The organism is Lacrimispora indolis DSM 755 (assembly GCF_000526995.1).
Taxonomy (GTDB): Bacteria; Bacillota; Clostridia; order Lachnospirales; family Lachnospiraceae; genus Lacrimispora; species Lacrimispora indolis.
Genome location: NZ_AZUI01000001.1, coordinates 4,406,443 through 4,521,785, shown reverse-complemented (window position 1 = coordinate 4,521,785; position 115,343 = coordinate 4,406,443). Strand labels below are relative to the sequence as shown.

The window sequence follows — 115,343 nt, the reverse complement described above, 5'->3', positions numbered from 1 at the left end:
ATCGTCTTTGCACCGTTTCTGGCCGCAGCAAGAGCCGCCGCGAAACCGGCTGTACCGCCGCCGCACACCACAGTATCACAGGTGTATCGTACCGGCGTCCTGATCTGTTCCACAATAAAATCGCCTGCCATCATTCCCTCTCTTTCCGTTCCGGACTCTGATACCACAGAACTGCCGGATTTTCATCATAAACTGATTTTGCAGTTATCCTTCCCTGCAGCTGTCCGGAGAGAATCCGGATCCGCTTTTCCATTCCGGGAAGCAAATCAAAATAATTATCCTCAAACAGCCAGCCAAAAGCCGCCCCGCCATCTCCTGCCGTAACCTCCACACACCTGGCAAAGGCTTCACAGCAAACCAAAAGCAAATCACCTTCCTGGATGAGGGACAAACCCGTTTTCACTGGATATTCCATATGGCGCTCGATCTCAAAAACATCCAGTGAGGTTCCTAAAACCTCCCCTGAATCTGATACAGCCCTGGCATACACCGCATGCCTTTTTAAAAACTGTCCGAAAGGCTTGAGGGTACAGACAGGCCGGGATTCGTCCGGAACCACCGAAAATGCTTGCTCAAAGGATCGGATCATGCAATTCTTCTGAATGTCAAAGAGCGACACCTCCAAAATCCCCTGTTTCACCTCCGGAGTATCATTGGTAATCCACAAATAGCCCTGGTCCCCAAACTCACAGGATAGAAAAAACGGCTCATAGCAGCGTTTCAATTCATAATAAGGATAGTATGGCTCCTGAAAATAATCCACCACTCCGTAAGAAATAATATTGCTGTTATTATTGAACTTCCAGAGCAGATGCCCGCCTGTCCGCCGCCTGTCCATCGGATGGTCTCCGCTGTAGCCCCGGCGGAACCGCCCCACTTGTTCCCGGATATATTCCCCGTGTGCCGCGCCAAGATTATACACCAGCTCCTCCGGGGAAAGAGCGTCATAATAATGCTCCACAGGCCCCAGCTTTAAGAAGCCCTGGTTGGTATTATGCCGGCTCCAGGTTTCCGGCCATTGTAACATTGTTTTCCGTGTTACCCGGCCGCTATAACCATCAGGCCAAAGCTCCTCCTCCGTCATCATGCGTCTCATGGATTTGATTGCCGGTGCCGAAACCCGGCAGTTCTCACTTAAGAACACCGGATATTCCCGCCCCGGAACAAACCACAGATGGGTATAGCCATGAGTGTCACCCTCTTCCGGGTCATTGGCCCACCGGCCTCCGGACGGGGAAGAAAGGTGATAATACCGTTTTGGATCAAGGCTTTTGCACACCTTTGCAAAAACCTGGTCAAAAATCACGCTCCCCAGACATTCCTCGCCGGGATAACCATAGTCCCGGCATAACAGAGTTTCATTGCCGCCGCACCAGAGCAGGATACAGGGATGGGATTTCAGCCGTTTTACCAGCTGCATTGCTTCCTCCCGGCACAGCGCAAGATAATGAGGCTCTTCCGAATACAGGGAACAGCACAAATAAAAATCCTGCCAGATCAGTATCCCCCTGCGGTCACACTCCTCATAAAACGCCTCCGGAAGCTTTTCTCCCTCTCCCCAGACCCGCAGAGCATTGAAATTGCCAAGCTCTGCCAGATCAAGAAGCCGGTTCATCACCTCCGGGCGATAGCAATTACTCATGGTATCCGGATGAACCAGGTTTGCTCCCCACAGTTTTAAAGGCCTGCCATTTACCGTAAAATTCATCTCTGCCCCGCCGGTTATCCGGCGGAATCCGACAGATTTAATCAGGCTTTCCCCCGGGCTCCCGATACAGCACAGCTCTACCTTATATAAATAAGGTGTCCCGTGGGTTCGCGGCCACCAAAGCTGCGGGCGTTCCACACGCAGCTCTGCCCTTACCCGGTTATGTTCAACCGGTATTTCCAGACCTGCAGCCAGCCGTCCATCCTCATCCAGCACCTGGACAGAAACCAGCCCCTGCACTCCATCGCCCAGAAACACTCCGTCGACCAGCACTCTCCCGCTGCCGTCCTCCTCCAGGATGGTGTCAACCAAAACCTCTTTAAAAGAAGGGGCAAAAACCTGCTTTAATGCCACCGTTCCATAGATTCCGCATCGGATCAAAAACGGAGCTGGACCACAATACTCGTGAAATCCTGAACGGAACACCCGAAATGCAGAGTTCGCCCCAACCCGTCCCTGATACTTCGGGGGCAGTACTGCTTCATCCATCCGGTGCTTTGCCGAATGAAAATGAATCAGCAGCGTATTCCGTTCCAGAAGCACCTGGGACACCGGAATCTGATACTCCAAAAAAACGTCCTCACATTGCCTCACCAACACGCCATTTACATAAATATCGGCAAAGGTATCGATTCCTTCCAGCAAGAGCCAGGACTCCACCCCTGTCTCAGCCGAAAACCCGCACCGGTAAACCCAGTCATAGTCATCAATCCACAAATCCTCGTTTATTCCCGTAAGATTGGGATTTTTTATTTCCCCATATGCCAGCAGCACATCATGAACCTGAGCCGGAAAGTCAGAAATCTCATAGATCCTGTCTCTTCCAGTTCCCGGGGTCTCAAACCCATTCTCAAGGTCCTCATAGCTGAACCCTCTCCCCGCCGGAAACCGTTTCATCTGCCACCCGGCACAAATGATCTGTAAGCTCATATCAGTCCCCCTGTCCCAGCCTTAAAACACAAATCCTCTGGTCTGTTTCAACCGCTCCATCACCGCTTCATCAAGCACAATGCCGCTGCCGGAGATATTGGAAAGTGCCTGTTCCCGGGTTTTCGCTCCCGGTATCACACAACTGATACCTGGATAATTCAGATTATATGCCAGAGAAAGCTGTACCATATTTAAGCCGGTTTCAGCCATACACGCCCGGATGATCTCCATATCTGGCTCCACCTCTTTAAACCTCTCACCGGTCCAAAAGCCCTTCCGGTTATCCCCTTCCGGAAAGCCGGTTCCGGCAGCATACTTCCCGGTCAGAATTCCGCTGGCCAGGGGCTGGCTGGTCAGCACAGCAATTCCCCTTTCCCTGGCAATCTCCACCACCTTAAGATTCGATTTGTTCAGAATATTAAAGGGGCATTCCAAAACCTCCATGACCCGCTCCTCATCCTGGGAAAATGCATGAAGCGTGTCCTTTGCTCCCCACATGGCAAGTCCTGCAAACCGGACCTTTCCTGATTGCTTCATCTCCTTTAGCGTATCCCAGATCAGGCCCTTTTCCTGCCAGGCGGCATCCGGCACATGGAGAAGATAAACGTCAACATACTCTGTCTGAAGCCGCCTCAGACTCTCTTCCAGACAGGCAAACAGATACTCCCGTTCAAAATTCTTACTTCTTTCCTGAACCCGGAAATTAGTTCCGCCTTTTGTAACAATCACGGCCTCCTGCCGTTTCCCCTTTAAAAATTTTCCCAGCAAAATCTCACTGTGCCCATCGCCGTAAGCATCACAGGTATCAAAAAGGCGCACACCCTGGTCCCAGGAGATTTCCAACGCCTCCCAGGCCTTCTCATCATCCGCTGTGGATCCCCAGCCTTTTCCGCCGATGGCCCATGCGCCAAAGCCGACCTCCGGCACGTACAGTCCTGTATTGCCAAGCTTCCTTGATTTCATTATGGTTCCCTCTTTCTATTAATCTTCGAATATCTTCAGCTCCCGCAACTGCCTGATGACATCCTTCATCCGCTTTTTTCCAAACTTTTTTAATATGTGATTGACCTGTGAGCGAATCGTAGTTTCCTGCACAAAACGCAGCTCAGCGATATTTCTGTAGGTAAGCCCACCGTATATCATTTTCAAAATCTCATATTCCGTTGTATTAATCAGAAGCATCACCTGAAAGGTTTCCTTTAAACGGATCTGGTTTTCCTGCACCTGCCGGTATCCGTCAATCAGCTTCCTGGCAACCTCCGGCCTGACAAGCAGCTTATTGTCAATGACATCATGAATGGATTTGACAATCTTCTCCACAGGACTTACCTTAATGATATAGTCTGCCGCACCGGCCAGATAAGCCCGGAAAATAAACTCCTCATCCTCATGAACGGTCAGGGCAATACACTTTACATTGGGAAACAGCTCCTGAATCTTTGCAATCGCAGAAATCCCGGCAATCCTGGTTTCCATCTGTATATCCATCAGCACCACATCCGGCAAAAGCTCCTCAGTCAGCTTGACGGCTTCCCTTCCGGTTCCCACAACACCGACAATATCAATGTCTCCGGACAAAGCCGCTATTTTTTCAGCCAGATGGTTGCGGATTTCCTCCATATCATCGGCAATGATAATTCTGATCTTCTCCATGTTATTCCCTCCCTGATCACGGCTGTTTTGCCGGGTCGTTTTTGCTTACTGGCAGCATCACCAGCACTGATGTATAAACGCCTTCCCTGCTGTCAAGCTTCACCTGCCCCAGATGCGCTTTCACCACTTTATATACATAGGGAAGCCCCAGGCCCCAGTTCATCTTCCCCTGCTTGCCGGAATAGTGGGGGGTAAATATCCTGTTACGGTTTCTGGGCTTGATACCGGTTCCGTTATCCGTAATCGCAATTACCAGCCAGTGAAACAGGAAAAAAATCTGCACGGTAATCTTTCCTTCTTCCTTTCCTGACTGCTCAATTGCCTCCACCGCATTGTAAAAAATATTTACCAGCGCCTTACATAAGTGATACCTGTCATACATTCCGCTGATTCCCTCAAAACTTGTCTTATCCCACTCTATCCTGATATTCTCCGGAACCGTCACCTCGGCCAGGGCTTCATCAATAATGCTGACAATGCAGTTATGAAGGTAATGGTACTTGACCTCCTTTAACTTATCCAGCATCTCTGTAGTCCGGGCCAGGGATTCATCAATCAGCAGTTTCATTCTCCCGATCTCCGGAACTTCCTCCTTCTGAGGCACCTTGGCGTCAATCTTACCGGTCAGAATCTGCAAGGAAAACAGTAAATTTTTTTGGGAATGAAGGGTTTCACCCAGCATCCCGTTCATAACAATCAGATTCTTTTGAATCTTCCGTTCCACAAACAGGGTGGCGGAGATATCCATACGAAAGCTGAGCAGAATAGACATGCAGACCGCCAGAACGATCAATACCACCGATGGGGAAGTCAGATACACCTTGGAAATCCTGGCCTGGACATTTTCAAAAATCCAAAAACCGCTGCGGATGACCTTACCAACGGATACACTGAATGGCCCTACGTAAAAAAAGCGGTAAAACAGGGAGGCCACCAGGAGCAGCCCCATGGATAACAAAAAAATACGTTTCCGCAAAAACAGCACGGTCGTCTCCGCCACATACCGAAGGAGCAGAAAAACCGGCCGCAGCAGCAAATAAAGAACACTCAGCTTAACGATCAGGTTCACCGCCTCAAAGACGTAATACACCAGCTGCGGTCTGGCCGAAGTGTGATAATAGATGTACATGTTTGTAGATGTTATGGGATCATACAACAGCAGGGACAAAAACGGAATCAAAAACAGCAGGACATGGCCCCGTATCTTCACCCGGCTTTTTTTCTGCTCTCTGTAGCCTCTCAGCCCCCGATAAAATTCGTAATTAAAAATTGTCTCTGCCAATAAAAACAGGGCGATTCCTAAATTCATCAGCCGGATATTATAGACAATCGGCAGGGCCATACGGTCTGTAATCGTCCTGTAAATATAGTAATCCAGACGGTAATAAATACTGCTGTCATAATAACTTGCATAGCTTGCAAACATATTGATATGCAGGATAATGGAAAAAAACGCAATGATCACTCCTGCTGCCATCAGCACAAATAAATAAGAGTATCTGCTTTTCCGGTCAAACACAAGCAAAATAATCGAAAAGATCAACAGCAAGCCAATGGTATAAAACATAAATCGCCCTCACTTATCCTTTGACAGAACCTTCCGTCAGTCCTGAAATAAAATATTTGTTTAAGAATAAGTATATAATAAACATGGGAAGAATTGAAATACTAATTCCTGCAAGCATTAAATTCCAGGAGGAAACAGCTTCTCCGCTGGATTTTAAGCTGACTACTCCGACTACCAGCGGCCATTTTTCCTTGGCTGATATGGTAAATACATAGGGAAGCAGATAATCGCTCCAGGCTGTCCGGAAAGCCATCAGCCCTGTGGTCGCCACCAGCGGCTTGCACAGCGGGAAAATAATCCGGCAAAAAATCCCGAAGAAACTGCATCCATCGATCTGCGCCGCTTCATCTATCTCCCTGGAAATCTGGCGGACAAACCCTGTGGCAACAAAAACCTGAGTTGCATTCATCCCAAAAACCCTGATGATAATCGGCCCCCAAAGCGTTCCATTCAGCCCAAACAGCTTGGCAAGGCTCAGCTGGGGATACAGGGACAAGGTTCCAATAGAAACAAACATGGAGCACAGCAGCATGGCGTTAACCAGCCGGGAGAATCTTGTCGTCCCCCTGGCAAACACATAACCGGCCAAAATCGAGGTAAGGACACAACCTGCCACCACTGCCACTGTATAGAAAATACTGTTAAAGGTCAATTTTCCAAAGTTAGCCAGATTCCATGCCTGTACATAATTTTCCAGATGCCATTCCCGGGGAATAATCCGGACTCCGCCAACCAGTATCTCCTGGTTGGATTTAAAAGACGACAGCAAAATATAGACGACCGGGAAGACGGCAAACAGCGTAACCACAGCCAGAAAACCGTACAGAATAATCCTCAGTATGTGTTTCGATACCTTTTTCATCGCTTTCCTCCTCCCTATTCATCAACCGACTGCATTTTCTCTGATACCTTCAAATAGATAAGCGTCACGATCCCCAAAATAATTGCCGTGATAACCGCCATTGCCGAAGCATAGCCAAACTGCACTTCTTTTGAAGAGCTTTCGCCGTAAGAGAAGAAGTATTTGAAAATATACGTCATTACTACCTCTGTGGAACCGCCGGGGGCACCGTTGGTGAGAACCAGAATTAAGTCCGTCATCTTCATCGTTCCCAAAACACTCATCATCAGTACCAGTTGAAGAATAGGCGCTACCATGGGCACGGTAATGTGAAAAAACTGCTGAATCTCGTCAGCTCCGTCAATAGACGCACATTCATATAAGGATTTGGAAATATTCTGCAGACCCATGAGAAAGTAAATCATATTTAAACCAAATGTTGTCCACAGGGACACCAGGATGATCACAAACATGGCATGCCCCTTATCACTGAACCAGCTGATATTCCGCGATATAAAACCAATCTCCCGAAGAGCGGCATTGATAATCCCATTATACGCACTGAAAAGGATGGAGAAGATCAATCCCACCACCGCGATACTGAACACCGAAGGCAGGAAGAACACCACCCGAAAAAACGAGCTGCCATTTATCTTATTATTCAGTAAAACTGCCAGCAGCAGGGAAAGGGGAATTTCGATCAGCATCTTAATACCGGCAATCAGAAAGGTGTTTTTTAATGAATCCCAGTAGGCGGGATCCCTGGCAAATGCCCGGACAAAGTTGTCCAGGCCGATAAAAACCGGATCGCTGTAGCCATTGTATTTAAAAAATGACCAGCGCAGCACCCAGATAATGGGATATACGGAAAACATCAAAAACCCGATTGTCATGGGCGTGATCATGAGTATCTCCTGGATTTTGTTCCCTTTGTGAAGTTTATTACTCCTTTTTAATATTCTGCTCATAAGCACCTCTTTAAAAAAGCACTTCCAAATAGATATGCATATCCGGAAGTGCTGACTTAAGTTCTACTTCACCCACTTCATCTTTAAAGTAATATCGGGATCAATGTAATCCTTAATATCTACTTTGCCTGATGAAATTGCCTGATCCAAAGCCTCATTATAGCGGACTGTTAAATCCTCCAGACCTGCATCTACATCTACTACTCCTGTAAGGATCTTACTGTATACATCATGGAAACCGTCTCCCTCAATGGATAATTCACCGTCCGGATTGGGATATTTGATGCAGTAGATATCCATATCCGAGAACCGCAGCCAGTTGGGGTCCATATTTGCAGCCGTTGACAGACTGGTAATCTCATCACCAAGGATGCTGATATCCACCTGTGCCTCGTTGGTTGCCACAAACAATTCGTCAGAATACAGGAACTTCATAAATTCCGCAACCTTATCCTCATATCCCTTCTCCTTTACATCGGAATTGATCACATAAGATAAGGACACGCCCACAGGCTCTTTGAAGCGGTTTTTTGCATCCTTTACAGGATAAGGGATAACCTCCCACTCAAAATCACAGGGGAACTGCTTTTTAAAGGTCATAACATCGGAAGATAACACTCCTACCATACCAATATTTCCGGCGGAAAACTGAGCTCTGGCCGTATCTCCGTCCATGGTTTCAAAGCCTGGGAACATGCTTCCGTCATCAATAATATCCTGCAAATGTCCGAAGAACCCCCGAAGGCTGGAATAATCATATCTTCCGGTTGTATGATTAAAATATTCATCCCCAACACTGGCGGCATTGGCAAGATTTACATAAAAATAATCATAGGAGGAATAGCCCATAGCCAGCGCATAACCATATGTAGAACCGCCGCTGTTTTCTGTAATTACCCGTGCCGCTTCCCGCATCTCGTCCCATGTTTCAGGCACGGTCAGCCCATTTTTCCTAAAAATATCCATGTTACAGGCAATTCCGTAGTTTGTTACCCGGAACGGAATGGCATAGGTTTTATCCCCATATATTCCATATCCCGGCGCATTATACTGCCGGAACCGCTCAACCAGTCCCTTTAAGCCTTCTATCGTCTCCCAGGGCATGATGTAACCAGCCTTGGAATAATTTCCTATCTTGTTGCTCTTAAAGATGTCCGGGCCTTCTCCGGCCGTTACAGCCACGTCCAGAGTTGTGTAATAATCACTGCCGTATACCGTATATTCAACCGCAATCCCTTTTTCTTTGCCGATGGTCTCATTAAATTCCTTTATCTTTTCATCATATACAGCCTGATCATGCTGGTCATTGGACCACATCCGAAGGGTTGTGACCTCCCCCGGAGCCGCAGGCGCCCCAGTCTCTCCCAACCCTTGGGTGCTATTGCCGGCCGTTGTCTCTCCCGACGTTTGGGCGCTGTTCCCGTCAGCCGCAGACTCCGGTGCGCTCCCGGATGTACTCTTGCAGGCTGTCAAGGATGCTGCCATAGAAATCCCCAGCAGCAACATACCAATACTCTTTGTTAACCTCATGGTTCCTCCTCCAATATAAATATTTTCATATTACTGAAAAACTTTTTTAAACCCGAAATTCATGAACTTCATAGCTGCATTTTAACACAAGGATTTAAGAATGATAAGTATGAAAATTCGTCAACATTTACATTTAACCTTCTTTTCTTATTCTTTTTTTATAAAATGTTGATAATTCATCATATTGAGCGCTCCGCATCCTAATGGTAAAATATACAATAAAGCGAATTACATACCGAAAGGAGATATTTTTATGGAGTTTCTTAAAACCAAAGGAAAAGCAATTGTCACAGAATCCGGGCGCCAGGTCTATCTGCGAGGTACCTGCATCGGCGGCTGGATGAATATGGAAAATTTTATCAACGGTTATCCAGGAACAGAAATTTCCTTAAGAGAGCACATGGCCGGCCGGCTGGGAAAGGAAAATGGAGAGTTTTTCTTCACCGAAATGATGAAAGAATTTTTGTCTGAAGAGGATGTACGCTTTATAGCTTCCACCGGGGCAAACTGCGTGCGCCTGGCGCTCAACTACAGGCATTTTGAAGATGATTCCCAGCCCTTTGTCTACAAAGAAAAGGGATTTAAGATCCTGGAGGCAGCCGTCTCCCTGTGTGAGCGCCACCATTTATACGTCATTTTAGACATGCACGCCATACAGGGCTGGCAGAACACCCACTGGCACAGCGACAATGACGGGGGAATCTCCCTGTTCTGGACCGATGCCTGCTACCAGAAACGTTACATCAGCTTTATGCAGGAGCTGGCCCGGCGTTTTTGCGGCCGTCCCGCAGTGGCCGGCTATGAATTGTTCAACGAGCCAAGCTCCAGCTGCCGCAGCGGGGATTATCCCTTTAACATGTACGAAAATTTCACCTCGGATTACGAAACCTTCAACCAGGTTGTAAGGAATACGGTACACGCCATCCGGGAGATTGATCCGGACCACATCATCTTTATCGAAGGCGACTGCTACGGACATAATTTTTCCGGTCTGGAGGCCCCTTTTGCCGAAAACCTTGTTTATTCCTCCCACGATTACATCATCTCCAGCTTTGGCCCCGGCAAATATCCGGGACATTACGAGGAACTGCATAATGACCGGGTTGAAACAGCCAGCTACTGGGATTATGAAAAGCAGATAAATCATATTAAGGAAACAGAAGGCTGGCAATTTTCCGAAAAATATCAGGTTCCTTTATGGGTCGGGGAATTTGGCTCCCAGTATTGTACGGGAGAAGAGGATATGCCAAACCGCCTGGCATCCATGGACGACCAGTTAAAGGCAATGAATGAGCTTGGTCTTCACTGGACCACCTGGACTTATAAGGACTGCGGCACCATGGGCTGGGTAACGGTTAAGCCGGACAGTGAATACCTGCGGCAGGTCGCAGGGGTCCAGCGTCAGAAGGGTCTTTTAGGAGCCGAAAACTTCACCGCATGGCGAAGCGAATGCCCAGGCAAAGAAGTGACCAGGGAATTCACCAGATACATGTTGTCTCTCCTGGAAGAGGCTCCGAATTATACCTTCGGCACCTTTCAGAAATGTATGAACTACGCTTTGCTGACCGGCTTTGCCGCAGGTGTCTTACAGCCGGAATACGCAAATCAGTTTAAAAACTGCAGCCGTGAGGATATATCCAGAATCATGAAGTCTTTTGCTTTGGAAAATTGTGAGAAGAATGAACGGTATCTTGAAATTTTAAGACAGCGGCTGGTGCAATAGATGCCGCAGAGACTGGCCAAATGTGACTGCCCGCCAGCCCTTTGACCAAAAAAGGCCGCTATGGAAACTGCTTAAAGCGTCTCCATAACGGCCTTTTATCATTGCTTAAAAGATCCCTTATTTAGAAAGAAGGAACTACCGCACCATCGTAGGTGTCTTCAATAAACTTTTTAATGGTATCGCTTGTTAAAGCTTCCACAAGGGCTTTTGTCTTCTCACTGCTTTCCTCTCCTGCACGTACGGCAACAATGTTGCTGTAAAGGGTCGCTGCTACTGACTTGGCATCCTCTACGGCCAGGGCATCAGATACCTTTAAGCCGGCCTCAATTGCATAGTTTCCATTGATAACAGCCACATCCACGTCGCCTAAGGAACGGGGAAGCTGGGCAGCTTCAACTTCAACGATCTTGAAGTTCTTGTCATTTTTTACAATGTCATTCTTGGTAGCCTCCAGCTCAACACCTTCCTTTAAGCCGATCAGCCCCTTGTCTGCCAGTAAAAGAAGAGCTCTTGCCTCGTTGGAAACGTCATTCGGCACTGCGATCTGGGCTCCGTCAGGAAGGTTGTCAAGAGAATCGGTCTTTCCGGCATAAATGCCGAAAGGTTCATAGTGAATAGCTGCTGCGCTTACAAGGTCTGTTCCCTTTTCCTCGTTGAACTGATCCAGATATGGCTTGTGCTGGAAATAGTTGGCATCTAGATCTCCGGATTCAAGGGCCAGGTTTGGCTGTACATAATCCGTATATTCTTTTACCACCAGCTCATATCCCTTTTCCTTTAGGATATCCTTTGCAGCATTTAAAATCTCTGCGTGAGGAGCCGGAGTTGCGCCTACAACGATCTTTTCCAAGTCGCCGGAAGCCTCCTTGCTCTCTGCTGCCGTTGTTTCATCTGTCTTCGCTGCTTCTGTTGTTGCAGCCTGTGTTGTCTCTGCTGCGGTCGTTGCCGGTGCTCCCTTACTTCCTGAGCATGCGGTCAGTGCTCCTGCGGCAACCAGTGCTGCCGTAAGTACATAAAGTGACTTTTTCATAACTTTTTCCTCCTTAAAATTTTTTATGGTAACGCCTTAGGCTGTTACTACTTAATTCTCTTATCGCTCACTCTGGATAGTTTCATTCCTGCCTCCTGAATGACCTGGACAATGATAACAAGAATTGCCACGGTTATAAACATCATCTCCGTCTGGTAGCGGTAATATCCGTATTTAATTGCAATATCTCCAAGTCCGCCTCCGCCTACAAAGCCTGCCATAGCAGAATAGGCCAATATGGTAGTGACGGAAAGAGCCGCTCCAACCAAGAGGGAAGGCTTTGCTTCCGGAAGAAGAACCTTCCATATGATCTGAAGGGTGGAAGAACCCATGGATTTTGCCGCCTCGATCACGCCTGGATCCACTTCCTTAAAGGAAGCTTCCACGACTCTGGCTACATAGGGCGCTGAGGCTATTACCAACGGGGGGATCACAGCCTTTGCTCCCAGGGTAGTACCCACAACAGCCCTTGTAATGGGAAGCACCATAATCAACAGAATGATAAACGGCACGGACCGGAGCAGGTTTATAATCAGACCCAGAATCCTCTGAAACCAGGGGATGGGATAGATCCCTTCTTTGTCCGTAACAACCAGAAAAATGCCTAAGGGAATTCCGATAAGGTACGCAAAAAAGGATGAGGTAAATGTCATGAACAAGCTTTCCCATATGCCTGTTTTAAGCATCTGCAAAACGGTTGCATCAAAGATCATAATCCTTTACCTCCTCATGAGTGATTCCCGCTGTCTTTAAATAATTAAGGATCCTGTTCTGGTCCACTTCCTCCTCCGGAAGCTGGATGACCATCTGTCCCATAGCGGTTCCGTTAATGTCCCTTGTCTCGGCATGCATAATATTCACCGGGACCTTACAGGCTAATATCATATTGGCAAGGACCGGTTCAAAGGAAGACCGGCCGTCAAAGGAAATCCGGACCCTTCTGGAGCCGCCGAACCGGCTGACTAATTCCGCCGCCTCCCCTAATATGAGCTGTCTTCCGATTTTGGACTTTGGCTCAGAGAATATTTCTGTTACGTTTCCCACTTCTGCAATGTGGCTCTGGTCAATAATCGCCACCCGGTCGCAGATGGCTTCGATCACCGTCATCTCATGGGTGATGACCACCACCGTAACTCCCATGGACCGGTTAATATCCTTTAAAAGCCCCAGTATGGACTTTGTGGTATTTGGATCCAAAGCGCTTGTGGCTTCATCGCAAAGGAGAACCTTGGGATTGGTCGCCAGGGCTCTTGCTATGGCAACCCTTTGCTTCTGCCCGCCTGACAACTGGGCCGGATAAGCCTTTGCCCTCTCTTTAAGTCCCACGATTTCCAAAAGCTCCATAGCCCTTTTGATCCCATCCTTTTTGGGAACGCCTGCGATTTCCAGAGGAAAGCACACATTCTGTAATACATTCCTCTGGGCCAGCAGGTTAAACTGCTGAAAGATCATGCCCATGGACTGTCTGGCCAGCCTCTGCTCCCGGGGCCGCATAGAAGCCAGACTCTTATTCTCGAAAAGCACATCTCCCGATGTAGGGATTTCCAGATAATTGATACAGCGGACCAAGGTGCTCTTACCGGCTCCGCTCAAACCGATAATTCCAAATATTTCTCCCTGTTCAATGGACAGGTTAATATCATCTAGGGCCTTAATGGGGCCGTTTGCGGTTCGGAACTCTTTTCCCAGTCCCACCAGCTGGATAATAGGTTCTGCTGACTGCATATGTCTATTTCCTTTTCCTTTCATTTCTTTTCTTTAAGGTACAAAAAGGCCGCAAGCCCTGCACAGACTTGCGACCTAAAAATTTCCGCGTTTTGCTGCTCTCAGCGAATTCCAATCACAATCCATACAAATGAAACGATTATCGTATTTTTATGCATTCTGATACACGACACATCATCATACACATGCCGTCCATCGGATCCATATTCATCTGCATGGCTTTTAACTGGTTCATGGCAGCTACTCCTTCCACTGATTCCTATAGGCAAACTAGGAATTCCTTTATGAGCCGTATTTTACGCTCTCATCCTGCTTTTGTCAATACTTATTTTAAAATCAGGGACAAAAACCCGAAATTTTATGAACACAGATCCACGATCACCTGGGCAAATATCTTAGCGCTTACCACAAGTTCATCAATGACCGCGTACTCGTCGGCTCCATGCATGCGGTTATCTGTCCCCGGCATGGAAGCGCCGAAGGCAACGCCGTTCTTTAATTCATGGACATAAGTACCACCGCCCATGGACACGCACTCTCCCTTTAAGCCGGTATAGCTTTCATAAACATTCAGCAGGGTTTTTACGAATTCTGAATTTCCATCCACGTGATGAGGCGGTCTCATGGAATCGTTGTGAAGGGTAAAGCCCTTTTCCGTCATGTTCCTTTTTACAACCTCCAGAACATTTTCTTCTGTAGCGCAGACAGGGCACCGGCTGTCAAAGGTTCCTTCCAGACAGGATTCCGTTACCTTTAATAAGCTGAATGCCAGAGTCAGGCTGCCGGAAAGCTCATCTTCCATGGCGATTCCCAGGGCTTTTCCTGAAGTGTCCCCATGGGGAATCAGCTCCAAAAGGCGGCGGATCATGGTCACCTGCCGGCACTCTGCCAGGGGAAGCTTAATTAAATACGAAAGAAGTCCTGTCAGGGCATTGTTTCCCTCCTCAGGGAGGGAAGCATGGGCACTTTCACCGATTGCCGTAATGGTTGCGGTGTCTTCTTCCAGCTCCAGTTGAAAACGAATCCCTGTTTTCTTTTCACACTCTGCTGCAGCATGCTCAAGGGCTTTGGCGTCAATGCCTGCTACCACTGCAGTAGCTTTTCCAGGCACCACATTTACCTTTGTTCCGGCATTTATGCTTACCAGCTTTGGAAAGCTGGATGATGGAGCCCACTCAGCGGTAAAATGACCGTTTAACCCGCCTTTTTCCGTATTCACCACCGGAAAAGAGCCGTCAGGAGAAAAGGTCATGGGAGCTTCCTCTTCTATGGCATAATAATGGGCAATGTCAGAGCTTCCGCACTCTTCGTCGGTTCCAAGGATCAGCCGGACATTTTTCTTAAGGGGAATATTCAGCTCCTTTACCGCTCTCATGGCGTAAAGGGCTGCAACAGCCGGGCCTTTGTCATCTGCTGTACCGCGGCCAAACAGCTTTCCTTCCTTTGCCACCGGCTCAAAGGGTTCTGTTTCCTTCCAGCCTTCTCCTGCCGGAACCACATCAAGGTGAGCCAGGATATCAAGCTGGCGCTCCTTATCATTTAAATCTGCTGTTCCTACATAATTATCGTAATTGGTAATGGAAAAACCGTAGGATTCCGCGATTGCCAGGGCTTCAGACAAAGCCTCAAATGCTCCCTTCCCATATGGCATTCCTTCCCTGTAGGCCATCTTTTCGCTGTTAATACGGCACAGTGTGCAGATGTCGTCGATCATCTCCTGCTTATGTGACTCTATATATTCCTCAATTTCCTTCCTGTACATGGTCCACACCCCTTTTCTTACTTCATCATAGCTGCCAGTGCGTCATTTACGGCCTTGCCATCCGCTTTTCCTTTTACCCTGGGCATCAGGACCTTCATGATTCTTCCCTTGTCAGCCCCGGTGGGAGTTTCGATTCCCAGTTCCTGGAGAACAGATTGAATGATTTCCTTGATCTGCTCCTCTCCCATATCCTCCGGAGCAAACTCCTTATAAACGGAAATACGGAACGCCGCTTCCTCCCTGATATCCGTCCTGTCCTCAGGCGCCAGGTCATGAGTCTCCTGAGTCTGCTTGATTTCCTTCTTTACAACCGCATTGGCCTCATCCTCAGTAATGGGAGTGTGATCCTTCTTATCGATCTCAAAATTCTTAAGAGAGGAAAGGAGCATGGATAAGGCATCCTTTCTCTGCTTGTTCTTTGCCTTCATGGCCTCTACCATGGCTGCCCTTACTTCATCAATTTTACTCATTGTCTGCTGCCTCCTTATATATTATTCTTCATAAACTGTTCCCGGATTTCCGGTATCTGATTTATACGGGTTATGACTTAGCTATGACCGAATTCGGAAAGCCTCAGTCCCGGATTTCGCTCCAACACCATGCCTACGCTCCAGCTGTTGACAAATAAGAGAAGCGGATTGTCTTTTAGATCCTTGATCCGTTTCATATCTGATGTTCCCTGAATCTTTGCCACATCAATTTCATCCTTATTCTCGATCCAGCGGATATATTCATATGGAAGCTTTTCAAGCTTCACTTCCACATTGTACTCGTTTTCCAGACGGTAGGTCAATACTTCAAACTGCAGTTCCCCTACAACTCCCACAATGATCTCCTCCATTCCGGTATTAAACTCCTGGAATATCTGAATGGCACCTTCCTGTGCGATCTGGTTCACGCCTTTGATAAACTGCTTTCTTTTCATGGTGTCCATCTGCCTCACCCTTGCGAAATGCTCCGGTGCAAAGGTGGGGATCCCTTCATATTCCAATTTCTCATTGGATTTGCAAAGGGTGTCTCCAATAGAAAAGATGCCCGGATCAAAAACACCGATAATATCCCCTGCATAGGCTTCTTCCACGATCTTACGATCCTGGGCCATAAGCTGCTGAGGCTGGGATAAGCGCAGCTTTTTGCCGCCCTGGACATGGTTCACCTCCATGCCTGCGTCAAACTTACCGGATACGATCCGCATGAATGCAATGCGGTCCCTGTGGGCCTTGTTCATGTTGGCCTGTATCTTGAATACAAAAGCGGAAAAGTCCTCTTCAAAGGGGTCCACAACTCCTGTTGTTGTCAGCCTTGGAAGGGGAGAGGTTGTCATCTGAAGAAAATGCTGCAAAAATGTCTCCACTCCGAAATTTGTAAGTGCTGAACCAAAAAATACAGGAGACAAGTCTCCCTTGCCTACCCGTTCCATATCCAGCTCATCGCTGGCGCCGTCAAGGAGTTCAATATCTTCCATAAGCTGCCGGTGATAGCTTTCCCCGATCAGTGTATCCACCTGGGCATCACCCAGCTGAACTTCTGTTGCCTCCACTTCCTTCTGCCCGTTCATGGAAGCACGGAATGTGGTTATGGTCTCTTTAAAGCGGTCATAAACCCCTTTAAAATCCCTTCCGCAGCCAATCGGCCAATTAACCGGACAGGTCCTGATCCCAAGAACTTCCTCGATTTCATCCATCAGTTCAAAAGGATCTCTTGCTTCCCGGTCCATCTTATTCACAAATGTAAAAATGGGGATATGGCGCATAACGCAGACTTTAAACAGCTTGATGGTCTGAGCCTCCACACCCTTGGAACCATCAATGACCATGACAGCGGAATCGGCCGCCATCAAGGTACGATAAGTATCCTCGGAGAAATCCTGGTGGCCGGGTGTGTCCAGAATGTTAATACAAAATCCGTCGTAATTAAACTGTAAAACAGAGGAGGTGACGGAAATACCTCTCTCCTTTTCAATCTCCATCCAGTCGGAAACTGCATGCTTGGCACCTTTTCTTCCCTTTACCGTTCCAGCCAGGTTGATGGCCCCTCCATAAAGCAGAAATTTCTCTGTCAGCGTGGTTTTTCCCGCATCCGGATGGGAAATAATGGCAAATGTTCTTCTCTTCTTAATCTCTTCCGCTATATTCACAAAAATAGTTCCTCCAAATTTTACGTCTCAACTTGTCTATTGTAGTATGATTCCAACCATAAGTCAAGATTCACTCTTCCATAGACAAACGGATATCCTCAATCCGCTCCGCTGCTTGATTCGGTTAAAAATTTGAAATCCACGTCTTTGCAAGCGAAATCCAGCTCTGACAGGAAGGTTCAAGGAGGTTCTCATCGGAGCCCGCGGTTTCCTCATTGGCCAGGGACAGACCATGGACTCCCGCAGGGTAAACATGGAGTTCAAAATTCACATGATGCTTTCTCATGGCGTCAGCCAGGAGAAGGGTGTTTTCAAGGGGTACCGAAGCGTCCGTATAGGTATGCCATAAAAAGGCTCTGGGCATCTTTTCCGTTACAAACCGTTCCAGGGATATGCCTTCCGTTTCCTCCTTTGTTGCCTCTTCACCTAAAAGGCTTAAAACAGAGCCGGCGTGTTTAAATTCCCCGCTTGTGATTACCGGATAATTTAAGATCAGCCCATCGGGCCGTATTTCTTCAGGGGTCCTGTTTATGGCCTCCCACGCAAAATCTCTGTCCCAGAAAACCCCAAGACTGCAGGCTAAATGACCTGCTGCGGAAAAGCCGCATGCAATGATCCTGTTCGTGTCCACCTTCCATTCTGCCCCATGTTCTCTGATAACAGCCACCGCTTCAGCAAGCTCTCTTAAAGAAACCGGGAAACGGTTGGGAGCCACGCTGTAATCCAGTACAAACCCATGACAGCCCATGGACATGAACTGCAAAGCTATTGGCTCGCTTTCCCTGTCTGATCTGCGGATGTATCCGCCTCCGGGAAGCACGATAACAGCAGGGCGCAGCTTATCCGGATTCACGCTTATGCTGTCCAGTAAATAACCGGTCAAACTTGCCGGACCTGTCACCTGCCCAGGTACAATGATCTGCCTTTTTTCAACTCTCATAATGTCTTACTCCTTCTTTCCCTCATTCTGACTGGAAAATATCTCGTCCAGAATGCGGTGGGCCACTTCATCTTTTGTCATCGTTTCCAGGGGCAGTTCTTTTTCCCTGGTAATGATGGTGACTACATTGGTGTCCGTTCCAAAACCGGCCCCAGCCACTTTTAAGTTGTTGGCAACAATCATGTCCACATTCTTTTTATCAAGCTTTGCCCTTGAATTTTCCAGCATGTTCTGGGTCTCCATGGAAAAGCCGCAGAGGAACTGCCCTTCTTTCCGATGCTCTCCCAGCCACTTAAGGATATCGTCCGTCCGTTCCAGTTCTATAACCATTTCTCCGTCTTTTTTCTTTGTTTTTTCTGTTCCCACATGTTTTGGGCGGTAATCCGCTACGGCAGCGGCCTTAATGACCGCATCCTGAGTTTCTGATTCAGCCGTGACCGCATCAAACATTTCCTTTGCACTGCCAATCTCTATGAAACGCACAAACCTGGGCTTTGGAATATCCGTTTTCCCGCTTACAAGGGTCACCTCCGCACCTCTGAGAGATGCAGCCTTTGCAACTGCATAACCCATTTTCCCGGAGGAATGATTGGTAATAAACCGGACCGGATCAATGGCTTCCCTGGTGGGACCGGCTGTAACCAGAATTTTCTTTCCGGCTAAGTCCTTTTCATAACAGACCTCTTTTTCAATGAAATCAAAGAGAACCTCCGGATCCGGCATTTTTCCCGCTCCAATATCGCCGCAGGCCAGATACCCAAAGTCAGGGCGTATCACTTCCATGCCATAAGATTCGCAAATCTTTAAATTATCCTGGACAATGGGATTTTCATACATATTGGTATTCATGGCCGGAGAAATGATTTTCCTGCACTTACAGGCCAGAACAGTGGTGGTCAGCATATCATCTGCTATTCCATGAGCCAGCTTTGCAACCACATTGGCGCTGGCAGGAGCGACCAGCACCACATCGGCAAGCTTTGCCAAGGCCACATGCTCCACGCTGTACTGAAAATTGCGGTCAAAAGTATCTACCAGGCATTTATTGCCTGTCAATGTTTCAAATGTAATGGGATTGATGAAGTTGGTGGCATTCCGGGTCATGATGACATGGACCTTGCAGCCCTTTTTTACCAGCATACTGGCAAGTCCGGCTATTTTATAGGCCGCAATGCTACCTGTTACTCCTAAAATGATAGTTTTTCCTTTCAGCATAAGTGCCTCCTGTCCGATGAGCCAAAGGCAAATCAAACTTCCTTGTTTTTCATTTTAAAATATGGTACTCTACAATATATCATGATTCTGCGAATCATGATCCACATTCACCGTTCGCGCCGAGAAGCAAGCTTCTCTTCGCTCTCTTGCGCTATTATATCATGATTCTGCGAATCATGATCACATTCACCGTTCGCGCCGAGAAGCAAGCTTCTCTTCGCTCTCTTGCGCTCATTATATCACAAGAAAAAAAAGTTGGAAAGGAGTTCCCTTTATGATTTTGGCCATTGATATGGGAAACAGCAATATTGTCATAGGCGGCATTGACAATACCGGCACTTATTTTGTAGAACGAGTCACCACGAATCATGGAAAAACCGAGCTGGAATATGCGGTTAATATAAAAGACATTATGGAAATCCACAACCTTCCCCTCTCTTCCATAGAAGGTGCAATCCTGGCTTCTGTCGTCCCTCCTCTCACGGATGTGGTCCTGAGCGCTGTTAAAAAAATAACAGGAAAAACACCTATGCTGGTGGGATCCGGAATGAAGACCGGGCTGAACATAAAAATGGACAACCCCAAGACCGTTGGCAGCGATTTGATTGTGGATGCGGTGGCTGCATTAAAAGAATATCCTGCTCCCATCATCGTCATCGACATGGGAACAGCTACCACCATGTCCGTCATTGACCGGCAGGGAAATTACTCCGGCGGCGTCATTTTCCCCGGATTGAGAGTATCTTTGGATTCCTTAAGCAGCCGGGCAGCCCAGCTTCCTTACATCGGCTTAAACAAACCCACCAGGGTGATCGGCAAAAATACCATTGACTGTATGAAAAATGGAATTCTTTACGGCAACGCCGCCATGATCGACGGACTGATCGACCGAATGGAGGCAGAGCTTGGGACTTCTGCAAGCCTTGTGGCCACCGGCGGCCTGGCTTCCTCCGTTGTCCCGCTGTGCTATCATAAAATTCATTGTGACGAGGCTCTCCTATTAAAAGGATTGCTGATTCTGTATGAAAAAAATAAGCTGGATTAATAATGACCTAAAAACTGGAAATAAAAATTGATTCGGCTATCGTATAAAAGCCCTCGAATGAGTACATCATTTCTTTATGATAGTCAGATACCCTGCAGGAAGCTGCAAAGTATTTGACCCCGCAGGCAATCCAGGATCAAGCGAGCTTGATTTTGGCTCATTGCCTTTGCGGGAATAAAAAATGATGCGGAGGGAAAGATATGTCTGGATACAAAGTAGAGATTTGCGGAGTCAATACTTCCAAACTGCCTCTTCTGAGCAACGAGGAAAAGGAAGTTCTGTTCAAACGGATTCTTAACGGAGATAAAAAGGCCAGAGAAGATTACATCAAGGGAAACTTAAGACTGGTTCTCAGTGTCATACAACGTTTTTCAGGCAGCAACGAAAACGTGGACGACTTATTTCAGATTGGCTGCATCGGTTTAATCAAAGCCATTGACAATTTTGATATTACGCAGAATGTCCGGTTCTCCACCTACGCGGTGCCCATGATTTTGGGCGAAGTACGGCGTTATCTTCGGGATAACAATTCCATCCGTGTCAGCCGGTCCCTGCGGGATACCGCTTATAAAGCAATCTACGCCAAAGAAAATCTGATGAAAAAGAACTTAAAGGAGCCGACCCTTATGGAGATTGCCGAGGAGATCGGAGTCAGCAAGGAAGACATCACCTATGCTCTGGATGCCATTCAAAGCCCGGTCAGCCTTTATGAGCCGGTTTACTCCGACGGCGGTGACCCTCTGTTTGTCATGGACCAGATCAGTGACAAAAAAAACCTGGAAGAAAACTGGGTGGAGGACATCTCCTTAAATGAGGCCATGAGACGCCTTCCGGAAAGGGAACGCCACATCATTGACATGCGCTTTTTCGAAGGAAAAACCCAGACCGAGGTTGCGGAAGAAATCCATATCAGCCAGGCACAGGTAAGCCGCCTGGAAAAAAATGCGCTAAAAACCATGAAGAATTACCTTTCTTAAGCATGATTTTCTTTACAAAACATAAGCCCACCTTTCCAGTCAGGAAGGCAGGCTTTTACATATTCCGGAGAGATTTCTCCCTTTCTTTTGACATATCACCATCAAAAAAGTCCGGCAATTCAGTTTCCTGATGATCTATTCCCCAAATACCTTGCGGTAGTCCTCTTTAAACTTCTCAATCCCCTGGTCTGTTAAGGGGTGCTTTGTCATCTGTTCGATTACGCTGTAAGGAACCGCCGCAATATCTGCCCCGGCTTTTGCACAGCCAATGACATGCATGGGGTTGCGCACGCTTGATCCCCTCAGAAGACAGCACCTTTGTAGCCTTTAACCCTTCCGCAGATCACTCCCATGTCATTGGCTTAGCTGATATGCTCAACATTTGCCGTGTCTAAAAAAATCTCATTTCTCATTCCTCCTTAAAAGTTTCCCAGAACGCTTCACCCATGCAGTCCTCAAATGACTTTTTTAATCAAAGTCTATACTCCTGTCTTCTGACCGTAATAAGCATTGGTCCCATGCTTTCTTAAATAATGCTTATCCTGCAGCTCTTCAGGCGCAGGGGCTGCCTTTGGATTGATCTGTTCACACCGGAATGCCATCTTGGCCACCTCTTCCAGAACCACTGCATGATGCACAGCTTCCTTTGCATCCTTTCCCCAGGTAAAGGGGCCATGGTTTTTACATAAGCAGGCCGGAACTGCCATGTACTCCTTATTCTTGAAACAGTCTGTGATAAGAAGTCCCGTATTTTTCTCGTACCCGGCCTCAATCTCTTCCGCTGTCAGGCAGCGCAGGCAGGGAACCTCTCCGTATATGTAATCCGCATGGGTGGTACCGTAGCAGGGTATCCCCCGCCCTGCCTGGGCCCAGCTGGTAGCCCAGGAGGAATGGGTGTGCACAATTCCCCCGATCTTTGGAAATGCCTTGTAAAGCTCTAAATGGGTGGGGGTATCGGAGGAAGGATTATACCTTCCTTCCACTTTTCTCCCCTCTAAATCCATGACCACCATATCTTCCGGTTTCAGCTCATTATAATCCACTCCGCTGGGCTTAATGACAAACATGCCCGTTTCACGGTCAATGGCACTGACATTGCCCCAGGTAAAGGTGACAAGTCCATACCTTGGAAGCTCCATATTGGCTTCGTAAACAAGCTGCTTTAAGGCTTCTAACATGTGTTACCTCCTATAGTATCATGTGCAAAAGCACATGATCAACATTCGCCGCTCACTGCAAAAGCAAGCTCTTAAACTCACTTGCACTCATGGTATAAGTGTGTACATGGCAATTTCATCAATCCCATGATTGGTGGAGATGAGGATCTCCTTCCCGTCTTTTGTATACTTATATACATTGGCAGGGCCGCAGTCCCTGTCCAATATCTGCACCTGGTAAGAAGCCTGGACAGGATCATAGGTAAAGGCCAAAAGATTGCGTTCCCCTTGCCGGTGACCGATGATCAGGGCCGGCTTGCCGTACAGCATGCCCCCGAAAATGGCATGATTGAATTGTGTTGGCCGGTCATAAACATATACTTCTTTATATTCCCCGTCTGTTTTTTTCCAGATGCTGATCTTATCCCCGTGAAATGGAGAAATAACAGCTAATTCCTTCTCTCCGTCCTCATCAAAATCCACCAGCACCGCATCGCTGGCCGCCGCTTTGATCAGCCGGCAGATCTCCCAGGACCCTGACGGCTGCTCCGGCGGAATAAACTGGTAAACCCCGCTGTCGCAGGATATAATGCTGGTCTGGATCCCCTGGTCCTCCACCTTGTAATATCCATGGTTTTTAAACATGCCATCCTTGATCACTTCCAGCCGGAGCTGATGCTCTTCATCAAATCCGCTTAAATCCTCAGGCAGGACCGCCCCATACACCTTTCCGGGAGAGGACCAGTCCTCTTTGTATTCATGGCCTGATTTTAAAGTGCACGCGATCAGATAGTTGGTGCCGTTCCGTTCTATGATATGGAACCGGTGTACAAAGGGAAGATCCGCCAAAGTTCTTACCTCCCAGCCGTTTTGCCCGCCAGGAGTCACTATGACTATTTTTGCTTCCTTGGAATCATTGGGAGAATAGAATTTATGAGTTGCCAGAAACTGTCCATCCGTACCCGGGATCTGAACCATGGTCATCACGCCGCCAGGCTCCGTCCAGATCGTGTCTTCCAGATTGCCTTCTGTGTCAAACAGCAGGCAGCGGTCCATCTTTTCCGCCGCGACCAGGATGTGATCCCTTCCCTTGTAGTGAAGCGGGGCAATGGAATAGCATTTCGTTAAATTTCCCATCACCTTTTTTTCAACCTTCATCATCATTTTTCCTTTCACTCCTGTGCCATCAATATTCTGGACATTTTTAGATTTGCCGAAGCTAAGTCTTCCTTCCAGGAAGGGCTTCCCGTGTACCAGAACTCTGTTACATATTTCCTTACTCCCAGCTTCCAGGCCGTCTCAATGGCCTTCTTAAAATCTACATGGCCTTCTCCGTATGGGACCTCACGGAATATGCCGGGTTTTGTCTCTTTTAAATGCATGGCGGCCAGACGCCCGCCTCCAAACCTTAAGTCTTCCAATACATCCGTTCCATAAGTACATGCGGCATTTGTTATATTCCCTATATCAGGATAAACGTTTAAGTACACGGAGGAGATCTGCTTCACATACTTCATGGCCTTTTCCACCGTATTCATGAATCCGGTCTCCATGGTTTCAAATCCAAGAACAACTCCGGCGCTGGCAGCCATTTCAGCTGCTTTTTTTAAGTTGTCCTCAAAATACCGCCTTGTTTCCTCGTCGGATTCTTCATAATACACATCATACCCGGCCAGCTGGATGATCCTGATTCCCAGATCTGACGCCAGATCAATGGCTTTGCTCATGATCTCTATGCTTTTTTTCTTTATTTCAGGGTCATGGCTTCCCAGAGGATACTTCCGGTGCCCGCTCAGACACATTGTCCCTATGGGAATTCCTGCGGCCTTCATCAATTTTATCAGCTCCAGCCGTTCCTTTGAAGTCATTTCCAGACGTCCCAGCTTTTCATCTGTTTCGTCTACACTCATTTCCAGGAAATCAAAGCCCGCGCTTTTAGCAGCCTCCAGCTTTTCTTTCCAGGTTAATTCAGACGGCATTGACTTTTCATACAATCCAAGTGTATAGGTTTTCACCTAAAAACCTCCTTTTTTCACCTGGTGGATCTGCACTCCAGCCTCCTTAAATTCTTTTAATATATCTTCAGGCGCTTTTTCATCAGTGATCAAATGCTGAACTTTATTTATGCTGCAGCTTGAAAAGCTGCTGTTTTTCCCTATTTTCGTATGGTCGGCCAGAATATACAGCTCGTTTCTTGTGTGCTCGATCATCAGTTCGTTAAGACACACCTCATTCATGATCTCCGTGGTCATTCCGGACATGACGGAAATGCCTGAGCATCCCATGAAAGCCTTTTTTGCATAGATGTTCTGAAGGTTCCTGACCGCAAGATCTCCTACCATGGCTTCTTTGGGATACCGGAGTTCCCCTCCGGTGAGAATGATATTCACCCCGGTTCCATGTTCACTGTTGATCGCCTTTCCATTGTTGGTTATGACCGTAACATTCCTGGCCTTGATGTATTCCAATATCTGCAAGGCAGTGCTGCTTGTGTTTATAAACAGCGTGTCATTGTCTTCCACCAAAGTTGCAGCATAGCTGGCAATTAACCGCCTGTAAAGTAATATTTCATTTGCTTGTGCAGGGCCTTTTTCAATGGGAATGGCGCCGCCGTGACAGCGCTTTAAAAGCTTCCTGTCTTCCAGATACTGCAAATCTCTCCGGACCGTTATTACAGAAATCCCGCACTGCTCTGCCAAGCTGTTAACGGACACCTTGGGGCTGTTTCTTACGATATCTAATATATGCTCTCTTCTTTCCTCCACAAGGGCATACTCTCTTTTCATCGGCTCACCTGCACTTTTATCAATATTTGATCACTGTTGCGATCCACAGTTTATGTGACACCGCCTGCCGGAGGTTTTCATCCGGCAGACGAAAATTTGATTGGTTAAATTTGATTGGTTAATCTTCCTGAATGATCCCCTGCTCTTTTAACTTGGTTTCAATTTCCGGAGCAGACATCACATTCTTAAGGGGAATGATCTTAACGCCTTTTTTCTCGGCATGTGCAAACATATCCTTGAAATTCTGGGCACAGACCACCACGTCATACTGGGGAGCTGACCCCTTTCCCTCGGAAAGGGCACAGTGATGGACCTTCAATGCTTTGATATTATACTTTTTCAGCACCTTCTCCAAAGTCATCTGTGCCATCAGGCTTGAACCCGCCCCATTTGCGCAACACACCAAAAAGCTTAAATTTTTACCTGCCACGATGAAAACCCTCCTTGATCTCACTTATTCCTTGTTTGTCTTCATTTCTTTATACGCTTCATAATCCTCTGTCATAAGGAAATAACCTTTTTTATCTTTCCAATACTGGATCTGGGGAATAGCCAGCAATGCAACCAGTACCACCGCAATACCAACATAGCTTAAATACTTCATGACAACGGTAAATACCGGCCATACGACCGCCCAATCCCACATTCCTAAGTATCCGCCGTAGGCTGCCATGCCTACCCAGCCTGCAATGAAAGCAGAACCAAATACCTGACATAAGCCGGACAGGAAGGGAAGAAGGAGAGCCGCTTTAAATCCGCCCTTTTCATTTGCAAAAACACCGATGGTGGCATTATCAAAGAACACTGGAACGAAACCGCATATAACCAGTACCGGACTCTTTAATAAGATCAACGCCGTAATGGCCAGGATCTGTCCTGCAAAGCCTGATAAAAATCCCAAAGTCACAGCATTTGCCGCACCAAAGCCAAAAATTACGGCACAGTCCACTCCCGGAACAGAGCCTGGGAGGATTCTGTCTGCGATTCCCTGGAAAGAGGCTGTCAGTTCTGCCACAAAGGTACGCACGCCTAACTGCAGAATTGCCAGATACACTGCAAAGTATAAACAAGTCTGAAGGACATAGAAAAACATACTTGCTCCTTCTTTCATAAACTGTCCTTCAATCAGATAATCCCTGCCAAGGATACAAAGAATGGCCCCGAAAAATACAACCATTAAGATGGAAGTACACACCATATTGTCATTAAAGATGGACATAAAACCAGGCAGTTCAATATCTTCGATCTTTTTAACTTCTTTCCCGTTGTTTTTCTTATTTTCTTTTCCGAACAGCTTTCCTGCAAGGTAATAGCTGACCGCAACCCCAAACATCTGCTGATGTGCCAGACAGAAACCGGCTCCATCTGTAACCTCCTGGCAGGGCTTAATGGTCAGGTTTGAACCCACTGCCCAGTAAGCTCCTAAAAGAAGGGCCATAACCACCAGCATGGCAACTCTTCCATTTAACAGGAACGGACAGGCAAACATGATCAGCCAGTATGCGGTCGCAGCCTGCTGCACCTGAACATTACCGGTGGTAAACAGGGCCCGGAGCTTTGTGTATTTTGAAAAACGCACAAGGAGGATGTTGACGATAAATGCAATAAACAACAGGATCATCGCATCCCCGAATCCTTTTCCAAACACTTCTCCAACGCCTGCCGTAACGGCATTCTGACCGAAATAAGGATCTATTACCATGGCGTCTATATGGAACCTGTCCTTTAAGCCTACCAGTACCGGACGGAAGTTATTGACCAGTCCGCCGGAACCAACCATTAAGATCAAATAGCCCACGATCGCTTTTAAAGTCCCAGCCAGTATATCATACCACGGTTTTCTCAGCAAGATGTAACCTATCATAACGATCAAACCTATCATAAACGCCGGCTGCTGTAATACGTTTGTGGCAAAAAAAGTCCATACCTTCATTAAAATCTCCATTGTATTATCCCCTTTTCCTTAATCCAAGTATCGTTCCTGAATCCGCAGCAAATCCTCTGAATCTTTGGCTTTCTTAAGTTCCCCGATCACTTCTTCATTGCTAAGCAGTTCTGACAGCCGGCTCATATTATCCAGATGCTGGTCCGGATTGCAGGAGGCCAGCGTAAAGAAAAGCTGCGCGTCCTTTTCCGGATCCTCTGCATCAAAGCTCACCGGCTTTTCCAGTTTCATGAAGGCGATGCTGGTTTTATGTACCCCTTTTGCGCCCTCCTGGGAATGAGGCATGGCAATGTCCGGCAAAATAATGATATAAGGTCCGTACTTCTTAATACAGGCAATGATCTCTTCCTTATAATTTGCTTCTACCGTCCCATCCTCTTCCAGACACTCACAGCTCATCCGGATGGCATCCTCCCAATCCTTTGCTTCCCCGGCAAACTTATAATGTTTCTTCTCCACAAAATCTCTCAGCATGTTTTCTCCTCTTTCCTGATTACAAAAGTGAACGGAACGGAATATTCTGAGGTGCTTCAAAGCAGTCCTCAAAGCCTCTTCTGTGGTGGTAAGCCAGCTTGTCCTTATCCGTGGGATAAACGTATTTTCCGCCTACCTCCCAGAAAAAGGGATGGAACCTATAATCCAACCGGTCCTTCTTCATATCATAGAGTACCCTGATTTCATTCACATCCGCCATGAAATTGGTCCATACATCGTAGTGGATTGGAATCACCACCTTACACCTTAAAGCTTCTGCCATGCGCAGGATATCACAGGAGGTCATCTTATCAGCCATTCCAACCGGATTCTCCCCATAAGATCCAAAGGCCACGTCAATGTCATAATCTTTCCCGTGCTTTGCAAAATAAATGGAGTAATGGGAATCCCCGCTGTGATAAATATTCCCGCCGGGAGTTTTGATTAAATAGTTTACCGCTTTTTCATCCATATCCATAGGGCACTTTCCTGTCAGCTCCTCACGGTCCGGGCCGGTGGAATCTGTTGTCACAAGGCAGGTCCTGTCAAAGGAATCAAGGGCCACGATCTCAATATCCTTTATTTTAATACTGTCTCCAGGCACCACCGTAATGCAGCGTTCTGCCGGAACTCCCCATTTCTGCCACAGCTCCACAGATTTCTTAGGGCCGATAAAAGGAACAGGAATCTCCTTTCCATTCTCATCCACTGTAGTCATGTTGCTTTGGATCACATGTGCAGCATATTCCAGGCTCATATGATCCTGATGGTAATGGGTTGCCAGTACGGCATCCACATGCTTAACGGCAAACGGATCGATTACAAAAGGAACCGCCCTCAAATTAGGCTGCATTGCCCTTGCACCGCACATATTTGCCATCTGATGGCCCACGGCCATCTTTCCGTTTCCATGAGAGCGTTTTCCGTTCCCGCACCATAAATCCACGGTAATGTTGCAGCCGCCCGGAGTCTTAAACCACATGCCGGTACAGCCCAGCCACCACATGGCAACTGTTCCGGGTTCCACTGTCTCATTTTCAATTTCTTCATTGAGCCAGGTTCCCCATTCAGGAAACGTGCTCATGATCCAGCTTTCCCTTGTGATTTCTTCCACTTTGCTCATTCAAACATCCTCCTTTACTTTTACGATCGTTTTATGATCGGTTATGTTCGTTTTTATCTTTACATGTAGATAATATCATTACTATACCAGTTTTTCAAGAGCGTTAAATGATCGTTTTTGAATTATATGTTTGTTTTAAATATTTTGTGCATTTTATATATTTTTACGATAATTATTTGTACATATTTTTCACTTATATAAAACTCTATATTTTTTAAACACATTTTTCACAATATTATCTGTTTTTTTATCCGCATATAATTCTTTTTTATTTATCCAGCATTTTATATTATGATTATATAATCGTAAACACATTCAAAGCATGGTAAGAAGCCACTTCAGAAAACCACAAAAAAAGACTTCCTGTAATCATTCGGATTTAATCAGTCAATCGGATATTTACAAACTGCTTCGCTGCTTGTCTGATTCGGTTAATAAAACCGGAGAATCTGTATAGCCCTTATTTTCACAGGCGATATGCATATCCTCTCACCCATCCCATCAGGAATCGCCAATATTCTTTAGCAACTAAAGTATATTGACAGCAGATTCTATAGGTGCTATACTAAATTCGCAATTAAAACTGTAATCAACCATTGTTCTGTAAGAATATTGGAGGGGATGGCGATATCATTTTACCCCATAACTCATGATGAATTGAAAGGAAAAAGACATGGAGTGCAAATTAATCGGAAACTTGTTTGATGTGATTGCTATGATCACAGATGAGCAAAGATGCCCTCAAAAATATAACGAGTCCCATTTGCTGTATCATGCAGAAATGAATCTGATTGACACGATTTATGAATATCCCAATGCAAATGCCCGTATGTTGTCGGAGATTATGGGCGTCACCCAGGGCGCGATCACTCAAATGACGGCAAAGCTGACAGAAAAAAATCTGATTGAGCAATATAAACTGTCCGGGAACAAAAAAGAGAAATATTACAGGCTTACACAGGAGGGTGACAAGGCAAGGCTGGGACATCAGGAATACCACAGTGAGGCCAATCAAAAACTGTGTCAATATTTCTGCTCTCTCAGCGATGCCAACGCAAGAGTTATTCTGGACTTTTTTGAAAAAGTAAAGGAATGTATGCCTATCAGTGAGTTTGCCTGTCAATCAGGCGGCAGCTGTGGAAACGGTATGGAAAGAAAGGAGGAATAAGATATGCTTACTATTTCGGGATTAAAAGCTTATGCAGGTGACAACGAAATCCTCAAGGGGGTTGATTTAATAATAAATCCGGGAGAAACCCATGTGATCATGGGACCGAACGGCGCGGGAAAGTCCACGCTGGCAAGTGTCATCATGGGTCATCCGGACTATACGGTGACGGATGGACGAATCCTGTTTGAAGATGAGGACATCACCTATACCAAGACAGATGAAAGAGCGAGAAAAGGCATCTTTATGACATTTCAAAATCCTGAGGAAGTAGACGGGATCACCGTGGAAAGCTTTCTGCGCACGGCGCGGTTTGCGATCACCGGCAGCAACGAACGGGCCTGGGACTTCCATAAGGAATTAAAGGGGCTTATGGCACGTCTGGATTTTGACGAGAGCTACGCTGCACGGTATTTAAACGTCGGGTTTTCCGGCGGTGAAAAGAAGAAACATGAAATACTTCAGCTGCTGGCACTTCACCCAAAACTGGCTATTTTAGATGAAACAGATTCCGGCCTGGATGTTGATGCCGTTAAAACGGTATCAGAGGGTGTAAGAGGCTATAAAAACGAAGAAAACGCTCTGCTTATCATCACCCACAGCACAAAAATTTTAGAAAATATCAATGTTGATCAGGTGCATATTTTAATTGACGGGCAGATCATCAAAACCGGAGACGCCTCGCTGATTGATGAGGTGAACCGCAGCGGCTTCACTTCTCTCTCACTTACCAAAGCAGCCCAGGGGGTGTCATAATGGAACGTAAAAAGACGCAGGTTGCGGAAATCAACCGTGATGCCTATGACATTGCCAATCCGGAAAATGCCGCGTATAAGGTAGATAAGGGGCTGACTGCAAAAATCGTCACCGATATCTCCACAGGAAAAAACGAACCGGGCTGGATGCTGGAACACCGATTGCAATCCCTCGCCGTTTATGAACGGCTTCCTTTGCCAAATTGGGGGCCAAGTCTTCACGAATTGGATATGAATCATATCGTCACCTATGTTCGCCCGAATATGGGGATGACGGATAATTGGAATGAGGTCCCGGAAGAGATCAAGCAGACATTCGACCGGCTGGGCATCCCGGAAGCAGAAAAACTGGCCCTCTCCGGCGTGGGAGCACAGTATGATTCTGAGGTCGTTTATCACAGCATTAAGGAAGAAATGCGCCAGCAGGGTGTCATTTACACCGATATGGATACCGCTCTCCACGAGTATGAGGATATCGTAAAAAAGCACTTTATGAAACTGCTTCCTGCCACGGCACATAAATTCGCGGCCCTGCACGGAGCGGTCTGGTCAGGCGGGTCCTTTGTCTATGTGCCAAAGGATGTCGAAGTCAGCATGCCGCTGCAATCCTATTTCCGGCTCAATGCGCCGGGAGCCGGCCAGTTTGAGCATACACTGATCATTCTGGAGGAAGGCGCGCGGCTTCATTTCATTGAAGGCTGTTCCGCTCCCCGGTATAACGCGCTGAATCTGCACGCCGGCTGTGTGGAACTTTATGTTGGAGAAAACGCGACTCTGCGGTATTCTACCATCGAAAACTGGTCGAGGAACATGATGAACCTCAATTCAAAATGCGCTGCAGTGGAAAAAAACGGCGCAATTGAATGGGTTTCCGGTACATTTGGTTCCCACATCACCATGCTGTATCCCAGCAGTATTTTGCGGGGAGAAGGTGCCAGAAGTGAGTTTACGGGCATCACCTTTGCCGCCGCAGGGCAGGAGCTGGATACCGGCACTAAGGTAATTCACGCCGCTCCCAATACCTCATCAACGGTATCGTCAAAATCCATCTCCAAAAACGGCGGAAAAGCCATCTACCGCAGCGCTGTCACCGTTTTGCCTGAAGCGAAAAACAGTAAATCCAGCGTAAGCTGTGAATCCCTCATGCTGGATAGGGAAAGCCGCTCCGACACAATCCCTGTAATGGATATACGAAATGACGAAGTGGATATCGGACACGAAGCAAAAATCGGGCGGATCAGCGAAGAAACGGTTTTTTACCTGATGACACGGGGAATCGGTGAAAATGAGGCAAAGGCATTGATTGTCCGCGGTTTCGTGGAACCCATTACAAAGGAGCTTCCTTTGGAATACGCCGTGGAAATGAACAGGCTGGTGGCCCTTGAATTTGAGGGCGGTATCGGTTAAAAGGAGGTTGGCATGAATCAAACTATAAAAAGGCTTAACAAGCTGCAGATTCCAACATGGAACGCACTGAAAATAAACGATACGTCTGTTGTGACCGATCTTGACGGAATGCCCGCCTATGCCGGGAATCCAATGCAAAAGGAATATTCCGGGATTCAGATCAGCCATGGACCTGTATTGAAAGCAGCAGAAAATCCTCCGGTCATCCTTGGGGATATCCGGAGATACGCGGCGGACCTTAACAATTACCGCCTGCATATCACCATACCGGCGGGGTTCGCGGCAAAGGAACCGATTATACTGGACTTTCATCTCGATAGCGGCAGCGCTCTGCTGTCGGAGGAGTTGTTTATCAGCGCAGAAGCCGGGAGCGATGCAACAGTGGTTCTGCGGTATTCATCAGACGACACTGCAAACTGTTTCCACTGCGGATACACGACCCTTCATGTAAAAGCAGACGCAAATATCCGGCTGATAAAGGCGCAGCGGTTGGCAGAGAATCATACCGGCATAGACGCAACAGAGGTAAATGTGGATACAGGGGCAGAGGTGCATGTGGTCCTGATTGAAGCAGGAACGCAAAAATCCGTCTCCGGCTGCAGCATACAGCTTACAGGGAAAGGCGCGTCCGCTGATTTAGACGGCGCTTACGCTGTAAACCGCAAAAGGGAGCTTGATTTTAATTACCGCATTGAATACAAGGAGAAAAATACGCAAGGGAATATCAACGTCCGGGGCGTGCTTCTGGACAAGGCGCGCAAGGCAGCCAAAAGTACCCTTGATTTTCTTCCAGGTGCGGCAGGTGCGAAAGGCCGTGAAGAAGAAAGCGTGTTGGTTCTGAGCTCTGATGCGGTCAATCTTTCCGCACCGCTGCTCTTGTGCGGTGAGGATGATGTGGAAGGGCAGCACGCCACCACTACAGGCAAAATTGACGAAAACAAGCTCTTTTACCTGATGAGCCGGGGGATAGGAAAAAACGAGGCGCGCAAGCTCATTGCACTGGCGTCATTTAATTCTGTTTTAGAAAAAATAGAACCAGAGAGCCTGCAGGAAGAAATTTCCTCATTCATTAAGGAGGTGCTGGGCGATGCGGACTAATTACTCAGAGGATTTTCCTCTGCTGAAAAACAGCGTGGAAAACGGAAAACGATTGGTATATCTCGACAATGCGGCTACCACCCAAAAGCCCGCACAGGTGATTGAAGCCGTAGGAAATTATTACCGGCAGTACAACGCCAACCCCCACCGGGGGGCATATCCCTTAAGCGAGATAGCAACGGAAGCTTATGAAACCGCCAGGGAAAAGGTCGCTGGTTTCATAGGTGCAGGAGGTCCGGGGGAAATCGTGTTTACGAAAGGAACCACCGAATCCCTCAATCTTGCAGCGGGCACTTATGGCATGGATATCCTCCATGAAGGGGATGAAGTCTTGATCTCCATCGCGGAGCACCACAGCAATTTAATCCCATGGCAGGCCGCTGCAAAAGCAAAAGGCGCGCATCTTAAGTATCTTTACACTGATAAAAACGGGAGGCTGACGCCGGAAGAAATTGCCTCCAAAATAACCGCCCGGACCAGGATCGTTGCGGTCGCTATGGTTTCCAACGTATTGGGGATCGTTAATCCCATTGGGGAAATCGTCAAAAAAGCCCATGAAGCAGGCGCTGTTGTTGTGGTGGACGGCGCACAGGGCATTCCCCATCTGCCGGTCAACGTGCAGGCATTGGACGTGGATTTTCTGGCGTTTTCAGGTCATAAGCTGTATGCTCCCATGGGGATCGGCGTTTTGTACGCAAAAGAAGAACATTTGAAAAAAATGCGGCCATTGCTGTTTGGAGGAGGGATGGTGGACGATGTAAGTGAACAGGCAGCCACTTTCGCAGACGGCCCTGCAAAATTTGAGGGCGGTACGCAAAACGTGGAAGGTGCGGTGGGCCTGCACTCAGCAATTGATTATCTGGAAAATATCGGTTATGAACAGATTGGACGGATTGAACATGAGCTGACCGGATATGCGCTTTCGCGCCTCACTTCCCTCCCCTACGTTACAGTTTACGGGCGGGAAAGCGGCCATGACCGCACGGGCGTCATTTCCTTTAATATTGACGGAGCACATCCCCATGATGTATCCACAATACTCAGTGCGGACGGCGTGGCCATACGTTCAGGACATCATTGCGCTCACCCGCTTATGCGGCATATGGGCGTGAACGCTACTTGCCGGGCCAGCTTATGCTTTTACAATACTAAAGACGATATAGATGTTTTGATAGAATCCATATGCAAGGTCAGGGAGGTGTTGAAGCTTGAATCTAAATGAGATTTATACAGAAATAATCACCGAACACAGCACCTCCACAAGAAACCGCCGCCATCTGGAACAGGCCAGCGTCAGCCTGGCAGGGAAAAATCCAAGCTGCGGGGATGAAATAGAACTTGAGCTGCTGATCGAGCATGGCCAGATCACGGACGCTTCCTTCACCGGGATAGGCTGCGCCATTTCCCAGGCATCAGCTTCCATGATGATTGACCTGATAAAAGGAAAGTCTCTCTCCGAGGCAAAAAGTCTCGCCGAATTGTTTACCGCAATGATACAGCGTAAAATAACAAATGACCAGGACTTGGAGCCCCTTGAAGAAGCCGCCGCATTAAAAAGTATCTCTAATCTGCCCGCACGGGTAAAGTGTGCGGTAATGCCGTGGCACACTCTTGAAACAGCCGTAGGGAGGTCTGATACCACCAGCCAGCTGTAATAAACATTTCCTTGGTACTATTTTACAGCTTCAATGTAAAATTATTGGTATGCATCATATTAACGGAAAGGTCCCAGCCGGCGGTATGTCAGAATATGACACGCCGCCGGCTGGGACCTTCCTGTTATAATCCTGTTACGTCCTTTGGTATGGTGAATTCCACTGCGCCCATGTATCCCGGCGCCACTTCATACTCGTCAAATACGATCACAATCTCTCCATTTTCATTAAAATAAAAGCTTTCATCTCCTGTGATCTGCTTGAATTCGTCCGTAAAGTCGTCTCCTGTATTATAAAAATACATTTTGGAATCATCTGCAGCCATTTGTTCCGTCATCTGCTTTTTGATGTTATCGCTTATTGCAGTAATATAGTCAGGCTTATCCTTCATTAAATCCTTTAAAGACACTACATTTCCCGTCTCCTTATTGATAGTGAAAATTTTCACAGACTCTGCTCCGCTGGCCATAATAACCGTTGTATTGATCCGCAGGGAAAGGTACTTCTCGTTGTCCGTCACAACATCATAGCTGGAAGTTACGGAATAGTGGCCGTCACCTGCCAAATCTCCGGCCACCTGCTTTTCATATTCAGAAATCAGCTGATCCGCATATTCTTCAATGGATCGGTTTACCTTGTCGTTGTCCTTTTCATTGATGGAAACCTTGGGAACATCTATTTTTGCCTCATAATTCTGTTTGGAATCCTCAAAGGTGCGAAATGTCACAACCTTTGCGATTGCCCCAAGAACCGGGATATCTTCCATGGCGTTTGCGGTAACCGGGCTGGCATTTGCCATGATTATAATAGCCGCCATAGCAGCAGCCCCTGTCATTGCTGTTCGTTTTGTCATTTTCATCATCTGAATTCTCCTCTTCTCTTTTTTTGCTTTCTCAATTCCTGCCATTACTCCCTTGCGGGCAGCTTCCGGCACGGGGATATGATGGTATTCCTCTTTCATCTTCAACAGTTTTTCTTTGTCACTGTGTTCCATAGTAACTGCTCCTTTCTTTCCTAAGTAGCCTCGGGTTCCAGCACAATCTTCAGTTTCTTAAGAGCCCGGTAAAGCCTGGCCTTAACGGTGCTCACGTTCATTTCCAGAATTTCAGCGATTTCTTCCAGTTTCCATTCCTCTATATATTTTAAAATCACAATGGTACGGTCCTTTTCCTCCAGGGAATTTAAAAGCTCTAAGTAATCTTCTTCTTTATAATGATCCTCATGGGAGATCTCCACCTCATCAAGACTTACGTTTACCCGTTTCTGCTTCCTTATAAAATCAATGGAGGCATTAATGACGATCCGGTAAATCCAGGTGGATAAGTAGGTTTTTTCTCTCAGCTTCCTGCATTCCTTTATCACCCGGTATGCGCTCTCCTGAACGATATCCAGGGCATCCTGTTCATTTTTTACATAACTGTACGCAAGCCGGTAATATGACTCATAATTTTTTAAGAGGATTCTCTCTGCCTCTTCCTCAATCTTTTGTTTCATTTTTTCCTCCTCTCTGGGGTTCTATCTATTAGACGTATTATAACTCAATAAAAGTTGCATGTTTAGAAAAAAAAAGAAAAGACTCTCATGAGCCTTTCCTCTTTTCATCTAAAATATGTCACTCAAACCGTACGATTTCTTTTTTCAACCTCTTCATGATCTTCTTTTCCAGCCTTGATATGTAGGATTGGGATATGCCCAATAAATCCGCAACTTCCTTCTGGGTCATTTCCTCCCCTTCCTCATCGGTCAATCCAAACCGCAGTTCCACGATCTTCCGCTCTCTTGGGCTTAAACGGCTGATGGCGGTATTAAGAAGGTTTCGTTCCACCTCGGTTTCTAAATCCTTATAGATCACATCCTCCTCAGTTCCGAGAATATCTGATAAAAGAAGCTCATTGCCATCCCAATCCACATTCAAAGGCTCATCAATGGAAACCTCCATCTTTGTCTTATTGTTCCGGCGCAGGTACATGAGTATTTCGTTTTCAATGCAGCGGGAGGCATAGGTGGCCAGCTTAATGTTCTTAGTTGGATTAAAGGTATTAATGGCCTTAATAAGTCCAATGGTACCTATGGAAATCAAATCTTCCACCCCAACGCTGGTATTATCAAACTTTTTCGCTATGTAAACCACAAGGCGCAGATTGTGCTCAATTAACTCTGATTTTGCCTTTTGGTCATCATCGCTGCCAAGAAGGCCAATGATCTGCGCCTCTTTTTCATTGTCCAGAGGCGGAGGAAGAATATCCGCGCCTCCTATATAATGGATCTCTCCCTGATTTGGCATCATCAGCGTTTTAAATGTTGGAATTGCCTTAAACTGAAAACGGTTTGGTACGGATACTTTTATAATCATGCGATACTCTCTCCTTTACATCATTCACTCACTCTTCATGCAGCAGCATCTGATATTCTCCTTTTTCGGATAATGCCATTTTGCACACGGCCACCAGAGGCCTCTCAATCACCTTCACTTCATCCCCTTGACGTACCTCCATCTCGTCTAAAAAGATTCCGGGCAGTACGCCGTCACTTTTCCCAACACTTCCAAAGGGAATGTAAACGACCTCTGACACACTTTCGCAGAGTTCCCGGACGGCCTCATAGGTCACAACATGGACGGCCCGGCGACTTACCGGTTCGTACAGCCTGTTTCCTGTATCAAGCAAAGCTGTCACAACCTTTTTCTTTCCCCTGTAATGCATGGTAACTTCATAAAAATTGCTCTTTCCCTTTAGCATGGCGGAAATCTGCCGCAGAAAGCAGCGGATTCCAAAGTAAGTACCCGCTGCTAAAAAAATCAACCGGTAAAAGGGTATGGCCTCCTGACCATTTCCCCTAAGAATCTGTTCTATATAATAGCCGGCCTTCGTATGCTGATATAGGGCATCCATTATTCCTGCAGCTGTAACCGCAGCCAGGTAAAGAGCTCCTACCGCTTTCCCGATTTCCTTTGGTCTTTTTACGTCGAAAGCCGTCACAACCATCAGGGTGCTCACCGCCAAATAGGTAATTACCATTTCAAGCCATAGGGGTAAAAATGGAAAGGCGGCAGCAAACACAGCCCACGCTGCCCCCAAAATCGCCCCAAGAATCATTCTCCACCATATGAGACGGTACTTCAGCCCCCTTCTCACAATGGATAATACCAGAAAATCCATGGCAAAATTAATAAAGAACAACACATCAATGTACAGGTTTATTTCCGTCGCCGCATTCACCTCCCGCCCTGTACGAACATTATAGCCAGTAAGCCATTCAGAATTTGTCAAAACCATGGGGATGATTCCAATTTTTTATCGCCTTTTTCCATCCTGACGCGGCATTTGCCGACAGATTCTTACAGACCATACGTTCCCTTTGGTCTTTCCTGTCCCTCTTCCTGACAAATGGACAAAATAAAAAAGGGGGGCTTCCTCCCCTGCTGCGCAAGAAAAAACAGCCGGACACAGCATTTTCTGCCATGTTCGACTGTTTTTCACATTCTGTTCCAGATTGTCGATTTTCCAAGACGGAGATTTAAGAAAGCTGGGAAAGCCTTTCTTTTACCTGATCCATCATCTGAGCATATTTCTCAAGCTTTGCTTTTTCCTCCTCAATTTTAGATGCAGGAGCCTTGCTGACAAACTTCTCGTTGCTGAGCATACCCTGAACCCGGGCAAGCTCTTTGCTCAAGCGCTCTTCTTCTTTCTTTAACCGCTCAATTTCTTTCTCAATATCCACCAGTTCCGCAAAAGGCATATAAATGACTGCCTGATGGATTACTGCGGATACCGCATCTTCTGCTATGCCGCTTTTATCCTTCTGCAAATACACTTCACCGGCATAACCCAGTGTGGCAAAGAACACCTTGCTGCGCTCAAAGATATCAAGAATCTCCTGATTCTCAGAAACAACATAAATCTTTGCCTTCCTGCTTGGGGGAACGTTCATGGACGTACGCACGTTCCGGATTCCTCTTACGGCTTCCTTAATGGTTTCAACCGCATGCTCTTCTGTTTCAAAGCTCCAGCCTTTCCGGTACTCCGGCCAGCTGGAAATCATGATGGATTCCTCTTCTTCCTGAAGATTGCAGAAGATCTCCTCAGTGAGGAAGGGCATGTAGGGATGGAGAAGCTTTAAGGAGTTAATGAGCACGGTTTTTAACGTCCAGATGGCAGCCGCCTTTGTCTTATCCTCATCATCCCAAAGCCTTGGCTTCACCATCTCAATATACCAGTCGCAGAATTCCTCCCAGATAAAATCATAAACCTTTTGAAGGGCAATTCCCAGTTCATACTTATCCAGGTTTTCCGTCACATCCTTTGTAAGGGTGTTTACCTTGGACAGGATCCATTTATCCGCAAGGGTGAGTTCTGAAAGCTCTGCCTTAGCATCCGGTGCTTTCTCAATATTCATCATGATGAAACGGGAAGCGTTCCATACTTTATTGGCAAAGTTTCTGCTGGCCTCTACACGTTCCCAGTAGAAACGCATGTCATTGCCGGGGGCATTTCCGGTGATCAGAGTCATACGCAAGGCGTCGGCTCCGTACTTCTCAATAACCTCTAAAGGATCGATGCCGTTTCCTAAGGATTTGCTCATTTTGCGGCCTTCGGAATCTCTTACCAGGCCATGCATCAGCACGGTATGGAAAGGAAGCTCTCCTGTGTGCTCAATTCCGGAAAATACCATACGGATTACCCAGAAGAAAATAATATCATAGCCTGTAACCAGCACATCCGTGGGATAGAAATATCTTAAATCCTCTGTTTCCTCCGGCCAGCCTAAGGTGGAGAAAGGCCAGAGAGCAGAGGAAAACCAGGTGTCAAGGGTATCCTCATCCTGGGTTAAATGGGTTCCTCCGCATTTGGGGCATACTGTTGGAACCTCTTTTGATACGATGATCTCCCCGCACCGGTCACAGTAATAAGCCGGGATGCGGTGTCCCCACCAAAGCTGCCTGGAAATACACCAGTCACGGATGTTTTCAAGCCAGTGAAGGTAGCTCTTATCAAATCTCTCAGGAACGAATTTCAGTTTTCCGGTCTTTAAGGCCTCAATGGCCGGCTTTGCCATTTCTTCCATTTTGACAAACCACTGCTGCTTTACCATAGGCTCTACGGTAGCCTTGCAGCGGTCATGGGTTCCTACCGCATGGGTATGGGGCGCCACCTTCACCAACAGTCCCAGCTCCTCAAGATCTTTTACAATGGCTTTTCTGGCCTCATAACGCTCCATGCCATGATATTTACTGCCGGGAAGATTAATGGTGGCATCGTCGTTCATGATGTTGATCTCTGGAAGGCTGTGTCTCTTCCCAACCTCAAAGTCATTTGGGTCATGGGCCGGGGTGATCTTTACACAACCGGTACCGAATTCCTTATCCACATAGGAATCGGCTACAACCGGTATTTCGCGGCCTGTAAGAGGAAGCTCCAGCATTTTGCCGATCAAGTCCTGGTAGCGCTCATCCTCCGGATTGACTGCCACAGCAGTATCTCCAAGAAGGGTCTCCGGCCTGGTGGTCGCAATCTCCACAAACCTGCCTTCTTCTCCTGCAATGGGATAATTGATGTGCCAGAAGAAACCGTTCTGGTCCTCATGCTCCACCTCAGCATCGGAAATAGAGGTCTGGCATACCGGGCACCAGTTTATAATACGGGAACCCTTGTAAATATAGCCTTTTTCATAGAGCCGGATAAACACCTCCAGCACGGCTTCAGAACAGCCTTCATCCATGGTAAAACGCTCTCTGTCCCAGTCAGCGGAGGAGCCCATCTTATGAAGCTGGTTGATGATCCGTCCGCCGTATTCCTTTCTCCAGTCCCAGCATTTTTCCAGGAATCCATCCCTGCCCAGATCTTCTTTTTCAATGCCCTGCTTCTTTAAGCTCTCAATGACCTTGACTTCCGTGGCAATGGCCGCATGGTCCGTGCCTGGCTGCCAAAGGGCCTCATAGCCCTGCATCCTCTTATAACGGATCAGAATATCCTGCATGGTGTTGTCAAGGGCATGCCCCATGTGAAGCTGTCCCGTAATATTGGGCGGCGGCATTACAATGGTAAAGGGCTTTTTATCCTTGTTGGGTTTTGCATGAAAATACTTTTTATCCAGCCATTTCTCATAAAGTTTCCCTTCAATCCCTGCCGGATTATAGGTTTTTTCCAATTCTTTCATTCATTTTCTCCTTCCAATTTCCCATAAAAAAAGCCCTCTGCATCCACAGGATGCAAAGGGCGAATCAACGCGGTACCACCTTTATTCATATGACAGATTCTGCCATATATCTCAGAGCCTTTAACGCAGCTGCGCGTGAAAGCCTAGGTACATTTCTGTCATTTCAGCCTTCCGGTTCCGAAGCTACCTTCCGCATACACTTCCTTAACCGTCTTTCAGCCGGTGGACGGTTTTCTCTTTCAGGGTTATAAGCGTACTCCTCTTCTTCTCTACCTTTTCCTTATTCCTGCCCATGCTTTTGGGGCATATAGGCATACCCGCAGGGTGTTTTCTTATTTTTACCCATGATTTTGGATCATAGCGGGATACCCACGGGGTGTTTTCTTATACTTTGTAATGATAGTGTCTTTTTACGGATTTGTCAAGACATAATATTCCTGTATTCCTGTTTCCATTTCTGAATCAGCTCACCGGCTCCCTGGAAACGCTTGATCGGGTCTTTTTGAAACAGCCGTTCCAGCTCCTGAAGGCTGTCAGCCTCAGCTGCCTTGATTTCTGCATTTTCTTTTTCTCTCCGGCATTCCTCTTTTAATTCATCGGTAATGAGCGCCTGAAACCGTTCATTTAACACAAGGTTGGGATTCCACTGGGACAGATGACATATTTTCTTTAACACTTCGCCGTTTTTTACCAGATCAAAGGACTTTTGATAGGACTGGCAGGCCTTGTCCGTCATAAACAGTCTGGCATAAGCTGCTCCCAGATTATTATAGACTTTAGCCCGAAAGGCATCATCCATCCTGTCTGCCTTTGGAAGGTCAAGAAGCCGGCAGTATTCGGCTGCAGCCTTTCCATACTGCTTTCTTGAAAACAGGTAATCTGCCTTTGCCTTTAAAAACTCCGAAGCAGGCATCCGGCGGTAAGAGGCTAAGCTCTGGCGGAACCGGCTGACCTGGTCGGCAGTATAGTAGTCACATTCATGAAGGATCATAACAAGAAGCTCATCCGGCTCCTCGCCGCTTTGCTGCCACTTCTCCAGCTTGGCAGCCAGAAAAGGCATATCCAAATCCTCCCTGATAAACTGGATTAAGCTGTCATCCACAAATTGATCCAACACCAGAAGCGGATTGTTATAGATCGCATAACAAAGCTCCTGGGAGGAAAATAAACGGACTCCCAGGCCTTCAAAATAAAAAGGATGTTTGACCGGCTCCTGCCGGCAAAGAATCAGACTCATAGCATAACCTCTTGCCTTATTACGGCCTCCGTAGCCGGGAACAATTCCCCAAAGCCTTTGTCTTTTAGTACCACTGCCATGGTTTTTTCATCCAGAAATCCAAAGCTGATCCCTACGCGCAGGGTTCTGTCCGTCCGCTTAGGAAATCCTTCCAGCGGAATTTTGATCAGCCTTTTTTGTTTTGGGTCCATTGGCGTTACCATGAATTCCACATAATCCTGATGATCCACGATTAGATCCACGCTGCTCTTTGCCTCATACCAGCTGTCTCCGGCAGCAGCAACCACAAGCTGGCTTTCCCGTTCCTTGTGGAGCACCCGCATGGAAACGGTGGAATGAAGCCGCCCCTGACAAATGCAGGTAAAGGGAAAAGCGGTCTTCTCCTGGAGATAATCCATTCCTCTAAAAGCCGCACCCCTGGCAAACAGCTCCGGTTCCATATAGACCTTCCGGCGGGAGCAGAGTATCTTCATAGAATCCGCCGCCCAGTCGTGATGCTCAAAGCCTTTTCCCGTCAGGAATACGGAGGAAAATAATTTCTTCTGGAGAAGCCTTTCCGCACAGGAGCTTAAGATTTTATCCGCAAGCTTTCCCCCGGAAGGTGTCCCCAGAATATCCAGATTAAAGCTTTCCTCCAAAGCCTCATTCTCCGCAATGACCACCATCTTCCGAAGGCCTCTCTGCACCTTCAGTTCATGATAGTGGAAAGCGTCCTCAGATAAGTCAAACACACCCACCTGATTGCTCCAAACCTCTTTTTTCTGGCTGAGGGCATAATATACAAAGCTTTCCGTATGGCTTATGATGTGCACCCGTTCTCTTGGAATCTCTAAGTAGTCGGCGCAGTACATAAGCGCATCCATGAGCTTTCCATCCACCTTCTGCATGGTGATCACCAGCTGCTTTACCTCTTCGCAGAAGAACTCTTCCATGGGAAGCTTTAATATCTTTTTTAAAAACATCTTTAAAAGGTCAAGACCTTCGTACTTGGTCCCGCCCAGGGTAGCGGTTCCTTCTTTCCTAACCATTTTTATCAGCTTGTCCACAATAATGCCCTCGCCTACAAGGGTATAGGCAAAAGCCTCTTCCCCTACAAACCAGGCATCTTCATCCTTTTTCCTGCAGATGACTGTAGGAATGCACCATGATTGTTCCCTGTCATGGCAGCATATGCGGGTATAGGCATCGCAAAGGTCAAGCCCTATTATCAGTCCGTCCATTGACAGCCCCCTTATCTTACATCAGTGGAAATAATTCTTCTGCAGCAGCATTCTTTTTTAAATACTCCTGCATCCGTTTTTTAAGCCCGTTTTCATCCTTTAAGCTTAAGGAAAGGCCCATTTCATTTAAGCAGGCAAACCTGCTGTCCGAAGTCTCCCGGGAGGTCCCGGTCTCGCAGCTGACACTGCCCTCTTTTTTCACGACCCACGTTTCCCCGGTCAGTTCTCTCACCTGGTACTCCATGATCTCGCCTTCAAACAATATCTTCTGCTTGACAAAAACCCCCTGGTACATCCGGGAAATATCTTCGCTGTGAAATTCCTCTTCATCAGGAAGTATCCTCACCTGAAGCTCCACTTTGGAATCACGGTCTGTGCAGTACTGGATCATGGCCTTGTCCATAATATCCTCAGACATGGGGACATATGTCGCAAGAGCCTTAAAATATGGGAATACAAAGCCCTCTTCCAGAAGGAAGGAAACCGTATTCCGGCACAGCTTTTGCTGCTCCTCGTCAAGAGCAGGAAGCCGGGAATAATATTTTGTTATGGCAAGCAGATAAATGGTCGGAAGCCGGCCTTTTAAAGAAGCGGCTTTGACCGTTCCTTCCAGGTAGGCAAAAATCTTTTCCTCCGGCTCCTTATCCTCCATAAAATACTCCGTACATTTGATGGTAAAGTAAGCCTTTACGATCATGTCGCTGGTTTCCTTACGGCTCCGGTAAAGGCCAAACACTTTATCCAGCTTTAAGCTGCAGCCGGAAAACATCATCTGGGCCGTCAGGCGCTCTTCCAGATCATATGTTTCCACATGTTCGGAAACTCCCTTCATAAGCACGCGATACATCTGATCCGTGAGACCGTTAAAATGCTCGCATAAATAATCAAGGATCACTCCGTCACTCTTTCCTTCCCTGAAAACATCGTAAGCCAGATGCAAAAGCAAGGGATCCTCATCAAATAAATTCTTAAGTATCATTTTCGAACACAGTTCATATAGCCGTTTTGTCTCAAGGCCTTCACTGCCGAATTCCCGGATCATCAAAAATGCCTCTTCCATATAATCATTATGGATAAGGGTGTTGCAGACGCTTATCCGCTCCTGCTTTGTAAGGACCTTTTTGTCCAGCTTAAGCAGGTATCCGGCCCCTTCTCCTCCTTCTTCCCGGGAAGCTGCCTGCTCCTGGTAGAATTCAATGACCCTGGAAAGAAGGAGCTTCTGATAAAGAGGGCGCAGTTTTTTATCTTCTAACGTGCCTTCTAAAATCTTCACTTCTTCCACAGAAGAGACTCCGTCTGCCAGAATCCGTTCACATGCCCGGAGCCGGAGCATGGAATGCTCCGGATATACTTCAAAACAGCGTTCTTCCAGTTCCGGACGGTCCATGACCGGCTCTTTTTTATACGAAATACCTGCATACCGGTTGCCAAATGCATCCTGGAAAAGCAATATGCTGTGTTCCGAAAACAGCGGTACATAAGCAACGCCGTCATTAAGAAGAAAGGCATCCTCCTCTGTCATCTCCTCATAGCATACAATGACATACTTCATCTTTTTATTGCTGCATTCCACCCGGTAAGACCGGAGAATGGAGGGCAGCACCATTGCCATGGGAAGGTCGATCACATCCTTTAGTATCATCCGCTCATAGATCCCGGCCAGCTGCTTGTCGATCCGTGATTCAAACAGCTGCTCCGTGGCAAACTTTTCAATGGTACGTTCATAGGCCTGGTAAAGAGGGTCCCCTGGCTCTAAATAGACCAGAACATTCTTATAAAGGACTGCCCTACTGTGGAGATCCAGCTCATTTCCTCCATAGGAAAAATAAAGGAGCACTTCCTTTGGAAGTAGGTAGCAGTAATTTCCCGGCAAAGCGTACAGATAATATTCATACAGCCGCGTCAGGCTGATCCCGGCCTTTATCCCCTTTTCGTACCAGGAAAAGGCTTCCGCCATGCGGCATTCCCCTTTGATCAACAAGGCGCAGATCGCCTCAAGCACTTCTTTTATTGGGTGTTCTTCGTATAGCTTAACCAGCATCCGGTAATGGAGCCGGTTAAAATGTTTTGCTGCCAGGGTAAGCCTGGATACGGCAACAGCCAGCTTTTTATCCACAAGCCCCTTGCCTGCACAGTGATAAAGGATCTGAAGCTCCATGGCCCCCATGGTTCTCATGACCTCCGGCCCATGGTTTAACACCCTGCAGCCCCAGACATAGAAAAACGGGCTTCTGACGCCCATATGAAACTGTTTTTTCATCATGGAAAGCAGGGCCGGCAAATTTTCAAACAGTCTGTCATCCAGTTTTATGAGCAGCAAAAAAAGCCAGAAAAGCCGTCTGTCTTCTTCCAGATATTTTTTCATGAGACGGATTAAGGATTCTTTCTGATATTCGTCCGGCTGCACTTTTAAGCGAAGGAACTGGTAATAGCAGTAAAGCTCCCTTTTTTCCTGGCGGTCCTTTAGGATTTCATCCCTGCACTCATCAAGGAGCAGGGCAGCCTTGGAAGGATTTCCCTGTCCAAGAAATATTTCAGCCCGGAACAGCTTAAGAAGGCCGCTTTCACCCTTCATCAATTCGATCTCATCAAGGGCCCTTCCCATCTCATCATATAAAATATTCAAATCCTTTTGCCCGTACTCTTCTTCCAGGCGAAGCTTAAGAAACCGGCCAAAGGCTTCCTTTGCAAAAGCGTCTTCCGCAGGTATGCCGCCGCCCGGATTATTGACCGCCGTTACGGGGATGACAAAACGGTCCTCGATCCCGGTTATCAAAATCCTTCCGGAGTTCTCTCCCTGGTGCATGCGCTCCGGATGAACCAGGAACGGCACCCTGCATTCCTCTTCTTCAAAATCCTGTTCCCCAAGATTTTTCTTGGGCAGCTCTATAAAATCACAGTCCGTTGTAACTTCCAGGTTCACATACCCCCAGTCACTGCGTGTTATGACCACCCAGTCCGTTACAACCTCTTCCAACTCTCCAAATCTCCGTTCCTGGGTTTCCGCCCATAGCTGGACCGGTTTTTTCACCTTTAAAGCGGTCAGAAACTCTTCCAGTTCCTTTCTTCTGTCAGGCCGTCCCTTTAACCCGTCGTAAATTGCCCTTACACGAAGGTCCTGCATAAAGGTAGCCGTGGCAAAATCCCGGTACTCGAACAAACGAAGTGCCGTGTCCATATCTTTTTTTGCTGTTTCTGCAAAATCCTCTGCTGTCTTTAAATCGCTCAGTGCTTTTCCTGACGTACTCAGTTCCACACAAAAAGAATAAGGGACTTCTCTCTCGCCGCCATTGGTAACCAGATAAAAAGAGCCCTTAATCACATCTCCATCTTCCAGAAAACTGCTGTTTATCTCATAGACCAGATGGTTATATGTTCCGCCAAACGCTCCGCTTATGAGTTTGACACGGAAGTTAGACGAATATGCAAGTCCTTTTATATGCAGATTATTCTCACTGGTGACGACAAGCTCCCGCCTGGTAGCCCCGCCTGAACGCACCACATCATCAATTTCCCCTGGTGTAACCTTAATCTTTGGAATCTCTGAATCAATGATGCCCTTTGCCAGCCTGTTGATCCGTTCTCTCATAGTACCACCTGTATCTTTAACATCCTTATCTTATTAGCTTGTTTGAATTCAATTACTCTATATATAAAAACAAAAAGACTGTTTTCATAATCGGATGGACGGGGCAAAGAACGCCCCTTTTATCCCCACTTGCGCTGCAAGTTCGGATAAGTTATATTATGAAAACAAAAGATGTTTTCATAATCGGATGGACGGGCTGAAAACAGCCCTTTTATCCTCACTTGCCTTGCAAGTTCGGATAAGTTATATTCTAACATAATTTCTATTGATTTAAAACCCTAAAATTGGTATGATAAAATAAAACTGTGAAAAAAAGGACAAACGATCATGACAACCAACGAAAAAGCTTTATTGCTGCATGAAGAATGGAAGGGAAAGCTGGAAATCACTTCCAAAGCAAAGGTAAAAAGCAGGGAGGATTTAGCCCTTGCTTACACCCCGGGCGTAGCGGAACCTTGTAAGGTTATTGCTGAAAATCCGGAGGCCGCCTATCAATATACGATCAAATCCAACACCATTGCCGTGGTATCAGATGGCAGCGCTGTTCTTGGGCTTGGCAACATCGGACCGTTGGCCGCCATGCCGGTTATGGAGGGGAAAGCGGTGCTGTTTAAGGAGTTCGGAGGAATCAACGCCATCCCCATCTGTCTGGATACCCAGGACACGGAAGAAATTATTAAGACTGTGGTAAATATCGCTCCGGCTTTTGGCGGGATCAATTTAGAGGACATCTCTGCTCCCCGCTGTTTTGAGATCGAAGAACGGTTAAAAGAGCTTCTTGACATCCCCGTATTCCACGACGATCAGCATGGAACGGCGATTGTGGTTCTTGCCGGGATCATAAACGCCTTAAAGGTGACCGGAAAGACAAAAGAGGAATGCAAGGTAGTTGTAAATGGTGCAGGCTCCGCCGGGATCGCCATTACAAAGCTCCTTCTTACCTATGGATTCCCCCACATCACCATGTGCGACCGTGCGGGAATCCTGGCAAAGGGCATGGAAGGGCTAAACTGGATGCAGGAGAAAATGATGGATGTGACAAATCTGGAAGGAAAACAAGGTTCTCTGGCAGACGCCATGAAAGGCACCGATATTTTTGTAGGAGTATCTGCTCCGGGAATTGTTACAGAAGAAATGGTCGCTTCCATGAATCCCGATGCCATCCTGTTTGCCATGGCAAACCCGGTTCCGGAAATTATGCCTGATCTTGCAAAAGCCGCCGGAGCAAAGGTGGTTGGAACCGGAAGATCGGATTTCCCCAACCAGGTCAATAATGTGGTAGTGTTCCCTGGAATCTTCAAAGGCGCATTGGAAGGCCGGGCTGCCTCCATCACGGAAGAAATGAAGCTTGCTGCTGCAGCCGCCATCGCTGACCTTGTAGCGCCTTTGGAACTGAACGAAAATAATATCCTGCCGGAAGCCTTTGATCCCCGCGTTGCTGCTGCTGTAAGCCTGGCAGTCAAAAGTAATATCCGGCAGTAGAAAACATAAAAGATCCGGTTGAAATCTGCTTTCACCACCCCTGATTTTACGGCGCAGCCAGCGCATTACTGGAGATAAACCCCTGCGGGGATATCCTGGAAAGAGGTGACCCCTTACAGGGAGGCCTGCATGCCCAAGCAGCGCGGACAAGAAAGAGGTAATCCCTTAGGGACGCCTGTATGCCCAAACAGCACGGCAGGAAAGGTAGCCCCTTAAGGGATACCTGTATGCCCAAAAAGCATGGGCAGGAAAGAGGTAGCCCCTTACAGGGATACCTGTATGCCCAAAAAGCATGGGCAGGAAAGAGGTAACTATGCTGTCGGAACCCATGACCCTGTACAAACTGATGATTTTATACATGCTTAAACAGGTTAATTTCCCCCTGACAAGCGCACAGCTGTCAAACTTTTTTCTGGAGCATGAATATACCACATATTTTACGCTCAACCAGGCATTAAATGAACTGCTGGAGGCCAGACTTCTTCTTGTGGAAACCAACCATAACAGCAGCCGGTACGAGATTACCAGGGAAGGGGAGGAAACCCTTTCCTTTTTCGGTAACAAAATTTCCCCTGCCATCATCAATGACATGGATGAATATTTAAAGGAAAACAAGTTCCGGCTCCGCAATGAAGTCGGAGTAACCGCTGATTTCTATAAATCCACCAGCCATGACTACATCGTCCACTGCCAGGTCCGGGAGGGAAAAAACTGCCTGATCAACCTGGAACTGTCTGTTCCCGACAAAGATCAGGCAGAAATTATGTGTGACCACTGGAAATCAAAAAGCCAGGAAATTTATGCATTTGCCATGAAAGCGCTGATGAGCGGTTCTTAATTTTTCATCCAACAGTAAACAAAAGGGGGATTCATCTTGAATAAAATTCAGACAAAAAAACCATTGTTTTCGGAAATAAGCCAGCAATATCGGTTTCAACTGAAGAAATTTAAGAAAAAGAAGTTCTATTTTAAGGCAAAGCTGATTTTAACCGTCATCCTTCCTGTTCTTATCCTTGTGCTTTCCGTCAAAACGGCAGAAACCTTTATCCGGATCAAGCTGCGGAACCTTTTTGCCAAGCCGGTACCTTCCAGTGCGCCTGAAAGAACGGGTGAACCGGTTTCTATCCATGCAGTTCCGGCTGAGGTGGAGATTTTGCATCTGCAAAAGGTTTCCGAGGATTCTTAATTTACATCCATCGCGATTCCGGGCAGTCAATGCATTCTTACAAGCCAGAAAAGAGGAATAATAAAAAATGGTTATCCTTGATTTTACCCGTGAACATATCATAAAGGCGAGCGAACTTGCACTTGCCTGCTACGAAGAAGAATGCTCTTTGGTACCGGCATTGCCAAATGCAGATCAATTTCCTGATTTGACTTATTTTGCCGATAATGGTCTGGGTGTTGCAGCGTTTGAAAATGGGAAGATGGTAGGATTTCTCTGCAGCACCGCTCCCTTTGACAATGCATTTTGTTCTACCGATGCCAAGGGCGTGTTTTCACCCATGGGGGCCAATGGGACAACACGGGAAAACAAAGCAAAGATTTACGCTGCCATGTATCAGGAAGCTGCCCGCAAGTGGGTAAGAGCAGGTGCTGTCAGCCATGGTATATGCTTATATGCACATGACGAAATTGCACAGCATCAATTTTTCAAATATGGTTTTGGTCTGCGCTGTGTCGATTCCATTCGCCCTATGGAGCCATTTCACTGCGCCCCCTGTGAAGAATACAATTTTTCAGAACTTGAAGCCAGTGAGTATCCGACCGCATATTCATTGGAAATCATGATGCATGAACACTATATCAATAGTCCCTTTTTTATGAACCGCAAACCTGATGCACGGGAAATATTTTGCGAAACATGCGTCAGGGATCATGAACGATGTTTTGTGGCTCAATATGGGGACGAAACATGCGCTTATTTAAAGATATCGGAAAGCGGAGAGACTTTTATTTCGGAAAATCCAAACTACCTTCATATCACCGGTGCTTTTTGTCTGAAAGAACACCGGGGAAAAGGAGTATATCAAAATCTTCTGAATCATGTTATTAAGATATTAAAAGCAGAGGGTTACACCCACCTTGGAGTAGACTTTGAAAGCATCAATCCAGCAGCATATGGCTTCTGGTCAAAATACTTTACGGCATATACTCACGGCGTTGTTCGCCGTATTGATGAAAAAATATTGGCATTGTCTCCCTGTGAGGCATGTGACATCTTATAATCGTAAATAAAAAGCTGATCCAGTGAACCCACTGAATCAGCTTTTATTATCCCTGCATGAACCTGTTTAAAAATTCCTTTGTTGAATTCTTCTTTGGGTTGCCGAATATATCAGCCGGCGCACCTTCCTCTTCGATGACGCCGCCTGCCATATAAACCACACGGCTGGACACATCCCTGGCAAATGCCATTTCATGGGTCACGATGATCATGGTAAGACCTTCCTTGGCCAGAGTCCTCATAACCGCCAGAACCTCTCCTACCATCTGAGGATCCAGAGCAGAGGTCGGCTCATCAAACAGCAGGATTTCCGGCTCCATGGCCAGGGCCCTTGCAATGGCCACTCTCTGCTTCTGCCCGCCGGAAAGCTGCCTTGGCTTTGCATTGATGTAAGGAGCCATGCCTACTTTCTCCAAAAACATCATGGCTTTCTTTTTAGCCTCTTCCTTATCCTTTTTAAGAACCTTCACCTGTCCTACCAGGCAATTTTCCAAAACAGTCATGTTATTAAACAAATTAAAGCTCTGGAATACCATGCCCACCTTGGTACGGTATGAGGGGACATTCATCTTCCGGTCCGTAATGTCCACATCATGATACAGGATCTCACCGGTAGTGGGAGTCTCCAGCAGGTTGATGCAGCGTAGCAGCGTTGACTTTCCGGAACCGGAGGCTCCGATGATGCAGGTCACATCTCCTGCATTGACAGAAAAGTCAATGTCCCGCAGCACCACATTTGTCCCAAAGGTCTTGCTTAAATGATGAATCTCTAATACTTTTTGGCCTGTCATTTATTTATCCTCCTTCTCTTTGGGATCTGGAAATTTTACCATTCCGCTGGTATAAGCCAGGGTATCCGTGGTCGCCAAATCGTAGCTGTCCGGACCATCCATCTTCTTCTCCCAGTAACGCAGGATTCTGGAGCAGGTAAAGGTCAGGATAAAATAAATGATCATGGTAATGCCGAATGCTTCAAAGTAAGTATAATACGCGCCCGCAACGCCTTTTGTGGCATAGAACAATTCCACCACTCCAATGACGGAAAGCACGCAGGTATCTTTAATGTTGATGATCAGGTTATTGCCGATCTGAGGCATGATATTGCGCAGGGCCTGAGGCATTATGACATTGACCATGGTCTGAAAATGGGTCATGCCGATGGCCTTGGCTCCTTCGGTCTGGCCCGGGTCAATGGAAAGGATTCCTCCCCTCACAGTCTCAGCCATATAAGCGCCTGTATTAATGGATACAATGAAATAGGCAGCAAAAACAATGGACATGTTAATGCCAAACAGTACGGAAGAGCCGTAGAATATAAACATGGCCTGAACCATCATAGGTGTTCCGCGGAATACCTCTACATAGATATTCAAGATGATTTTCACTAACTTTAATAAAAACTTTTTTACCGGATTATCACTTTTCTGTACCGGAATCGTCTGGATAATTCCTACGGCAAAACCGATGATACAGCCGATGAATGTGCCGACAATGGCAATTGCCATTGTTTTTCCAGCCCCGTTTAAAAAGGAAGGGCCATAATGTTGCAGTATAAACACAATTCTTCCAAAAAAATCTGATGGCAAAGACATATACTACCTTCTCCTTTTCGTAACTTCGTTTAAACAGAACAAACGGCACGAAATAAGAACGTTCTTGTTCCGTGCCTGCAAGCCCTGATTCTATTCTTTATTCCTTCAAGCAAAGCCAGGCAAAGGAATACTTACATTTCTGAAACCGGCCAGTGCCCAAGGGGACAGCTCCCCTCACCTGCAGCCTGCTGCAGAATATCTAACCTGGATTAATTTGATAATGGCTGTACGGAAATAGCTTCTTCCATCATCTTGTTAAAGTCATCCTCGTTCATTTTAGAAAGTACCCCGTTTATGGCATCCTTTAATTCCGTATTTCCCTTCTTCAGTGAGATGCCGATGTTCACATCTTCATCAGAAACTTTAAATTCACCTTCTGTTCCGGTGAAATCAAGAAGCTTGAAATCAGGATAAGCAACCAGGGCTGCCTGTCCGGTAGGCTTGTCCGTTACAACCAGATCGCATCTGCCGGAGCTTAACGCCACCAGCATGGCCGGTGCGGATTCCTGGGCAGGCTGAACGTCTGCATCGGGAATCTGAGGCAGACAGTTGTCATACCAGATGGTATTTAACTGAGAAGTGCAGGTCGCACCGGAAAGATCGGCAACACTCTTTGCATTCTCATACTTGCCTCCTGCTTTTACCAGGGTCACTATGGTTGCGTAATAATAAGGATCCGTAAAATCAACGGACTGGGCACGTTCTGCGGTAATGGACTGTCCTGCAATGACACAGTCAACCTTTCCGGACTGAACTGCAGGAACAAGGGAATCCCAGTCCAGCTTTACGATCTCCAGTCCATAGCCCAGTTCTTCCGCAACCTTCTTAGCCATCATGACATCATAGCCATAAGCGAAATCAGAGCTGCCGGAAATTGGAACGGCTCCGTTGGCATCTGTAGGCTGGGTCCAGTTGTAGGGCGCGTAGCTGCACTCCATGGCAACCTTTAACACCTTTTTATCTCCTGTTTCCTTACCATCTGCCGCAGATGTGCCTGTTGCGGCATTACCGCCTCCACAGGCGGTCAGAAAGGACGCTGCCAGGGCTGTTGCCATAAGAGTTGATACGATTTTTCTCATTGTCTTTTTCATAACTGTTTTCTCCTCTTCCTACCATAATGAACTCTATGTAATAAATAGGTTCATTATAAAAAGATTTTCACTCCTTGTCAAGACTATTTACAGATTCTGAAATCATCTCCCAAATTTCTTCCCTGCCCTGCTTCGTTTCAGCGGAAAAGGGAATGACCGTCACATCGCTTCCGATCCCAAGCCCCTGACGAAGAATTTTTACCGATTTCTGTATCTGGCTCCGCTTGATCTTGTCCAGCTTGGTGGCAATGATCACGGGCTGGTAACCGTTGTACACGATCCAATTATACATGGTCTTATCATTCTCAGAAGGCTCATGGCGGATATCAATAAGCAGAAACACACACCGGAGCATGGGTGAGTTGTGGAGATAGTTTTCTATCATTTTCCCCCATTTTGCTTTTACTTCCTGCGCTACCTTGGCATAACCATAGCCAGGGAGGTCCACATAGTAAAAGGCATCGTTGATGTTATAAAAATTAATTGTCTGGGTCTTTCCCGGCTGGGACGAGATTCTGGCAAAGGACTTGCGGTTCATCAGGGCATTGATGAGAGAAGATTTTCCCACATTGGACTTGCCTGCAAAAGCAAACTCCGGCTTTGTGTTTTCCGGAAGCTTGCTGGTGATTCCGCATACAGTCTCCAGCTCTACAGTTTTAATGATCATGTGCTTTCCTCTTTCCTGCCCATGCTTTCTGGGCATAAAGGTATCCCTGTAAGGGGTTTCCTCTTTCCTGCCCATGCTTTCTGGGCATAATGAAATGTCTGCAAAGCCTGCAGGGCATCTCTAATCCTGTACAAAAGCTTCCTTTAAGACCTGGGACATATTTTTCGCATAAACGATTTCAAGGCCGCCTGTGATCTCCTCTGACAGCTCTGCAATATCCGGGCGGTTTCTGTCAGGAACCAGAACCTTCTCCACATGAGCCATGCGGGCAGCCAGAATCTTCTCCTTAAGGCCGCCGATGGGCAGAACACGGCCGCGGAGTGTGATCTCCCCTGTCATGGCCACCTTGGCGTTTACTTTCCGGTTTGTAACTGCCGACAGCATGGCCGTTGCCATGGTGATTCCTGCCGACGGGCCATCCTTTGGCACTGCCCCTTCCGGGATGTGAAGATGGATATCGTGCTTTTCAAAATAATCATTCTTTATCTTAAATTCAGGACACACAGACCTGACATAACTTAAAGCGGTCTGGGCGGATTCCTTCATCACATCGCCCATCTGTCCGGTCATCTGAAGGGTTCCTTTTCCAGGCATAACATTGACTTCGATTTGAAGGGTGTTGCCGCCGACGCTGGTCCATGCAAGCCCTCTTACGATCCCCACCTGGTCTTCCTCGTTCACATCCTCAAAAAGCACTTTTTCCTTACCCAGATACTTTTCCAAGTTGTCTTCCGTGATTTTTATAGCCCGCTTTTCATCTTCCAGGAATTCTCTTGCAGCTTTTCTGAAAACAGCCCCGATCCGCCTTTCTAGGTTTCTGACTCCGGCTTCTCTGGTATAATGGTGAATGATCTTTTCAAGAGCTTCATCGGATATGGACACTTGCTTCTCTGTAAGCCCATTCTTATCCCGCTGCTTTCTTACTAAGTAATTCTTTGCAATATGAAATTTTTCATTCTCCGTATAGCTGTTAACTTCAATTACTTCCATTCGGTCTAAAAGAGGCCCCGGTATGGTAGTCGTGGTGTTGGCTGTTGCAAGAAACAGCACATTGGATAAATCAATGGGAATCTCTACATAGTGGTCCCGGAATTTTACATTCTGCTCACTGTCCAGCACCTCTAAAAGAGCTGAAGAGGTATCTCCTTTATAATCCCTGCTCACTTTGTCGATCTCATCAAGAAGCATCAGGGGATTGCTGACTCCGGCCTGTCTTAAGGCCTCCACGATCCTGCCGGGCATGGCTCCCACATAGGTTTTCCTGTGTCCGCGGATTTCCGCTTCATCCCGGATTCCGCCCAGGCTGATCCTTACATACTCCTTGTTTAGAGCCTTTGCCACGGACCTGGCAATGGAAGTCTTTCCTGTTCCGGGCGGTCCTACCAGACAGATTATGGGACTGGACCCTTTTTTCGTGAGCACACGGACTGCCAGATATTCCAAAATCCGTTCCTTTACCTTTTCAAGACCATAATGATCCTCATTTAAAATTTCCTCCGCATGGACAATGCTGTTATTATCCTTGGACAGCTTTTTCCATGGAAGCTCCAGAGCTGTTTCAAGATACATGCGGACCACATTTGCCTCCTGGCTTCCTCCAGGCATGGCCTTAAAGCGGTCAATTTCCTTCTGGATCTTATCTTTTGTCTCTTTATCCGCTTTTAAAACCTTCAGCCTTTTTACGTATTCATCCGCATCGGACAGAGGGTTGTCCTCTCCCAGTTCTTCCCGGATCACCTTTAACTGCTCTCTTAAGATATAATCCTTCTGGTTCTTGTCGATTCGTTCCTTCACATGGGACTGTAATTCCCGTTTTACCTTTGTTACTTCGATCTCCGTTATGAGCTGCTTCATGACCAGCGCATACCGGTCCTCTAAAAGAGCGCTTTCAAGCACCTGCTGGCGTACCCGGTAATCCCAGGAAAGCTGTACGGCGATCTGGTCTAAAAGCTCGCCAAGGTCAGAAAGCACCAGAAGATTGGGAAGTACCTCCTTTGCAATCCGGGGATTCTCCTTGCCGTATTCCTCCAGCTTTTCCTGAATGATCTGTATCATGGCCTGTATGGCAATGTAATCAAGGGAATCATCTGATTCCAGGGTTCTTTCCACTTCTCCTATGAGCATGGGTTCCTCGTTGTCAAGAGCCAGAAGTTCCACCCGCTCTACGCCTTCCACCATAACACGGATCACATTATTGGGCAGCTTTACCAGCTGCTTGACAAGAGCCACTGTACCCACCTGATATAAATCTTCGATTCCAGGATCAGCTTCCTCAGAATTTCTCTGGGTAACCAGACATACCTTCTGGTCTCCCACCATTGCCTTCTCCACAGCCGCAATGGACTTTGTCCGGCTGATGTCAAAATGCAGCATCATTTTGGGAAGAACAGTCATGCCACGCAGGGCGATAACTGGCATTGTGATTATCTTATCCACCATTGTGTTCTCTCCTTTGCATTCAAAAAGGTGTTCCAGCAGATTCTCTCGCTGTAACACCTTCCCGACTCATGCAGGGACCTATGCGATCTCGCCTGTCTTATCTTTTCTTAACTTCTGAGCCAGTGATTTTCTGGGGACTGCCGTGTCCCGATAGATCAGCTCCGGCTCACCCTTTTTATCTACAACATCCTTGGTAATCGTACAGATTCCAATGCTGCTGTCAGATGGAATCTCATACATCAGTTCCATCATTACGCTTTCCATAATGGAACGCAAGCCTCTGGCACCGGTCTTTCTCTCCACTGCCAGCTCTGCAATCCGCTCTACCGCGTCTCTGGTCAGCTCAAGCTTTACGTCATCCAGTTCAAACAGCTTTTGATACTGTTTAACCAGGGCATTCTTTGGTTCTGTTAAAATCTTCACAAGCGCTTCCCTGTCCAGAAGTTCCAGGGACACGGTGATCGGCACACGGCCGATAAACTCCGGGATCAATCCGAACTTCACCAGATCCTGAGGAAGGGTCTTTTTCAAAAGATCGTCAATATCCGTCTTGTTCTTATCCACGATTTCTGCATTAAAGCCGATGGAACCGGCGCTTAAACGGCGTTCAATGATCTTTTCCAACCCGTCAAAGGCACCGCCGCAGATAAAGAGAATATTGGTGGTATTGATCTGCAGAAGCTCCTGGTGGGGATGCTTTCTTCCTCCCTGAGGCGGAACGCTGGCAACCGTGCCTTCCAGGATCTTTAACAGAGCCTGCTGTACACCTTCACCGGAAACATCCCTGGTAATGGATACATTCTCAGACTTCTTTGTTATTTTATCAATTTCATCGATGTAGATAATTCCATATTCTGCCCTGCTGATATCGTAATCAGCCGCCTGGATGAGCTTTAAAAGGATGTTCTCCACATCCTCGCCCACGTACCCGGCTTCTGTAAGGGCTGTGGCATCTGCAATGGCAAACGGTACATTTAAGACCTTTGCCAGCGTCTGCGCAAGGTAGGTTTTACCGGATCCGGTAGGACCCAACATCAGAATATTGCTCTTTTGCACATCCACATCCATCTTTTTTCTGGAAGTGATTCTCTTATAGTGGTTATAGACTGCTACAGACAATACCTTTTTTGCGTTATCCTGACCAATGACATAATCATCTAAAAATGTCTTGATTTCCTTTGGCTTCATCAGGTTAATATCGCCAAAATCAGGTCCTTCTTCCTCATGGCTGTCGAATTCTTCCTCCAATATCTCTGCACACAAATCTATACATTCGTCACAGATATAGACATTATTGGAACCGGCAATGAGTTTCTTCACCTGATCCTGGGTCTTTCCGCAAAAAGAGCATCGGATCTTGTCGTCTGTTCTAACCGGCATATACACACCTCATTCTTTCCTAATTCTTGCCCGCGCCCTCTGGGCAGGTCCCACCCCGCTCCATCGGGCGTAAAGGGCTACCGCAGGATGTTTCCCGTCAGCCGCCCTGCTTTTCCAGGTACAAAGACTTATCGGTCATGGCTGTAGATGATATCATCAATCAAGCCATATGCTTTTGCCTCTTCCGCATTCATATAATTATCACGCTCAGTATCCCTTTCGATTACCTCATAGGGCTGACCCGTGTTTGCGGAAAGGATTTCATTTAACCGTTTCTTTATCTTCAGTATATTCTCAGCTACGATCCGGATTTCGGTAGCCTGGCCCTTTGCTCCGCCGGAAGGCTGATGAATCATGACTTCCGCATTAGGAAGGGCAAACCGTTTTCCCTTTGCTCCGCCTGCCAGTAAAAATGCTCCCATGCTGGCTGCCATACCCATACAAACAGTGGATACATCGCATTTAATGTAATTCATGGTATCATAAATTGCCATGCCTGCTGTAACAGAACCGCCTGGACTGTTTATATAAAGGTTAATATCCTTGTTAGGATCTTCTGCCTCTAAAAATAACAGCTGGGCCACAACAAGGCTTGCTGATACATCAGACACCTCTTCCCCAAGGAAAATGATCCTCTCCTTGAGAAGTCTGGAATAAATATCGTAAGAACGTTCGCCCTTACTGGTTGATTCAATGACATAAGGTACTAAACTCATCTGTCTTCCTCCTGTCTGTTCTTTCCTGACTTTCCTAAAACCGCCCGTGTCATCCGGGCTTGATCCGCTCCGTTTTGCCGGGCGGAAAGGGATACCGGTAAGTATCTCTTATCAAAGCCGAATAGACTCCGGACAAAAATGCCAGGAATCTATTCAGGTCAAACTTCTTAAACTAATTTTGCTTCAGCAACCAGAAAATCTACCGCTTCCTGAACTGCCAGATCTTCCTTCATCTGCTGGATACCGCTCTCGCCAAGAGATTCTTTTACCAGAGAGGCCTCCATCTTGTAAGCTTCTGCCATGCTGGCGATCTCTTTCTCAACCGCTTCGTCAGAAGCAGTGATGTTCTCCGCCTTTACAACAGCTTCCAGTACCAGTCTTGTCTGGATTCTCTTAATAGCCTGAGGCTTCATCTGCTCTTTTAAGGACTGGAGTGTCATACCTGTAAATTTCATATACTGGTCAAGAGACAGGCCCTGGCTCTGCATTCTTCTTGCATAATCATTGACCATGTTGTTAACCTGGCTGTCGATCATCGGCTCAGGAATGTCCATGACAGAATTTTCAACGACCTTTTCTACCACACGGTCTTCGTTCTCTGTTGCCGCTGCTTTCTCTTTGTTTAAAGAAACCTTTTCGCTGATGTCTTTCTTGTACTCTTCTAATGTCTCAAATTCGGAAACTTCACTTGCAAACTCATCGTTTAACTCAGGAAGTTCTTTCCTCTTGATTTCCTTTACCGTCACCTTAAATAAAGCCGGCTTTCCTGCCAGATCTGTTGCATGATATTCATTCGGGAAGGTTACGTTGATTTCGCACTCTTCGCCGATGCTCTTGCCGATCAGCTGTTCTTCAAAGGTATCGATAAAGGAGTGGGAACCAATGGTAAGAGGATAGTCCTCACCCTTACCGCCTTCAAATGCCTTTCCGTCTACAAAGCCTTCAAAATCGATAACCGTCTGATCGCCATCTTCAACAGCTCTGTCCTCAACGGTGATCAGTCTGGAATTCTGCTCCTGAACTTTCTTTAATTCAGCATCAATATCTTCCTCAGTCACTTCGGCAGATGCCTTAGTCACTTCAATTCCCTTATACTCGCCCAGGGTTACTTCCGGCTTAACAGCAACAGTCGCTGTATAGATCAGGGTCTTCCCCTTCTCTACCTGTACGATATCAATTTCAGGTCTGGAAACGATATCCAGTCCGCTTTCTTCCGCTGCGCCGCCATATGTTGCATCAAGAGCCTCATTTACTGCGTCCTCATATAAAACGCCTGCTCCGTACATCTTCTCAATCATGGCCTGAGGAGCTTTCCCTTTCCTGAAACCAGGGATGTTGAATCTGCCCTTATTCTTATTGTAAGCTGCGGTAAGAGCCTTATCAAACTCCTCCGCTGACACTTCTACCGTTAATTTTGCCATGTTCTTTTCTAATTTTTCTACTTGTAAACTCATTAAAGGGTTCCTCCTTGAAATATATGTGAACCGCCAAATCAACAGGGCGTTACACTTCAATTTAGCATTATAACATACTCGTCCCGTAAATTCCAGTACTATTTACGATTAAATCAGGTTTTTCCTGAAAACTCCTGCATTCGTTTCACAATGTAGGGGTCAAGAGGTCTGATCTCCATTTGCGGCCTGGCAATATAGTATCCCTGGAACAGGGAAACCCCGCAATCCATGAGAAATTCCAGCTCTTCCGGAGTTTCCACACCCTCTGCCAGAACCTTGGTGTCATTTTGTTTTGCATAGTCCAAAAGGTTCCTTAAAATAATCTGGCGGTTGGGATCTTCGTGGATCCGTTTTACCAGATTGATATCCACCTTAATGATGTCCGGCCTCATGCGAAGGAGAATAGTCTCGCTGTTATACCCTGTGCCGAAATCATCAATAGCCACCTGCCCCTTCCACTGTCTGGCCATATCGATCTTACGCTCCATGAAATCATGGCTCGCCGGTTCTCCTTCCGTCATTTCAATGACGATCCGGTGAAGCAGCTCTCCATAGCTTTCTTCCAGCTCGGCCTGCTCTTCTTCCGTCAAACAGACGCTGGCAATAGAATTTATAAACAGCTTTTCATCAGGTCCCAGCTGGCCGGCCTCTATCTCCGCCATAACGGCTCTAAGGCCTGCAAACCAGGTGAGCGTTTCCATCTGAGGAAGCTTTGCCTGGGCCCTTGCCAGATTTAAGACCTCGCTGATCCCCTTCATATTTACAAAATCCGGACGCATCAGCAGCTCATATCCGTATATCTCTCCATCCCTTGATGCAATTGGCTGAAAGGCAAAACGAACTTCTTTTTTATCCAGCATCCGGTTAAGCTCCTCGCTGCCGGCAAGCATATAGGAATTATGGGTATACTCCTTAAGATCAAACTCCTTTACGATACCCTTTACGCTGTGCTTTACCATGTACATGGCAAAATCCGCATAATTAAACAGCGTTTCAAAGTCCCCGGCATCATCCGGATACCAGGAAAGCCCTCCTGATACGCGGATGGGAAACCGGTATCCTTCTTCTGTGTTTAAGCTGAATTTTTGAATGTGTTTCATGAATTCCCGGACTTTTTTCCTGATTTCATCCTTTTCATCCGCTTCCAGAAAGGTGACAAATTCATCTCCTGAATATCTGGCGACAATTCCTCCTCTTTCTGAAAATATCTTTAAGCAGCCGGCAAACAAGACAATGTACCGGTCGCCTTCGTCGTGTCCGTACGTATCGTTAATATATTTTAAATTATCCAGATCCCACATCACAAGTGCGGAGAACTTCTTTTTCTGCTTCTTGATTGCAGCCTCCACCTGCTCCCGGAATGCCCTCCGGTTGTAGAGATCTGTCAGCAGGTCATAATTTCTTTCCCTCTCCAGTTTTTCCTTCTCTACTACGTCCGCAGTCACATCCGAGCACACACCTAAAATCGTCCCTTTTTTGGATTCATCCAGAATAAATTCTACCCACCTGGTCCCCTCCGGACTTTCCAGGCACTGAAAGATACGGTCCCCTTTTATTTTAATTCCGGTAAAGGTCCGTTCCATGTATTTTTTGAATTTTTCCGTTTTTATATAACAGTAGGGTTCCTCCAAATGACCCCAGCCCAGCATCTCAAACAAAGACCGGCTGCAGAATACACGCTCCCCCTCCTCCTCGTATTCAAATACGCCGATGGGGATATTGGCATGCTCCAGAATGCTGGAAATCTTTGACGATGCCCTCTCCACATCCTGGTTTAATTGTTCAATGGTTTCCGTCAGTTCATCGATTTCCCTGATATGTACTCTCTTAAGTGAAAGCCCCCTGCTTCCCGACTTGCCTCTTAACTCCGCAACCAGTCTGCGGATGGGTTCTGTCATAATTTTCCCTATGACAAACGCTCCTAACAGGCTGAATATAAGAGGCACCACCATGGAGCTCAAAAGCATGCGCCGTATGGCATTATAAAAGGAAAGCAGATCCTTTTGGCGTGCAATACCTGCCAATACCCACTCTTCTTTTTCAAAGGGACTGTTATTTCCATAGACATCAAGGCTTCTTATGCTGGCATACCATCTGGTCCCTTCCGAAGACCTCAGCTGGCTGATGTTCTCTTCCTCATTATCCTCATAATTGATCCTTGGTCTTTCATTAAAATACTGGTTATACAGGTATCCGGAATAGGCTACAGGCACAATGGTCCTTGTCTCCTTGTTCCTGATGCCCAAAAGCCAGCACTCCTCAAAGCTGCCGTTTGTCTGGTCATCTCCAAGGATCTGTTCCAGCTGGTTTAACGTCATTTCCAGCCCATACACTCCCGCAATGGTGCCGTCCTCAAGAATAATTGGAATGGAATAGGTTATGACCGGCATATCCCTGGGGCTTAAACGGAAAGGAGGGCTTAAGTAGGCGAATTTCATGAAATCCTCCGGTGCCGCCTGATTCTGCACTGCCATGAGATATGGCTTTTTATAAAAAGTGGAGGCTTTGCTGTCCTCGCTTTCCTGAAAACCAAGCTCCCAAAAGGAATCCAAGGGAATATCATACTTTTCTGCTATGGATGGCAGCCCTCTTTCCATCAGGAGAGAAGAATTATCTTTTAAGTATCCTCCTGAGTTGGAATTCCTCACGTAAAAGCCCGCTTTCATTTCAACCGGACTGTTTTTGGCCGCCGGGCCGTTTAAGACCATAAAAACCCCCGTAGCGTGGCTCAAATGTAGCATTTCTATGGACTTTTCCATGATCTTATCAACGATTTTCCTGTTCAGCACATAATCCGTAGAAATATCCCCGGAACGGCGCTTCTCTTCATCCAGCACCTGCTGGATACCGGCAGTAATGAAATCGGAATTATTAAACATGACGACCCAATGGTGAAAGGTTTCCTTTTCCAGGCCCAGCTTTGTGTTTTCCGTATTTTCACTTAATATATGGATTTCATTATTTTTTAATTTAATAGAAACTCCGCCAAACAGCACCAGTCCCGCAATGACCGCCGCCTGCAGGACCAGAAGGATGAGCAATGGCCCCAGCAGCTGGGTGCGAATGGATTCACTTCTCTTATTTTTCATAAATTGTACCCTAAGGAATGCGTTTTTCTTTCAACCTTATTCTCCGACAATCGCTTCCAACTGCCCCATCGTATCCCTGTACCAGTTATCAAAATTCTCCTCTGTCAAAAAATTTGCAACTGCATTTTCTCTCTTAACTCCCTGACCCATGAGAGTGCATACCTCATTGTAATCTTCCTTTGCCTTTAAAGCCATTGTGGAATTCAGCACGCCTCTGGCACGGTCGCCTCCTTTAAAAGGTTTTGAGGTGTAAAGCCTGTACTGATTGGCCGTATCAAGGCCGATCAAAAGATTCTGTGATACGGTGCTGTTTTCACCGGCTTCCGCCAGGAAGGGCTTCAGCAGTTCCTGGTTCCCGGCCGCTTTCTTAACCGGAAGATAACCGGAGCCAACGGCAAATTCCATGTTATGTTCCACACTGGTAAACCATTTTAAGAAAAGGGTTGCCGCATACTCCCGCTTTTCCTCAGATTTAAACACCATCATACCGGCCCCCTGCTGAACGGCACAGGACACGGCTCCCTCAAAATTGGGCAAAGGGTAGAGCTTGCTTTCTATGGCGTAGTTGGTCCCATCTTCAAGTGTCACTGAGGTAGGAAAATAAGCAATTCCGCTGGTGGCCCCGACAAATGCCGCCAGCTGGCCTGTCTTCACATCATCACTCCGGAATTTTCCATAGGACCCAAAGTATCCGTTCACATAGGGAACATAATAGTTATCCCACAGCTTCCGCATAGTCTGCCTGTCAAAATCCAGAATGGTTTTTCCATCCTTTACCTTAAAAATCTCATGGCCAAGCTGAAAGCTGCCGATGATCATATAATTGGCAAAGGCATCCCTTCCAAAAAAGGCTTTTCCGTCATCCGGCGTCTCTGTTAGGCTGTCCGTCCATTTATAATAGATCTCCGCCACCCGGGTGATCCCTTCCCAGGTGGAAAGTGCTTCCTCCGTCACGCCCGTTGCCTCTGCAAACTTATCCCAGTCCGTCTTGTTCACAGTGAGGATCTCGGTGGATTTTGCTATAGGAAACACCTTGATGGCCCCTGTGCTGTCAAACCTGCCTTCTTCTATGTAAGCATCCACATATTCCGATAATTCCTCAGAAGTCAGATAGTTGCTTAAATCCGCCGCCAAACCCATCTGATCCACTTCGTACACTTTATCCACGTAGGCGGAAAATACGTCAGGCAGAGGCTCTGATCCGATCTTCTTTTCAATGCTGTCATTGACCAGAGCGCTTAACTCGTCAATACTTCCCTTGTTAAATGCCTTGACAATGATCCCCGTTCCTCGTCCTTCGCTTTCATTGAATTCCTGCACCAGGCGGTCAAATTCTTCCTTCTGAACACCATTGTAATAATGCCAGATGGTAATGGTGACCGGATCCTTTTCTGACAGTCCATATGGATTTTTCTTATCACAGCCGGAAAGCAGGCTGATGAAAGCAGCCGCCATGACCGGCAATATCCATTTCTTTTTCATACGCTCACCTGCCCCATTAAACAGAAATATGGTCGTACTGGATTGCCTCCTTTATCTGGCGGGCAAGTTTTTCATCCGTCATAAGGGCAAGAAGCTCGATTCCCATATCCAGCGCATAGCCCAGTCCCCTGGCGGTGGTTATATTTCCATCGGTAACAACCCCCTGTTTTGTGTACACGGCTCCCTTTAGCTCTGGTTCAAAGCCGGGAAAACAGGTTGCCTTTTTCCCTTCCAAAATTCCAAGATTTCCTAAAATGCTTGGAGCCGCACAGATGGCCCCTATTCTCCTGTTCTCTCTATTGGCTTCCTTTAACGCATTTAACAGCCCTGTATGGGCCCCCAAATTCCTGGTCCCAGGCATTCCGCCGGGCAGAAACAGAACATCGGCATCCTTGCAGTTTACTTCCGAGAATTCAAAATCCGCCTGGATCTTTATCTGATGGGCACTTATTACATCCCGTTTTCCGGTGACGGAAACAAGGGACACCTCCTGGCCTCCCCTTTTTAAAATATCCACAACTGCCAATAACTCCACTTCCTCTGATCCGTCAGCTAAAAACGCATATACTTTTCCCATTTTAATCCTCTCCTTTTAGCGTATGAAAGGTACTGATTGCAGTGACCTTGATATAATCCACCAGATACCGTACGTCCACATCTTCCCCGTCAATCATTTTCATCAGAGTATCAGCGGCAGTCCGGGATTGTCCCTCATGATCATTTAAAACAGTGCCGGTTATTTTTCCCTCTTTAATATACTTTACCGTGTCCTGAAGGGCATCCACCCCCACCAGGTAAATATCCTTACCAGGCACACGTCCCGCCTCTTCCACGGCTTCCAGGGCACCGTTTGCCATGGAATCATTGTTGCAGAAGATCACCTCTATCCGGCTTCCGTAAGAAGCCAGCGCCTCCTGTGCCAGCTTTTTGCCTTCATCCTTGTTCCAGTTTCCATTGCCGGAAAACAGTTCTTTCGTTTTCATCCCTCCTTCTTCCAGGGCTTTAATGGAATACTCCGTCCGGTAACGGCTGTCCTCATTGCCTTCCTCCCCCACCAGCATGGCATAGGACACCACTCCATCACCGTTTAAATCCCCCTTATCAGGCGTTTCTAAAATAATTTCTCCCTGATAGGTTCCAGCCTGCCTGGAATCTGTTCCAATGCAAGACACTGCCATGTGCTTGTCCTGCCACCGTTTCTGTTCCTCTTCTTTTGGCTCCCGGTTAATAAAAACCAATGGAATCCCTGCCTTGCTGCAGGCGTCTGCAAGCTCTCCTGCAGCCGTCATCTCTACTGGATTTATAATGATCCCGTCGCAGCCGTCTGTAATAAACTGATCCACCTGCTTGTCCTGCTCTTTCTGGTCTCCACCGGCATTGCGCATGACTACCTCCGCATGGTAGGTTTCTTCCAGATACTGCTTCAGCTCCAGACGGTACAGCTTCATGAACGTATCGTCATAGCGGTATATGCTCACCCCGATCTTAGGGCCTGTTTTCTCAGGTACCCCTTCTGTGCCTGCTTCCGATGCCGAGCTTTCCCTGGCACTGGTTTCTTTTATCTCCTCCCGGGGAGCGCAGCCATAAAGAGGGAAAGCGGTCCAGACGATCAGAAAAAACAAAAAAATCCCTTCACTTAACCGTTTCATATCCTTGATCTCCTGAATTACACTGTTTTTCCCATATTACCACGTTTTGCCTTATTTGTATACTAATGAATCAAGCAGATACCCGCCTTCTACTTTTTGTTCTCATGTGGTATACTGGCAAAATAGGACAGCGCATTACATCTGACAGCGCAAAACATTGAATCAGGAGGACTTTCCCATGGAAATAGAACGCAAATATCTCATTTCCCGGCCGCCGGCCGGTTACACCGCCTATCCCCATCATTTCATAGAGCAGGGGTATCTCTCTACAGAGCCTGTGGTCCGCATCCGCAGAGAAGATGATACCTTCTACCTTACCTACAAATCAAAGGGGCTTTTAGAACGGGAGGAATACAATCTTCCTTTGACCCAGGAATCCTATGAGCACCTGATCAAAAAAGCGGACGGCCACATCCTCACGAAAAAACGGTACTTAATTCCTCTGAAAGGCTCCGGTCACCTTACCATAGAACTGGATGTCTTTGAAGGACGCTTTCAAGGACTTATGCTGGCCGAAGTGGAATTCCCTGACAGAGAAGAAGCAGAAAACTTTATCCCGCCCTCCTGGTTCGGGGAAGATGTAACGTTTTCAGGAGAATATCAAAACAGCCGGCTGAGCAGACTTCCATAGCTCTTATAAATAAAGCGGGCCGCAGGAGTCCAAAAGGATACCTTTTCCCAGACTCTCGGGGCCCGCCTATTCATTTCTTTCCATTTAAGAAACGGATATGGCCATCACACAGAAAAGGAACCGGAACAAGAGCGGAATTTTGCTAAAGCCTCCGCTGCCTTTGCTCCGGTTCCTTTTTTCAAAAACCCCGGCCAAAAGCCGCAGGGCACTTCTTAAAGAAACTACTTCTTTGCAATATATTTTCTGATATCCAGAGCAATCGCAACTACAATAACGATTCCCTGTGCAATATACTGATAGTTGGTATCAACGCCCAGGTACTGCAGACAAGTCTTTAAGATTTCAAATACCAGGACTCCGATGAGAACGCCGGACACCTTACCAATACCGCCGTTTACAGAAACGCCTCCAATGGTACATGCTGCAATGGCTTCCAGCTCCCAGCCCATTCCCATGTTAACTGAGGAACCGCCGGACTTCGCACCTACAAGGAAGCCTCCCAATGCATAAAGGGCTGCTGCTGTTACATAAATGATGATTTTTGTTTTCTTCGTATTAACGCCGGACACCTCTGCTGCCTGCTCGTTTCCGCCGATGGCGTACATGTATTTGCCGTGAGGTGTCTTGTTATAAACAAACCAGATCACAAGCCCAATAGCAAGGGCAATTAAAAATAAGTAAGGAATCACATTAAAAAGCCTGCCCTTTGCCACCTCCGTATAAGCCGCGCGGTAACCTCCGATAGGGGTTGCATTGGTATAAACAAGGCATACGCCGTAAACGATCAGCTGCATGCCCAGAGTTCCGATAAAGGCCGGAACCTGAAGGAAAGAAACCACCATACCGTTGATCAGACCAAAAATTGCGCAGACGGCGATACAGATTAACAGTACAACGAATACCCACCAGATACCGAAGTCAGGAAGATTTGGGAAGAATTTTCCGCTGTATCCCGGTTTCTGAAGCAAAGTACCAGCAAGACAGGCCGAAAGTCCTACCATACGTCCGGCAGAAAGGTCGGTACCTCTTGTAATCAGACAGCCGGATACGCCGCAGGCAATGATGAAACGGGGCGCCACGTTCAAGGCAATGTTTTTTAAGTTATCAGGTGAGCCAAAAGTCGGCTGCTTAATTGCGGTAAAGATTGCCAGCATGATGAGAACAACGATGATTCCATTATTGATAAGGAAATCTTTTATATTAACCTTTTTTGTCTGCATAGGTAAATCTTTTGCATTAATTTTCTTTGCTGTCATGATTTAACCTCCTGTGTGAAATTTGCTGTAACATTATCGTTTAAATCAAATTTAGTGGCAAATGCCATAATTTTTTCCTGAGTTGCCTCTTCATCTTCCAGTTCTCCGGTAATATGGCCGTTGCACATAACGATAATCCGGTTTGACATGCCGATCAGCTCCGGCATTTCGGAAGAAATCATGATAATTGATTTCCCTTGTTTTACAAGTTCAATCATGATCTGGTAAATCTCATATTTTGCACCCACGTCAATTCCTCTGGTAGGTTCATCCATGATCAGGATATCCGGGTTATTAGCCAGCCATCTGGCAATGATCACCTTTTGCTGGTTTCCTCCTGACAGAGATTGTATCAGGGTCCTGTCATTGGGTGTCTTGATACTCAGCTTTGCAATGCTGTTCTTTACTACCTGCCCCACCTTTTTGCTGTTGATGGTTCCTGCTTTGGTATAATTCCGGTAAGAGGCAATGGCTGTGTTATCAGCAATGCTCAGGCAGCCGAAAATACCGGTCCCCCGTCTGTCTTCCGTAATCATTCCCACGGAGTCAGCAATCGCATCCTGGGGACGTTTGACAGTCACCTTTTTACCCAGGATCTCGATCTCCCCGCTTGCAATGTGACGCATTCCAAAGATGGCTTCCATCAGCTCTGTTCTCTGGGCACCTACCAGACCTCCGAATCCAAGGATCTCCCCTCTCTTTAATTCAAAGGAGCAGTCCTGGAAGGAACGACGGTGGATGCTGCTTACATGGCTTACTTTTAAAACGGTTTCATCTGTCCGGCAGTCTTCCTTAGGCGGATAGACGTTACTCAATTCCCGGCCTACCATCTGCTTTACGATCTCATCATCCGAAATGTCCTTTACCTCCCAGGAGCCTACGTATGTTCCGTCACGCATGATCGTAATGTCATCGGCAATCTGCCGGATCTCTGCCATCTTATGGCTGATATATATCATGGAAACACCCCGGGCCTTTAAATCCCTGATAATGCGAAACAGTGCTTCCACTTCATTATCAGTCAGCGATGAGGTCGGTTCATCCAAAATTACCAGCTTTGCATTCTGGCTCACTGCCTTTGCAATTTCCACTGACTGCATTTGTCCGATTGAAAGTGTCCCAAGCTTTGCCCTGGGATTAAAACTCATTTTTACATCATTTAACCATTTTTCCGCTTCCTGGTTCATGGTCTTATGGTCAACTATTTTTAAAGGACCTATTTTTATTAAAGGATATCTGCCAAGGTACATATTTTCAGCAATGGAACGCGCCGGAACCGGCTGCAGCTCCTGATGCACCATGGCAAGCCCTTTGTGAAGGGCATCGTCCGGATTTGCGATGCTCACATCACTCCCGTCTATAAGAACCTTTCCTTCATCCATTTTGTAAATGCCGAAAAGGCATTTCATAAGGGTCGATTTACCTGCTCCGTTCTCACCCATCAAGGCGTGAACGGTACCGGGACGTACTTTTAAGTTGATTCTATCGAGCGCTTTAACGCCAGGGAAGGATTTGCTGACCCCTATCATTTCCAGTCTGTACTTCTCTGCCATCCCGTTTCTCCTTTCCGATTTATTGCCCACGTTTTCTGGGCATAAAGGTATACCTGTAAGGTGTTTCCGATTTATTGCCCACGTTTTCCGGGCATAAAGGTATACCTGTAAGGTGTTTCCGATTTATTGCCCACGTTTTCCGGGCATAAAGGTATACCTGTAAGGTGTTTCCGATTTATTGCCCACGTTTTCCGGGCATAAAGGTATACCTGTAAGGTGTATCTGATATTATTGCCCACATTTCTGCAGGCATTAATCCACACCTATAAGGTATTTCAACTGCAATTATCTCCGTATACTTTTAAAAATCGGGTGTGCCTTACCGACACACCCGTTTTTTTTACCGGCTGTTGGAAATTATTTTAACTTATCAAGAATTTCCTGTGCATTATCCTTGGTAACTTTGATATAGTCTACCATATTTACATTATCAACTGCTTCACCCTTTATGAACTTAACAGCCATATCGCCTGCTGCGTGAGCCTGTGAGAAGTGATCGTTGAATACGGTACCTGTCTGTTTGTCTTCGATAACATTCTGAACAGCCTCTGTCAGAGCATCAACACCTACTAAATAGATGTCTTTGTTTACTGTACGTCCTGCTGCTTCAATTGCCTGAAGTGCGCCAAGTGCCATAGCATCGTTGTTGCAGAAGATTACTTCGATCTGGTCGCCAAACTGTGTTAAAGCGTCCTGAGCGATCTGCTGTGCCTTTGCCTGATCCCAGTCACCGCGCTGCTTTAACAGTTCTTTAACCTGTACTCCTGCATCAGTAAGAGCCTTAACAGAGAATTCTGTTCTGTACTGAGCATCTACATTCTCCGGGTCACCCTGGATCATGATATAGGAAACAACGCCGTCACCGTTAATATCGCCCTTGTTGGAGGTTTCGAGAATTTCTTCTCCCTGATAGGTACCGGACTGTCTTGCATCACAGCCTACATAAGTAGCGTTGATCTTGTCATCTTTCCATCTCTGCTCTTCCTGGGTATCTGGCTCACGGTTAATGTAAACAACCGGGATTCCAGCTTCTTTACACATATCTGTGATTTCAGGAGCAGAAGAAGCCTGAACAAGGTTTAAAATCAATACGTCGTATTTCTGAGTGATGAAATTCTGAATCTGGTTGGTCTGTTCAGCCTGATCGCCCTTACCATCCTGGATAACAACATTTTCTTTCTTAAAGCCTAAGTCTTCTGTCAGATAGCGCTGAAGCTCTGTACGGTAAAGTGTCATAAAGTTATCATCAAATTTGTAAATTGAGATACCGACTTTCTTATCCGCCACATCTCCGCCAACAGCATCTTTCACTGCTTCTGCGGTGGTCTCTGCTGCGCTTGTATCCTCCTTCTTAGTCTCTGCTGCCGTAGTCGCCTCTGTTGGTGCGGCTGTTGTTGCCTTTGCGCCGCCTCCGCAGCCTGCCATGGAAAATACCATTGCTGATGCAAGGCCTACTGCTAATGCTTTTTTGAGTAATCTCATGATAAATCCTCCCTTATCATTATATTGTATCGATTGGTGTTTTTACCTTACCGACATGCACATTATAGCTTTCTTTTGTGCATTTTTCCATATGATTTTTTTCGGATATGTATCGATTTTTTTAGATTACTCCTGTTTTTATCAAATATTTTCGTTTTTTTTACTCACAATGCACAACTAACCGCCAATATTCGTATGAAAGCAGCGAGACAGATGGAGATACTTGTATTTTCATTTGGCTGCCGCCCATTAAAAACCTCATTGCCTGCTGCAAAGTTCTTAATGAGCGGTCAGGGCCTTCTGGCTGCATTCATAATATTTATCCCGGTCCAGTTTCACAATTTCCTGTACATTTTGGCCAAGAGACTCTGCTGCAGCGATCTTAAAAATCACATTGGCATACTCCTGGCTGTCGCACTGAACCGTTCCAAACAGCTTTCCCGTGCGGAGTCCTTCCAGACCCTGAGGAGTGCCGTCAATCCCTACAATCTTAACCGGCCTCATGTTTCCTTTCCGGTCCAGGGCATCTGCCGCTCCCAAAGCCATATCATCATTGTTGCAGATCACCACTTCCACCTCATCCGGATACTCCATAAGCCACTGCTCCATCCATGCCGAGGCCTGGCTTCTGTCCCAATTGGCAATACCTCCGGTGATCTTTTCCAAGGGCACGCCGCCATCCTTTAAGGTCTGAATGGACCATTCCGTGCGGATCAAAGAATCCTGATGGCTGTTTTCGCCTTCCAAAAGAACATAGCTGACCTTTCCGTCTCCATTTAAGTCAAGTGAGGCAGGATCCTCTTTATAGGCATCCACCAGAATATTCCCCTGAAGGAGTGCGGACTCTTTCGCATTTTCTCCCACATAATATAGCTTTTCCCATCGCCGCATATCCTCCTCCACCGGTTCCCGGTTAAAGAAGACCACCGGCAGATTGGCATCCATGGCTTTGCCGATGATGTTGGAGGCAACTGAGCGATCTACAATATTCACACAAATGGCATCATATCCAAGGGAAATAAAGCGGTCAACCTGGCTGTTCTGGGTGTTCTGATTTCCCTTGGCATCCACAATTTCCATGACCACCTTAATTCCCGTTTCCTTTTCATATTCCTTGGCTTGTTCCTCAATATTCCCCCTGAGTGTATTGATAAAGGAATCATCCCCGCGGTATAAGGTTACCCCAATGCGTATGGATTTCTTTTCTTCCCTTCCCTCCTCTTTCCGGCTCTGATAAAACACTCCCCAAAGTGCCAGCAGCAGGATGACCACCGCTGCCAGAATACCATATCGTTTCTTCATAATACATCCCCCATTTCAATCAATTGGATACAAAATCCTTTCAAATTTACTTTCCCGTAAGTCCGCTTTCCGGATATAGTAAGAATCCAACACAATCTGCGTTCTTTGAAGCCCCCCATGAACCGCTTCCACAGCCTTTTCGATGCTCATATAACCGGCATCAAACTGGTCACTTGCAACCAGCCCCTTGATAATTCCATTGTCCAGCTCTTTTAAAAGCTTGGTGGTGCTGCCGATCCCGTAAAGTCCTTCGATGATATTTCCGTATACCGGACTTCCTGAAATGATATCCGCGGTCTCATCAAGGCTCCTGGCATCAATGGCCGCAATGACCGCTTTTCCGCTTCCGGGATAAACCATGCCCTCAATGGATTCCCGAAAGGTCCCCTCCGCCTTTTTCTCGTAAAGCTTCAGGGAAAATCCGGATTTTGAAAGAGCGGATACCAGCCCGTCATAGGCATCCCTGTTATATCCATAATCAAGCCCTTCCGTAAATATCCATACAGGAATATCCGGGGAAGTCTCCGCTGCGATCGCCTGTCCAAGCTTTCTTCCCTTCTCCTCATAATCCGGTGAAATGCCGCTTTTGACCTGTTCATTGGGAGGCAAGGTTCCCATCATGACCACAGGGCTGTTTAACACCATATCGTCGATCTTTTTTACACATTCCACTGGCTTTACGGGGATCAGGACTATGGCTGATGCGCCGTCGTTGATTTCCCTCTGAACCAGCTCGATCTGCTGATTGGTATCTCCTTTTTCATAGAGCGTAATAAAGCTGACATCTACGTTATATTCCTCTGCCGCCTTATCCACTCCCTTTCTGAAATTTACGTAATAATCATCAGAAGTATCTCCGATGATGACGGAAACCGGATATATTTCTGTTTTCTTCTCCTTGATGATCAAATCCGTTGATGATAAAAGGAACAGGATCACAAGTACTCCCGCCAGCAGAGTCCACAATAACTTTTCCTGTTTTGTCATAATCTGTTTCCCCTTTCATTGCCCATGCTTTCTGGGCATAGAGGTATACCCGCAGGGTGTTTCCCCTTTCATTGCCCATGCTTTTACGGCAGATCCTGCCCCGTTTTGCTGGCCGCAGAAGTGTCCTTTTCTATCATAGAGCCATAGGGAACCGCAGGAAGGCGGATGATGATCGCCGTACCTTCATCAGGCTCCGACTCAATGGTCAGGCCGTATCTTTCCCCAAAATACAGCTTGATCCTTTCGTTGACATTTTTTACGCCGATTCCTGAACCTTTTTTTGAAGTAACATGAACCTGGTCGGAAAACAAGCCTGCCACCTGGTCTTCTGTCATTCCAAGGCCGTTATCCTTTACCATAATGCATAAGTCATCTCCAGCTTTCCAGACCTTTAAAATAACTTCTCCATCTCCATCCATAAACTCCATTCCATGATAAATTGCATTTTCCACAAGAGGCTGCAACACCAGCTTTAAGCATGAAAGCTCCATGCATTCCTCATCTGGATCGATCTCATAGGAGAATTTATTTTTAAAGCGCATCTGCTGGATCATCAGATAATTCCGCACGTGTTCCAATTCATCTCTGACCGTAATAATGCTCTTCCCCTTGCTCAAGCTGATCCGGAAGAACCGGGCCAGGGCTGTCACCGCTTTGACCGCCTCCGCCTTTTGCTCGTTTTCAATCATCCAGACAATGATGTCAAGGGTATTATAAAGGAAATGGGGATTGATCTGGGACTGTAAGGTATCAAATTCCTGCTTCCTCTTAGCCTCGTGTTCCGCCACGATATCATCCATAAGGACCCGGATCTGCTTTGCCATATTTTTTATGGAGTTTCCCAGATGCTGGATCTCATAGGAGCCTCCGATGAAAACAGGGGTGCCTAAATTTCCCTCCTCTAAAACTCCCACGGATTTTTCCAGTTCCTTAATGGGATTGGTGATGCGGGAAGAAATATAGGAGTTGATCAGGGCCAGGATAAACAGGATCAGGGTGATAAGGAACACAATAAAAAGCCTGGTCTTAATGGAATTTAGGGAAATTACGTTCTTAGGCGTTACCCCAATGATCTTCCAGCCTGTATAACCGATGGATTTTACCGTAATGATCCGGGTTTCTCCCTGGAATTCCTCCCGGTGGTTTCCATCCTTATAATTTGCTGCCACCAGATTGTTTTCCTGCATCCGGCCGGAATCAATGAGCTGGATCTTTGGATGGTACAGGATCTGCCCGTCATTGCTGATCAGATACACATAGCCGCCCTTTCCTGTGGTCACCCCGTCAAAAAGATGTTCCAGACTGGAATAGCTTAAATCCACCAGCAGAACGCCCTGGGTGGTGGAGGTTCCCTCCGTCAGCTCCACGGCCCTGGATAAGGATATCACCCAGCGGTACTGGTTTTCATTGCTGTCAAAAACATACTGGACATGAGGATAGGAGAAATGTTGGTTTTCCGTCTTTTCCAAGGCATTGATAAACCAGTTTTCCCTGGTTACATCAAGACCGCTTTTCAGTCTTGCGGCAGGGACGGACTCCACCATGGTGCCTGACTGGGAAAAAAGAGCGATGTTGTCCACATTGTCCTTGTTGTTGTCATAGAGGAGGGTGATCTCGTTATTAATGGATTCCGAGGAAAGATCCGCATTTTTAACGGCACCGTAATACAGGGAATCCGACAGCTTCATGACCGTAAGCAAATAGGATTCCACAGACCTGGCCACCTGGTTGATGAGGCTCTGGTTTTCCTCCTGCACCATTTCCCCCACCTGGGTGGAAAGGCGCTGGTATAAGGAAAAAGTGATCAAAAGACTGGCTGCCAGAGCAGTCACGGTAAAATATACAAAAATAGTATAACGAATGCTGATATTCTTTCTTTCCATATTATCGTCTATCCTTTTGGACGTAAAGGGATACCCGGAGGGTGTTTCTTTTACCTGGCTCCTCGGAATTTAGTCGGTGATACTCCAAACTTTTTCTTAAATACATAGCTGAAATAATTCTGCTCCTGATATCCTACCTTTGCTGCCACCACATAGGTCTTATCATCAGTTTTGTTGAGCAGCTCCACCGCTTTATTCAACCGGACATCAGTTAAATATGCGATGTATGCCTGTCCCGTTTCTTTCTTGAACATGGTGGAAAAATACGCCGGGCTCATGTGAAGGTGGCGGCATATCATCTCCACAGATAAATCAGGATTCTGGTAGTGGTCCATGATATACTGCTTTGCTTCCTGGATCACCTGGCGGGTGGTGATATCACGCTCCTGGTTAATGAACTGATTCATTTTCCCCGCAATTTTAAAAAGCCACTGGCCGAATTCCTCTTTTTTCTTAAGCTTATCAAAGATTTCCATGTCCTTTAGCTCCCCGCCCATAATATCCTCAATAGCCAGATCATACTGCTGCATCATCTGAAGGACGCTGTTTAAAACGCCGAACATATAAACCTGCTGCTGGCGGTAATGGACCTTTGCGGATTCCATCTTTTCAATGATCCTGGTAACTGCTGCCTCGATCTTTTGGTCTGGGCCGAATTTTATGGCTGAGATTAAATCTGCCTCTGTTATGCTGTCAAATTCCAGCTTGCCTACACCCACCGGCTCCATATCATTGATGTAAATGGTGGTTCCTCTTCCGGCTATGGCTTTATAGCCCAGAGCATCAATGGAGGACTGGTAAGCCTCCCGGAAACCGGACAGCTCCCTAAAGCTTTTGCCGATGCCCATGGTGACCGGAACCTCCAGAATCCGCTTTGTTTCCTTGCAGATATCTCCCAGCACATCGATCAGACCTGTGGTGGAATTGTCATCATCAAGAGCCACGATCACCACCATTTCCGCCTCTGAAACAGACTGGAAAAGGGCGAACCTGCAATAGCCTTCCAGTTTTTCCCTTACGATCTGCATGACGGAAATGGGGATCAGCTCCTCTTCATTATGAAGGGAAAGTGTCTCCCTCACATCTCCTTTTTCCACATCAATGGCAACGATGATCCATTTTCTGGCCCCCATGACGGGCACGCCATATTCCTTAAGCTTTTGCTCCACCAGTTCCTCGGGGAGATTCTTGTGCACCAGGTCATTGAAAAACTGCTCCCTGATGATTGGCAGGCTTTTCCGGTAATTTTCCCGAAGGCGGCTTAAATTCCTTTTTTCTTCTATTTCCTGATCCAGATTTCCCTTGATCCTTTTTAGGATAGAGGTCAGTTCTTCCACGTTCACAGGTTTTAAAATGTATTCCGTCACATTCAGCTTGATCGCTCTCTGGGCATATTCAAAATCATCATAACCGGAAAAGATCACCACCTTCATGGAAGGATACCGCTGACGTACCTTCTCCGCAAGGGCCAGGCCATCCATGTAAGGCATCCGGATATCTGTTAAAACCACATCCGGTTCTAAAACTTCGATTTTTTCCATGGCATCCTCTCCGTTTTCCGCATCCCCTACCACCCGGAATCCGGCTGCCTGCCATTCAATTTTCTTAATAATGCTTTTACGCACTTCTTCTTCGTCATCCACTAAAATTATGCTGTATAAATCCATGCTGTTCTTCCCCTCTTAAAAATCCCGTCGGGTATGCTAAGTTACCGTTGTATCTGATAAAGCAGGGCATTGACAATTGCCGCTGCCACATTGCTGCCTCCCTTTCTTCCCCTTGCCACTATAAAGGGAATGTCAGAAAGGGACATGATCATTTCCTTTGACTGGACCACATTGACAAATCCTACGGGAACGCCGATGATCAGTCTGGGGTGTATTTTCCCTTCTTTTATCAGCTCATATAGGCGGACCAGGGCGGTGGGAGCGTTTCCTACTGCAAATATACAGTCTTCCGAAAGCTCTGCCGCTTTATCCATGCTGGCACAGGCCCGGGTGGTCTGGTGGAGTTTTGCGTATTCTGCAACGTCTTCATCGGCCATAAAACAGCTGACGCTGCAGCCGTTGCGTTTTAGGGCCTTTTTATTGATTCCGGCCATTCCCATGTTGGTGTCAGTGATGATCCGGACACCTTCTTTTAATGCCTTGATCCCTTCCAGTACGGCGTGGGGGGAAAATATCAGATTGTCCGCATAGTCAAAATCGGCGGTGGTGTGGATCACCCGTTTGATTATGGGGTCGTATTCTGGGTTAAGGACTTTTTCACCGAGTTCTAGGGTTATGAGTTCAAAACTTCTCTTTTCTATTTCCTCGGGCAGTACCCGTTCCAGCGCTGATTCTTTGCTTTTCATTTGTACTTCCTTTCATTTGTTTGTGGAGAGAGGATGTTTCTTGGCGGTTTTAGTCCGCAGTGGAGCTGGCAAAACCTGCGGTTTTGCCAGCTCACGGGCATTCGCCCTATGAAATAGGCCATGAGAAGATTTTCTTATGTGCAGGCACAACGAAAATCTTCTCCTGTCCTATTTCTCACTGCTCATTGCTTTCGTGAACATTATCCCATAAATCCTTTCCATGTCAAGGCTGTTCCTTAACAGGGAGGCCAGCCGGTTATATTGTTCTTCCTTATATTCCTGATAATTAAAACCGTCATCCAGTTCCATGGAAATTCCCTTCTTTTTTGCAAGGGATTTTACAATGGTCATTGCAATCCCTTCCTTATCAAAGAAGCCGTGGATATAGGTGCCGTATACATTTCCCCTCTGGCAGCCATCCATTTTGGCCAGGTGGGAGCCTGACTGGCTTTCCATGACATAGGCGAGGGGCGGCACGGATCTGGTGGTTTCTCCCATGTGGATCTCATAGCCTTCCACCTCCATGCCTGACAGCTCCTCAAATATTCCCCCCACAGCGGTGCAGGAGCCGGACACTCTTGTCCTGGTCTTTTCCTTTCCAAATACCGTGCGGACCGGCAAAAGTCCCATGCCCCGTACTGATGGGACGGCCGTTTCTGATTCCATCTGGAAGGGATCGGATATGGTTTCTCCAAGCATCTGGAAACCGCCGCAGATTCCAAATATGGGGATTTCCCTTGCTTTCAGCTTTAAGATGGCCGCCTCAAGGCCGCTTTCTCTCAGCCATAGTAGGTCTTCAACAGTATTTTTGCTTCCAGGTAAAATGACCATATCCGGATTTCCCAGATCAGATACACGGTCCACATACCGCAGGCACACCCTGGGGAAGCTTAAAAAGACCTGGAAATCCGTGAAATTGGAGATTCTGGGCATCCGGATGACAGCGATCTCCACTGCGGTCCGGTCCGTTCTGGCCGTTCCTGCCAGATGATTTCCAAGGCTGTCCTCATCTTCTAAATCCACATCCATGTAGGGAACCACACCTGCCACGGGGATGGAAAGCCGCTCTTCGATCATGTCCAGTCCCGGTTCCAGAATGGTTTTATCTCCGCGGAATTTATTGACGATCAAACCTTTTATCAAGGCTTTTTCATCAGGTTCCAAAAGCATTACGGTTCCATAAAGCTGCGCAAACACGCCTCCCCGGTCAATGTCCCCCACCAAGAGTACGGGAGCCTCCGCCATTTTTGCCATTCCCATGTTTACAATATCATCCTGCTTTAAATTGATCTCCGCCGGGCTTCCGGCTCCTTCTATGACGATGATATCGTATTCCTCTGAAAGCTTATGGAATGCCCGTTCGATCTCCGGCACCAGTGTTTTCTTGTATGCAAAATACTCTCTGGCAGGCATATTTCCAATGGATATGCCGTTTACAATTACCTGGGACCCAATGTCATTGGTGGGCTTTAAGAGGATGGGATTCATGGCTGCCTCCGGCTTTACTCCCGCCGCTTCCGCCTGGACCGCCTGGGCCCTTCCCATTTCCAGTCCCTCTTCCGTAATATAGGAATTCAAGGCCATATTCTGGGATTTGAAAGGGGCCACCCGGTAGCCATCCTGCTTGAAGATCCGGCATAATCCGGCCGCAATCAGACTTTTTCCAGCATTGGACATGGTCCCCTGTATCATGATCGTCTTTGCCATTTGGTTATTTCCCTTCTGTCACTATGGATTTCAGTATGGAAAGAAACGCTTCATTTTCCTTCCGCTGCTTGACGCAGATGCGGTAATAGGTATGGTCAAGTCCTCTGTAGTTGGAACAGGAACGTATCAGAACTTTCCGGTTCAAAAGTTGTTTATAAAGAAGCTTTTCCAGGGTAAGGGCTTTTGGCCTTAAATCCTTGAAAAAAATATAATTGGCCATGGAGTCAAAAACCTGAAAGCCAAGATCAGAAAGGGCTGATTTTAAATACTCCCGTTCACAGCTGATTAACTGTCTTGTTTTCTCCACGTATGATCTTTCTTTAAGAGCCGCCTCTCCTGCCGCCTGGGCAATGCTTGAAACGCTCCAGGGCTGACGTATGAGATTCATTTGGTCCAAAACCTCTTTTTGGCTGCATATTCCATAACCCAGGCGCAGCCCGGCCATGGCGTACAGCTTTGTAAATGCCTTTAAGAGAAACACGTTCTCATAACCGCCGCGGCCTATAAGATCAAGAACCGAATACCGTTCCGGCTCCTGCAAGAATTCATTAAAGCATTCGTCCACCACGCAAAAGATTCCATGATCCCTGCAATATTCCAGAATCTCTGCCATGACTTCCTTGTTTACCCCAAAGCCGGTGGGATTGTTGGGATTGCATAGAAACAGCATCTGAAAATCTACCCCGCTTTTTTCCAGCCAGTTTTTCAGTTCCTTTTCATTTAGCTGAAACCCGTATTCCTCCCTTAGGGCAAAATGCACTACGTTACAGGAGGACGCTTTAAGGGCCTGTTCGTATTCCAGAAAAGACGGGGCAATCAGCAGGGCATTTTTCGGTTTTAATGCCTGTACGATTTGAAAGATCAGATCCGCGGCCCCGTTTCCGCAAATAATGTACTCCATAGGAACCCCGTGAAAGCCGGAAAGCTCTTTGCGAAGTTTCATGGATTGGCTGTCCGGATAGCAGGCGCACTCATCTGCTGCTTTATAAACAGCCTCTTTTACTCCCTGAGGAAGCCCAAGGGGATTAATATTGGCTGAATAATCCATTGTCACGTTGTTTGTATAAATATCTCCGCCATGGTGGTATTCCATATCATTTTCTCCCGGTTAAATGTAAAATTGTGTTTAAAATGCCATGAGGAACATCAGAAATACAGGGATCAGCCCTAACACATAGGTAACGGTCATCAGGTAATTAGCCCTGGGGATATCCTGGTATTCTACCGGCCTTACCGGATCTCCAATGGTAGGCTTTTCATATAGCTTTCCAAAATAATAAGCATTTCCCGCCAGCTGGATCTGCAATGCTCCTGCACAGACCGCTTCTGTCTGGGCTGAATTAGGACTTTTGTGGTTGAACCGATCCCGTTTAAAGATCCTAAGGCCGTTCCTGCCGCTGTAAGGGTTTTCTTTTCCCTTGAATCCATATAAAAGCTGACACACATACCCTGCTCCTATCATAAGGGCCGCGGATAACCGGGCCGGTATGAAATTACAGATATCATCAAGCCTGGCCGCTGCCCTCCCAAACCAGAGATACCGTTCATTTTTATAGCCTACCATGGAATCCATGGTATTTACCGCCTTATATAAAAACACTCCCACGCCTCCAAAGAGAGCCATGGAGAGCAAAGGCGCAATGATTCCATCTGAAGTGTTTTCCGCCACGGTTTCCACCGCTGCCTTTGTGATCCCCTCTTCTGACAAGTTTTTTGTATCACGGCCTACAATCATGGATACGGCCGTTCTGGCCCCTTCCGCATCTCCACTGAAAAACGCCTTATAGACCTTCATGCTTTCCTCCCGCAGGGAACGCCATGCCATCATCTGGCCGCACATCACGCTTTCTATAAGAAATCCGGCATAGGGAGAGAGGAAATAAGCGGTCCACAGAATTGCCCCGGACAGGGCACCTGTTACCAAAAGCACAAGAATCACCAGACATAAACCGGCTCTCCTTTCCCCTGTTTCTCCCTTGGGAAATCTTTTCCTTAGTTTTTTCTCCAGCCAGCTTATGAGCGAGCCAATCCCGCAAACCGGATGCCAAAGGAAACGGGGATCTCCAAAGCATAAATCCAGAAAGCATCCGGCCAGCACTGCTGCTAAATGTAATCTTATCATGTTCCATTTCCTGACCTTTTGTCTATTTGATCCGAGACGCAATTCCGCATACCATGCGGTAAACCTCTCCTGAGGTCCGGGCTAATCTTACAGACGCCCTTCCCGACACTTCTCTCCACTGCCTGTCCCCCGGATCCATGGGCACGATGCCGCAGCCCAGTTCATTGGAGGTAATAATAACATGGGGATTTTGCTGCAGGACCGCTGAAAGAAAGTCATCAACGCTTTTTCCTTCTTTTAAAAGCCGTCTTATATACTCATGAAGACCGTGGATGATCCGGCACTTCATGGCAGCTTCAAAGCTGTCCCTGCTGCCTTCTGCGATCTCATACTCTTCCTTTTTCTCATTTTTAAACGCCGGTGAATCAGGGGGATATGCTTTCTTTGCCAGCCCCACGGCAAAGGCCAGCTTTCCCTGCCAAGCTCCGCCTACAATCAATATCATGCTTTCCTCTTTCTATACCCCTATGGGTGTTTCCTCTCTCTTTTACAGTGTTACCAGATGGGATACAACAGCCAGTCCTGCCACAAGGGCCAGTTCGCATATCTGCAGAAAATATCCCGCCAGATCGCCGGTGATCCCTCCAAACTCCCGCCTTGCCATGGCATAATAATACCAATAAATAAGAAGAGAGATCAAAAGGGTTGCAACGGCAGGAATCATTCCTCCCAGATACCAGATTCCCCACTCCGCCGCTGCCAGATACAAAACCATCACAACAGCCACTGCCCTCTTCCCAGCCGCTCCGGAAAAGGAGGCCGCCAGCCCGCTTTCCTTTGCCATGGGAAATGTGACAACAGACAGGCCGCTTAAGGCCCTTGTAACCACAAAGGTTATGCAATAGACCGGTATCATGGCCGGACGCATTTCCAAAAAGGCGGCCAGATAAAGAACCATGTATACACCGCAGCCGATGATGGCAAACGCTCCTGTATGAGGATCTTTTAATATTTCAAGCTTTTTCTTCCTCTCCCCATGAGAAGATCTGGCATCTACCACATCCAGAAATCCATCCATATGGATGCCTCCAGTAACCAGGATAGGAATTACCACAGGAAGTATTTGTCCGAAATGACGAAAACCAAGAGCATTGCAGCCAAAAACAACTGAAACGTTCAGCAGGCCGATAACTGCTCCGGTAAGTGGGAAAAAACACATAACATATTTCATCCGCTCCTTTGTCCATTCCAGTTGGGGCATTGGAACACGGGAGTACATGGAAAACGCAATAACAAAGCTGCCAAAAAGATTCATATTCCACCTCCTCATGATGCTTAAACCAGGCGGCACGCCCGGCATTTAAAATAATCATAACACAGAAAATGGAAAATGTCATTTCCATTCAGAAGTCCTTCCGCCAGAAACCGCCAAAGAAACTGAGGCGTGTTAATACACAAATAGCCATCCCCCGCGCAAAATCCGGGGAACGGCTATTTCTGCCTGTCTGTGTCATTCTCTTCCAAATATCTTTTTCAGCTTTTCAATCCCAACTTTTGGTGTTCTGTCCGGATACAAAAGGCCATTTACCTCCTGCATCACATCAGTCATCTGAGTATAACAGTATCCGGCAAACCTTCCGCTGTTTATTAAAAAACCGGTAACAGGCTCCAGGCGGGCAAGGAAATCATCTTCTCCCTGTACCTTGTTATAATACCCCCAGCCCCCTTCACCGTTGTCAAAAGCAATACCGCCATACTCCGTCACCAGCACCGGCTGCCCCTGATAGGTTTGTCCCTCTGCCAGAACAGCCCTGGTTTCAGCTCTTCCTTCAATAACCGCTGCAAAGTCATCGTACTTATCCAGGTTGTGAGGCTGCAGCAGGTAATCGTGAATTGCCAAAATATCGGTATGCTCTGTTTGTTCCCAACCGTCATTTCCGCTTACTATTCTGGTTGGATCCAGAGCTTTAATCAGATATATCATTGCATTTGAAAAGTTCTGCTGCTGAAGGCTGGTCCGCACATTGCGGATTCCCCAGCTTTCATTGACAGGCACCCAGGTAATCATACAGGGATGGTTAAAATCCCGGTCAATGAATTCCATCATTTCGTTTACCGAATGATACACGGTTCTGTCATTATAAAGGTAGCAGCTGGGCAGCTCACCCCACACCAGCAGGCCAAGTCTGTCCGCCCAATAATAATATCTGGGATCATCAATTTTCTGATGCTTTCTTGCACCGTTAAATCCCATTTCTTTTGTGAGTCGCACATCCTTTTTTATGGCTTCTCCATCAGGAGGTGTCAGAAGGGAATCCGGCCAGTACCCCTGGTCTAAAACCAGACGCTGGTACAGTTCTTCTCCATTTAAGTAGACTTTTCCCTTTCTTATTTCCACGGAACGCATGCCGAAATAGGTGCTGACCCGGTCAATGGTCTGCTGATCCTTAAGCCTTACCTCCACGTCAACCAGATTTGGTTCTTTTGGGCTCCAGATGATGTAGTGCCGTCTGATATCCCAGTCCGGAAAAGCAATGACACATTTTCCGTATCCGTTTTCACACAGGATCGTCTGCCTTCCCAGCCAGACCTTTTCTCCCAATGAAACGGAATCCACTGTTACTTCAATTTCTGCCTCCAGTTTCCTGTTGTCAGATAGAAAGACTTCACAGAGTGCTTCCTGCTCTTCCAGGCGGGGAGTGATCTTAACTCTCGTTATGTGGGTATCACCGGCATATTCCAGCCATACCGACTGCCAGATCCCTGTTGTAGGTGTATACCAGCACCCAAAAAGCTCACCTGTCCAGCTCTGCTTGCCCCTGGGCTTATCAGCCTCTTTCCCATCCCGGACTTTAACCGTTAAAACCGTTTTTTCTTCTTTCACATAGTCCGTGATATCTACTTCAAAAGGAGTACTTCCCCCTTTGTGGATTCCGGCTAAACAGCCATTTACATAAACAAAGGCTTCATAATCCACCGCTCCGAATTTAAGCAGCAGACGCCTTCCCTTTATTTTCTCAAAATCAGCATGAAAGGTTTTCCGGTACCATACGATTTCATGATCTTCCGTCTCACCGATTCCGCTCATTTGAGATTGATAGCAAAAAGGAACCATGATTTTTCTGTCAAAGGAATCCTTGTCAAAGGAAAAATCCCATTCCCCGTCCAGGCTGATCCAGTCCTTGCGGATAAAATCCGGCCTGGGGTAATATTCTCTTTCCAACATCTCCACTTCCGCCTTCCAATTGTTTTTATATGTTTCCCCTGCTGCCGATTGCTTTCATGGGGCGTACTCCGGTATCCGGAGAAATATAGCTTTGATTCCAGTACCCTTTTGGATGAAGCTTTGTCCGATAGCGGTTATGAGGCACAGGAAGAGGATCCGAGGCCTTCATCATTGCAGCTGAAAGCTGGATTAGAAGCTCCGTTTTTATGCCTTGGCTGTCCCCATCCTCCCATAAGTTCCTGCATTCATGGGGATCGTTCTTTAAGTTGTATAAATATCCCTCTCCCATCATATTCAGCTGAATGTGGTAATCTCCCTTCCACAATGCCCTCACCTGTCCGCATTGGGTCCAGGTATTTAGGCAGTCAAAGGCTTCCCAGTTCTTGGGAACTGCTCCCTCCTGGGGCAGGGTCAGTTCATCCGCCTCATTCCAGAACAGGCCGGAATACCCGCTTTCTGCATAGGCTGTATCAAATTCCTGTTTTGGAATCTCCTCATCCTTTAGTACGGGTAACAAGCTTTTCCCCTGGCAGCCAAGAGGTATATCCACCTCCAGCAGATTACAGATGGTAGGAAGAACATCAATTAAATTTACAAACTCTGTATTTCTCCTCCCATGTGCCGGGATCCCCGGTCCTCTCCAGATCATAGGGATATGGGCCAATCCATCCGGCAGATCCGGCCCTTTGCGGATCAGACCATATTCACCGGCAAAGTCCCCGTGGTCTGATACAAAAATAACAATCGTGTCTTTTTCTAAATCTCTTTCCCTAAGCCCGGTAATCAGCCGTTTAAACTGGTCATCAATAAGCCTTAGCATCCCGTGATAGTTAGAACGCGCCCGCAGGATACGTTTGTCAATGTCTGATCCTAAAACCTGTTCCCATACCTTGCGAAGCCAGACAAAACGTGGTCCTTTGCCTTCTAATTCCGCTGCGCCTGCAGCCAGTTCAGGAAGACTTTCAGGTGGGAACATATTAAAATACGGTTCAGGCACCTGATAAGGATTATGAGGCTCTGCAAATGACAGCCAGGCAAAAAACGGCTGATTCTCCTCCGTCTCGTCAATAAAACGGAATATGGAAGATACATTTCTATATGGATGCTGCACCTCCACCCCCTGAGGGGAAGGGACATGTGTTTCCATATGCTTTGTATCAATTAAAAACTTTGCGAACTCCTTTTGGGCAGGTGTTGTATTTATTTCTCCCTCATTTCCCAGATGGCCGCATGTTTCATAGTAATCAAACTCCTCGTTCTTTCTGTGGGAATGATTTTTCCCGCACAGCGCCATCCGGTATCCGCAGGATTTAAGAACATCCATGAGATCCTCAGTATATAAGGCATCAACCGCATTATGATTGGTGCGCACCTGGTGGCACTGGCTGTAGCGGCCGGTAAACATACTGACCCTGGCCGGCATACAGGTAGGATTTGGTGTATAAGCCCGGTCAAAATCCACCCCGCCCTTTGCCCATTGATCCAAAAAGGGCATGGTGTCCAATTCATATCCTCTGCTTTTTCGCAGATCCCAGCGCTGCTGGTCAGTCATAACAATAATTATATTAGGTTTCTTTTCCATCCTGCTATCCTTTCACCGCACCAATCATTACTCCCTTAACAAAATGTTTCTGAATAAAGGGATAAATGAGAATCATCGGTATGCTGGAAACCACAATGGCAGAATATTTGATTGCCTCTGCCATTTTGATTTTTTCCGCCATTCCCACATCATTTGTGCCCATTTGCTCTGTCTGCCCCAAAAGAAGTATATTGCGAAGAACAATCTGCAGAGGATGTTTGGCGGTGTCCTTTAGATAAATCAATGCATCAAAATAAGAATTCCAGATTCCTACCGCATAGTACAAAACCAAAACCGCCAGTATGGCCTTGCTTAAAGGCAGCACGATTTTAAACAGCATTTGAATGTTCCCGCAGCCGTCTAAATAAGCCGACTCGTACAGCTCCTCGGGTATGCTGTTTTCAAAAAATGTCTTTGCCACAATTAAATTATAGGTGGACAGAGCCGCAGGAACTAAAACTGCCCATACCGTATTATACATACCCAAATCTCTGACAAGAAGATAAGTGGGCACCATTCCCCCGCTGAAATACATGGTAAACAAAATTCCCATCATGAGTAAGTTTCTTCCCGGCAGCCCTTTTCTGGAAAGCGGGTAGGCTGCCAGAACAGTCAGCGTAACACTGATCAGGGTTCCGGCAGCAGTGTAAAACAAAGAGTTGGCAAATCCCCTCCATATATCCTTGTTTTCAAAAACCATGGTATATGCCTTTGTTGTTATTCCCTTAGGGATGAGGAATACCTTTCCCCGAATCACCATATCCGGGTCAGAAAAGGAGGCTGCCATCACGAATATCAAGGGGATCAGCACGATCAATATTACAATCATTGCGATCAGGGTTATCACCCAGTCAAACAGCCGGTCGCTGTGAAGAGCTTCTGATATTTTTTTCATGATACCCCCTTACCAAAGTCCTGTTTTTGCGGTCTTTTTGCTGATCATGTTTGCCCCGACCAGCAGCAAAAAATTAATGACAGAGTTAAAGATACCAACCGCCGTACTATAGCTGAACTGGCCTTTTTGTATTCCGTTCTTATAAATGAAGGTGGAAATCACCTCACTGACAGACAGGGTCACATCCCTCTGCATGATCAATACCTTCTCAAAGCCTACGTCCATAATGCTTCCGATCCTCATTATTAAAAGAATGAGAATGGTTCCCATAATTGCAGGAATTGAAATATGTATGATCTTTTGAAATCTGGAAGCTCCGTCAATGGAAGCCGCCTCGTACAGCTGGGGATCCACGGAAGTCAGCGCCGCAATATAAATTATTGCATTAAATCCCATGTATTGCCACACATTGGAAAACACATAAAGAGGCTGAAACGCCGTGGGCTTTGACATATAATCCACCGGCCCTATTCCGAAGAAACCGGTTATCTGATTAAATAATCCATATTCTTTATTGGAAAACAAGGCCAGCATGCTGACAATTACGACCACTGACAAAAAGTTCGGCATATAAGTGATATTTTGTACTGCCTTTTTTAAGCGGGTGTTTTTAATTTCGTTGATAACCAGCGCCAAAAAAATCGGCGCCGGAAATCCAACAAAAAGAGTAAATACACTTAAGGAAACCGTATTAAACAGCACATCCCTAAAATAATAAGAATTAAAAAACTGTTCAAAGTAAGTGAACCCCACCCACGGACTTTTCATAATTCCCAAAGTCGGGTTGAACCTGCGAAAAGCGATCTGAAGTCCATACATGGGAATATATTTAAACACGATATACCAGATTACAGGGATTGCCAGGAGTATGTACAGCCCCATGTTTTTCCGGATATCCTTCAGCAATTTATTAGATCCTGCCTTCATCCTTTTCCCCTTTATTTTGACGCATCAAGTGCTTTCTGGTAAATTTGCTCCAGCTCCCTGATACCGATCTGCTCCAGGGTAGCGCAGTATTCATCCCATTTGTCAAAGCCCCATTCACCCAGAATGAACTTTGCCACTGCTTCCTTTTTATAGTTGTTCAAGTCCTGCTCAATGGCTGTTACCCTGTCTAAATCCTCTATGGCAACTGAGGGCTTGGAATATACCTTATCAGGAAGGAAATCCGCAAGAACAGCCGCCGCATCTTTTGTTCTCTGGCTTGCCACTACATGGTCCGTGGCATCCGTGCGTATGGATGGGAAACCTCCTCCCGGTACCAGGGTGATCTTGCCAAGGGCTGTCATAAACCCTTCCGGGCTGTTTAAAATCTCGTCTTTAAACCGCGGAGAACCATTTTCGTCTAAATCATATGTCTCTCCTTCTTTCCCAAAGGCAAAAAATAAATCCCCTTCCGTTCCATAGAAATAATCCACCCAGCGGATCGCAGCTTCCGGATTGGTGCAGGTATTGCTGATTGCAAAGCTTCCCTTGGCAAACACACCGTTTTGTACGTCTGCCCACATCTTATCTCCATGAGGGCCGGTAAGAGGCTCATACCCTGTATAACTGTCCTCACAGTTAATGAATACATCTGAATATGGCATGTACATTGCCCCGAAAAGTTCTCCTGCAAGGTTGCTTCTCCATGCGGGCAAATCTCTCTTATAATAATCCTGCCATAAAAGCCCTTCCTTATATAGGTCATTTAAATACATCAGATATTCCTTAAATGCATCATCTCCCAGCCAGTTATGAAGCGTTCCGCTCTCGTCAATATTATAAGTATCCTTCATCTGGGTCTGGAGCCCAAAGCTTCCTCCCAGGACATAAACGGCATCCGCATCCCTGATCCCTAAGGGAATTTCATCCTTTAGACCATTTCCATTGGGATCCTGATCCCTGAAGGCAATCAATACATCCTTAAACTCTTCAAGATTGGTTGGAATCTCTTTTCCTACTGCTTTCAGCCATTTCTGGTTTATCCACTGCTTAAACTGAATCAGCCCCGTCTTGCTTAAGTCAATCTGATAAATGGAATAAATGTGCCCATCCGATGCAGTAAAAGCCTGTTTAATTAAGGGGTTTTCCTCAAAAATCCTGGTGAGATTCGGGGCATACTCCTCAATTAAATCCTCAAGAGGAATCAGCTGCCCGCTGGTCACTCCATAATTGGCGATCTGCTCCTGGGTAAAATCACAGCGGACAAACATATCCGGCAATTCATTTGAGGCAAACAAAAGCTGCTTGTTCTCCTCAAAGCCTTCCCCTCCCGGCACCTCCTGGTAATCCAGCCGGATATTGGTCATCTTCTCGTATTCCTTCAGGATATAGATCTCATTCCATGGTGCCTGATTTTGATCCTTTGCTCCGTAAATGCTTAAGGTTATGGGTTCCTTCACAACAGGAAACCCCTCCCTGTTTAAATTGCCTGCATTTCCCGTACTTTCAACGTCCCCGTTGTTCTCAGAGGGCACCTGGTCTTCAGCAGTATTTTTGCTTCCACAGCCTGTTAAAAGGCTTGCTGCCAGGGCAATGCCAACCGCCATTCTTGTTAATCTTTTCATTCATTTTCTCCCTTCCATCAGTTCATTCATGATAAGAGGATTGTAACACGTTTCTTCTGCCTGAAATGGGCGGATTACTCTTTGATTTTTACCTATCTGTTCACTATTTTTACTATCCTTTGTTTTGGGCGATATATTCTTTTGGAGTTAAGCCTGTATACTCTTTAAAGGTACGCAAAAAATACCCGTAATTGCGGAATCCGCACCGGTATACAATATCCTTTAAAGGGAGATTATCCTCCAACAGCTTTTTTGCACGTTCAATTCTTATGTTATTTAAGTATTCCGTTATGGTAAAATCAGTCTCTTCTCGAAAAATGCGGCTTAAATAGGAACTGCTTACCCCAATATAATCCGATATCACCCTGAGACTGATTGGCTCATGGAAATGCTTGTTCTGATAATCTATGGCCTGATTAACCACTTGTGAAAAACCTTGTTCCGCTTTTTTCATTTCCCTGATTTCTCTCAGCACATTTTGATATAAGCCTGCAATATTAGAAACCAGGGTGTCACGGCTTTTTACCTTTGCATATTGAAAAAGCATAAATTCCCTTGGTAAAAAATCCAGCTTTAACTGATACTCATTGGAAATCCGCTGAATGATCTCCAAAAGCTCTTTGGTCACCATCAGACATCTTCCATCCTGATTCAAAGGAATATCTTCATAAATCATCCGAACCAGCTGTTCTGCCTGGTCAGGATCATGTTTCTCTGCCACGGACAGCAATTGCTTATATTGCCCAAGAGAAAGGGCCAGTGCAGCCTCTTCCTTTTCCGGCACCATGGCTTCCTCCAGTTTGTGAAGCAGAAAGGATTTAAGGGACTCCTCATTAAAAAAGAAAGGACATTGATACATTTTAATGCGCAAATGATACAGACGTAATACACTGTCTTCAATCACTACCTGGTTGCATGTCATCTGATTTCGCATCTCCCCCTCAGAGACCGTATCATAAAACCTGGTCAAAAGTACTACGGAGCCGGGATACATGACACAGGCCAGCACATCCATACTGTCTGTCGAGACAGCCTCCCCTATTTTCCCGATGCCTTCCAATATTCCTTCATCTCTTAGCCATGTATCATTTCGCATATGCTGTACAGTAATGATGGATGCCACCATTCTGCTGTTATCAGAAGTAAACGGGCTGACTCCATTTTCCCATATCCAGGCACTTGCCTGCCGCCTTAAGCCGGACTTTATTTCCCAGGGCGAGCGTTCTTTTATTCTTGCCTTCATATTTTTCAGAGTAAACAACAATAATTCTTCCGACAGACGGCTTTTTAATATATAGTCATGAGCCCCATTTTTTAAAAGCTCTCTTACATAGTCATAATCATCAAAGCTGCTCACTGCCATAATTGCCGTACGGGGATACAGCTTCGACAAAATGCCGGAGAGTACCACACCGTTTTTACCGGGCATTGACACATCCAAAATCACAATATCTGCAGCCTTTCTTTCCAAAAAAAGCAACGCCTCATCCCCGTTTCCAGCCTCCCCATACAGCTGGAATTCTCCTTCTTTCCAAAGATTCATGTTCTTTATGTAAGTACGAAAAACCGGTTCATCATCAACAAGCAATACCTTCATTTCTACCCCTTCCGCCTGTCTACACCCCTTCTCCAAAGGGCAGGCACAGCTCAACACAGGTAAACATTCCCTCACAGCTGTATATTGTTCCTCCATAAGGCTCTCCGTAAATCAATTTGATCCGGTTAAACACATTGGCAATTCCAATGCGCCGGAACCCTGAGCGTTCCTGCTCATTCACGTGATCCAACAGCTTTCGCAGGATTTCCTCACTCATTCCTTTTCCATTATCCATAATTTTGCAGATTACTTCTGATTCCTGTCTGTATATTTTAATGTTGATCATACCGCCCTCAGACCTTGACGAAATCCCATGAATCAGTGCATTTTCCACCACCGGCTGCAAAAGCAGCTTAGGAACCGGGTATACCCAAAGTTCCTCATCCACATCCCATACCACATCAAAGGGCTGGCTGTACTTAAATCGTTCGATGGCAATAAAATCATTCACATAATCCTTCTCTTCCCAAAGGGTGATATATTCATTGCGATTGGAAAGCACGCTGCGAAGCAGGGAGGAAAGGGATTTTGCCACAGACTCTATTTCATCTTCCCCTCTCAAGTGGGCAACATATTGCATGCTGTCAATGGAATTATAGAGAAAATGGGGTTCAATTTGTGAAGCAAGCACATCCTGCTCCGCCTCCCACCTCATCTTTTCTTTACCTGCGATTTCTTCCATGAGATTCTCAATCCGATCCATCATTGTATTAAAGGTATCTGCCAGATTTCCAATTTCATCGTTGGTTTTTATTTCCATTCTGACACTGAGATTCCCCTCATGATTCACAGATTCCATGCCTTTTGAAAGGCTGCGGATATTCATGCATATCCGTTCAGCTAAAAACCAGCTGGCTAAAATAGCCGCCAGTGAGGCAAAAATGCCGATCAGGAGAAATTTCTGTTTTAGATTTTCAACATCCTTTAATATCAGATGCTGGGGAATCAAGGTGATCAGGGTCATTTTGCTTGTATCGGACAGATACTTTGTATAATATTGCCGTTCTCCTCCCCAATCCACATACCCTTTGCTTTCTTTTTTCATCCTGATATCCTGGCTGATCTGTGTTTCATCATTATCTGTGTTGGAAAATAAAAGCTGCCCATCCGGAAGATAAAGATAAATATTCATTGCATTTAGGGGTTCAATCTCATAAGCAGCCATCATATAATCATAGTTTAGGTGAATGACAATCGTGCCTTTTTTCGACCTGTTTTCATAGAATACCGGCCGGCTGAGAAGCAGCAGCCGGGAGCTGGAATCATAAAACAGCTCCATCACTTCACTGGAAAGAGCTGTTTTCATTGCTTCCGTCTCCAGGTCCTTGCGAAACACAAAGTTTTCACCCCCCTGATAGACTTGTCCGTCCTCCATAATCAGGAGAATGTCCTGGATATATTCTTTTTGTATAAAAAAACCGGAAAGAAAATCTTTGATCTGCTTTTTCTTCTGAAAACCTTCATAAGTGACTTCCTCTCCTTTCTCCAGCAAATTATGAGAAATGATATCCTGGGCCAAAGCAACGGAAAGGACCACCTTTTTCGAGTCATTGAGCATTACATTAAAATCTCTGTCCGCAAAGGTCACATACTGCTCCATGTACTTTTCTGCCGTTTTCTTTACGATACGGGTTTCTGTATAATAGGAAATCAACAGGGAAGCCACCACCGTTCCAATTGCAAGCAAAAGGCTGACTGACATTATTTTTGTTTGAATTGAGTTAATCTTAAGAGACATTTCTCCTCCCCCAATCTGCTTTTCCTTTATTGTATTTGATATGAAATATAAAAATTGAATACTATTTTTACTTCTTAGTATACTATTTTGCAGTCACTCCTCATTTTATCATGGATTGCTATAAATTCCTATTTTCTTATTTCACCAATCCGGGACTGGTTCCTAAGCTGTGAATAGGCCATGGGCTTGCCGGAAACCCGAAAGTAAAAAAGAAACGCTGCATAGTCAAACAGCGTTTCTCTGATATCTTTATTTTTCCTCCCGGTACATGCCGGTAAGCTTCTCCCCGGCTTAATAAGGAGGACCGCCTCATCGCAGACAACAACATGAAAATTTACGAAATCGCCCAGGCGGTAGGTTATAATGATTCCGCACACTTTATCCGAGCCTTTAAGGAAGTGACCGGAAAAAGTCCCGGGGATTATAAAGCTTCTTCATAAACAGCTGTACCCTTTTTTGCAAATACGAATATCATGCCAAGGACGCACACCAGGCCTTCCGTCACAACAAATGACAGCCAGACTCCCGTCATCCCCCAGATCCGGCTTAAGAGGAACACCATGGGAACAAGCACAACACAGCCCCTTGCCACTGATACAAAAAAGGCATGCAGCCCCCGCTCTGCAGCACTTAAATACATGCATACAATAATATTGATCCCGGCAAAGAAAAATCCGGCAAAGTAAATCCTTAACCCCTCCCTTGCAAGAAGAGCGATTGCGGCATTCTGCTCACTGTTAAACACACTTACCATTTGATCCGAAGAGAAAAATACCAGGAAATAGATTGCTGATGCAATGGCCAGGGAGGTGAAAACCGCATAGCGGAGCAGCTTTTTTATGATAATCCCATTTCCTGATCCATAAGCCTTGCTGACCAACGGCTGTATTCCCTGGGCAATTCCTGTGAAGACCGAGATTCCTACCAATGCAATATTAGCCACAATTCCGTAAGAGGCCACACCTAAGTTCCCCTCCAGCTTCAGAATAACAAGATTAAAGGTGATCAAAACTATGGCCGAGGACACTTCAGTAATAAATGCGGCCATGCCCAGCCCCAGGATATCACTGACAGCCTTTCTTCTGATTCTGCCTTGCCTCCACCGGATACCGCTTTTTCCCCCGATAAAGTGGGCAGACAAAACTCCAAGGCTGATAACCGGTGCCAGGCCTGTGGCAAAGGCTGCACCAAACATCCCCATTCCAAGGGGAAACATAAATATATAGTCCAATATAATATTGGAAAGACTCCCTGTCAGCATTGCAATCATGGCCAGCTTAGGATCATTGTCATTCCTTACAAATGCCAGCATGATATTATTCAGGATAAAAAACGGTGCAAAACACAGTATTGTGCTTAAATATGCCTTAGTCAAAGGCAGTGTAGCTGCATCTGCTCCCAATAACACGGCCAAAGGCCCGGAGCCAAGTATTCCTGTGACCGCAAACACCACTCCCATCAAAGTTCCCAGCTTTAAACTGGCGGCAAAAACAGCATTGATCCCGTTCCCCTTATTCTGGGATTTTAAAATACTGTATCTGGTAGCTCCTCCCATACCGATCATTAATCCTGTACCATGAATCAGACTGTAAATCCCGATTGAAAAATTCAGTGCCGCCAGACCGGCAGCCCCCAGTGCCCTTGATACAAAAAAGGTATCTGCCAGTATGTAGCAGGAAAGCCCTATCATTCCCAATATATTAAGGCTCACATATTTGACATAGCTTTTTAAGACAGATTGTTCCATCTCATATCCTCCTTTTAATACAATAAAAAGTCTGCTTTGCAGGCTCTCCCGCCGGAGTGCGGCTGCCTTTGCAACCACATTTCCTTAGCCCGGAGTGCCCGGCCCCGGAGGGTTTTATATCATAGGAAATAGGTTCCTATGACATAAAAAAGGTGTTCTTAAAACATTCCTTCTACGACCTAACGGAATATTTCAGAACACCTTGAAATTCTTTACCCGGTGGCAAAGCTCAGGTTTATATATAAAACTCAAGTTATCATAATACAGTTTTAACGGATTGTCAATCCTTTGTGGCTTAATCTTTTCTTTAAAAAACTAAATTACGTTACTCTTCTTTTTTATCAAAAAGCTTCTTTTCAAGCCACTGAAACCCCATAATAAGCAGTGTAATAATGATGATAACTAGAAATATACTGAACATTCCCTTCCACATAATACCCAGTGACAGAAGAAATTTATCAAACATAGCTGGCTCCTCTCTTTCAGACATCAGAAATTCCCTTGGCAGATACTGATCATAATAAGGTAGTTAAAAGGTTTAAGACAATTCCCCCTGCCAAAACAGAGGCGATCTGCCCTGAAACATTGGCCCCGATGGCATGCATCAGCAGATGGTTGGTCGGGTCTTCCTTTATGGACAGCTTCTGTACAACACGGGCTGACATGGGAAAAGCGGAAATACCGGCTGCACCGATCATGGGATTGATCTTATTCTTGCGGAATAAATTAATGAACTTGGCAAACAGAACTCCTCCTATGGTGTCAAATACAAATGCAACAAGGCCAAGGATGAGAATGACAAGGGTCTGCCAGGTTACAAAGGCTTCCGCCCTCATGCTGAAGGAAACGGTGATCCCCAGCAGCAGGGTAACCAGATTGGCAAGAATATTCTGTGCCGCATCTGACAGGCTGTGAAGAACGCCGCATTCTCTTAATAGGTTTCCGAACATCAGAAATCCCACCAGAGAAACAGACTGAGGCGCAACAAGTCCTGCAATTATGGACACTGCAATAGGAAACAGGATCTTGATCCTTTTGGATACTGATATAGGATTATAAGGCATCCGGATTAAGCGTTCCTTTTTGGTGGTGACCAGCTTAATGGCAAAGGGCTGGACCAGAGGAACCAGAGCCATATAGGAATACGCCGCCACCGCAATAGGCCCGATATAGTTTGACTTAAGTATCTGAGATACCAGAATGGAAGTGGGTCCGTCGGCAGCGCCGATGATTCCGATGGAGGCTGCGTCAGAAAGTTCAAAACCAAGTAAGATGGCCACGGTAATCGTTAAAAAGATGCCAAACTGAGCCGCCGCACCGAACAGCATCATAATGGGATTGGATAAAAGAGGGCCAAAATCAATCATGGCTCCGATCCCGATAAACAGAAGGAGAGGCAGCGCTTCCGAGGCCTCTATCCCAGTTTCAAACAGCCACTGAATAATGCCGTGGGTATCTCCTATTCCCGGAAGAGTCTGATCCACCACGCCGGACATAGGCAGGTTGACCAGGATAGCGCCGAATCCCATTGGAAGAAGGAGAGAGGGCTCATACCCCTTTTTGACAGCAAGATAGATCAGTAAAAATCCTACAAAATACATGACTAACTGGGGAATTGTAATAGAAGTAATACCTGACAATAAAAAATCCATTTTTTAGCTCCCTTCACGTTTGTGCTTTTCTTATGCCGGCAAAATCATCTTAAGCAACCGAAAAACAAGACCTGCTCCTAAACCAGGACACAGGTCTTGTCTTTTCAAATAAAACCGGAACATTACCGTTCCGGATATTGATTTCACTGCAGCCAATAAAATCAAGGCTTTTTCAGCTACCCCATGATGACTGTTCCTCTATATCTGGCTTTTATTACCATATCATAAGCATGCCCACAAGTCAACATGAACAAACATATTTACACAAACTCTTAACGTTTGTGAGATACTGACAAAGGAAAGTGATATCCTGTTAAGGCAGCAGCTCATTAAGATGAGGGAATACCTCAATGCTCCTTTTTAAAATCCCCTTCATATAAGCGATGGCAATTCCATAATTGGTAAAGGCCACTCCTGCATCCGCCGCACACTTTCTCCGGTATTCCATCTCCCGTTCATTTAACATGCAGCCGCCGCAGTGAATGATCAGCTTATAGGACGATAAGTCATCGGGAAATTCCCGTCCGGAGGACGTTTCTATCAAAAGCTCTTTTCCCGTATGCTGCCGAAGCCAGCGGGGAAGCTTTACGGTCCCAATATCATCACACTGTCTGTGATGGGTACAGCCTTCGGAAATCAGGATCTTATCCCCATCCTTTAAATCGCCCATAGCAGCCACTCCTTTTACGGAGTCCTCTAAAAAGCCCTTATACCTTGCCATGAGGATGGAAAAGGATGTGAGAAGGATCTCTTCCGGAGTATCCTTATTTACCTGCTCAAACGCCTGGCTGTCCGTAATGACAAGATTTGGCCTGGTTCCCAGCCTTTCCAGGGTTTCCTTTAATTCCGTTTCACGCACTACGACGGATATGCCTCCCGCCTCCAGAATGTCCCGGATCGCCTGCTGCTGAGGCAGGATAAGACGTCCTTTTGGTGCAGCCTTATCAATGGGAATTACCAAAACCACCAGATCGTATGGATTCAGTAAATCTCCCACAATTCTCAGCTTTGTATCCCCGGTGTTTACAAGGCTTCCGATCCGTTCCTTTAATTCCTGGATAAACAGGCCAAGGGACGCGCTGACAGAAAGTCCGTCCTCATAGTTCTGATCTCCTGTTAAATCACATTTATTATAAGCGACCACATAAGGGATCTTCTTTTCCTGAAACAAACGGATCAGTTCTTCATCGGTTTTAGTCTTTCCAACAGTTCCATCCACGACCAGAACCGCACAGTCGGCCCGGTTTAATATCTGCTTGGTTTTCCTTACCCGCATCTCTCCCAAAGAGCCTTCATCATCAAAGCCCGGCGTATCAATGATGACCACCGGTCCCATTGGGAGAAGCTCCATGGATTTGTAAACCGGATCCGTGGTAGTCCCTTTCACCTCGGACACAACGGACAGCTCCTGTCCTGTCACTGCATTAACAACGCTTGATTTTCCTGCATTGCGGAGGCCGAAAAAGCCGATATGCACCCGCTCAGAGGATGGTGTTTCATTTAGTCCCATGGTTATCACCTCTTCTATTGTTAATTTTTGCCATAGCAGACGGCTTATACCAGACTTGTCCGGCCTTGGCCGCTGCCCGCAGGGTCAGAACCGGAAATCCCTGATCCCATTTTCTATGTTCTCTAAATGATCCTCACAGATCAGGCGGACCTTCTCCTTTGGAATGTGGTTTAATTCCGCCGTAATCAGGGTTTCACCGATCCTTCTTGTATCCTCTGAAGCGTAATCTATCAGATATTCCTTTAATGTCATCAAGGCATTAGGCTGGCAGCAGTTCTGGATCTGACCGCTTTTGCAAAGGCTCATAAAACGGTCTCCCGTACGTCCTTCCCGGTAACAGGCAGTACAAAAGGAAGGGATATAGCCCATGTCCATGAGCCAGTGAACCACTTCATCCAGGGAACGCTGGTCCGATACGTCAAACTGCTCTGTGTCCGTAGGGCGGATTTCCTCCTGGTAGCCTCCCACGCTGGTTCTGGAGCCTCCGCTGATCTGGGATACGCCCAGCCGGATCACCTTTTCCCTTACCGCCTGGCTTTCCCTGGTGGAAACGATCATTCCCGTATAGGGGACTGAAATCCGGATCAGGGCGCAGAGCTTTGCAAATATTTCATCATCGATCCCATTGTCAAAGGCCTCCGGATCAATGTCATCTGCCTTCTTGATGCGTGGAACACTAATGGTATGAGGTCCTACCCCATGAACTGCCTCCAAATGCTCCGCATGCATCAAAAGCCCTGCAAATTCATACTGGTACAGCTCCAATCCAAAGAGAACGCCCAGACCTACGTCGTCAATGCCGCCCTCCATGGCCCGGTCCATGGCCTCGGTGTGGTAGGCGTAGTCGTGTTTGGGACCTGTGGGATGAAGCTTTTCATAGCTTTCTTTATGATAGGTTTCCTGAAAGAGAATATAGGTCCCGATTTCCGCCTCTTTCAGCTTCCGGTAATTTTCTACCGTGGTAGCTGCAATGTTTATATTGACCCGGCGGATGGCCCCGTTTTTGTGCTTGATGGAATATATGGTTTTGATGCAATCCAGGATATATTCCATGGGATTATTTACAGGATCCTCTCCTGCTTCAATGGCAAGCCGCTTATGGCCCATGTCCTGAAGGGCAATGACTTCCCTTTCCACCTCTTCCATGGTCAGCTTTTTTCTGGCGATGTGTTTATTTTTTAAGTGGTATGGACAGTAGGTGCAGCCATTTACGCAGTAGTTGGATAAATAAAGAGGAGCAAACATAACGATACGGCTTCCATAGAAATCCTTTTTGATCTGTTCTGCCAGATCATAGACTTCCTGTATTTTTTCCGGGATCTCACAGGCCAGAAGGACAGATGCCTCCCGGTGGGTCAGGCCCTTTGCCAGCCTTGCCTTGGCGATGATCTGATCGATCAGTTCTCCATTGGCTTTGTTTTTCTCCGCATAGTCAAGCGTTTCAAGAATTTCTTCATGGGAAATGAACTCTTCCGCTTTTAGGGATTTTGGATCATACATAATGTTACTTCCTTTCTTTTGGGTCAGCTTCTGCTTCTCCGTCAGTTATTATTATCATAAGGTTTTGCCTTTTAAAACAGCTTTTTTATGCCTGTTTTCCCTGATAGGCCGTTTTGGAACTGATTCCCTTTAATTTTCCGATCTTTCCGGTCAGGGCGGAAATAATGCTCTGGGGCGCATCCACTGCAATACTGATGATGCTCACCTGTTTTTTGGGATAAGGGATGCCCATGCGGCCAATGATGTGCTGCCGGTACTCGTGAAGGATGTCATTGAGTAATTCCACGGATTCTTCCTCTTCTACCACGATACCGATTACTGCAATTCTGGTTTCCATCATCTTTCCTCCGTTTTATTATTTTGGATTTCTGCTTTGTGAAACAAAAAAACCGCGCCATAAAGGCGCGGCAAAATAAACAATCTCTCAAGTGCCGAACCTTCTACCTCAAACCGGATTTTTGGTGTCAGGATGCTGCTATGATAAAAGCATACCATACTTGAGATTTTTTTTCAATTACCCGTGCCCATAAAATATTTTTTTTGATATATCTTTAACGAAAAATGGCCTTATGCTATAATAATCGGAAGAATAGCTGCAGAAACAGGAGGTTCATATGAATACAGAACAACTCATCATGGAAATGACAGCATTTTATCAGGGAGACCCAAAACGAATCCAGCATTTCATAAAAGTTCACAGTTTTGCCCGCCTGATTGGAATGGAAGAAAAAATCAGCGAGGAAACACAGTTTATTTTAGAGACTGCGGCCATTGTCCATGACATCGGGATTAAGGCGTCAGAAGAAAAATACGGAAGCTCCGGCGGAAAATACCAGGAGCTGGAAGGACCTCCGGCCGCTGAAACGCTGCTTGCCGGACTGGGGTATCAAAAGGAGGTAATTGAAAGAGTTTGTTACCTGGTAGGCCATCACCATACATATCATGGAATAGATGGCCTTGATTATCAGATACTTGTAGAAGCAGACTTTCTTGTAAACATGTATGAAGATCAAATGAATGCAGATTCTATCAGGTCAGCTTTCAATAAGATTTTTCGCACAGAGACAGGTAAGTGGCTTTGCAGGACCATGTTTGATACAGGGAAGTCTCTTTAAATCCTTTTAAAATACCATATCAGAAAGAAAATATGCATTGCTGTTGGCAAAAAGCCCCTTCTCATCCTTGCATTCTACACGGATATAGGCTTCATTCCCATGGAGGGGAAACCTTGCTTCCCTAATGCTCTCCCCCCGGACTGCCGCCCTTCGGCAGGTCCTTCCCATATCCGTGATCCCGCAGATAGCCTGGACAGGCCCGGTCTTCACCACCAACTCCCTGCCTTCCGCATAAATCTCTTTTATCTCCGGTCCCATGGAGCTGTAGAAATGGCCATTTACCAGCGCATTTACAACAGCAGCATAGCTTAAAGCTTCCGCCTTTATCATGGTAAAGCCCCCGAAGGAGTCGCACAGGGGATTGTCAAAAGGATAACTGTTGTGATTGTCATCCGTGGCCATACACCACAGCCTTTTGCCTAAACAAAGCATATCATCATAAGCCTGAGGGTTATAACCGTACAGCCCGTCATGCTCACACCCATAATTGTAGATTTCCATGGCAAAAAGCCCGTTTAAGCCCTTGTAATCGTCATAATTTTGCAAGGACCAGTAAGGGTGGTTATAGCAGGAAAGAAACCCCAGCTCCTTCATCTCCTCCAGATACCTGTTGATGTAATCAAAATCCCCATACTTACATTCCGGGCAGATTCCCTGTTCCTTCCTGGCCCGCTCATATTCCGGCTTTGTATCATACAAATTTATATGATACGTCTTATCCTTTGGCCGCAGCCGGTCCGGTCCCGCCTCATTCATATCCACCTCTACGGCTGCAAGGGTCAGGAATTCCTCATCGTTTAATTCCTCATGATTCCGGTATATCCTGTGATCCGTAAATGCCATGATCTGGTATCCACGCTTTTTATAATTTTCCTTCGCCTCTTCCGGCGTCATCCTTCCGTCTGATACAACCGTATGGCTGTGAAGGTTTGCTTTATAAAATCTTCCTGTCTCAGGCAATAAATAAATTCTGTTTTCCAACTTATTTTCCTCCCATCCCTTAGATGCCATTTTGCAGAAACCGTTTCCACCGGGCTTTTCCCGCCCAGCATACCGCCGCCCCCAAAATGGCAATAATGATCCAAATCAAAATGGTAGCATCCCATCCCACCTGTTCAGACAATACTCCGATCCCGTAGGCAGACATTGCTCCTCCCGCATAAGCAGAGGAATTTAAAACCCCGGAAGCCGTGGAGGATTTCCCGTAAGGAGCAAAATATATGGGCACCATGCTGACCAGCATGGTGTTCACCGCCATCATTGCCGTGGTCGCCATGCCAAATAAAACCAGTACGGTTAATACGGATTCTCCCTTATAGAGCCGCAATAAAAACAGTGCTGCAGCACATAAGGCAAAAAATGAAGCAGAAGTGGCGATTTCGCTTTTAAAAATCTTCCGGTTGGCAACAGAGGCCATATAAACGCCGCTTAAATTAAAAACCGGTATAACGGTGGTGCTGATGATGGAAATTACGGATTCCATATGAAACTCCTCCCGGATGTAGGTGGGGATCCAGGTGGTCACGCCATCCTTTAACACTCCCTGGAACATCAGCCCAAAACAAAAGTATATCATCCCTGAGGCCAGAATCAGTTTCCACATGGAGGCGTCCGTCTGTTTTTTATCCTGTGAAATAAAGACCGGTTCTTCCATAATCCCGTTTTCTTCCACATCCCGCTTTATCTTTCGGCTGCCCGCATACCAGATCACGCTGATAGCCGCCAGACACAGGGAAGAAAAGAAAAAAACCGTTCTCCAGTGGAATTTCCATATAATGAGGGCGGTCAGCCCGTATGCTGCAAAGGTGCCCACAGGGACGCTGCTGTTGATGTTGACGCAGAATTTTTTCTGGCTGCCTGTGGGAATCCAGTCGGAAAACAATTTAATGATGGGCGACCAGATCAGGGACTGGAACAAGCCATTGATGCACCACACTACAGCCATCTGCCAGACGGCTCCTGACAATCCCATCGCCCCATTGCAGATTCCGGAACCAAGAACTCCTATAAAAATCATTTTGTAAGGTTTTTTCTTATCTCCCATCACTCCGCTGAAAAGCTGCCCAAGGCCATAGGAAAAGAAGAATGCAGTTCCTATAAAGCCTGCCGCTCCCTTCTCATATCCTTCTGCCCTGATGATCTCCGTTAAAGAAGCGGAATAATTCAGCCTTCCAAGATAGGTGGAAAAATAAGCTGTCCAGCATAACCAGAACAGCATGGACTGTACCTTTTCCGATTGGATCTTTTTTTGCTGTACCCTTTTGTCCAAAATCATATCTCCTGCTCTTTATTAAATTCCAAAGGCAGATCCTTTAAGAAATATGCATTGGAATCTGCATACAGCCCGTTTTCACTGCGGCAGGTCACACGGATATAACCTTCCCTTCCCGTTAAGGGAAACCTGGCCGCTTCCAGAGTTTCCCCAAAAGGCGCCGCCTTTATATGGCAGTTCCTGCCTTCCGTTTTTACATAAATCTTCTCCACCGGGCTGGTCTTTACCACCAGGTCCCTGCCTTCTATGTAGAGGGAATGGATCTCAGGACCCATGGAGCTGTAGAAATCTCCTTGTTTTAAAGCCTTCATCACTGCCGGATAGGTAAGCTCCTTTGTCTTGATCTTTATAAAACCCCCAAAGGAATCGCAAAAGGGATGTCCCATGGGATGTTCATTCCGGTTTCCGTCGGATGCCATGCAATAAATCTTCTTACCCTTCCGCAGCATTTCATCATAGGCCTGGGGAATGTAACCGTTTAATCCTTCTATTTCCCTGCGGTAATGATAAATCTCCATGGCAAAAAGCCCTTCAAGCCCTGTATATTCCTCATACCCCTCCATGGACCGGTATGGATGGCTGTTGGTTGCCAGGAAACCAAGCTGATTCATCTTCTTTATATAAGAATTGATGTAAGAACGGTCATGCTTTCCTGCTTCCAGCCTGTAAATTTCCGTTTTTTCCTCCTGCCCTTCATCCGGACCGGAATCATAGAAAATCATGGAAGAGCTTCCTCCAGCAGTTTGTTCCCCGTTCAGGAAATTTTCCTTTAATTCCGCCTCAAAGCCCGCCAGAGCCAGGAAATCCTTTGTAGTCAGCTCCGGATGAGGGCAATACATTCCAAGATCCGTATAGGCTACGATCTGGTATCCCCTCTTCTCATATTCCTCTTTGATCTGCTCAGGTGTCAGCCTTCCGTCTGAGACCGTTGTGTGGCAGTGCATATTTGCCTTATAAAAATCTCCTTCCTTTGGGAGGAGATAAATCCGTTCTTCCATTTCTTTTCCCTTTCCTGCGTCTCTTTCCAATGGGGAAAGAAAGCGCCGCCAAATGTCATGGCAGCGCTTTCTCATTATTTCTGTGCTTCTTCTATTGCTTCATTTGCTCTGTCCTGAATGGATTTCATGGTATCTTCCAGTGACTTCTGTCCCTGGCCGTATAACTGACCTTCCTCGGTGTAAATCTGTCCGATGGTTGTATCAGCAGTACCCATGATCTTTTCTCCCAAGTATGCTCTGCTGTTGTCAAACCAGCCTGCCATAAAATCTTCTACTGTTAAGTTGTCATCTTTGAATTTTGGAAGCAGGCTGCTTTCAATATAGGCTTTTGCTTCATCTTCTGTTAAGATCTTGGCAGGAACACGTCCATAGCCCAAAGTATATTTGTTTTCACAAATGGTTTTGATGGCCTCAAATGCAGCCTCCTTGTTCTTGGATGTCTTAGGGATTGCATAGCAGTTTGTAATTGTGAGGGAAGACGGGTCAGAACCTTCCGGATAAGGCATGGGAAGAATTCCCAGTTCCCAGTCTCTGGGATATTTCACCTTGTCAGATAAGGCACTTGCTACCCAGCCGCCGTATACGTACATGCCGATGTTTCCATTTACCATAAAGGAGTTGTATGGATATGTACCGGAAGCCAGATCCAGGCTGTTTGGCTGGATCTTTAATTCATTTCCAAGGCTGAAAAACCACTCCATGGCATCGGCATATGCCGGATCATCAAAATTAGCGGTTCCGTCTTCCTTGTAAGGGGACACGCCCTTTTGGGTCGCCTGCATATAGTTGCATGCAACGTCATCACTCATAAAGGAGCCCCAGATATTATTATCAGGGTTGTTTAACTTCTTGGCTGTTTCCACATATTTTTCCCAGGTCCAGCCTTCTGCGGTGGGATAAGGAACGTTTGCTTCATCAAAGATCTTCTTGTTATAGTAGGTCAGCCAAATATCCTTTTCTGCCGGAATTGCATATGTCTGATCCTCAAATTTTACCGTTTGGCCTCCATACACAGTATCCATATCATAATTATCTGCTTTTGCAAGATCATCAATGGACTCTAAAACAGCCGCTTTATAAAATTCCTCTAATTGAAGGGGAGTTCTGTTTACGATATCCATTTCTTCTCCGGCCATCAGGCTTACAAGCACCTTGTCCATTTCTCCCGCTTTAGCTGTGGGAGTAATGAAAAATTCTACATTAATACCTGTTTTTTCTTTGATTAATTCTATCATTTCTTTTGTTTCAGTAGCCGTTGCAGCATTATCTGTTAATGCCCATTTTACGGTTACTCCGTCAAATGGCTTGTCACTGTTGGATTTCTGGGATGCTTCTGTTGTTGTTTTACTGTCAGCATTGGCCTTTGTGCCGTTGGATTGTCCGCAACCGGCAGTACTTAAAACCATTGTTGCTGCCAGGCTGAAAGCAGCGCTCCGTTTCAATGCACTTCTTAATTTCATTTCTGTTACCCTCCTTTTGTTTATAATCCCATTATAGCTGACATTTTATGGGGTTTATATAGGTTGTATTTTAACTTTATGTGTTATTCTTATCATTCCACGGTTTTTTTAAAGAAAACCGATTTTTTTATTCATATATACCAATAAACGAAAGAGTGGGCGCTACCCTGGAATCTATAATTTGTATAATCAGGATATCCGATTCTATCTGCGGAAAGCGGGCTATTTTTTTATAACCAACGGTAGTTCCTTTATATATACTTGCAAGGATTCCGTTCCTCATGGATAAAATTTCAAAAGCCTCAATCCTCTGGCTTTTTAATATATTTTCCTTTAAAATAGCTGCAGAAATCCTTTGCGGATTCTTCCAGGAAATCTTAAATTCTGCCTTAGGGCTTTTTCCATGATAATAAGTCTCATAGTCATCTGTCTGCACACCCTTCACTGCATTCCATTGATTTTCTTCTTTAACCAGAATTTCAGTTCCTTCTGCCAGGTTATTCCCATATCTTTTTTGTATTTCCCTGCCCATCTCTTCCAGTCTTTTTACGTCTTCCCCGTGAAGCAGTCCCTTGGGCATTGGCGGAATATTTAAAAGCAGAGCTGCATTTCCACCTACGGATTTTTCGTAAATGTCCATAAGGTTTTCCAAAGACCGGACCTTATCATCCTCTTCCGGATGATAAAACCAGCCTGGCCTTATGGATACATCCACTTCTGCGGGATACCAGATCAAACGCTGCTCCTGTGCCAGACGTTCCCTGCTTCCCAGATCCTCTTCCATACTGTCTATAACCCTCTGCTTAAAAGACGGGTCATCAGCATGCTGGCTGAATGCCGCCACCCGCTCTGCTAAAGATAAATCCGCCGGCACAACGCTCCATTCACTGGTACGGGTATCACCTGCCTCATTGCCGCACCAGCGGATATCCGGCCCGCTTACGGAAATACAGGCGTCGGGCATATATTTTCTTACGGTATCATAATAACGCTGCCAGTCATAGACCTGCTTTTTACCATTAGGACCTTCTCCGCAGGCACCGTCAAACCATACGCTGAAAATATCTCCATATCCTGTAAGCAATTCCATAAGCTGTGCAACAAAATAATCATCATATGCTTTTCCCTGCCCATAGGTTTCCTGATTCCGGTCCCATGGAGAAAGATAAATGCCGAATTTCAGACCTGCATTTTCACAGGCTCTCGCAACTTCTTTTACAATATCTCCCTTTCCATTCATATAAGGACTGTACTTCACAGAATGTTTTGTATATTTACTGGGCCATAAACAAAATCCGTCATGGTGTTTGCAGGTGAGGATCGCGCCTTTCATCCCTGCCGCCTTAATCGCATGTATCCATTGATTTGCATCCATTTGATCAGGATGAAAAACTTCTGCCGGTTCTGTTCCATGTCCCCATTCTGTTCCGGTAAAGGTATTCACAGTAAAATGAAAGAATGCATAAAATTCTGTCTTCTGCACCATGACCTGTCTGTCAGACGGAACAATTTTTATAAGTCTCTCATCTAATTGTTTCATTTTTCACTCTCTTTTCTACCAGTAGACATTCCACTGTTTTGTCAGCCGCACAAGCGCTTCTGTATAAAAATAATCTCCCCACAAAGTACATTCATCGACCCCTCTGTCCTTTACCGAATTATAGGGGGAACTTTTTGCATAGGTGGAATGAAGCAATATTCCGTTGGTATTTTCACCGGAACGGTATAAACAGTGGTGTGTCAGCGCCTTTATTAAACGTTTTGCATTCTGCAATACAGCTTTTGCCTCATCCGGTTCCATGTATTTTGCCATTTCAAGCATTCCGCAGGCTGCGATTGCCCCGGCAGAAGAGTCTCTCGGTTCCCTGCAGCCATCTGTAAAATCAAAATCCCAATAAGGTACTAAATCCCTGGGCAAATGCTCCAGAAAGCAGGCTGTAATCTTTTTAAAACGTTCCATGTACATTGGGTCAGGACAATATTTATAAGCAATCGCCGAACCATAGATTCCCCATGACTGGCCCCTTGCCCATATGGAGCCGTCTCTATATCCCTGTGCAGTCACTCCGCCCGCCGGATTTCCGGTCTCCGGGTCAAAATAATAGGTGTGGTATGTAGAAAAATCTTCACGGACTGCATATTTCATGGAGGTTCGGATATGGGCCAAAGCAGCTTCACAGTACTTTGGATTCTTTGTTTCCTCTGAGGCCCAAAATAACAGAGGCATGTTTAAAAGACAATCAATAATTAACCGATATTCCCTGGGATCTCTGGGCTTTCCCCATGCCTGAAAAAATTCTCCCTTATCCTGAAACCGTCCCATCAGGTTATCTGCTGCCATCAGAGCAGTTTCTCTTGCCAGCTTGTCACCGGTAAGCTTATAGGCTGCCACACAAGAGGGGGTATACAAAAATCCCATATCATGATGATCCACTACAATTCTCTTGATCAGGCGTTCCCGAAAGCCCGGTACTTGATAAAGGGCGGCTTCCTTAAAAGCCGCCTCCTTTGTCTGTTCATATGCCAGCCACAGCTGTCCGGTCCAGAATCCATTGGTCCAATCATCGTTTTCTGATGCAGGATATATCTGGTTGATGCTGCTTGCCGCCGGGAAAGTATCATAAAAATCCGAAATATTATTTCTGATCCGGGTAACCACATGATTCAGCGCTTCAAGTGCTTCCTCTGCAGTGATTGCCTCATACGCTTCAAGCGTTTCCTTTGTCTGCATAATGACCATGATCCCTTTCTGATATATCCGGTTGATTCATCAGGATTCAAGGAACGAAAACCACAAAATATCATTTGCCTTTAACTGCATGGAACATTCGTTGCCGTTTCCGTCATAAATCACAGTTTCCTGAGGCTCATAGGTGTTATTTACGATACAATATTTGCCTGTAGCCGGATAATAATTGACTTCAATATTATAATTGCTGCTGTACCATTTCTTCATCTCCTGCTCCATACCTGCTGCCCAGAAGATTGCCCGGTAAAGCATTCTGGAATTTTCAAAGGAATAGGGAATGCCGCTGATATATACACTTCTTCCCTCTCCGAACCGGTTGACCGCCATCTGGACATCTTCCCCGTCCTTTTTTAAGATTTCCGCCCCAGTAAGAGCATAGATATTCTTCATCCCTTCTCCGAAATCAATGGCTTCAGAGGAATCCTTTGTAATAAAATGACTGTGCTCTTCCCAGTTGTATCTATCTGTTGAAAGGGAAAAACCGACCTCTTTGTTTACGCCCAGCACATTTGCCAGGTTAAAATACCGGCCCTGATATTCACAGGCAGACGGCTCTCCCACTCCGATTAATCCGCCTCCTGAAGCTACAAAGGCTTTTACGGCACTGCTGACTCTGGGATCGGCCCAGTAAACCCCGCCGCTGGGACCTGTATAAGCGTCGCCCACATTTATGACAACCTTGCATTTATTTAATACATCCGGATCTGCGATCACATCCTCAAAGCTGATGAATTCCACGTCAAAAGGCATTCCGCTTAAGGCTTCCAGCACTCCGGCATAGGAATAGGTCTGCTTATAATCAATGGCATGGGCGACCATATGGGTTCCCCAGGAACGGATCTTTCCCCAGGAATTCAGCACTCCCACCTTAAAATGGCTGTAAGGGCTTTGTCCTCCCACATTTTCATAAAGAAGACGGAATTCATCACAGACTTCTTCAATGTATTGGATAAATTCCGGAAATTCCAGGGCTAACTTTAAATATCCGCCGTAGCCGATCCTGTCAACCGGTTTTCTTAAGATGGCACGCCTTGCGGTCACCCAGTTTACTTTTGCTTCTTTTATGGGATCTCCCCCTTCATGGAACACATCGGGGAAGAAATAAGGCAGAAAACGGCCTTCCGTATATTTTACTCCCGGAATATCGGAAATCAGACGAAGGGTGGTTCCATTCCCCACACTTCCAACCACCGCATCCAGTCCTACCTGTTTAAAATACTCTCCAAAGGGTTCCGTTCCGATCCAGTGGTCTCCCAAAAACATCATGGCTTCCTTGCCGTGGTCATGACAGATATCCACAAGGACCTTCATAAGCCTTGAAACCTCCCGCTGCTGAAATTCCTGGAAATCGCGGAACTCCTTAGATGGCACCCGGTTGGTATTGTTATGGTATCCCTGGTCAATGATATATTCCGGGCGGAAGGGGTAACCCACTTCTTTTTCAAACTGTTCTAAAATATAGGGACTGACGCTGGCGCTGTATCCAAACCAGTCGACAAATTTTTCTTTTGCATATTCATTAAATACAAGGGTGAACTGATGAAAGAATGTGGTAAAACGCACTACATTGCTGTCCGGATTTTCTTCCATCCAGCGGTTTAACTTTTCAATCACGTGCTTCTGGGTCTTTGGCTGGCGCACATCAAAGGTGATCTGATGCTCCACATCCTGCCAGTCATTGGTGATGAAATTATACATATGGACCGGATCCCAGATGATGAAGGCCAGAAAACTTACGGTATAATCGTGATACCGCTTGGGAAAGGAGATGACGACCTCCTGGGTGCTTTCCTCATAATCCCACTCATTGGCTGCCAGAGGTTCCCCTGTGGTGCGGTCCACCACCTCCCACCAGCGCTTGATGTCATGAATGGTATTTGGCTTTAACTGCTCCTTGTATAAATGCTTCATCAAAGGGATTCGAAACCCGCCTTCATCCATTGCCGTATAAAATTCCGTCATCAAATACACCTGCTGGACTTCATCCGGGTTCGCCATGGCCCAATCGTTGTCCTTTCTGGTGGTATAATAGGTGGAGTAAATTTTGACGGGCATTTTCTTAAGCTCCTCCGGCATATTTGTCCCATCACAATCCCGCAGGGCATCGGCACCCCACCGCCTGGCAATCTCCTTTGTCTCCTGTATCATATCCACGTCCGTGGGAACAGTGACTCTTCCGGTAAGTTTTCTTTCCATCTTATATCCCCTTTCTATTTCATCTTTTTTGATTTCAAAGGCTTATACGCCCCTTATATTTCATAGATCAGCCCTTCACACCGGAGGAGGCTACCCCTTCGATAAAAAACTTCTGGCAGAACAGGAAGGCAATCAGAATGGGCAGCAGTACAGCCGTTGCCGCAGCCATCTGACTTCCGTAATCCTGAATTAAGCCGGAGGAAAAGAGCTTCACTCCAACGGAAAGCATCTGCTTATCCATGGTTGATATGTACAGATAGGGTCCCATGTAATCGTTCCAGGACCATGTAAAGGAAAACAGGGCCATGGTTGCAATGGCCGGCTTTGCCAATGGGAAAATGATTTTCCAATAAATGCGGAAATGGCCGCAGCCGTCAATTTTAGCCGCTTCACTTAAGGAGTCCGGAATGGAAACAAAGGACTGGCGCAGAAGGAATACAAAATACACATCAACACAGCTTGGCAGGATCAGAGACCACATGGTATCCAGGATGTGCAGATTTTTAAAGATCATGTACCTTGGTATGATCATAATGTCACTTGGTATCATCATGGCTGACAGCAGGACAAGAAAGATCGCGTCTTTTCCCTTAAATTTAATTCTTGCAAATCCATATGCAGTAAAGCTTACAAAAAATATCTTGATCGCAATGGTAAGGGCCGTCATGACCACCGTGTTAAAATACCATTTCTGAAAGTTATAAATGCCGTTTGTAAATAATGCCTGAAAATTCATCAGGGTGGGGTTTTCCGGAATCAGATGCCATGGAAACTTCATGACCTCTCCGCTGACCTTAAAGGAAGAGGAAATCATGAACAGAAACGGAAAATTAGACGCCAGCCCGATCAACAGAATAAACACTGTGAGTACTATCTTTATGCTTTTCTTTTTGCTTGTCATTGATGATTCCTCCCTTAATAATTAACCCATTTTTTCTGTCCGCGCCATTGGATAAGCGTTACGATCATGACAAGCACAAACATGATGAAAGCCATTGCACTTGCCAGACTGGTTTCATATTTTGTAAATGCAGTACGGACAATATTTACGGACATAACGGTGGTCGCCTGTCCCGGACCTCCCTCAGTAAGAGCCTGTATGCAGGTAAAGTTCTGGAAGGAACCGATAATGGAGCTGATTACAAGGAAAAAGGTGGTGGGAGAAATCATTGGTATGATGATATTGCGGATCCGCTGCCATTTTGTTGCTCCGTCAATCTGTGCCGCTTCCAGCAGCTCAGCGGGCACCTCCTGAAGCGCTCCAAGATAAACCACCATGTTAAGGCCAACGCCCTTCCAGACGGAAATCATAGCCACAGTGGGAAGAGCCAGCTTTAAGTTCAGCAAAAGCAGCGGCGGGTCAAACCCCATATTTCTTAAAGCAAGGATTATGGGACTGTTATTTCCAAGCAGTACCTTAAAAATTACGGCAACTGCCACCATGTTGGATACGTAAGGCATAAACACAAGGGAACGCATGGCCTTTTTCATATAGACCCCGTTGTTCAGCATAAATGCCAGCACAAATCCAAGGATCATAATAAGGGGCACATATACCAGGGAATATTGAAAAGTCCTTATGAGGGACGCCATGATCTCCTTGTTGGTGAATACTTTTATAAAGTTTTGAAACCCTACAAATTTAAGGTTGTCCAGCCTGGTAATATATTTCATGTTTATAAACGACATCACAATTGCAATGACAAAAGGAATGCCAGTGAAAACAGTGAAAAAAATCAGGTAGGGCGAAATAAACAGCCACCCATACCTGTTTTCTTTTTTCTGGGCTATGGATGTTTTTTCTTTTGTTTTAGATACTGGTGTTTTTCCCTTGTTCATGGGCCTGCCTCCGATTTTCATTTTAGGAAGAAAGGCTTATGAAACAACAGCCTTTCTCTTACTTCTATTCTAACGGATTTTTTCCCGATAAACATAGGCCGATTTTTGTATTTGTTGGTTATTTTCGCTTTTTACCCTGTTTTATTTATTTTTTACCGTCAAGGGGATATTCACAATTCGCTTCGCTGCTTAATTCAGTCAAATTGCCGTGCTCGTCAATGTCCTCTCCGGTGATCCTGGGAATCCTTATGACGGTCAGGGTTCCTGCATCCTTTTTGCTATAAATGGAAACAGCCCTGTCCACCCCAAAATACAGCTTGATTCTGGCTTCTATGCTGTGAAGCCCGATGCCGGTGCTCCGCCTGTTCTGCTCTTCCTCTTCCTTTTTGATTTTTCCAAAACGGATCTGATCCCGGACTTCCCTTAATTTCTCCCTGTCCATTCCGCGGCCGTTATCCATGATTTTTATTATGACCCACCTGCCCTTTTCCTTCACAGTAAGGCGGATCATCATGGGGTGCTTTAAACCTGCCATTCCATAGAGAAAGGAATTTTCCACCGCAGGCTGTAAAATTATCTTTAAGGAAAACAGTTCATGGATCTGCCGCATGTCCGTCTTAAGATCAAATTCAAAATCTTCCTTATAGCGGTTTTTCTGGATTTTTACGTAAGCCATGAGATGCTCGATTTCATGTTCCATTGGGACGATTACCTGCCCTCCGCTGATGGATAACCGGTACATCCGTCCCAGGGAAGCGGCCGTCCGCCCAATATCAGGCCTTCCCGCCTCATTGGACATCCATACGATGTTTTCCAGGGTATTATAAAGAAAATGAGGATTGATCTGGCTCATGAGCACTTCCAGCTCCAGTTCCTTTTTCTTCCGTTCAGACTGCAGACCTTCGATGATATGGGTATTGATCCGCTCCAGCATGGAATTATAATAGCGGATCATATCTCCTACCTCATTTTTCTGTTTTACATCAACATAGGCATTTAAATTTCCGCCGTACACCTCCTTCATGGAGGCGTTCAGCTTTCCAATGGGATCCATGAAGCTTTTATATAAATAAAAGATCATCATGGCGCAAAGGCTCACACATGCCATCATGACCAGAAAGATCCTGTAGTACAGCACATCCACTTCCCTTGTCACCGATTTTACGGGAACCACCATAACGATCTTCCAGTCGTTGACGTCAGAGGCCTTTACCTGGATCATCTGCTTCCCCTGAGCCTCCCAGCCTTTTGTTAATTCCTCTTCCTGTTCCATGATCTCATCCCTTAGCTTCTCCGGAATTTCTCCTGCTTCCACAGCCGTTTCGCTGCTGGAAGAAATCAGTCTGCCGTCTTCTGTGACCACATAAATATCACCGGGAATGGATTCTGCCAGTTCTGCATATTGTTCATAAATATCCTTCTCTTTTAATGCAAACAGCTGCACGCACTCATATCTTCCCTTTTCCCAGGAATAAATCCTCCGGATGCCCATGACGGCCTTTCTCTCCCTGACCTCACTGGGCCGGTCGCTGAGAAGGAAATTATCCTGGAGGGGAAACCAGCGGAATTTCATCAAAAGATCGGGATCTTCAATGTTCATGGCCCGCAGCCTCTTAATCACCTCTTCCGTATCATTATTGGGATCCAGAAAATTAAATAACTCTCCCTTGTACGTATACATGGCGCTGATCCTCACCCGCTGGTTGAGCATGTCATAGGCTCCGAATATGTTGCTGTAAATCCTCACGATATCAAGCTTTTTATACATCTGTTCCTGAGGGGAATATTCCTTTTCAATGTACTTATTCAGCTGGTCATTGGCCGCAAAATTGTCGGAAACACTGTAAATGTCCTGTAGCTTTGCATCAATTTTATTGGCAATATCCGTGATCCTGCTCTGGGTAGTACGCATGTATTCCTGTTTCATGACCTTTCTCGTATGCCAGAACAGCATGGTGATGATCACCATAACCGGGATCAGCACCTGCAAAATTCCATAAAGCATCCGGCGCTTCAGACCAATATTCCTTTTCTTTACAAGACGGTTTTCCCTATTCATTTTCATTGGTTTTCCCCCAGCTGCTGCCTTCCGGCTGTAGGATATTCCGGTACTCTTTCGGACTTATCCCATATTTTTTCTTAAACAGCTTAATGTAATTGGATACGTCGGCCCAGCCCATTTCCTGGGAAATCTCATAGATTTTCCGTGCAGGATCAGCAAGAAGCTTTCTGCTTTTTTCCAGTCTTTTTGTAATGATGTAATCACTGAAGTTGCAGCCAAATTCATTTTTAAATATCTTGGAAATATAGGCGGAATTTTTATGCACCTTTGTCCCCACATATTCCAGGGATATCTGGTTGGAATCATACTCCTCATCCACGATTTCTCTGATCTTCTGGGCAAGACTGCTCTGGCTCCTCCATTCTCCCCTCATATCCGCCATCTCCCTGGAAACCTCCCGGAGTATACGGGATAGAAATTCCTTTTTTTCCTGCAGGCTTTTTAAGGGATAAATGCCGGTATAGGTGCAGTCCAGCTTTTTCATCACCTTTTCTAAGCGGACGCCGTAGCGCAGCAGGGCGCGGGAAAGATTAAACAACAGTTCAAGGCTTAAGCGGTTGATATAATCATAATCCAGAATCACCTTTCCCTTAAATTCGGAAAAGATGTCATCTAAAATATCCTCTGCCTTATTCTCCTCCTGCTCCATGA

General features: G+C 46.3%; 97 protein-coding genes, 1 pseudogene and 1 other annotated feature (2 of these 99 only partly in view). Of the genes and pseudogenes, 16 read left to right on the top strand and 82 right to left on the bottom strand.

Annotated elements, in window-relative coordinates; genetic code table 11:
- From K401_RS0121720 to K401_RS0121685, 8 genes are all read right to left on the bottom strand, one after another.
- On the bottom strand, nucleotides 1-134 hold the beginning of the coding sequence (locus tag K401_RS0121720; protein WP_242837863.1) for an FAD-dependent oxidoreductase. The gene continues 1,261 nt to the left of window position 1, outside the view; only the first 134 of its 1,395 coding nucleotides appear in the window; the start codon lies at nucleotides 132-134; the stop codon falls past the left edge of the window.
- Nucleotides 131-2,638, bottom strand: a complete 2,508-nt coding sequence (locus tag K401_RS0121715) for a beta-mannosidase (protein WP_024294928.1) — start codon at nucleotides 2,636-2,638, stop codon at nucleotides 131-133. Before K401_RS0121715 ends, K401_RS0121720 begins: the two co-directional genes overlap by 4 nt.
- 21 nt (nucleotides 2,639-2,659) lie before the next feature.
- Nucleotides 2,660-3,601: an aldo/keto reductase gene (locus K401_RS0121710; protein WP_024294927.1), complete on the bottom strand. Its 942-nt coding sequence runs from the start codon at nucleotides 3,599-3,601 to the stop codon at nucleotides 2,660-2,662.
- A gap of 18 nt (nucleotides 3,602-3,619) precedes the next feature.
- Nucleotides 3,620-4,291 (bottom strand): response regulator transcription factor, encoded by a 672-nt coding sequence (locus tag K401_RS0121705; protein WP_024294926.1) that lies wholly within the window; start codon nucleotides 4,289-4,291, stop codon nucleotides 3,620-3,622.
- A gap of 16 nt (nucleotides 4,292-4,307) precedes the next feature.
- A complete protein-coding gene (locus K401_RS0121700) occupies nucleotides 4,308-5,858 on the bottom strand; it encodes an ATP-binding protein (protein WP_024294925.1) in 1,551 nt (516 codons plus the stop codon).
- A 13-nt stretch (nucleotides 5,859-5,871) separates the two neighbouring features.
- Complete coding sequence (locus K401_RS0121695) at nucleotides 5,872-6,720, bottom strand: carbohydrate ABC transporter permease (protein WP_024294924.1); 849 nt, start codon at nucleotides 6,718-6,720, stop codon at nucleotides 5,872-5,874.
- A 14-nt stretch (nucleotides 6,721-6,734) separates the two neighbouring features.
- Nucleotides 6,735-7,667 (bottom strand): carbohydrate ABC transporter permease, encoded by a 933-nt coding sequence (locus K401_RS0121690; protein WP_024294923.1) that lies wholly within the window; start codon nucleotides 7,665-7,667, stop codon nucleotides 6,735-6,737.
- A gap of 63 nt (nucleotides 7,668-7,730) precedes the next feature.
- Nucleotides 7,731-9,197, bottom strand: coding sequence for an ABC transporter substrate-binding protein (locus K401_RS0121685; RefSeq protein ID WP_024294922.1), 1,467 nt, complete (start codon nucleotides 9,195-9,197; stop codon nucleotides 7,731-7,733).
- A gap of 253 nt (nucleotides 9,198-9,450) precedes the next feature.
- On the opposite strand from K401_RS0121685, the gene K401_RS0121680 reads away from it, so the two are divergent.
- Nucleotides 9,451-10,920 (top strand): glycoside hydrolase family 5 protein, encoded by a 1,470-nt coding sequence (locus K401_RS0121680; RefSeq protein ID WP_024294921.1) that lies wholly within the window; start codon nucleotides 9,451-9,453, stop codon nucleotides 10,918-10,920.
- A 121-nt stretch (nucleotides 10,921-11,041) separates the two neighbouring features.
- On the opposite strand, the gene K401_RS0121675 is transcribed toward K401_RS0121680, so the two are convergent.
- The 8 genes from K401_RS0121675 to coaBC form a co-directional block, all read right to left on the bottom strand.
- Nucleotides 11,042-11,950 carry a MetQ/NlpA family ABC transporter substrate-binding protein gene (locus K401_RS0121675; RefSeq protein WP_024294920.1) on the bottom strand — a complete coding sequence of 303 codons (909 nt, stop codon included), beginning with the start codon at nucleotides 11,948-11,950 and terminating at the stop codon, nucleotides 11,042-11,044.
- Nucleotides 11,951-11,997: 47 nt separating this feature from the next.
- Nucleotides 11,998-12,663 carry a methionine ABC transporter permease gene (locus K401_RS0121670; RefSeq protein ID WP_024294919.1) on the bottom strand — a complete coding sequence of 222 codons (666 nt, stop codon included), beginning with the start codon at nucleotides 12,661-12,663 and terminating at the stop codon, nucleotides 11,998-12,000.
- A complete protein-coding gene (locus K401_RS0121665) occupies nucleotides 12,653-13,675 on the bottom strand; it encodes a methionine ABC transporter ATP-binding protein (RefSeq protein WP_024294918.1) in 1,023 nt (340 codons plus the stop codon). Before K401_RS0121665 ends, K401_RS0121670 begins: the two co-directional genes overlap by 11 nt.
- Nucleotides 13,676-14,033: 358 nt before the next feature.
- On the bottom strand, nucleotides 14,034-15,437 hold the full coding sequence (gene pepV, locus K401_RS0121655; protein WP_024294917.1) for a dipeptidase PepV: 1,404 nt from the start codon (nucleotides 15,435-15,437) through the stop codon (nucleotides 14,034-14,036).
- A gap of 17 nt (nucleotides 15,438-15,454) precedes the next feature.
- Nucleotides 15,455-15,907, bottom strand: coding sequence for a GatB/YqeY domain-containing protein (locus K401_RS0121650; protein WP_024294916.1), 453 nt, complete (start codon nucleotides 15,905-15,907; stop codon nucleotides 15,455-15,457).
- Between the two features lie 77 nt (nucleotides 15,908-15,984).
- A complete protein-coding gene (locus K401_RS0121645) occupies nucleotides 15,985-17,574 on the bottom strand; it encodes a peptide chain release factor 3 (protein WP_024294915.1) in 1,590 nt (529 codons plus the stop codon).
- 124 nt (nucleotides 17,575-17,698) lie between these two features.
- Nucleotides 17,699-18,514, bottom strand: coding sequence for an alpha/beta hydrolase (locus tag K401_RS0121640; RefSeq protein ID WP_024294914.1), 816 nt, complete (start codon nucleotides 18,512-18,514; stop codon nucleotides 17,699-17,701).
- A 6-nt stretch (nucleotides 18,515-18,520) separates the two neighbouring features.
- On the bottom strand, nucleotides 18,521-19,729 hold the full coding sequence (gene coaBC, locus K401_RS0121635; RefSeq protein WP_024294913.1) for a bifunctional phosphopantothenoylcysteine decarboxylase/phosphopantothenate--cysteine ligase CoaBC: 1,209 nt from the start codon (nucleotides 19,727-19,729) through the stop codon (nucleotides 18,521-18,523).
- 274 nt (nucleotides 19,730-20,003) lie between these two features.
- On the opposite strand from coaBC, the gene K401_RS0121630 reads away from it, so the two are divergent.
- Together K401_RS0121630 and sigG are read left to right on the top strand one after the other, a co-directional pair.
- A complete protein-coding gene (locus K401_RS0121630) occupies nucleotides 20,004-20,774 on the top strand; it encodes a type III pantothenate kinase (protein WP_024294912.1) in 771 nt (256 codons plus the stop codon).
- 200 nt (nucleotides 20,775-20,974) lie between these two features.
- Complete coding sequence (sigG, locus tag K401_RS0121625) at nucleotides 20,975-21,751, top strand: RNA polymerase sporulation sigma factor SigG (protein ID WP_013273006.1); 777 nt, start codon at nucleotides 20,975-20,977, stop codon at nucleotides 21,749-21,751.
- Between the two features lie 135 nt (nucleotides 21,752-21,886).
- On the opposite strand, the pseudogene K401_RS32560 reads toward sigG, so the two are convergent.
- The 9 genes and pseudogenes from K401_RS32560 to ulaG all read right to left on the bottom strand — a co-directional run.
- Nucleotides 21,887-22,048 (bottom strand): annotated as a pseudogene (locus K401_RS32560) (fructose-6-phosphate aldolase); the annotation flags it as partial.
- A 182-nt stretch (nucleotides 22,049-22,230) separates the two neighbouring features.
- On the bottom strand, nucleotides 22,231-22,929 hold the full coding sequence (locus tag K401_RS0121615) for an L-ribulose-5-phosphate 4-epimerase (RefSeq protein WP_024294911.1): 699 nt from the start codon (nucleotides 22,927-22,929) through the stop codon (nucleotides 22,231-22,233).
- An 87-nt stretch (nucleotides 22,930-23,016) separates the two neighbouring features.
- Nucleotides 23,017-24,066, bottom strand: a complete 1,050-nt coding sequence (locus K401_RS0121610) for a hypothetical protein (RefSeq protein WP_024294910.1) — start codon at nucleotides 24,064-24,066, stop codon at nucleotides 23,017-23,019.
- Between the two features lie 14 nt (nucleotides 24,067-24,080).
- Entirely contained in the window at nucleotides 24,081-24,923 is an 843-nt protein-coding gene (locus K401_RS0121605; RefSeq protein ID WP_024294909.1) for an L-ribulose-5-phosphate 3-epimerase, read from the bottom strand.
- On the bottom strand, nucleotides 24,924-25,694 hold the full coding sequence (locus K401_RS0121600) for a DeoR/GlpR family DNA-binding transcription regulator (RefSeq protein ID WP_024294908.1): 771 nt from the start codon (nucleotides 25,692-25,694) through the stop codon (nucleotides 24,924-24,926).
- A 118-nt stretch (nucleotides 25,695-25,812) separates the two neighbouring features.
- A complete protein-coding gene (locus tag K401_RS0121595; RefSeq protein WP_024294907.1) occupies nucleotides 25,813-26,124 on the bottom strand; it encodes a PTS sugar transporter subunit IIB in 312 nt (103 codons plus the stop codon).
- Nucleotides 26,125-26,148: 24 nt separating this feature from the next.
- Nucleotides 26,149-27,639: a PTS ascorbate transporter subunit IIC gene (gene ulaA, locus K401_RS0121590; protein ID WP_024294906.1), complete on the bottom strand. Its 1,491-nt coding sequence runs from the start codon at nucleotides 27,637-27,639 to the stop codon at nucleotides 26,149-26,151.
- Between the two features lie 18 nt (nucleotides 27,640-27,657).
- Nucleotides 27,658-28,113, bottom strand: a complete 456-nt coding sequence (locus tag K401_RS0121585; RefSeq protein WP_024294905.1) for a PTS sugar transporter subunit IIA — start codon at nucleotides 28,111-28,113, stop codon at nucleotides 27,658-27,660.
- Between the two features lie 19 nt (nucleotides 28,114-28,132).
- Entirely contained in the window at nucleotides 28,133-29,236 is a 1,104-nt protein-coding gene (gene ulaG, locus K401_RS0121580; RefSeq protein ID WP_024294904.1) for an L-ascorbate 6-phosphate lactonase, read from the bottom strand.
- 673 nt (nucleotides 29,237-29,909) lie between these two features.
- Between ulaG and K401_RS32000 the strand changes: the two genes are divergently transcribed.
- From K401_RS32000 to sufU, 6 genes are read left to right on the top strand one after another with little or no spacing between them, the layout of a single operon-like run.
- On the top strand, nucleotides 29,910-30,404 hold the full coding sequence (locus K401_RS32000; RefSeq protein ID WP_051464067.1) for a MarR family transcriptional regulator: 495 nt from the start codon (nucleotides 29,910-29,912) through the stop codon (nucleotides 30,402-30,404).
- Nucleotides 30,405-30,407: 3 nt separating this feature from the next.
- Nucleotides 30,408-31,160 (top strand): Fe-S cluster assembly ATPase SufC, encoded by a 753-nt coding sequence (gene sufC / locus K401_RS0121570; RefSeq protein WP_027352358.1) that lies wholly within the window; start codon nucleotides 30,408-30,410, stop codon nucleotides 31,158-31,160.
- Nucleotides 31,160-32,566, top strand: coding sequence for a Fe-S cluster assembly protein SufB (sufB, locus tag K401_RS0121565; protein WP_024294903.1), 1,407 nt, complete (start codon nucleotides 31,160-31,162; stop codon nucleotides 32,564-32,566). Before sufC ends, sufB begins: the two co-directional genes overlap by 1 nt.
- A 12-nt stretch (nucleotides 32,567-32,578) precedes the next feature.
- Complete coding sequence (sufD, locus tag K401_RS0121560; RefSeq protein WP_024294902.1) at nucleotides 32,579-33,664, top strand: Fe-S cluster assembly protein SufD; 1,086 nt, start codon at nucleotides 32,579-32,581, stop codon at nucleotides 33,662-33,664.
- Nucleotides 33,654-34,886: a cysteine desulfurase gene (locus K401_RS0121555; protein ID WP_024294901.1), complete on the top strand. Its 1,233-nt coding sequence runs from the start codon at nucleotides 33,654-33,656 to the stop codon at nucleotides 34,884-34,886. The genes sufD and K401_RS0121555 overlap by 11 nt, the downstream gene beginning before the upstream one ends.
- Nucleotides 34,873-35,319, top strand: a complete 447-nt coding sequence (gene sufU / locus K401_RS0121550) for a Fe-S cluster assembly sulfur transfer protein SufU (protein ID WP_024294900.1) — start codon at nucleotides 34,873-34,875, stop codon at nucleotides 35,317-35,319. The genes K401_RS0121555 and sufU overlap by 14 nt, the downstream gene beginning before the upstream one ends.
- Nucleotides 35,320-35,443: 124 nt before the next feature.
- Here the strand turns inward: sufU and rsiV are convergent, their stop codons facing one another.
- From rsiV to K401_RS0121500, 8 genes are all read right to left on the bottom strand, one after another.
- Nucleotides 35,444-36,313, bottom strand: a complete 870-nt coding sequence (gene rsiV, locus K401_RS0121545) for an anti-sigma-V factor RsiV (RefSeq protein ID WP_024294899.1) — start codon at nucleotides 36,311-36,313, stop codon at nucleotides 35,444-35,446.
- Between the two features lie 20 nt (nucleotides 36,314-36,333).
- Nucleotides 36,334-36,813, bottom strand: a complete 480-nt coding sequence (locus K401_RS0121540; protein WP_024294898.1) for an RNA polymerase sigma factor — start codon at nucleotides 36,811-36,813, stop codon at nucleotides 36,334-36,336.
- A 118-nt stretch (nucleotides 36,814-36,931) separates the two neighbouring features.
- On the bottom strand, nucleotides 36,932-37,672 hold the full coding sequence (sigE, locus tag K401_RS0121535) for an RNA polymerase sporulation sigma factor SigE (protein ID WP_024294897.1): 741 nt from the start codon (nucleotides 37,670-37,672) through the stop codon (nucleotides 36,932-36,934).
- A 28-nt stretch (nucleotides 37,673-37,700) separates the two neighbouring features.
- Entirely contained in the window at nucleotides 37,701-38,594 is an 894-nt protein-coding gene (locus tag K401_RS0121530; protein WP_024294896.1) for a sigma-E processing peptidase SpoIIGA, read from the bottom strand.
- Nucleotides 38,595-38,835: 241 nt separating this feature from the next.
- The gene (locus K401_RS0121520; RefSeq protein WP_024294894.1) at nucleotides 38,836-41,475 is read right to left on the bottom strand and encodes a valine--tRNA ligase; all 2,640 of its coding nucleotides are present in this window, start codon (nucleotides 41,473-41,475) and stop codon (nucleotides 38,836-38,838) included.
- 52 nt (nucleotides 41,476-41,527) lie between these two features.
- Nucleotides 41,528-41,754 (bottom strand) — a binding site (T-box leader).
- Between the two features lie 142 nt (nucleotides 41,755-41,896).
- Nucleotides 41,897-42,712, bottom strand: a complete 816-nt coding sequence (locus tag K401_RS0121510) for a hypothetical protein (RefSeq protein WP_024294893.1) — start codon at nucleotides 42,710-42,712, stop codon at nucleotides 41,897-41,899.
- Nucleotides 42,709-43,932: a DUF5716 family protein gene (locus K401_RS0121505; RefSeq protein ID WP_024294892.1), complete on the bottom strand. Its 1,224-nt coding sequence runs from the start codon at nucleotides 43,930-43,932 to the stop codon at nucleotides 42,709-42,711. Before K401_RS0121505 ends, K401_RS0121510 begins: the two co-directional genes overlap by 4 nt.
- 16 nt (nucleotides 43,933-43,948) lie before the next feature.
- The gene (locus K401_RS0121500) at nucleotides 43,949-47,521 is read right to left on the bottom strand and encodes a DUF5717 family protein (protein ID WP_024294891.1); all 3,573 of its coding nucleotides are present in this window, start codon (nucleotides 47,519-47,521) and stop codon (nucleotides 43,949-43,951) included.
- A gap of 327 nt (nucleotides 47,522-47,848) precedes the next feature.
- Between K401_RS0121500 and K401_RS0121495 the strand changes: the two genes are divergently transcribed.
- The 4 genes from K401_RS0121495 to K401_RS0121480 all read left to right on the top strand — a co-directional run bounded on the left by K401_RS0121495 (nucleotide 47,849) and on the right by K401_RS0121480 (nucleotide 51,231).
- Entirely contained in the window at nucleotides 47,849-49,003 is a 1,155-nt protein-coding gene (locus K401_RS0121495) for an NAD(P)-dependent malic enzyme (protein ID WP_024294890.1), read from the top strand.
- Nucleotides 49,004-49,316: 313 nt separating this feature from the next.
- A complete protein-coding gene (locus K401_RS0121490) occupies nucleotides 49,317-49,841 on the top strand; it encodes a DUF4364 family protein (protein ID WP_024294889.1) in 525 nt (174 codons plus the stop codon).
- A gap of 36 nt (nucleotides 49,842-49,877) precedes the next feature.
- Complete coding sequence (locus K401_RS0121485) at nucleotides 49,878-50,189, top strand: hypothetical protein (RefSeq protein WP_024294888.1); 312 nt, start codon at nucleotides 49,878-49,880, stop codon at nucleotides 50,187-50,189.
- Between the two features lie 67 nt (nucleotides 50,190-50,256).
- The gene (locus K401_RS0121480) at nucleotides 50,257-51,231 is read left to right on the top strand and encodes a GNAT family N-acetyltransferase (protein ID WP_024294887.1); all 975 of its coding nucleotides are present in this window, start codon (nucleotides 50,257-50,259) and stop codon (nucleotides 51,229-51,231) included.
- 46 nt (nucleotides 51,232-51,277) lie between these two features.
- On the opposite strand, the gene K401_RS0121475 is transcribed toward K401_RS0121480, so the two are convergent.
- The 12 genes from K401_RS0121475 to K401_RS0121415 form a co-directional block, all read right to left on the bottom strand.
- The gene (locus K401_RS0121475) at nucleotides 51,278-52,021 is read right to left on the bottom strand and encodes an amino acid ABC transporter ATP-binding protein (RefSeq protein ID WP_024294886.1); all 744 of its coding nucleotides are present in this window, start codon (nucleotides 52,019-52,021) and stop codon (nucleotides 51,278-51,280) included.
- Nucleotides 52,022-52,816: an amino acid ABC transporter permease gene (locus tag K401_RS0121470; protein ID WP_024294885.1), complete on the bottom strand. Its 795-nt coding sequence runs from the start codon at nucleotides 52,814-52,816 to the stop codon at nucleotides 52,022-52,024.
- Between the two features lie 215 nt (nucleotides 52,817-53,031).
- Complete coding sequence (locus tag K401_RS0121465) at nucleotides 53,032-53,913, bottom strand: transporter substrate-binding domain-containing protein (protein ID WP_024294884.1); 882 nt, start codon at nucleotides 53,911-53,913, stop codon at nucleotides 53,032-53,034.
- Between the two features lie 67 nt (nucleotides 53,914-53,980).
- Nucleotides 53,981-54,580: a ribosome biogenesis GTP-binding protein YihA/YsxC gene (gene yihA / locus K401_RS0121460; RefSeq protein WP_024294883.1), complete on the bottom strand. Its 600-nt coding sequence runs from the start codon at nucleotides 54,578-54,580 to the stop codon at nucleotides 53,981-53,983.
- Nucleotides 54,581-54,700: 120 nt separating this feature from the next.
- A complete protein-coding gene (gene lon, locus K401_RS0121450; protein ID WP_024294882.1) occupies nucleotides 54,701-57,019 on the bottom strand; it encodes an endopeptidase La in 2,319 nt (772 codons plus the stop codon).
- Nucleotides 57,020-57,097: 78 nt separating this feature from the next.
- Nucleotides 57,098-58,399, bottom strand: a complete 1,302-nt coding sequence (gene clpX, locus K401_RS0121445) for an ATP-dependent Clp protease ATP-binding subunit ClpX (RefSeq protein WP_024294881.1) — start codon at nucleotides 58,397-58,399, stop codon at nucleotides 57,098-57,100.
- Between the two features lie 128 nt (nucleotides 58,400-58,527).
- Complete coding sequence (clpP, locus tag K401_RS0121440; RefSeq protein ID WP_013273024.1) at nucleotides 58,528-59,115, bottom strand: ATP-dependent Clp endopeptidase proteolytic subunit ClpP; 588 nt, start codon at nucleotides 59,113-59,115, stop codon at nucleotides 58,528-58,530.
- 167 nt (nucleotides 59,116-59,282) lie between these two features.
- Entirely contained in the window at nucleotides 59,283-60,569 is a 1,287-nt protein-coding gene (gene tig / locus K401_RS0121435; protein WP_024294880.1) for a trigger factor, read from the bottom strand.
- Nucleotides 60,570-60,682: 113 nt separating this feature from the next.
- Entirely contained in the window at nucleotides 60,683-63,658 is a 2,976-nt protein-coding gene (locus tag K401_RS0121430) for a bifunctional diguanylate cyclase/phosphodiesterase (RefSeq protein ID WP_024294879.1), read from the bottom strand.
- Between the two features lie 36 nt (nucleotides 63,659-63,694).
- The gene (locus K401_RS0121425) at nucleotides 63,695-65,140 is read right to left on the bottom strand and encodes an extracellular solute-binding protein (RefSeq protein ID WP_024294878.1); all 1,446 of its coding nucleotides are present in this window, start codon (nucleotides 65,138-65,140) and stop codon (nucleotides 63,695-63,697) included.
- 16 nt (nucleotides 65,141-65,156) lie between these two features.
- Nucleotides 65,157-65,717: a DJ-1 family glyoxalase III gene (locus tag K401_RS0121420; protein ID WP_024294877.1), complete on the bottom strand. Its 561-nt coding sequence runs from the start codon at nucleotides 65,715-65,717 to the stop codon at nucleotides 65,157-65,159.
- Nucleotide 65,718: 1 nt separating this feature from the next.
- Nucleotides 65,719-66,789: a galactose ABC transporter substrate-binding protein gene (locus K401_RS0121415; RefSeq protein WP_027352361.1), complete on the bottom strand. Its 1,071-nt coding sequence runs from the start codon at nucleotides 66,787-66,789 to the stop codon at nucleotides 65,719-65,721.
- A gap of 178 nt (nucleotides 66,790-66,967) precedes the next feature.
- Here K401_RS0121415 and K401_RS0121410 point away from each other — a divergent pair, with 178 nt between their 5' ends.
- The gene (locus tag K401_RS0121410; RefSeq protein ID WP_024294875.1) at nucleotides 66,968-67,420 is read left to right on the top strand and encodes a CYTH domain-containing protein; all 453 of its coding nucleotides are present in this window, start codon (nucleotides 66,968-66,970) and stop codon (nucleotides 67,418-67,420) included.
- Nucleotides 67,421-67,641: 221 nt separating this feature from the next.
- Here K401_RS0121410 and K401_RS0121400 read toward each other — a convergent pair whose 3' ends face one another.
- From K401_RS0121400 to K401_RS0121300, 20 genes are all read right to left on the bottom strand, one after another.
- A complete protein-coding gene (locus K401_RS0121400; RefSeq protein ID WP_024294874.1) occupies nucleotides 67,642-68,640 on the bottom strand; it encodes a galactose/methyl galactoside ABC transporter permease MglC in 999 nt (332 codons plus the stop codon).
- Nucleotides 68,641-68,672: 32 nt separating this feature from the next.
- The gene (locus tag K401_RS0121395; protein ID WP_024294873.1) at nucleotides 68,673-70,229 is read right to left on the bottom strand and encodes a sugar ABC transporter ATP-binding protein; all 1,557 of its coding nucleotides are present in this window, start codon (nucleotides 70,227-70,229) and stop codon (nucleotides 68,673-68,675) included.
- 357 nt (nucleotides 70,230-70,586) lie between these two features.
- Nucleotides 70,587-71,711 carry a galactose ABC transporter substrate-binding protein gene (locus K401_RS0121390; protein ID WP_024294872.1) on the bottom strand — a complete coding sequence of 375 codons (1,125 nt, stop codon included), beginning with the start codon at nucleotides 71,709-71,711 and terminating at the stop codon, nucleotides 70,587-70,589.
- Nucleotides 71,712-71,990: 279 nt separating this feature from the next.
- The gene (locus K401_RS0121385) at nucleotides 71,991-73,013 is read right to left on the bottom strand and encodes a galactose ABC transporter substrate-binding protein (protein WP_024294871.1); all 1,023 of its coding nucleotides are present in this window, start codon (nucleotides 73,011-73,013) and stop codon (nucleotides 71,991-71,993) included.
- 15 nt (nucleotides 73,014-73,028) lie between these two features.
- On the bottom strand, nucleotides 73,029-74,000 hold the full coding sequence (locus tag K401_RS0121380) for a substrate-binding domain-containing protein (protein ID WP_024294870.1): 972 nt from the start codon (nucleotides 73,998-74,000) through the stop codon (nucleotides 73,029-73,031).
- An 83-nt stretch (nucleotides 74,001-74,083) separates the two neighbouring features.
- Complete coding sequence (locus K401_RS0121375; RefSeq protein ID WP_024294869.1) at nucleotides 74,084-75,883, bottom strand: sensor histidine kinase; 1,800 nt, start codon at nucleotides 75,881-75,883, stop codon at nucleotides 74,084-74,086.
- 50 nt (nucleotides 75,884-75,933) lie between these two features.
- Nucleotides 75,934-77,550 (bottom strand): response regulator transcription factor, encoded by a 1,617-nt coding sequence (locus tag K401_RS0121370; protein ID WP_024294868.1) that lies wholly within the window; start codon nucleotides 77,548-77,550, stop codon nucleotides 75,934-75,936.
- 41 nt (nucleotides 77,551-77,591) lie between these two features.
- On the bottom strand, nucleotides 77,592-78,236 hold the full coding sequence (locus tag K401_RS0121365; protein WP_024294867.1) for a precorrin-8X methylmutase: 645 nt from the start codon (nucleotides 78,234-78,236) through the stop codon (nucleotides 77,592-77,594).
- A 168-nt stretch (nucleotides 78,237-78,404) separates the two neighbouring features.
- Nucleotides 78,405-79,943, bottom strand: coding sequence for a cobyric acid synthase (locus K401_RS0121360; RefSeq protein WP_024294866.1), 1,539 nt, complete (start codon nucleotides 79,941-79,943; stop codon nucleotides 78,405-78,407).
- Nucleotides 79,944-79,947: 4 nt separating this feature from the next.
- A complete protein-coding gene (locus K401_RS0121355; RefSeq protein WP_024294865.1) occupies nucleotides 79,948-81,036 on the bottom strand; it encodes a pyridoxal phosphate-dependent aminotransferase in 1,089 nt (362 codons plus the stop codon).
- 33 nt (nucleotides 81,037-81,069) lie between these two features.
- Entirely contained in the window at nucleotides 81,070-82,065 is a 996-nt protein-coding gene (cbiB, locus tag K401_RS0121350) for an adenosylcobinamide-phosphate synthase CbiB (RefSeq protein WP_024294864.1), read from the bottom strand.
- Nucleotides 82,066-82,087: 22 nt separating this feature from the next.
- On the bottom strand, nucleotides 82,088-82,510 hold the full coding sequence (locus K401_RS0121345) for a bifunctional adenosylcobinamide kinase/adenosylcobinamide-phosphate guanylyltransferase (RefSeq protein ID WP_024294863.1): 423 nt from the start codon (nucleotides 82,508-82,510) through the stop codon (nucleotides 82,088-82,090).
- Nucleotides 82,511-82,552: 42 nt separating this feature from the next.
- On the bottom strand, nucleotides 82,553-83,320 hold the full coding sequence (locus K401_RS0121340) for an adenosylcobinamide-GDP ribazoletransferase (protein ID WP_024294862.1): 768 nt from the start codon (nucleotides 83,318-83,320) through the stop codon (nucleotides 82,553-82,555).
- 195 nt (nucleotides 83,321-83,515) lie between these two features.
- Complete coding sequence (locus tag K401_RS0121330; protein ID WP_024294861.1) at nucleotides 83,516-85,231, bottom strand: glycoside hydrolase family 2 protein; 1,716 nt, start codon at nucleotides 85,229-85,231, stop codon at nucleotides 83,516-83,518.
- A 25-nt stretch (nucleotides 85,232-85,256) separates the two neighbouring features.
- Nucleotides 85,257-86,813, bottom strand: a complete 1,557-nt coding sequence (locus K401_RS0121325; RefSeq protein ID WP_024294860.1) for a sulfatase-like hydrolase/transferase — start codon at nucleotides 86,811-86,813, stop codon at nucleotides 85,257-85,259.
- 4 nt (nucleotides 86,814-86,817) lie between these two features.
- Nucleotides 86,818-87,708, bottom strand: a complete 891-nt coding sequence (locus K401_RS0121320) for a carbohydrate ABC transporter permease (RefSeq protein ID WP_024294859.1) — start codon at nucleotides 87,706-87,708, stop codon at nucleotides 86,818-86,820.
- Between the two features lie 9 nt (nucleotides 87,709-87,717).
- Nucleotides 87,718-88,635: an ABC transporter permease gene (locus K401_RS0121315; protein WP_024294858.1), complete on the bottom strand. Its 918-nt coding sequence runs from the start codon at nucleotides 88,633-88,635 to the stop codon at nucleotides 87,718-87,720.
- Between the two features lie 11 nt (nucleotides 88,636-88,646).
- Complete coding sequence (locus K401_RS0121310) at nucleotides 88,647-90,257, bottom strand: extracellular solute-binding protein (protein WP_024294857.1); 1,611 nt, start codon at nucleotides 90,255-90,257, stop codon at nucleotides 88,647-88,649.
- A gap of 112 nt (nucleotides 90,258-90,369) precedes the next feature.
- Nucleotides 90,370-91,854, bottom strand: coding sequence for a response regulator transcription factor (locus K401_RS0121305; protein ID WP_024294856.1), 1,485 nt, complete (start codon nucleotides 91,852-91,854; stop codon nucleotides 90,370-90,372).
- Nucleotides 91,855-91,873: 19 nt separating this feature from the next.
- Complete coding sequence (locus K401_RS0121300; protein ID WP_024294855.1) at nucleotides 91,874-93,592, bottom strand: sensor histidine kinase; 1,719 nt, start codon at nucleotides 93,590-93,592, stop codon at nucleotides 91,874-91,876.
- Nucleotides 93,593-93,918: 326 nt separating this feature from the next.
- On the opposite strand from K401_RS0121300, the gene K401_RS34250 reads away from it, so the two are divergent.
- Nucleotides 93,919-94,032, top strand: coding sequence for a helix-turn-helix domain-containing protein (locus K401_RS34250; protein ID WP_084492956.1), 114 nt, complete (start codon nucleotides 93,919-93,921; stop codon nucleotides 94,030-94,032).
- Here K401_RS34250 and K401_RS0121290 read toward each other — a convergent pair.
- From K401_RS0121290 to K401_RS0121265, 6 genes are all read right to left on the bottom strand, one after another.
- Nucleotides 94,014-95,339 (bottom strand): MATE family efflux transporter, encoded by a 1,326-nt coding sequence (locus K401_RS0121290; RefSeq protein WP_024294853.1) that lies wholly within the window; start codon nucleotides 95,337-95,339, stop codon nucleotides 94,014-94,016. The two genes, K401_RS34250 and K401_RS0121290, sit on opposite strands and share 19 nt — an antisense overlap.
- Before the next feature lie 325 nt (nucleotides 95,340-95,664).
- Complete coding sequence (locus K401_RS33265) at nucleotides 95,665-95,805, bottom strand: hypothetical protein (protein ID WP_166435288.1); 141 nt, start codon at nucleotides 95,803-95,805, stop codon at nucleotides 95,665-95,667.
- Nucleotides 95,806-95,854: 49 nt separating this feature from the next.
- Entirely contained in the window at nucleotides 95,855-96,991 is a 1,137-nt protein-coding gene (locus K401_RS0121280) for a sodium ion-translocating decarboxylase subunit beta (protein WP_024294852.1), read from the bottom strand.
- Between the two features lie 313 nt (nucleotides 96,992-97,304).
- Nucleotides 97,305-98,501, bottom strand: a complete 1,197-nt coding sequence (gene hydF / locus K401_RS0121275; protein ID WP_024294851.1) for a [FeFe] hydrogenase H-cluster maturation GTPase HydF — start codon at nucleotides 98,499-98,501, stop codon at nucleotides 97,305-97,307.
- Between the two features lie 84 nt (nucleotides 98,502-98,585).
- Nucleotides 98,586-100,001: a [FeFe] hydrogenase H-cluster radical SAM maturase HydG gene (hydG, locus tag K401_RS0121270; RefSeq protein WP_024294850.1), complete on the bottom strand. Its 1,416-nt coding sequence runs from the start codon at nucleotides 99,999-100,001 to the stop codon at nucleotides 98,586-98,588.
- Nucleotides 100,002-100,086: 85 nt separating this feature from the next.
- Nucleotides 100,087-100,338 carry a TM1266 family iron-only hydrogenase system putative regulator gene (locus K401_RS0121265; protein WP_013273055.1) on the bottom strand — a complete coding sequence of 84 codons (252 nt, stop codon included), beginning with the start codon at nucleotides 100,336-100,338 and terminating at the stop codon, nucleotides 100,087-100,089.
- Nucleotides 100,339-100,615: 277 nt separating this feature from the next.
- Here K401_RS0121265 and K401_RS0121260 point away from each other — a divergent pair, with 277 nt between their 5' ends.
- The gene (locus K401_RS0121260) at nucleotides 100,616-101,116 is read left to right on the top strand and encodes an HD domain-containing protein (protein WP_024294849.1); all 501 of its coding nucleotides are present in this window, start codon (nucleotides 100,616-100,618) and stop codon (nucleotides 101,114-101,116) included.
- 6 nt (nucleotides 101,117-101,122) lie between these two features.
- Here the strand turns inward: K401_RS0121260 and K401_RS0121255 are convergent, their stop codons facing one another.
- The 11 genes from K401_RS0121255 to K401_RS0121205 form a co-directional block, all read right to left on the bottom strand.
- Nucleotides 101,123-102,097, bottom strand: a complete 975-nt coding sequence (locus K401_RS0121255) for a PHP domain-containing protein (RefSeq protein ID WP_024294848.1) — start codon at nucleotides 102,095-102,097, stop codon at nucleotides 101,123-101,125.
- Between the two features lie 19 nt (nucleotides 102,098-102,116).
- Nucleotides 102,117-103,391 carry an MFS transporter gene (locus tag K401_RS0121250; protein WP_242842327.1) on the bottom strand — a complete coding sequence of 425 codons (1,275 nt, stop codon included), beginning with the start codon at nucleotides 103,389-103,391 and terminating at the stop codon, nucleotides 102,117-102,119.
- The gene (locus K401_RS0121245; RefSeq protein WP_024294846.1) at nucleotides 103,388-104,386 is read right to left on the bottom strand and encodes a CehA/McbA family metallohydrolase domain-containing protein; all 999 of its coding nucleotides are present in this window, start codon (nucleotides 104,384-104,386) and stop codon (nucleotides 103,388-103,390) included. Before K401_RS0121245 ends, K401_RS0121250 begins: the two co-directional genes overlap by 4 nt.
- 74 nt (nucleotides 104,387-104,460) lie before the next feature.
- Nucleotides 104,461-105,846: an ABC transporter substrate-binding protein gene (locus K401_RS0121240; RefSeq protein ID WP_024294845.1), complete on the bottom strand. Its 1,386-nt coding sequence runs from the start codon at nucleotides 105,844-105,846 to the stop codon at nucleotides 104,461-104,463.
- A gap of 127 nt (nucleotides 105,847-105,973) precedes the next feature.
- Nucleotides 105,974-107,386, bottom strand: a complete 1,413-nt coding sequence (locus K401_RS0121235; protein WP_024294844.1) for an alpha-L-fucosidase — start codon at nucleotides 107,384-107,386, stop codon at nucleotides 105,974-105,976.
- Between the two features lie 15 nt (nucleotides 107,387-107,401).
- Nucleotides 107,402-108,577 carry a glycoside hydrolase family 88 protein gene (locus tag K401_RS0121230; protein ID WP_024294843.1) on the bottom strand — a complete coding sequence of 392 codons (1,176 nt, stop codon included), beginning with the start codon at nucleotides 108,575-108,577 and terminating at the stop codon, nucleotides 107,402-107,404.
- Between the two features lie 39 nt (nucleotides 108,578-108,616).
- Nucleotides 108,617-110,791, bottom strand: a complete 2,175-nt coding sequence (gnpA, locus tag K401_RS0121225; protein ID WP_024294842.1) for a 1,3-beta-galactosyl-N-acetylhexosamine phosphorylase — start codon at nucleotides 110,789-110,791, stop codon at nucleotides 108,617-108,619.
- A 67-nt stretch (nucleotides 110,792-110,858) separates the two neighbouring features.
- Nucleotides 110,859-111,692: a carbohydrate ABC transporter permease gene (locus K401_RS0121220; RefSeq protein WP_024294841.1), complete on the bottom strand. Its 834-nt coding sequence runs from the start codon at nucleotides 111,690-111,692 to the stop codon at nucleotides 110,859-110,861.
- A 14-nt stretch (nucleotides 111,693-111,706) separates the two neighbouring features.
- Nucleotides 111,707-112,630, bottom strand: coding sequence for a carbohydrate ABC transporter permease (locus tag K401_RS0121215; RefSeq protein WP_024294840.1), 924 nt, complete (start codon nucleotides 112,628-112,630; stop codon nucleotides 111,707-111,709).
- Nucleotides 112,631-112,775: 145 nt separating this feature from the next.
- Entirely contained in the window at nucleotides 112,776-114,695 is a 1,920-nt protein-coding gene (locus K401_RS32985) for a sensor histidine kinase (protein WP_156945297.1), read from the bottom strand.
- Nucleotides 114,682-115,343: the final stretch of a response regulator transcription factor gene (locus tag K401_RS0121205; protein WP_027352363.1), read on the bottom strand. It continues 976 nt past the right edge of the window; only the last 662 of its 1,638 coding nucleotides appear in the window; its start codon lies beyond the right edge, outside the window; it ends in the stop codon at nucleotides 114,682-114,684. The genes K401_RS32985 and K401_RS0121205 overlap by 14 nt, the downstream gene beginning before the upstream one ends.

What these genes read in the sequence shown, in the direction of transcription:
- K401_RS0121715 (WP_024294928.1), bottom strand. Translation starts at nt 2,638, where the DNA reads ATGAGCTTACAGATCATTTGTGCCGGGTGGCAGATGAAACGGTTTCCG.
- K401_RS0121710 (WP_024294927.1), bottom strand. Translation starts at nt 3,601, where the DNA reads ATGAAATCAAGGAAGCTTGGCAATACAGGACTGTACGTGCCGGAGGTC.
- K401_RS0121705 (WP_024294926.1), bottom strand. Translation starts at nt 4,291, where the DNA reads ATGGAGAAGATCAGAATTATCATTGCCGATGATATGGAGGAAATCCGC.
- K401_RS0121700 (WP_024294925.1), bottom strand. Translation starts at nt 5,858, where the DNA reads ATGTTTTATACCATTGGCTTGCTGTTGATCTTTTCGATTATTTTGCTT.
- K401_RS0121695 (WP_024294924.1), bottom strand. Translation starts at nt 6,720, where the DNA reads ATGAAAAAGGTATCGAAACACATACTGAGGATTATTCTGTACGGTTTT.
- K401_RS0121690 (WP_024294923.1), bottom strand. Translation starts at nt 7,667, where the DNA reads ATGAGCAGAATATTAAAAAGGAGTAATAAACTTCACAAAGGGAACAAA.
- K401_RS0121685 (WP_024294922.1), bottom strand. Translation starts at nt 9,197, where the DNA reads ATGAGGTTAACAAAGAGTATTGGTATGTTGCTGCTGGGGATTTCTATG.
- K401_RS0121680 (WP_024294921.1), top strand. Translation starts at nt 9,451, where the DNA reads ATGGAGTTTCTTAAAACCAAAGGAAAAGCAATTGTCACAGAATCCGGG.
- K401_RS0121675 (WP_024294920.1), bottom strand. Translation starts at nt 11,950, where the DNA reads ATGAAAAAGTCACTTTATGTACTTACGGCAGCACTGGTTGCCGCAGGA.
- K401_RS0121670 (WP_024294919.1), bottom strand. Translation starts at nt 12,663, where the DNA reads ATGATCTTTGATGCAACCGTTTTGCAGATGCTTAAAACAGGCATATGG.
- K401_RS0121665 (WP_024294918.1), bottom strand. Translation starts at nt 13,675, where the DNA reads ATGCAGTCAGCAGAACCTATTATCCAGCTGGTGGGACTGGGAAAAGAG.
- pepV (WP_024294917.1), bottom strand. Translation starts at nt 15,437, where the DNA reads ATGTACAGGAAGGAAATTGAGGAATATATAGAGTCACATAAGCAGGAG.
- K401_RS0121650 (WP_024294916.1), bottom strand. Translation starts at nt 15,907, where the DNA reads ATGAGTAAAATTGATGAAGTAAGGGCAGCCATGGTAGAGGCCATGAAG.
- K401_RS0121640 (WP_024294914.1), bottom strand. Translation starts at nt 18,514, where the DNA reads ATGAGAGTTGAAAAAAGGCAGATCATTGTACCTGGGCAGGTGACAGGT.
- coaBC (WP_024294913.1), bottom strand. Translation starts at nt 19,729, where the DNA reads ATGCTGAAAGGAAAAACTATCATTTTAGGAGTAACAGGTAGCATTGCG.
- K401_RS0121630 (WP_024294912.1), top strand. Translation starts at nt 20,004, where the DNA reads ATGATTTTGGCCATTGATATGGGAAACAGCAATATTGTCATAGGCGGC.
- sigG (WP_013273006.1), top strand. Translation starts at nt 20,975, where the DNA reads ATGTCTGGATACAAAGTAGAGATTTGCGGAGTCAATACTTCCAAACTG.
- K401_RS0121615 (WP_024294911.1), bottom strand. Translation starts at nt 22,929, where the DNA reads ATGTTAGAAGCCTTAAAGCAGCTTGTTTACGAAGCCAATATGGAGCTT.
- K401_RS0121610 (WP_024294910.1), bottom strand. Translation starts at nt 24,066, where the DNA reads ATGAAGGTTGAAAAAAAGGTGATGGGAAATTTAACGAAATGCTATTCC.
- K401_RS0121600 (WP_024294908.1), bottom strand. Translation starts at nt 25,694, where the DNA reads ATGAAAAGAGAGTATGCCCTTGTGGAGGAAAGAAGAGAGCATATATTA.
- ulaA (WP_024294906.1), bottom strand. Translation starts at nt 27,639, where the DNA reads ATGGAGATTTTAATGAAGGTATGGACTTTTTTTGCCACAAACGTATTA.
- K401_RS0121585 (WP_024294905.1), bottom strand. Translation starts at nt 28,113, where the DNA reads ATGCTGAGAGATTTTGTGGAGAAGAAACATTATAAGTTTGCCGGGGAA.
- ulaG (WP_024294904.1), bottom strand. Translation starts at nt 29,236, where the DNA reads ATGAGCAAAGTGGAAGAAATCACAAGGGAAAGCTGGATCATGAGCACG.
- K401_RS32000 (WP_051464067.1), top strand. Translation starts at nt 29,910, where the DNA reads ATGGAGTGCAAATTAATCGGAAACTTGTTTGATGTGATTGCTATGATC.
- sufC (WP_027352358.1), top strand. Translation starts at nt 30,408, where the DNA reads ATGCTTACTATTTCGGGATTAAAAGCTTATGCAGGTGACAACGAAATC.
- sufB (WP_024294903.1), top strand. Translation starts at nt 31,160, where the DNA reads ATGGAACGTAAAAAGACGCAGGTTGCGGAAATCAACCGTGATGCCTAT.
- sufD (WP_024294902.1), top strand. Translation starts at nt 32,579, where the DNA reads ATGAATCAAACTATAAAAAGGCTTAACAAGCTGCAGATTCCAACATGG.
- K401_RS0121555 (WP_024294901.1), top strand. Translation starts at nt 33,654, where the DNA reads ATGCGGACTAATTACTCAGAGGATTTTCCTCTGCTGAAAAACAGCGTG.
- rsiV (WP_024294899.1), bottom strand. Translation starts at nt 36,313, where the DNA reads ATGGAACACAGTGACAAAGAAAAACTGTTGAAGATGAAAGAGGAATAC.
- K401_RS0121540 (WP_024294898.1), bottom strand. Translation starts at nt 36,813, where the DNA reads ATGAAACAAAAGATTGAGGAAGAGGCAGAGAGAATCCTCTTAAAAAAT.
- sigE (WP_024294897.1), bottom strand. Translation starts at nt 37,672, where the DNA reads ATGATTATAAAAGTATCCGTACCAAACCGTTTTCAGTTTAAGGCAATT.
- K401_RS0121530 (WP_024294896.1), bottom strand. Translation starts at nt 38,594, where the DNA reads ATGGTTTTGACAAATTCTGAATGGCTTACTGGCTATAATGTTCGTACA.
- K401_RS0121520 (WP_024294894.1), bottom strand. Translation starts at nt 41,475, where the DNA reads ATGAAAGAATTGGAAAAAACCTATAATCCGGCAGGGATTGAAGGGAAA.
- K401_RS0121510 (WP_024294893.1), bottom strand. Translation starts at nt 42,712, where the DNA reads ATGAGTCTGATTCTTTGCCGGCAGGAGCCGGTCAAACATCCTTTTTAT.
- K401_RS0121505 (WP_024294892.1), bottom strand. Translation starts at nt 43,932, where the DNA reads ATGGACGGACTGATAATAGGGCTTGACCTTTGCGATGCCTATACCCGC.
- K401_RS0121500 (WP_024294891.1), bottom strand. Translation starts at nt 47,521, where the DNA reads ATGAGAGAACGGATCAACAGGCTGGCAAAGGGCATCATTGATTCAGAG.
- K401_RS0121495 (WP_024294890.1), top strand. Translation starts at nt 47,849, where the DNA reads ATGACAACCAACGAAAAAGCTTTATTGCTGCATGAAGAATGGAAGGGA.
- K401_RS0121490 (WP_024294889.1), top strand. Translation starts at nt 49,317, where the DNA reads ATGCTGTCGGAACCCATGACCCTGTACAAACTGATGATTTTATACATG.
- K401_RS0121480 (WP_024294887.1), top strand. Translation starts at nt 50,257, where the DNA reads ATGGTTATCCTTGATTTTACCCGTGAACATATCATAAAGGCGAGCGAA.
- K401_RS0121475 (WP_024294886.1), bottom strand. Translation starts at nt 52,021, where the DNA reads ATGACAGGCCAAAAAGTATTAGAGATTCATCATTTAAGCAAGACCTTT.
- K401_RS0121465 (WP_024294884.1), bottom strand. Translation starts at nt 53,913, where the DNA reads ATGAAAAAGACAATGAGAAAAATCGTATCAACTCTTATGGCAACAGCC.
- yihA (WP_024294883.1), bottom strand. Translation starts at nt 54,580, where the DNA reads ATGATCATTAAAACTGTAGAGCTGGAGACTGTATGCGGAATCACCAGC.
- lon (WP_024294882.1), bottom strand. Translation starts at nt 57,019, where the DNA reads ATGGTGGATAAGATAATCACAATGCCAGTTATCGCCCTGCGTGGCATG.
- clpX (WP_024294881.1), bottom strand. Translation starts at nt 58,399, where the DNA reads ATGCCGGTTAGAACAGACGACAAGATCCGATGCTCTTTTTGCGGAAAG.
- clpP (WP_013273024.1), bottom strand. Translation starts at nt 59,115, where the DNA reads ATGAGTTTAGTACCTTATGTCATTGAATCAACCAGTAAGGGCGAACGT.
- tig (WP_024294880.1), bottom strand. Translation starts at nt 60,569, where the DNA reads ATGAGTTTACAAGTAGAAAAATTAGAAAAGAACATGGCAAAATTAACG.
- K401_RS0121430 (WP_024294879.1), bottom strand. Translation starts at nt 63,658, where the DNA reads ATGAAAAATAAGAGAAGTGAATCCATTCGCACCCAGCTGCTGGGGCCA.
- K401_RS0121425 (WP_024294878.1), bottom strand. Translation starts at nt 65,140, where the DNA reads ATGAAAAAGAAATGGATATTGCCGGTCATGGCGGCTGCTTTCATCAGC.
- K401_RS0121420 (WP_024294877.1), bottom strand. Translation starts at nt 65,717, where the DNA reads ATGGGAAAAGTATATGCGTTTTTAGCTGACGGATCAGAGGAAGTGGAG.
- K401_RS0121415 (WP_027352361.1), bottom strand. Translation starts at nt 66,789, where the DNA reads ATGAAACGGTTAAGTGAAGGGATTTTTTTGTTTTTTCTGATCGTCTGG.
- K401_RS0121410 (WP_024294875.1), top strand. Translation starts at nt 66,968, where the DNA reads ATGGAAATAGAACGCAAATATCTCATTTCCCGGCCGCCGGCCGGTTAC.
- K401_RS0121400 (WP_024294874.1), bottom strand. Translation starts at nt 68,640, where the DNA reads ATGCAGACAAAAAAGGTTAATATAAAAGATTTCCTTATCAATAATGGA.
- K401_RS0121395 (WP_024294873.1), bottom strand. Translation starts at nt 70,229, where the DNA reads ATGGCAGAGAAGTACAGACTGGAAATGATAGGGGTCAGCAAATCCTTC.
- K401_RS0121390 (WP_024294872.1), bottom strand. Translation starts at nt 71,711, where the DNA reads ATGAGATTACTCAAAAAAGCATTAGCAGTAGGCCTTGCATCAGCAATG.
- K401_RS0121385 (WP_024294871.1), bottom strand. Translation starts at nt 73,013, where the DNA reads ATGAAGAAACGATATGGTATTCTGGCAGCGGTGGTCATCCTGCTGCTG.
- K401_RS0121380 (WP_024294870.1), bottom strand. Translation starts at nt 74,000, where the DNA reads ATGACAAAACAGGAAAAGTTATTGTGGACTCTGCTGGCGGGAGTACTT.
- K401_RS0121375 (WP_024294869.1), bottom strand. Translation starts at nt 75,883, where the DNA reads ATGGAAAGAAAGAATATCAGCATTCGTTATACTATTTTTGTATATTTT.
- K401_RS0121370 (WP_024294868.1), bottom strand. Translation starts at nt 77,550, where the DNA reads ATGGATTTATACAGCATAATTTTAGTGGATGACGAAGAAGAAGTGCGT.
- K401_RS0121365 (WP_024294867.1), bottom strand. Translation starts at nt 78,236, where the DNA reads ATGAAAAGCAAAGAATCAGCGCTGGAACGGGTACTGCCCGAGGAAATA.
- K401_RS0121360 (WP_024294866.1), bottom strand. Translation starts at nt 79,943, where the DNA reads ATGGCAAAGACGATCATGATACAGGGGACCATGTCCAATGCTGGAAAA.
- K401_RS0121355 (WP_024294865.1), bottom strand. Translation starts at nt 81,036, where the DNA reads ATGGAATACCACCATGGCGGAGATATTTATACAAACAACGTGACAATG.
- cbiB (WP_024294864.1), bottom strand. Translation starts at nt 82,065, where the DNA reads ATGATAAGATTACATTTAGCAGCAGTGCTGGCCGGATGCTTTCTGGAT.
- K401_RS0121345 (WP_024294863.1), bottom strand. Translation starts at nt 82,510, where the DNA reads ATGATATTGATTGTAGGCGGAGCTTGGCAGGGAAAGCTGGCCTTTGCC.
- K401_RS0121340 (WP_024294862.1), bottom strand. Translation starts at nt 83,320, where the DNA reads ATGAATCTTTTTGGCAGCTTTGTTATTGCGTTTTCCATGTACTCCCGT.
- K401_RS0121330 (WP_024294861.1), bottom strand. Translation starts at nt 85,231, where the DNA reads ATGTTGGAAAGAGAATATTACCCCAGGCCGGATTTTATCCGCAAGGAC.
- K401_RS0121325 (WP_024294860.1), bottom strand. Translation starts at nt 86,813, where the DNA reads ATGGAAAAGAAACCTAATATAATTATTGTTATGACTGACCAGCAGCGC.
- K401_RS0121320 (WP_024294859.1), bottom strand. Translation starts at nt 87,708, where the DNA reads ATGAAAAAAATATCAGAAGCTCTTCACAGCGACCGGCTGTTTGACTGG.
- K401_RS0121315 (WP_024294858.1), bottom strand. Translation starts at nt 88,635, where the DNA reads ATGAAGGCAGGATCTAATAAATTGCTGAAGGATATCCGGAAAAACATG.
- K401_RS0121310 (WP_024294857.1), bottom strand. Translation starts at nt 90,257, where the DNA reads ATGAAAAGATTAACAAGAATGGCGGTTGGCATTGCCCTGGCAGCAAGC.
- K401_RS0121305 (WP_024294856.1), bottom strand. Translation starts at nt 91,854, where the DNA reads ATGAAGGTATTGCTTGTTGATGATGAACCGGTTTTTCGTACTTACATA.
- K401_RS0121300 (WP_024294855.1), bottom strand. Translation starts at nt 93,592, where the DNA reads ATGTCTCTTAAGATTAACTCAATTCAAACAAAAATAATGTCAGTCAGC.
- K401_RS34250 (WP_084492956.1), top strand. Translation starts at nt 93,919, where the DNA reads ATGAAAATTTACGAAATCGCCCAGGCGGTAGGTTATAATGATTCCGCA.
- K401_RS0121290 (WP_024294853.1), bottom strand. Translation starts at nt 95,339, where the DNA reads ATGGAACAATCTGTCTTAAAAAGCTATGTCAAATATGTGAGCCTTAAT.
- K401_RS33265 (WP_166435288.1), bottom strand. Translation starts at nt 95,805, where the DNA reads ATGTTTGATAAATTTCTTCTGTCACTGGGTATTATGTGGAAGGGAATG.
- K401_RS0121280 (WP_024294852.1), bottom strand. Translation starts at nt 96,991, where the DNA reads ATGGATTTTTTATTGTCAGGTATTACTTCTATTACAATTCCCCAGTTA.
- hydF (WP_024294851.1), bottom strand. Translation starts at nt 98,501, where the DNA reads ATGGGACTAAATGAAACACCATCCTCTGAGCGGGTGCATATCGGCTTT.
- hydG (WP_024294850.1), bottom strand. Translation starts at nt 100,001, where the DNA reads ATGTATGATCCAAAATCCCTAAAAGCGGAAGAGTTCATTTCCCATGAA.
- K401_RS0121265 (WP_013273055.1), bottom strand. Translation starts at nt 100,338, where the DNA reads ATGGAAACCAGAATTGCAGTAATCGGTATCGTGGTAGAAGAGGAAGAA.
- K401_RS0121260 (WP_024294849.1), top strand. Translation starts at nt 100,616, where the DNA reads ATGAATACAGAACAACTCATCATGGAAATGACAGCATTTTATCAGGGA.
- K401_RS0121250 (WP_242842327.1), bottom strand. Translation starts at nt 103,391, where the DNA reads ATGATTTTGGACAAAAGGGTACAGCAAAAAAAGATCCAATCGGAAAAG.
- K401_RS0121245 (WP_024294846.1), bottom strand. Translation starts at nt 104,386, where the DNA reads ATGGAAGAACGGATTTATCTCCTCCCAAAGGAAGGAGATTTTTATAAG.
- K401_RS0121240 (WP_024294845.1), bottom strand. Translation starts at nt 105,846, where the DNA reads ATGAAATTAAGAAGTGCATTGAAACGGAGCGCTGCTTTCAGCCTGGCA.
- K401_RS0121235 (WP_024294844.1), bottom strand. Translation starts at nt 107,386, where the DNA reads ATGAAACAATTAGATGAGAGACTTATAAAAATTGTTCCGTCTGACAGA.
- K401_RS0121230 (WP_024294843.1), bottom strand. Translation starts at nt 108,577, where the DNA reads ATGCAGACAAAGGAAACGCTTGAAGCGTATGAGGCAATCACTGCAGAG.
- gnpA (WP_024294842.1), bottom strand. Translation starts at nt 110,791, where the DNA reads ATGGAAAGAAAACTTACCGGAAGAGTCACTGTTCCCACGGACGTGGAT.
- K401_RS0121220 (WP_024294841.1), bottom strand. Translation starts at nt 111,692, where the DNA reads ATGACAAGCAAAAAGAAAAGCATAAAGATAGTACTCACAGTGTTTATT.
- K401_RS0121215 (WP_024294840.1), bottom strand. Translation starts at nt 112,630, where the DNA reads ATGAACAAGGGAAAAACACCAGTATCTAAAACAAAAGAAAAAACATCC.
- K401_RS32985 (WP_156945297.1), bottom strand. Translation starts at nt 114,695, where the DNA reads ATGAAAATGAATAGGGAAAACCGTCTTGTAAAGAAAAGGAATATTGGT.